At 70.5% G+C, this 114,624-nt stretch carries 98 protein-coding genes and 1 pseudogene (1 of these 99 only partly in view); 45 read left to right on the plus strand and 54 right to left on the minus strand.

Going from position 1 to position 114,624, the window contains the following annotated elements; genetic code table 11:
• The 5 genes from ADL29_RS45850 to ADL29_RS38595 form a co-directional block, all read left to right on the plus strand.
• Window positions 1-903, plus strand: a 903-nt coding sequence (locus tag ADL29_RS45850; protein WP_053928135.1) for a condensation domain-containing protein, incomplete at its 5' end; no start/stop codon positions are given.
• On the plus strand, window positions 867-3,368 hold the full coding sequence (locus ADL29_RS38580; RefSeq protein WP_245689830.1) for an amino acid adenylation domain-containing protein: 2,502 nt from the start codon (window positions 867-869) through the stop codon (window positions 3,366-3,368). The genes ADL29_RS45850 and ADL29_RS38580, both read left to right, overlap by 37 nt.
• A gap of 309 nt (window positions 3,369-3,677) precedes the next feature.
• Complete coding sequence (locus ADL29_RS38585; protein ID WP_053928137.1) at window positions 3,678-4,490, plus strand: phytanoyl-CoA dioxygenase family protein; 813 nt, start codon at window positions 3,678-3,680, stop codon at window positions 4,488-4,490.
• A 139-nt stretch (window positions 4,491-4,629) separates the two neighbouring features.
• Window positions 4,630-5,181, plus strand: coding sequence for a YciI family protein (locus ADL29_RS38590; RefSeq protein WP_053928138.1), 552 nt, complete (start codon window positions 4,630-4,632; stop codon window positions 5,179-5,181).
• 493 nt (window positions 5,182-5,674) lie between these two features.
• Complete coding sequence (locus tag ADL29_RS38595; protein ID WP_078971607.1) at window positions 5,675-6,490, plus strand: AfsR/SARP family transcriptional regulator; 816 nt, start codon at window positions 5,675-5,677, stop codon at window positions 6,488-6,490.
• A gap of 21 nt (window positions 6,491-6,511) precedes the next feature.
• On the opposite strand, the gene ADL29_RS38600 is transcribed toward ADL29_RS38595, so the two are convergent.
• From ADL29_RS38600 to ADL29_RS38620, 5 genes are all read right to left on the minus strand, one after another.
• The gene (locus tag ADL29_RS38600; RefSeq protein ID WP_053928140.1) at window positions 6,512-8,425 is read right to left on the minus strand and encodes an ArnT family glycosyltransferase; all 1,914 of its coding nucleotides are present in this window, start codon (window positions 8,423-8,425) and stop codon (window positions 6,512-6,514) included.
• Window positions 8,426-8,496: 71 nt separating this feature from the next.
• Complete coding sequence (locus ADL29_RS38605) at window positions 8,497-9,549, minus strand: NlpC/P60 family protein (protein ID WP_053928141.1); 1,053 nt, start codon at window positions 9,547-9,549, stop codon at window positions 8,497-8,499.
• Between the two features lie 55 nt (window positions 9,550-9,604).
• Window positions 9,605-10,087 carry a poly-gamma-glutamate biosynthesis protein PgsC/CapC gene (locus ADL29_RS38610; protein WP_053928142.1) on the minus strand — a complete coding sequence of 161 codons (483 nt, stop codon included), beginning with the start codon at window positions 10,085-10,087 and terminating at the stop codon, window positions 9,605-9,607.
• Window positions 10,084-11,421: a poly-gamma-glutamate synthase PgsB gene (pgsB, locus tag ADL29_RS38615; protein WP_053928143.1), complete on the minus strand. Its 1,338-nt coding sequence runs from the start codon at window positions 11,419-11,421 to the stop codon at window positions 10,084-10,086. The genes ADL29_RS38610 and pgsB overlap by 4 nt, the downstream gene beginning before the upstream one ends.
• A 13-nt stretch (window positions 11,422-11,434) precedes the next feature.
• Window positions 11,435-13,762 (minus strand): cache domain-containing protein, encoded by a 2,328-nt coding sequence (locus ADL29_RS38620; protein WP_053928144.1) that lies wholly within the window; start codon window positions 13,760-13,762, stop codon window positions 11,435-11,437.
• Between the two features lie 402 nt (window positions 13,763-14,164).
• Here ADL29_RS38620 and ADL29_RS38625 point away from each other — a divergent pair, with 402 nt between their 5' ends.
• Complete coding sequence (locus ADL29_RS38625) at window positions 14,165-15,475, plus strand: alpha/beta hydrolase family protein (protein ID WP_281182028.1); 1,311 nt, start codon at window positions 14,165-14,167, stop codon at window positions 15,473-15,475.
• A 26-nt stretch (window positions 15,476-15,501) separates the two neighbouring features.
• Here ADL29_RS38625 and ADL29_RS38630 read toward each other — a convergent pair whose 3' ends face one another.
• On the minus strand, window positions 15,502-15,741 hold the full coding sequence (locus tag ADL29_RS38630; protein WP_053928146.1) for a hypothetical protein: 240 nt from the start codon (window positions 15,739-15,741) through the stop codon (window positions 15,502-15,504).
• Between the two features lie 148 nt (window positions 15,742-15,889).
• On the opposite strand from ADL29_RS38630, the gene ADL29_RS38635 reads away from it, so the two are divergent.
• Window positions 15,890-16,987 (plus strand): hypothetical protein, encoded by a 1,098-nt coding sequence (locus tag ADL29_RS38635; protein WP_053928147.1) that lies wholly within the window; start codon window positions 15,890-15,892, stop codon window positions 16,985-16,987.
• 496 nt (window positions 16,988-17,483) lie between these two features.
• Entirely contained in the window at window positions 17,484-18,299 is an 816-nt protein-coding gene (locus ADL29_RS38640; protein ID WP_053928148.1) for a lipase family protein, read from the plus strand.
• 583 nt (window positions 18,300-18,882) lie between these two features.
• Here ADL29_RS38640 and ADL29_RS38645 read toward each other — a convergent pair.
• On the minus strand, window positions 18,883-26,514 hold the full coding sequence (locus tag ADL29_RS38645) for a LamG-like jellyroll fold domain-containing protein (RefSeq protein ID WP_053928149.1): 7,632 nt from the start codon (window positions 26,512-26,514) through the stop codon (window positions 18,883-18,885).
• A 242-nt stretch (window positions 26,515-26,756) separates the two neighbouring features.
• On the opposite strand from ADL29_RS38645, the gene ADL29_RS38650 reads away from it, so the two are divergent.
• The 4 genes from ADL29_RS38650 (at window position 26,757) to ADL29_RS38665 (ending at window position 30,924) form a co-directional block, all read left to right on the plus strand.
• A complete protein-coding gene (locus ADL29_RS38650; protein WP_053928150.1) occupies window positions 26,757-27,257 on the plus strand; it encodes a ribonuclease FAU-1 family protein in 501 nt (166 codons plus the stop codon).
• 181 nt (window positions 27,258-27,438) lie between these two features.
• Window positions 27,439-29,769: a molybdopterin cofactor-binding domain-containing protein gene (locus tag ADL29_RS38655; RefSeq protein WP_053928151.1), complete on the plus strand. Its 2,331-nt coding sequence runs from the start codon at window positions 27,439-27,441 to the stop codon at window positions 29,767-29,769.
• A gap of 24 nt (window positions 29,770-29,793) precedes the next feature.
• The gene (locus tag ADL29_RS38660; protein WP_053928152.1) at window positions 29,794-30,270 is read left to right on the plus strand and encodes a (2Fe-2S)-binding protein; all 477 of its coding nucleotides are present in this window, start codon (window positions 29,794-29,796) and stop codon (window positions 30,268-30,270) included.
• Window positions 30,271-30,303: 33 nt separating this feature from the next.
• The gene (locus ADL29_RS38665; RefSeq protein ID WP_245689808.1) at window positions 30,304-30,924 is read left to right on the plus strand and encodes a GNAT family N-acetyltransferase; all 621 of its coding nucleotides are present in this window, start codon (window positions 30,304-30,306) and stop codon (window positions 30,922-30,924) included.
• Between the two features lie 498 nt (window positions 30,925-31,422).
• Here the strand turns inward: ADL29_RS38665 and ADL29_RS45855 are convergent, their stop codons facing one another.
• Window positions 31,423-31,566, minus strand: coding sequence for a hypothetical protein (locus ADL29_RS45855; protein ID WP_245689809.1), 144 nt, complete (start codon window positions 31,564-31,566; stop codon window positions 31,423-31,425).
• Window positions 31,567-31,628: 62 nt separating this feature from the next.
• On the opposite strand from ADL29_RS45855, the gene ADL29_RS45860 reads away from it, so the two are divergent.
• Together ADL29_RS45860 and ADL29_RS43890 are read left to right on the plus strand one after the other, a co-directional pair.
• Window positions 31,629-31,871 carry a BBE domain-containing protein gene (locus ADL29_RS45860; RefSeq protein WP_245689810.1) on the plus strand — a complete coding sequence of 81 codons (243 nt, stop codon included), beginning with the start codon at window positions 31,629-31,631 and terminating at the stop codon, window positions 31,869-31,871.
• A gap of 950 nt (window positions 31,872-32,821) precedes the next feature.
• Window positions 32,822-33,121 (plus strand): hypothetical protein, encoded by a 300-nt coding sequence (locus ADL29_RS43890; protein ID WP_157878685.1) that lies wholly within the window; start codon window positions 32,822-32,824, stop codon window positions 33,119-33,121.
• 343 nt (window positions 33,122-33,464) lie between these two features.
• Here ADL29_RS43890 and ADL29_RS38670 read toward each other — a convergent pair whose 3' ends face one another.
• Window positions 33,465-34,565 carry a PP2C family protein-serine/threonine phosphatase gene (locus ADL29_RS38670; RefSeq protein WP_245689811.1) on the minus strand — a complete coding sequence of 367 codons (1,101 nt, stop codon included), beginning with the start codon at window positions 34,563-34,565 and terminating at the stop codon, window positions 33,465-33,467.
• Window positions 34,566-35,027: 462 nt separating this feature from the next.
• Window positions 35,028-35,306: a hypothetical protein gene (locus tag ADL29_RS38675; RefSeq protein WP_053928153.1), complete on the minus strand. Its 279-nt coding sequence runs from the start codon at window positions 35,304-35,306 to the stop codon at window positions 35,028-35,030.
• A 290-nt stretch (window positions 35,307-35,596) separates the two neighbouring features.
• Between ADL29_RS38675 and ADL29_RS38680 the strand changes: the two genes are divergently transcribed.
• Window positions 35,597-36,565 (plus strand): hypothetical protein, encoded by a 969-nt coding sequence (locus ADL29_RS38680; RefSeq protein ID WP_157878686.1) that lies wholly within the window; start codon window positions 35,597-35,599, stop codon window positions 36,563-36,565.
• Window positions 36,566-36,595: 30 nt separating this feature from the next.
• Here the strand turns inward: ADL29_RS38680 and ADL29_RS38685 are convergent, their stop codons facing one another.
• Window positions 36,596-37,192 carry a TetR/AcrR family transcriptional regulator gene (locus ADL29_RS38685; RefSeq protein ID WP_483855171.1) on the minus strand — a complete coding sequence of 199 codons (597 nt, stop codon included), beginning with the start codon at window positions 37,190-37,192 and terminating at the stop codon, window positions 36,596-36,598.
• 63 nt (window positions 37,193-37,255) lie between these two features.
• Between ADL29_RS38685 and ADL29_RS38690 the strand changes: the two genes are divergently transcribed.
• From ADL29_RS38690 to ADL29_RS38700, 3 genes are all read left to right on the plus strand, one after another.
• A complete protein-coding gene (locus tag ADL29_RS38690) occupies window positions 37,256-38,077 on the plus strand; it encodes an SDR family oxidoreductase (RefSeq protein ID WP_053928156.1) in 822 nt (273 codons plus the stop codon).
• A gap of 272 nt (window positions 38,078-38,349) precedes the next feature.
• The gene (nadC, locus tag ADL29_RS38695; RefSeq protein ID WP_053928157.1) at window positions 38,350-39,225 is read left to right on the plus strand and encodes a carboxylating nicotinate-nucleotide diphosphorylase; all 876 of its coding nucleotides are present in this window, start codon (window positions 38,350-38,352) and stop codon (window positions 39,223-39,225) included.
• On the plus strand, window positions 39,222-39,578 hold the full coding sequence (locus tag ADL29_RS38700; RefSeq protein ID WP_053928158.1) for a sulfurtransferase TusA family protein: 357 nt from the start codon (window positions 39,222-39,224) through the stop codon (window positions 39,576-39,578). Before nadC ends, ADL29_RS38700 begins: the two co-directional genes overlap by 4 nt.
• A 495-nt stretch (window positions 39,579-40,073) precedes the next feature.
• On the opposite strand, the gene ADL29_RS46420 is transcribed toward ADL29_RS38700, so the two are convergent.
• The gene (locus ADL29_RS46420) at window positions 40,074-40,358 is read right to left on the minus strand and encodes a hypothetical protein (protein ID WP_169795294.1); all 285 of its coding nucleotides are present in this window, start codon (window positions 40,356-40,358) and stop codon (window positions 40,074-40,076) included.
• Between ADL29_RS46420 and ADL29_RS38705 the strand changes: the two genes are divergently transcribed.
• Together ADL29_RS38705 and ADL29_RS38710 are read left to right on the plus strand one after the other, a co-directional pair.
• Window positions 40,339-41,415, plus strand: coding sequence for a hypothetical protein (locus ADL29_RS38705; protein ID WP_342671194.1), 1,077 nt, complete (start codon window positions 40,339-40,341; stop codon window positions 41,413-41,415). The genes ADL29_RS46420 and ADL29_RS38705 overlap by 20 nt on opposite strands.
• 208 nt (window positions 41,416-41,623) lie before the next feature.
• The gene (locus ADL29_RS38710; RefSeq protein ID WP_053928160.1) at window positions 41,624-42,406 is read left to right on the plus strand and encodes a hypothetical protein; all 783 of its coding nucleotides are present in this window, start codon (window positions 41,624-41,626) and stop codon (window positions 42,404-42,406) included.
• Window positions 42,407-42,505: 99 nt separating this feature from the next.
• Here ADL29_RS38710 and ADL29_RS38715 read toward each other — a convergent pair whose 3' ends face one another.
• On the minus strand, window positions 42,506-44,389 hold the full coding sequence (locus tag ADL29_RS38715) for a DNA/RNA non-specific endonuclease (protein WP_053928161.1): 1,884 nt from the start codon (window positions 44,387-44,389) through the stop codon (window positions 42,506-42,508).
• 332 nt (window positions 44,390-44,721) lie between these two features.
• Window positions 44,722-45,918: an FAD-dependent monooxygenase gene (locus ADL29_RS38720; RefSeq protein ID WP_053928162.1), complete on the minus strand. Its 1,197-nt coding sequence runs from the start codon at window positions 45,916-45,918 to the stop codon at window positions 44,722-44,724.
• Between the two features lie 94 nt (window positions 45,919-46,012).
• On the opposite strand from ADL29_RS38720, the gene ADL29_RS38725 reads away from it, so the two are divergent.
• Window positions 46,013-46,651, plus strand: a complete 639-nt coding sequence (locus tag ADL29_RS38725; protein ID WP_053928163.1) for a PadR family transcriptional regulator — start codon at window positions 46,013-46,015, stop codon at window positions 46,649-46,651.
• A 113-nt stretch (window positions 46,652-46,764) separates the two neighbouring features.
• On the opposite strand, the gene ADL29_RS38730 is transcribed toward ADL29_RS38725, so the two are convergent.
• Both ADL29_RS38730 and ADL29_RS38735 read right to left on the minus strand, forming a co-directional pair.
• Complete coding sequence (locus ADL29_RS38730; protein ID WP_053928164.1) at window positions 46,765-46,959, minus strand: DUF1918 domain-containing protein; 195 nt, start codon at window positions 46,957-46,959, stop codon at window positions 46,765-46,767.
• A gap of 123 nt (window positions 46,960-47,082) precedes the next feature.
• Window positions 47,083-48,483 carry a DUF2252 domain-containing protein gene (locus tag ADL29_RS38735; RefSeq protein ID WP_053928165.1) on the minus strand — a complete coding sequence of 467 codons (1,401 nt, stop codon included), beginning with the start codon at window positions 48,481-48,483 and terminating at the stop codon, window positions 47,083-47,085.
• A 149-nt stretch (window positions 48,484-48,632) separates the two neighbouring features.
• Between ADL29_RS38735 and ADL29_RS38740 the strand changes: the two genes are divergently transcribed.
• The 8 genes from ADL29_RS38740 (at window position 48,633) to ADL29_RS38770 (ending at window position 56,186) form a co-directional block, all read left to right on the plus strand.
• The gene (locus ADL29_RS38740; RefSeq protein ID WP_053928376.1) at window positions 48,633-50,018 is read left to right on the plus strand and encodes a diacylglycerol/lipid kinase family protein; all 1,386 of its coding nucleotides are present in this window, start codon (window positions 48,633-48,635) and stop codon (window positions 50,016-50,018) included.
• Between the two features lie 54 nt (window positions 50,019-50,072).
• A complete protein-coding gene (locus ADL29_RS38745; RefSeq protein ID WP_053928166.1) occupies window positions 50,073-50,594 on the plus strand; it encodes a hypothetical protein in 522 nt (173 codons plus the stop codon).
• Window positions 50,595-50,957: 363 nt separating this feature from the next.
• The gene (locus ADL29_RS43225; RefSeq protein ID WP_107095192.1) at window positions 50,958-51,068 is read left to right on the plus strand and encodes a keywimysin-related RiPP; all 111 of its coding nucleotides are present in this window, start codon (window positions 50,958-50,960) and stop codon (window positions 51,066-51,068) included.
• 25 nt (window positions 51,069-51,093) lie between these two features.
• Complete coding sequence (locus ADL29_RS38750) at window positions 51,094-52,944, plus strand: lasso peptide isopeptide bond-forming cyclase (protein WP_053928167.1); 1,851 nt, start codon at window positions 51,094-51,096, stop codon at window positions 52,942-52,944.
• 43 nt (window positions 52,945-52,987) lie between these two features.
• Window positions 52,988-53,242, plus strand: coding sequence for a lasso peptide biosynthesis PqqD family chaperone (locus ADL29_RS38755; protein ID WP_053928168.1), 255 nt, complete (start codon window positions 52,988-52,990; stop codon window positions 53,240-53,242).
• Window positions 53,239-53,673 carry a lasso peptide biosynthesis B2 protein gene (locus ADL29_RS38760; RefSeq protein ID WP_053928169.1) on the plus strand — a complete coding sequence of 145 codons (435 nt, stop codon included), beginning with the start codon at window positions 53,239-53,241 and terminating at the stop codon, window positions 53,671-53,673. Before ADL29_RS38755 ends, ADL29_RS38760 begins: the two co-directional genes overlap by 4 nt.
• Window positions 53,674-53,732: 59 nt before the next feature.
• Window positions 53,733-55,517, plus strand: a complete 1,785-nt coding sequence (locus tag ADL29_RS38765) for an ABC transporter ATP-binding protein (RefSeq protein WP_169795299.1) — start codon at window positions 53,733-53,735, stop codon at window positions 55,515-55,517.
• 123 nt (window positions 55,518-55,640) lie between these two features.
• Complete coding sequence (locus ADL29_RS38770) at window positions 55,641-56,186, plus strand: hypothetical protein (protein WP_157878687.1); 546 nt, start codon at window positions 55,641-55,643, stop codon at window positions 56,184-56,186.
• A gap of 67 nt (window positions 56,187-56,253) precedes the next feature.
• On the opposite strand, the gene ADL29_RS38775 is transcribed toward ADL29_RS38770, so the two are convergent.
• Complete coding sequence (locus ADL29_RS38775; RefSeq protein WP_053928172.1) at window positions 56,254-56,814, minus strand: GNAT family N-acetyltransferase; 561 nt, start codon at window positions 56,812-56,814, stop codon at window positions 56,254-56,256.
• 13 nt (window positions 56,815-56,827) lie between these two features.
• Window positions 56,828-57,748: a LysR family transcriptional regulator gene (locus ADL29_RS38780; RefSeq protein ID WP_053928173.1), complete on the minus strand. Its 921-nt coding sequence runs from the start codon at window positions 57,746-57,748 to the stop codon at window positions 56,828-56,830.
• Window positions 57,749-57,832: 84 nt separating this feature from the next.
• Between ADL29_RS38780 and ADL29_RS38785 the strand changes: the two genes are divergently transcribed.
• Window positions 57,833-58,594: a sulfite exporter TauE/SafE family protein gene (locus tag ADL29_RS38785; RefSeq protein ID WP_053928174.1), complete on the plus strand. Its 762-nt coding sequence runs from the start codon at window positions 57,833-57,835 to the stop codon at window positions 58,592-58,594.
• A 36-nt stretch (window positions 58,595-58,630) separates the two neighbouring features.
• Window positions 58,631-58,816, plus strand: a complete 186-nt coding sequence (locus tag ADL29_RS38790) for a hypothetical protein (protein ID WP_046929676.1) — start codon at window positions 58,631-58,633, stop codon at window positions 58,814-58,816.
• 60 nt (window positions 58,817-58,876) lie between these two features.
• Here the strand turns inward: ADL29_RS38790 and ADL29_RS38795 are convergent, their stop codons facing one another.
• The 15 genes from ADL29_RS38795 to ADL29_RS38865 form a co-directional block, all read right to left on the minus strand.
• Window positions 58,877-60,133, minus strand: coding sequence for a cytochrome P450 (locus ADL29_RS38795; protein WP_053928175.1), 1,257 nt, complete (start codon window positions 60,131-60,133; stop codon window positions 58,877-58,879).
• Between the two features lie 45 nt (window positions 60,134-60,178).
• Window positions 60,179-61,207: a C45 family autoproteolytic acyltransferase/hydrolase gene (locus ADL29_RS38800; RefSeq protein WP_245689813.1), complete on the minus strand. Its 1,029-nt coding sequence runs from the start codon at window positions 61,205-61,207 to the stop codon at window positions 60,179-60,181.
• Entirely contained in the window at window positions 61,204-61,800 is a 597-nt protein-coding gene (locus ADL29_RS38805; RefSeq protein ID WP_053928176.1) for a GNAT family N-acetyltransferase, read from the minus strand. The genes ADL29_RS38800 and ADL29_RS38805 overlap by 4 nt, the downstream gene beginning before the upstream one ends.
• Window position 61,801: 1 nt before the next feature.
• On the minus strand, window positions 61,802-62,059 hold the full coding sequence (locus ADL29_RS38810) for an acyl carrier protein (RefSeq protein WP_053928177.1): 258 nt from the start codon (window positions 62,057-62,059) through the stop codon (window positions 61,802-61,804).
• The gene (locus tag ADL29_RS38815) at window positions 62,052-63,551 is read right to left on the minus strand and encodes an AMP-binding protein (RefSeq protein WP_053928178.1); all 1,500 of its coding nucleotides are present in this window, start codon (window positions 63,549-63,551) and stop codon (window positions 62,052-62,054) included. The genes ADL29_RS38810 and ADL29_RS38815 overlap by 8 nt, the downstream gene beginning before the upstream one ends.
• Window positions 63,548-66,850, minus strand: a complete 3,303-nt coding sequence (locus ADL29_RS38820) for a non-ribosomal peptide synthetase (RefSeq protein ID WP_053928179.1) — start codon at window positions 66,848-66,850, stop codon at window positions 63,548-63,550. The genes ADL29_RS38815 and ADL29_RS38820 overlap by 4 nt, the downstream gene beginning before the upstream one ends.
• Window positions 66,847-69,105, minus strand: a complete 2,259-nt coding sequence (locus ADL29_RS38825; protein WP_053928180.1) for a class I tRNA ligase family protein — start codon at window positions 69,103-69,105, stop codon at window positions 66,847-66,849. The genes ADL29_RS38820 and ADL29_RS38825 overlap by 4 nt, the downstream gene beginning before the upstream one ends.
• On the minus strand, window positions 69,102-70,169 hold the full coding sequence (locus tag ADL29_RS38830) for an NAD(P)/FAD-dependent oxidoreductase (RefSeq protein ID WP_053928181.1): 1,068 nt from the start codon (window positions 70,167-70,169) through the stop codon (window positions 69,102-69,104). Before ADL29_RS38830 ends, ADL29_RS38825 begins: the two co-directional genes overlap by 4 nt.
• 1 nt (window position 70,170) lies before the next feature.
• On the minus strand, window positions 70,171-71,472 hold the full coding sequence (locus ADL29_RS38835) for a lysine N(6)-hydroxylase/L-ornithine N(5)-oxygenase family protein (RefSeq protein WP_053928182.1): 1,302 nt from the start codon (window positions 71,470-71,472) through the stop codon (window positions 70,171-70,173).
• Between the two features lie 94 nt (window positions 71,473-71,566).
• Window positions 71,567-72,673: a cytochrome P450 gene (locus tag ADL29_RS38840; RefSeq protein ID WP_107095193.1), complete on the minus strand. Its 1,107-nt coding sequence runs from the start codon at window positions 72,671-72,673 to the stop codon at window positions 71,567-71,569.
• A complete protein-coding gene (locus ADL29_RS38845) occupies window positions 72,670-73,851 on the minus strand; it encodes an acyl-CoA dehydrogenase family protein (protein WP_053928183.1) in 1,182 nt (393 codons plus the stop codon). Before ADL29_RS38845 ends, ADL29_RS38840 begins: the two co-directional genes overlap by 4 nt.
• Complete coding sequence (locus tag ADL29_RS38850; RefSeq protein ID WP_053928184.1) at window positions 73,851-76,022, minus strand: iron-containing redox enzyme family protein; 2,172 nt, start codon at window positions 76,020-76,022, stop codon at window positions 73,851-73,853. The genes ADL29_RS38845 and ADL29_RS38850 overlap by 1 nt, the downstream gene beginning before the upstream one ends.
• Before the next feature lie 107 nt (window positions 76,023-76,129).
• A complete protein-coding gene (locus tag ADL29_RS38855; RefSeq protein WP_053928185.1) occupies window positions 76,130-77,062 on the minus strand; it encodes a beta-ketoacyl-[acyl-carrier-protein] synthase family protein in 933 nt (310 codons plus the stop codon).
• Window positions 77,059-77,631, minus strand: a complete 573-nt coding sequence (locus tag ADL29_RS38860; RefSeq protein ID WP_053928186.1) for an isocitrate lyase/phosphoenolpyruvate mutase family protein — start codon at window positions 77,629-77,631, stop codon at window positions 77,059-77,061. The genes ADL29_RS38855 and ADL29_RS38860 overlap by 4 nt, the downstream gene beginning before the upstream one ends.
• Window positions 77,632-77,658: 27 nt before the next feature.
• Complete coding sequence (locus ADL29_RS38865; RefSeq protein WP_053928187.1) at window positions 77,659-78,378, minus strand: thioesterase II family protein; 720 nt, start codon at window positions 78,376-78,378, stop codon at window positions 77,659-77,661.
• A gap of 178 nt (window positions 78,379-78,556) precedes the next feature.
• On the opposite strand from ADL29_RS38865, the gene ADL29_RS43895 reads away from it, so the two are divergent.
• On the plus strand, window positions 78,557-78,796 hold the full coding sequence (locus ADL29_RS43895) for a hypothetical protein (protein WP_157878688.1): 240 nt from the start codon (window positions 78,557-78,559) through the stop codon (window positions 78,794-78,796).
• 69 nt (window positions 78,797-78,865) lie between these two features.
• On the opposite strand, the gene ADL29_RS38870 is transcribed toward ADL29_RS43895, so the two are convergent.
• A complete protein-coding gene (locus ADL29_RS38870; protein ID WP_053928188.1) occupies window positions 78,866-79,705 on the minus strand; it encodes a patatin-like phospholipase family protein in 840 nt (279 codons plus the stop codon).
• 181 nt (window positions 79,706-79,886) lie between these two features.
• Window positions 79,887-81,299 (minus strand): aldehyde dehydrogenase family protein, encoded by a 1,413-nt coding sequence (locus ADL29_RS38875; protein ID WP_245689814.1) that lies wholly within the window; start codon window positions 81,297-81,299, stop codon window positions 79,887-79,889.
• A gap of 180 nt (window positions 81,300-81,479) precedes the next feature.
• On the opposite strand from ADL29_RS38875, the gene ADL29_RS38880 reads away from it, so the two are divergent.
• Window positions 81,480-82,121 (plus strand): TetR/AcrR family transcriptional regulator, encoded by a 642-nt coding sequence (locus tag ADL29_RS38880; protein WP_169795296.1) that lies wholly within the window; start codon window positions 81,480-81,482, stop codon window positions 82,119-82,121.
• 37 nt (window positions 82,122-82,158) lie between these two features.
• Here ADL29_RS38880 and ADL29_RS38885 read toward each other — a convergent pair whose 3' ends face one another.
• From ADL29_RS38885 to ADL29_RS38895, 3 genes are all read right to left on the minus strand, one after another.
• Window positions 82,159-83,082 carry an aminoglycoside phosphotransferase family protein gene (locus ADL29_RS38885; protein WP_063788617.1) on the minus strand — a complete coding sequence of 308 codons (924 nt, stop codon included), beginning with the start codon at window positions 83,080-83,082 and terminating at the stop codon, window positions 82,159-82,161.
• A 64-nt stretch (window positions 83,083-83,146) separates the two neighbouring features.
• A complete protein-coding gene (locus tag ADL29_RS38890) occupies window positions 83,147-83,605 on the minus strand; it encodes a hypothetical protein (protein WP_245689815.1) in 459 nt (152 codons plus the stop codon).
• Between the two features lie 275 nt (window positions 83,606-83,880).
• A complete protein-coding gene (locus ADL29_RS38895; RefSeq protein WP_053928191.1) occupies window positions 83,881-84,321 on the minus strand; it encodes a cupredoxin domain-containing protein in 441 nt (146 codons plus the stop codon).
• Window positions 84,322-84,500: 179 nt separating this feature from the next.
• Between ADL29_RS38895 and ADL29_RS38900 the strand changes: the two genes are divergently transcribed.
• On the plus strand, window positions 84,501-85,085 hold the full coding sequence (locus ADL29_RS38900) for an RNA polymerase sigma factor (RefSeq protein ID WP_053928192.1): 585 nt from the start codon (window positions 84,501-84,503) through the stop codon (window positions 85,083-85,085).
• Window positions 85,078-85,824 (plus strand): zf-HC2 domain-containing protein, encoded by a 747-nt coding sequence (locus tag ADL29_RS38905; protein WP_053928193.1) that lies wholly within the window; start codon window positions 85,078-85,080, stop codon window positions 85,822-85,824. The genes ADL29_RS38900 and ADL29_RS38905 overlap by 8 nt, the downstream gene beginning before the upstream one ends.
• A gap of 18 nt (window positions 85,825-85,842) precedes the next feature.
• On the opposite strand, the gene ADL29_RS38910 is transcribed toward ADL29_RS38905, so the two are convergent.
• From ADL29_RS38910 to ADL29_RS38920, 3 genes are all read right to left on the minus strand, one after another.
• On the minus strand, window positions 85,843-86,754 hold the full coding sequence (locus ADL29_RS38910; RefSeq protein WP_053928194.1) for a serine/threonine-protein kinase: 912 nt from the start codon (window positions 86,752-86,754) through the stop codon (window positions 85,843-85,845).
• Window positions 86,751-88,613 carry an ABC transporter ATP-binding protein gene (locus tag ADL29_RS38915; RefSeq protein ID WP_053928195.1) on the minus strand — a complete coding sequence of 621 codons (1,863 nt, stop codon included), beginning with the start codon at window positions 88,611-88,613 and terminating at the stop codon, window positions 86,751-86,753. Before ADL29_RS38915 ends, ADL29_RS38910 begins: the two co-directional genes overlap by 4 nt.
• 533 nt (window positions 88,614-89,146) lie before the next feature.
• Complete coding sequence (locus tag ADL29_RS38920) at window positions 89,147-90,220, minus strand: YVTN family beta-propeller repeat protein (protein ID WP_053928196.1); 1,074 nt, start codon at window positions 90,218-90,220, stop codon at window positions 89,147-89,149.
• Window positions 90,221-90,507: 287 nt separating this feature from the next.
• Between ADL29_RS38920 and ADL29_RS38925 the strand changes: the two genes are divergently transcribed.
• A complete protein-coding gene (locus tag ADL29_RS38925; RefSeq protein ID WP_053928197.1) occupies window positions 90,508-92,994 on the plus strand; it encodes a SpoIIE family protein phosphatase in 2,487 nt (828 codons plus the stop codon).
• A gap of 61 nt (window positions 92,995-93,055) precedes the next feature.
• Here the strand turns inward: ADL29_RS38925 and ADL29_RS38930 are convergent, their stop codons facing one another.
• The gene (locus tag ADL29_RS38930; RefSeq protein ID WP_053928198.1) at window positions 93,056-93,352 is read right to left on the minus strand and encodes a hypothetical protein; all 297 of its coding nucleotides are present in this window, start codon (window positions 93,350-93,352) and stop codon (window positions 93,056-93,058) included.
• 347 nt (window positions 93,353-93,699) lie between these two features.
• Between ADL29_RS38930 and ADL29_RS38935 the strand changes: the two genes are divergently transcribed.
• Window positions 93,700-93,945, plus strand: a complete 246-nt coding sequence (locus ADL29_RS38935; RefSeq protein ID WP_046929651.1) for a hypothetical protein — start codon at window positions 93,700-93,702, stop codon at window positions 93,943-93,945.
• Between the two features lie 284 nt (window positions 93,946-94,229).
• On the opposite strand, the gene ADL29_RS38940 is transcribed toward ADL29_RS38935, so the two are convergent.
• Together ADL29_RS38940 and ADL29_RS38945 are read right to left on the minus strand one after the other, a co-directional pair.
• Complete coding sequence (locus tag ADL29_RS38940; protein WP_053928199.1) at window positions 94,230-95,312, minus strand: S1 family peptidase; 1,083 nt, start codon at window positions 95,310-95,312, stop codon at window positions 94,230-94,232.
• A gap of 378 nt (window positions 95,313-95,690) precedes the next feature.
• Window positions 95,691-96,503, minus strand: a complete 813-nt coding sequence (locus tag ADL29_RS38945) for an SDR family NAD(P)-dependent oxidoreductase (RefSeq protein WP_063788618.1) — start codon at window positions 96,501-96,503, stop codon at window positions 95,691-95,693.
• A gap of 406 nt (window positions 96,504-96,909) precedes the next feature.
• On the opposite strand from ADL29_RS38945, the gene ADL29_RS38950 reads away from it, so the two are divergent.
• The 7 genes from ADL29_RS38950 (at window position 96,910) to ADL29_RS38980 (ending at window position 104,631) form a co-directional block, all read left to right on the plus strand.
• Window positions 96,910-98,631 carry a class I adenylate-forming enzyme family protein gene (locus ADL29_RS38950; RefSeq protein WP_053928201.1) on the plus strand — a complete coding sequence of 574 codons (1,722 nt, stop codon included), beginning with the start codon at window positions 96,910-96,912 and terminating at the stop codon, window positions 98,629-98,631.
• Between the two features lie 26 nt (window positions 98,632-98,657).
• Window positions 98,658-100,289 carry an AMP-binding protein gene (locus ADL29_RS38955; RefSeq protein ID WP_053928202.1) on the plus strand — a complete coding sequence of 544 codons (1,632 nt, stop codon included), beginning with the start codon at window positions 98,658-98,660 and terminating at the stop codon, window positions 100,287-100,289.
• 106 nt (window positions 100,290-100,395) lie between these two features.
• Window positions 100,396-101,199 carry a hotdog family protein gene (locus ADL29_RS44360; protein ID WP_053928203.1) on the plus strand — a complete coding sequence of 268 codons (804 nt, stop codon included), beginning with the start codon at window positions 100,396-100,398 and terminating at the stop codon, window positions 101,197-101,199.
• Window positions 101,193-102,914: an acyl-CoA dehydrogenase family protein gene (locus tag ADL29_RS38965; RefSeq protein WP_053928204.1), complete on the plus strand. Its 1,722-nt coding sequence runs from the start codon at window positions 101,193-101,195 to the stop codon at window positions 102,912-102,914. The genes ADL29_RS44360 and ADL29_RS38965 overlap by 7 nt, the downstream gene beginning before the upstream one ends.
• Window positions 102,874-103,212 (plus strand): acyl carrier protein, encoded by a 339-nt coding sequence (locus ADL29_RS38970; protein WP_053928205.1) that lies wholly within the window; start codon window positions 102,874-102,876, stop codon window positions 103,210-103,212. The genes ADL29_RS38965 and ADL29_RS38970 overlap by 41 nt, the downstream gene beginning before the upstream one ends.
• On the plus strand, window positions 103,181-104,368 hold the full coding sequence (locus tag ADL29_RS38975; protein ID WP_053928206.1) for an acyl-CoA dehydrogenase family protein: 1,188 nt from the start codon (window positions 103,181-103,183) through the stop codon (window positions 104,366-104,368). The genes ADL29_RS38970 and ADL29_RS38975 overlap by 32 nt, the downstream gene beginning before the upstream one ends.
• The gene (locus ADL29_RS38980) at window positions 104,365-104,631 is read left to right on the plus strand and encodes a MoaD/ThiS family protein (protein ID WP_053928207.1); all 267 of its coding nucleotides are present in this window, start codon (window positions 104,365-104,367) and stop codon (window positions 104,629-104,631) included. The genes ADL29_RS38975 and ADL29_RS38980 overlap by 4 nt, the downstream gene beginning before the upstream one ends.
• A gap of 40 nt (window positions 104,632-104,671) precedes the next feature.
• Here ADL29_RS38980 and ADL29_RS38985 read toward each other — a convergent pair whose 3' ends face one another.
• The 5 genes and pseudogenes from ADL29_RS38985 to ADL29_RS46790 form a co-directional block, all read right to left on the minus strand.
• A complete protein-coding gene (locus tag ADL29_RS38985) occupies window positions 104,672-105,361 on the minus strand; it encodes an IclR family transcriptional regulator (RefSeq protein WP_053928208.1) in 690 nt (229 codons plus the stop codon).
• 328 nt (window positions 105,362-105,689) lie between these two features.
• Complete coding sequence (tgmB, locus tag ADL29_RS38990) at window positions 105,690-106,619, minus strand: ATP-grasp ribosomal peptide maturase (protein WP_053928209.1); 930 nt, start codon at window positions 106,617-106,619, stop codon at window positions 105,690-105,692.
• A gap of 6 nt (window positions 106,620-106,625) precedes the next feature.
• The gene (gene tgmA / locus ADL29_RS38995) at window positions 106,626-106,817 is read right to left on the minus strand and encodes a putative ATP-grasp-modified RiPP (protein WP_046929641.1); all 192 of its coding nucleotides are present in this window, start codon (window positions 106,815-106,817) and stop codon (window positions 106,626-106,628) included.
• Between the two features lie 525 nt (window positions 106,818-107,342).
• Entirely contained in the window at window positions 107,343-107,738 is a 396-nt protein-coding gene (locus ADL29_RS45865; RefSeq protein ID WP_053928210.1) for a hypothetical protein, read from the minus strand.
• 54 nt (window positions 107,739-107,792) lie between these two features.
• Window positions 107,793-108,008, minus strand: a pseudogene (locus ADL29_RS46790) (class I SAM-dependent methyltransferase); the annotation flags it as partial.
• 462 nt (window positions 108,009-108,470) lie between these two features.
• Here ADL29_RS46790 and ADL29_RS39010 point away from each other — a divergent pair.
• Entirely contained in the window at window positions 108,471-109,667 is a 1,197-nt protein-coding gene (locus ADL29_RS39010; RefSeq protein ID WP_078971617.1) for a PP2C family protein-serine/threonine phosphatase, read from the plus strand.
• A gap of 54 nt (window positions 109,668-109,721) precedes the next feature.
• Here ADL29_RS39010 and ADL29_RS39015 read toward each other — a convergent pair whose 3' ends face one another.
• The 5 genes from ADL29_RS39015 to ADL29_RS39035 all read right to left on the minus strand — a co-directional run.
• Complete coding sequence (locus tag ADL29_RS39015; RefSeq protein ID WP_053928382.1) at window positions 109,722-110,255, minus strand: hypothetical protein; 534 nt, start codon at window positions 110,253-110,255, stop codon at window positions 109,722-109,724.
• A gap of 24 nt (window positions 110,256-110,279) precedes the next feature.
• Window positions 110,280-111,545 carry an alpha/beta fold hydrolase gene (locus ADL29_RS39020; protein WP_053928212.1) on the minus strand — a complete coding sequence of 422 codons (1,266 nt, stop codon included), beginning with the start codon at window positions 111,543-111,545 and terminating at the stop codon, window positions 110,280-110,282.
• 88 nt (window positions 111,546-111,633) lie between these two features.
• Window positions 111,634-112,338, minus strand: coding sequence for a GntR family transcriptional regulator (locus tag ADL29_RS39025; RefSeq protein ID WP_053928213.1), 705 nt, complete (start codon window positions 112,336-112,338; stop codon window positions 111,634-111,636).
• Window positions 112,339-112,409: 71 nt separating this feature from the next.
• Window positions 112,410-113,798 (minus strand): aldehyde dehydrogenase family protein, encoded by a 1,389-nt coding sequence (locus ADL29_RS39030; RefSeq protein WP_053928214.1) that lies wholly within the window; start codon window positions 113,796-113,798, stop codon window positions 112,410-112,412.
• Window positions 113,795-114,624 carry the 3' portion of a proline racemase family protein gene (locus ADL29_RS39035; protein WP_053928215.1) on the minus strand. 175 nt of this gene lie beyond the right edge of the window, so 830 of the gene's 1,005 nt are visible here — the last part of the coding sequence; its start codon lies off the right edge, out of view — the gene reads right to left on this strand; its stop codon occupies window positions 113,795-113,797. The genes ADL29_RS39030 and ADL29_RS39035 overlap by 4 nt, the downstream gene beginning before the upstream one ends.

Consider the following 114,624-nt stretch of genomic DNA (forward strand, 5'->3'; position numbering starts at 1 on the left):
CTGGCCATGCATCACATCGCGATGGACGGCTGGTCGCTGGAGCCCCTGTTCAGGGATCTGTCGACGGCCTACCGCGCACGGACCGAGGGGCGCGAGCCCCCATGGGAGCCCCTTGCGGTGCAGTACGCGGATTACGCGGTGTGGCAACGGGAGATGCTGGGCTCGGAGTCGGATCCCGAAAGCCTGGTCAGCCGGCAGTTGCGGTACTGGCAGGAGGCGCTCGCAGGCATCCCCGACGAGCTTGCCCTGCCGTACGACCGCCCCCGCCCGGCGGTGGGTTCGCAGCATGGTGATCTCGTACCCGTGGTCCTGGATGCTCCTCTGCATCAGGCGCTGACCGGACTGGCCCAGCGGACCGGGTCGAGTCTCTTCATGGTCTTCCAGGCAGCGCTGGCAACCCTGCTGACCCGCATGGGGGCCGGACACGACATCCCGATCGGTGCTCCCACGGCCGGCCGCGCCGATGAGGCGCTGGACGACCTGGTCGGCTTCTTCGTCAACACCTTGGTGCTGCGCGTCGACACCTCGGGCAACCCCACCTTCGAGGAACTGCTGAAACGGGTCCGGGACGTGGACCTGGAAGCCTTCAGCCACCAGGACGTGCCCTTCGACCCGGGTACCTGGAGTACGCCACCGATCTGTTCGACCGGAGCACCGTGGAGGCGCTGGCGGAGCGGCTGGTCCGGACTCTCGAAGAGGTGGCCGCGGATCCGGCTCAGGCGCTCGGTGAGATCGAGCTCTTCTCTCCTGACGAACGCGTGCGGATTCTCGGCGACTGGAACGACACCACCCGCACGGTGCCTGCGGGCACCGTCCCCGATCTGTTCGAGGCGCAGGCTGCCCGTACTCCGGAAGCGATCGCGCTGGTGGACGGGCAGGCCAGGTGGACGTATCAGGAACTGAACGCACAGGCGAACCGCCTGGCACGCTCGCTCATCGACCACGGCGTCGGACCCGAATCCGTGGTCGCGGTCGCCGTGCAACGTTCGGCCGCACTCATCTCCGTGCTCCTGGCCGTCCTGAAGGCCGGCGGGACATACCTGACCGTCGATGAGCGGTACCCGACGGACCGCATTGCGTTCCTGCTCGCCGACGCGCGGCCGGCCGTGATCGTGACGGCAGGCACCGTTGCGGAGACGATCCGGCGGGCGGCGCTCGACACGGGCACCGAGATGCTCGCGCTCGACGATCCCGCGGTGGCCGACCGGCTGACGACGTTGCCGTCCGCCGACCTCACCGAAGCCGAGCGCACCGTGGCACTCCTGCCGGGCCACTTGGCCTACCTCGTCTACACCTCGGGCTCCACCGGTCAGCCCAAGGGGGTCTCGGTCCCCCACGCCGGAGTGATCCGCCTGGTTCACGGTGCGGGTTTCATGGAACTCGGCCCCGACGACGTCTTCGCGCAGATGTCCTCGGTGTCGTTCGACGCGGCCACCCTGGAGATCTGGGGAACGCTCCTCAACGGCGCAACCCTGGCCATTCCCCCTACGGAACTGCTGTCGAGCGTGGAGCTGCGCGATTTCCTGTCCGCACACAAGGTGACCGCACTGTGGCTGACAGCCGAACTGTTCCACCAGGCGGTCGACGCGGATGCGGAAGCCTTCGCCGGTCTTCGGTATCTGCTGGCCGGAGGCGATGTGCTCGCCGCAGCGCACTGCCGTGCGGTGCTGGCAGCGGCCCCCTCGGTCACCCTCGTCAACGGCTACGGGCCGACGGAGAACACCACCTTCACCACGACCCACACCGTGCGAGCTGCCGACCTGGCGGACAACGCCGCGGTGCCTATTGGGCGGCCGATCGGCAACACCCGGGTGTATGTGCTGGACGAGAACCTCGAACCGGTTCCGCCGGGCGTGATGGGCGAGCTGTACACCGCGGGCGCAGGTCTGGCACGGGGATACCACAACCGCCCTGGACTGACTGCCGAGCGTCTCGTGGCCTGTCCGTTCGGTCCGCCCGGCGAGCGCATGTACCGCACCGGGGACCTGGTCCGGTGGAGCCCCGAAGGGGTGCTGGAGTTCGTGGGCCGGGTGGACGACCAAGTGAAGATCCGCGGGTTCCGGATCGAACCGGGCGAGATCGAGGCGGCGGTGCTGGACACCCCAGGGGTGGGGCGCGCGGTGGTCGTGGTGCGCGAGGACGTCCCCGGCGACCGGCGGCTCGTCGCGTACGTGGTCCCGACGAGCCGCCTGCACAAGAAGGACGGCACGGCCTCACCGTCCGCCGATGAGCGTCAACTGGATATTTCTGTACGGGAGTTCACGGCAGGACGACTGCCGGAGTACATGGTCCCTTCCGCGGTGGTGGCACTCGACGCCATTCCGGTGACCGCGAACGGCAAGCTGGACCGGCGAGCACTGCCCGCGCCCAGCCACACCTCGTCCGATGCCGAGGCCGGCGGTTCACACCGCACGCTCGCCACCGAGCAGGAACGCATCCTGTCGGGGTTGTTCGCCGAAGTCCTCGGCCTCGCACAGGTCGGACTGCACGACAACTTCTTCTCCATGGGCGGCCACTCGCTGCTCGCCACCAAATTGATCAACAGCGTGCGCTCCACGTTCTCCGTGGAGTTGCCGCTCAAGGCGCTGTTCCAGGCACCGACCGTGGCCTCCCTGATGAAGATCATCAGCAGCAACGAGGAAACGCGTCCCCCCTTGGTTCACCAGGACCGACCCGGTCCGGTGGAGGTTTCCCTGGCGCAGCAGCGGTTGTGGTTCCTCAATCAGCTCGAGGACGCCAGTGGCACGTACAACGTGCCTGTGGCACTGCGGTTGCGTGGTGCCGTCGACCGGGACGCATTGGGTACGGCGCTGCGGGACACGGTGATGCGGCAGGAAAGCCTGCGGACCGTCTTCGTCGACGAGGGCGGCATCCCCTGGCAGCGGGTTCTGGAGCCGGAAGAGGTGCTGGGCTCGCAGTCCGATCCGCAGAGCCTGGTCAGCCGGCAGTTGCGGTACTGGCAGGAGGCGCTCGCAGGCATCCCCGACGAGCTTGCCCTGCCGTACGACCGCCCCCGCCCGGCGGTGAGTTCGCATCGCGGCGATCTCGTACCCGTGGTCCTGGACGCCGCACTGCACCAGGAACTGACCGGACTGGCCCAGCGGACCGGAACGAGTCTCTTCATGGTCTTCCAGGCAGCGCTGGCAACCCTGCTGACCCGCATGGGGGCCGGACACGACATCCCCCTCGGTGCTCCCACGGCCGGCCGCACCGACAAGGCACTGGACGACCTGGTCGGCTTCTTCGTCAACACCTTGGTGCTACGCGTCGACACCTCGGGCAACCCCACCTTCGAGGAACTGCTGAAACGGGTCCGGGACGTGGACCTGGAAGCCTTCAGCCACCAGGACGTGCCCTTCGACGTCTGACCGAATCGAAGTCCCCGGACGGGGACTGCAACGGAGTCACCGGAGAGCTTCGCTACAGCGTCGACCTCTTCGACCCTGCCACGATTCACGACCTCGCGGAAAAGTTCGTTTCCCTGCTGCGGGTGGTCGCGGCCCATCCGGAGCGCCCAGTGACATCGACGCGTTCTCCCCATGCGCTCGGGGCGGTTCGGAGAAAGCCGGTCACACTCCCCGCCGATCCCTCCTTCCAGGCCACCAGCGATCCCACGGCCTGACCAGTTTGCAAGGCACCACGTTCTCCGTTATCCAGCCCGAGTGCCGGGAGGCGCCGTGACCGACACGATTCGCACGTCAGAAAGCATCAGGAGCTCTTATGAGCGGGACGGCTGGTTCCTCTCGCCGGAGGTCCTCGACGAGGAGGTCGTCGCGCGCGTGACGGCCCGGGTCGAGGCCATGGGTGCGCAGGAACGGCCCGAGGTCGTGTACGAGGAGGGCACCCGGACCGTGCGGGGAATTCACGGGTGCCATCTGTTCGACGATGTCTGCCGTCGGCTCGTCCGACTGCCCGCGCTGCTGGGCCTTGCCGAGGAAGTGCTCGGCGAGCCGGTATACGTCTACCAGTTCAAGGTCAATATGAAGCAGCCCGGGGAGGGCGCCGCGTGGCCTTGGCACCAGGACTTCGCCTTCTGGAGCCGGGAAGACGGAATGCCCGCGGACAAGGCGGTCAATATCGCGGTCCTCCTCGACGAGGTCCACGAGAAGAACGGCCCCTTGCGTATCATCCCGGGCAGCCACCGGCAGGGCCTGATCGAAGCGGAGGCGGAGGAGACGCACCGTGGGGGCGGAGGCAACTGGCGAAAGCACGTCTCGGCGGACCTGGAGCACACCGTCCCCGACCCGCGCGCCGAGGCTCTCGCAGAGGAGTCGGGCACCACGCTGGCGATGGGGCCGGCGGGCTCGCTCTATGCCTTCCACCCGACGATCGTCCACTCGTCGTCCAACAACCTCTCAGCCGATCGTCGGGCGCTTCTGCTGGTGACCTACAACGCCGTGAGCAACGCCCCTGAGCGGCTGAGCCGACCGGAGTTCCTCGTGAGCAGGGACACCACACCGCTGGCCGCGGTCGCGACGAACACTCTGTGAGTTCTGCTCGCGGCCCCCTCCAGGTTCTCGGCCTCGTTCTCAGTCCTGTTCTCGGCCTCGTTCTCGGCCTTATGTCTTTCCGGTATGCCTTTCCGGCACAGGGCCGAGAACGCCGAGCGCGGTGATGAAGACTGTGGGCATGGAATTCTTCTGCTACCACCGCGATCGGCCCGACTCCCTGCCACTGCGTAACGAGCTGCTGGAAGAGCACCGGTCCTATATGGACCGGTACGTGACGGAAATGATCGCTCGCGGCCCGACCCTCACGAGCGACCGCGACGCCCCCACCGGCAGCGTGCACATACTCGACCTCCCCGATGCCGCCGCCGCCCGCGCGTTCGCCTTCGACGAGCCCGGCTACCAGGCCGGGGTGTACCGCGATGTGCTGCTGCGCCGGTGGCGTAACACGCTGGGGCGCACGATGTGGGATTTCCCCGGTGGCGAGACCGGTGGCAACCGGTATCTGGTGCTCGGCTTCGGCGAGGGGCAGGCCGCCGATCTCGCCGCGCCGCCCGGCCGGGACGAGTTGATCGCATACGGGCCGCTGCTGTCCGATGACGGTGCCACCTGGCTGGGTACGGCGGCGCTGCTGCGGGCACCGGCCCCGGACACGGCACGCGCCGTCCTGACCCCGGGCCGGTACGCCGCCATCGAGGTACACCACTGGCAGTTCGGCGGACGGCCGTCATGAACCGCGGCCAGGCACCTTGCCCCTGCTGATGGTGTGCCCCAGCGGCGCAACACTGTCAGGCCTGCTTTCCCGCCAACCAGCATGCCATAAGGCCAAGTTATCCCAGCATAAGAGCGAGTTATCCCTATATAAGCTATCTATGGCTCAAAGGTATTGACACGGGCGGTTCCAACGAGGACGGTGGTGCCCGTGTGTAGGTAGCGGTTGCCGGCGGGGGGAACGGGGCATTGTCGCGAGCCAGTTGGCGGATCCGGGTGCCGTCGAAGAAGCGGCGACGACGCTCCAGGGTGACCTGTGCCGACGCCCCGCACGACTGTGCATGTGACACCTCTGGCCATACGAGGCCCCTCGGTCGGCGAATCTTCAGCAGAATCGTTCCGACCAGGGGCCTTGTGCTGCACGGGAGTTGAGGGCCGGGGCGACCCCCGCGGGGCACGGCCAGTATCACCAAGCGCGGCGAGACGTTACCGAGAAGGGTTCACTGGACAGCTTTATGGGCGGCGACTGTACCATTTCGGTACGTACCTTTGGCACCTTTAACGTTTCCTTCAACGGAGATCCCGTTGAAAGATGGCATGCCGGCAAGGCCCGCAAACTGCTGCAATTCTTATTGCTGCACCGAGATCAGACAGTGTCACGTGACATTCTCTACGATGCACTCTGGCCCGACGCCTTGAGCTCGACCAACTCCAGCGCACTCAAGGTGGCGGTGCATGCGCTCCGGAAAATCCTGCAGCAGGCGCAGAAGCGGCACAATGCGGAGGGTCTGAGTTCCTCGCTTCAGGTGCTTACCTGCGAGTCCGGCTACCGGCTGGAAACCCGTAACACCTGGACCGACTTCAGCGAGTTCGAATCGTTGGTCGACCGAGCGCACGAGGCCCAGAAAAGGCGTGACCTCCACCTCGCGGACGAGCTTTACGGCCAGGCGGTCGAGCTCTACCAAGGGGATTTCCTGACGGGCCTGCCGGACGACTGGGCCGCCACCCAGCGCGAGTGGTTGAGGAGCCGTCAACTCTTCGCACTGGGATTCCTGTCGGCGCGGCACCTCAAGCAGGGCGATCACCTCAGTGTGATCGATTTGTGCCGACGCATGCTGGCGGTTGATTCGCTGCACGAGGATTCCTATCGCATGCTCATCTCCGTGCATGCCGAACTGGGCCAGCTGGCCCAGGTGCAGCGGTGGTACAGGCTGTGTGTCAAGCGGCTCCGCGACGAGCTGCAGGTGCCTCCGGATGATGAAACCCAGCGCATCTACCTGCACGCTCTCCGCGGTAGACAACTGCATGCAGTGCCGCTGGCTTTGGGCTGACCCTGTCTGTGGCCCGGCAGGTCAGACTCCTGGGGCGCAGTCGTAGAGAGTGAAGCTTCCGTCCGCGATCCGACCGTAGGCGCGCGGCGGCACGCGAGTGCAGTTCTGCTTCACCCAGAACACCGCCGATGTGGACGGGCGGCGTGTGGTCAGCAGCACGTAGCGGAGTTCGTGGGCGGAGACCAGGGTGTTGAGGTGGTGGGCGGCGGGGTACGGGGTCAGGCCCGTGAAGCCGCCCATGACCAGGACGGGTTGGGAGGTGGCGCGCAGCAGCGGCTCGGCGCCGTAGGCGGCCTGGGTGGCGAGGAGGTACTTCTCTCCGGAACGGTGCGCGGTGAGGTAGTTCAGCAGTGCGGCGTCCCGCACGGACGGGGTGTTCAGGGCGTGGGGCCGGGGCTTGGTGCCGTGGTGGCGCATCTCGCGGTAGCCGGGTCCGACCGGCCCGGCCAGCGGCGACATCGGTGAGCCCGCGTAGCGGGAGTCCAGGCAGGAGGCGGCCCAGACTGCGGGAGCGAGCAGTACGGACGCCATGCCTGCCGCCAGGGCGCTGTGCAGCGCCCGCGGCGTGGTGCGCGGCCCGCTGGACCACAGGCCGGCGGTGCCGCACAGGCCGAGCATCAGTACCACCGGCAGCAGCCAGGGCGCGAACCTGCCGTGCGGACCGTCGATGACCACAGCCCACAGCGCGGTCAGCCCGATCGCGGCGGGCAGCGCCCTCCGGCGCTTGCCGCCGGCTCGGTACTCGGCCCAGAAGAGGGCCGCTCCCCCACCGGTCAGGGCGGCCAGGGCCGGGGCGAGTACGGCGGTGTAGTAGCCGTGGTTGCCGTTGGAGGTGCTGAAGACCACGACGTGCACCGCCAGCCAGCCGCCCCACAGCAGGAACCCCGCGCGCCGCCCGTCGGTGCGCGGCTGCCCCGCACGCCACAACAGTCCCAGTACCAGGGCCAGTACGGTGAGCGGCAGAAGCCAGGAGATCTGCGGGCCCACGATGTCGTTGACCAGCATGGTCCAACCGGTGTTGCCGCTGGTGCGGCTGGCGGTGGTGCCGGCCACGGCGCCCAGCGCGTGCGGGTCATCGCCGAAGCGGCTCAGACCGTTGTACCCAAAGGCGAGGGTGAAGGGGTTGTTGTTGGTGGTCCCGTCGATGTAGGGGCGGCTTTCGGGGGGTGTCGCCCACACCACCAGCAGCCAGGAGCAGGAGACGAGGAGTGCGGTGGCCCCGGCGGCCAGCAGCCGCCAGGCACGGTCCAGCCGGGATCCGGGAGCAGCCAGTTGGTACACCGCGGCGAAGACGGGCAGGACCAGCCAGGCCTGGAGCATCTTGGCCTGGAACGCGAGCCCCACCCAGGCTCCGCAGGCAAGGAGCGGCAGCAGCTTGCCGCTGCCGACCGCCTTCTGCAGTGATCCCGCCGCGAGGACCAGCAGCAGGACGAGCAGGGTGTCCGGGATGGTGTGCCGGTTCAGCGCGACGGTGATCGGGGTGAGGGTGAGCACCAGCGCGGCGAGCAGCCCGGCCAGGGGGCCCGCCCAGGCGCGGACGATCCGGTGCAGCAGCCAGACGGCCAGTATGCCCTCGAGCGCCTGCGGCAGTGCTGCCGCCCAGTCGTACGGCCCGAAGAGCTTCACGGAAAGAGCCTGCGGCCACAGCGCACCGGGGATCTTGTCCAGGGTGATCCAGCCGCTCGGGTCCAGCCCGCCGAAGAAGAAGGCATGCCAGTTCGCCGCCATCGACCGCACGACCGCACCGTAGTAGGGGTGCACCCCGGCATGGCCGATGCCCCAGGCGTAGAGCACCGCGGCCAGGGCCAGGATCAGCAGCAGGGCCTGCAGCTCCCACCTGCTGAGCGCCGGTTGCTGTGGGCTGGTCTGCCTGCCTCCCGTGACGCGGAAGCGGCGTCGGTCGGTGGAGCCCTGGGTGACGGGGGTGGTGGCCATGGCGGGGCCTCTCGGAAGGAGCATCAGACTGGGAGCGGTCGGGAAGCGTCAGGCTGGGGGCGGCGGCGGCTTCACAGGCGGCGGGCCATGCGCAGCCCCTGGGCATAGAAGCCGTCGCCGTCGAGCGTCGCGCGGCCGGCGAGGTCGCCCATGGTGGGTCCGTTGGCCCTCGCGCGGCTGGAGTAGAAGCGCGGATGCCCGTTGGTGTCCGGCCCCAGGTAAATGCCGCAGTGGTCGATACCGTGCGGTCTGCCGATGTCGATGGCGAAGAAGACCAGGTCGCCGGGCTGCAGCAGGCTGATGTCGGCAGGCCGCCGGCCGGTGTTCGGCATCAGCAGCACGCCCGGGCCCCGGCTGGCGATGGCGTAGGCCCGGCGGGGCAGGCCGGCCCCCTGCAGGTTGGTGGAGTGCATGGGGTACCCCATGCGGTACCCCCAGACCAGGCGCATGAAGCCGGAGCAGTCCACGTCGCCGTAGCGCGCCTCCTCCGGATCCTTGCGGGTGCCGTCCGGGAAGGTCCAGGGGACGCCGAGGTAGTCGTAGAAGTCCGACTTCTCGTCGCGGTAGTGGAACGACGTCGGCAACTGCCCGTCCACCCGCGGTCCGAAGTGGGCCTTGCCGGCGTAGCGCAGGCCGGATGCGGTGTGGCGGTCGGCCGCCCCGTCGCCGTACTGGAACGCCACGCCGATGACGTCCGGGCTCCGGTCGGCGAGGGCCTTGGGGAACCACTCCCGGAACCACCGGGTGTCCTCCTTGCCCTGCCGCCATCCGTCGGGCATCAGCCGTACCCAGGCGTTGCTGCGCACCACCGCGCTGGTGGTGCGCGGCTCGCTCCAGCTACGGGTGGGACCGGCCAGCAGTGCGGTGCGCGCACCGTCGGTGAAGGTGCCCAGCACACGGCCGTCGGCGGCGCGGACCACCGTACGGGCGGGTGTCCGGCGGCGCTCGAAGTGGTAACCGCCGGTCGGTGCCGTGAAGTCGTCCTCCGGCTTGCCGGGATCGTCATGCTGCAAGCGGTAGCGTGCGTAGGCGCTGACCGCTCCGGCAGCCACGGCCAGACCGGCGACGCCGCTCAGGACCTGACGGCGGCTGGGGCCGCGGCGCGGGGTGGGGTCGGTGCCCATGGTGACCTCCTCGACGTGCGGATGGGCGGGCGGCGGATGCGGACGGTCCGGCCGGTCAGCCGGCGGGGAGTGCCCCCAGCAGGAGTCCGGCGACGAGCACCACATACGTGGCCAGGGTCACCGCGGTGGTGGAGATCGCGGTGGCCGCCAACGGCTGACGGATCAGCTGATAGGCAATCAGACCCGGCACGATGAAGCCCAGGGTCTGTGCGCTGTACAGGAGGGGGAACTCGTGCTGGAGCGCGAACATCACCGTGGTCTGCAGCACCACCGCACACAGCACGACGGCGGCGAACAGCCGCTTCCCGTAAAGGATCACCTGGCGCTGCAGGAGCTTGGTCGCGAGGAAGGTGAGCGCCGTGACGCCGATCATCAGTCCGGCCCGGCCTGCGTCGGTGACCAGGGTCAGCGCCAGCCAGCCGGGGGTGATCATGCCGCCGGGAGAGAGGTTGGTGGTCAGGTAGCACACCAGCGAGAAGACCAGTCCCAGGGCGATCCCCAGCGCGGCTGTCTCCGGGGTGACGGTGACGGGGATCATAGCGGCTTCCTTGTCGGGTCGTGCGGGGCGTAGTGGCCGGTGGAGGCCGGGCTGGGGAGATGAGAGTGGGGATCCGGGCCGTCCAGCGGCGCCACCCAGCCGTACGGTTCCGGCTCGGGCGGCGGCGCCGGGGCGAGCGGTTCGGCGGTCTCGTCCGCAGGCAGCTCGCCGAGGCGTTCCAGGAACAGTTCGCCCTGGCCGTGGATGTTGCCGATGGCCACCAGCGAGGAGTCGGGGCCCAGTTCGGCGAGGAGGTCGCGGGTCAGCTCGGTCGCGTCCCGCCGTTCGCCGCCCAGGTCGACCACCCGCGCCGATGACGCGCCCGGTGGGATGCCGTCGTGGGCGCTCTTGGTGGGGTGCCCGATCAGGAAGACCGTCTCCGGGTTCAGTTGGGGGACGATCGCTCCCATCTGCCCGTTGCGTTCCACCCGGTCCGGGCGGCAGTTGATGACCACGTTGAGCGGGCGGCGGATCGCGCCGAGCTCCTCGAGCTGACGGATATTCATCAGCGTCGACTCGGGGTCGTTGGCGGCGAAGACATTGGCGAAGCGCAGCCGCTTGCCGTCCGGGGTGCGGTAGCGCTCGACGGAGAGCACGCCGGGGTCCGGCGGTGCGTCCCACATACCGCGCAGCGCGGTCCCCCGGTCCACGCCGAGCAGCTCCGCCACCGCCAGCGCGATGGCGACGTTCTCCTTGAAGGTGAACCAGCTGAAGCCGCGCAGCTCATCGTCGGTCACCGACTCCGGATCGACCGCGATCAGGCGGCAGCCGCGCTTGTCGGCCTCCTCCTGGAGGATGTGCAGCCGCTCCTGTTCGGCGGTGACACAGATCCCGCCGGCCGGCATCGACCGGCAGAGCGAGCGGGCCACATCGTCCAGCGTGGGGCCCATCTCCTCGAGGTGGTCCTCGCGGACGTTGCACAGCACGCCGATGGTGGAGCGGATCAGCTTCTCCTGGTTGACCTCCTGGAGTGCGGGCATCACCGCCATGCACTCGATCACCAGCGCGTGCGGCCGGTATGCCGCGGCGCGCCGGACGATGCCGATCTGTTCCACGACATTGGCGATGCCGAACTTGCGGTAGACCGGCTCCTCGGTGGCGTCGGGGTGGATGAACCGGGCCGCGGTGCCGGTGGTCTTGGCCACGGTCACCAGGCCGCCGCCGCGCAGTGCCCCGGCGCACAGCCGGGTGATGGAGCTCTTGCCGCGAATGCCGTTGACGAGTACCCGGGTGGGGATCTGTGCCAGTGCGGCGTAGTGGCGGCGCTGTTCCAGCACACCGGCGACCAACAGCACCGCGCAGCTCAGCAGCAGCACAACATAGAGGAAAAGCACGTCAGTTGATCCTTTACGGCCGCGGCGCACTTTCGCGTGGGGACGACTGGGCAGGGACAGAGACCGGACCGGCTCCACCGGCGCGGTCCCGGTCCGCGAGTGCCTGCCGGAGCAGTTCCAGGCTGCGGGTCACCGAGCCGCACTCGTCGTGGTGGACCGGATACAGCACGGTGCGACGGTCGCCGCCGGCCAGCCGCTCCGCGTACCCGGCAAGGGCGCGCAGCGGCCTGACCACCACGATGTGCAGCCAGCCCAGGCAGGCGATGCCTGCGGTCAGGGCGAGCAGGCCGGCCAGCGTGGTGCGCGCCTGGGCCTGGTATGCGGTCAGTTTGAGTGCCGCGGCGGGCTCCGCCGAGACCACCCGCCAGCCGAGTCCGGCGGCAGGCCCCGTCTGCGCCAGTGGCGCGGCGGCCGCGACCGACGGGCCGGCACCCGGTGTGGTTTCCGCATGCACCACGGCCGACACCGGGCTGCCCGCAGTCCCGGGCGCGGTCTCGGTCCTGGTCACCAGGCGGGTGAAGCCCTGGCTGGGCAGCGCCTGGAAGGCCTGGAAGCCGACGCTGGCCGCGAGGACCCGGTGACGTTGGTCGGTGAGCCAGACACTGCCGAGCCCCGGCCGGGACAGCAGGCTGTTCAGCGCGTCCACGTCGATCTCGGCGAAGAGTACGGCCGGGGCGGCGTCCTTGGCGCCCTTGGCCGGTGGGATCTGGGCGTAGGCGGCGATCGCGGGGATTCTGCCCGAGGTGTTGACCTGGGTGATTCCGCTGCCGGTCGGCGCGTGGACGAGGGTGCGCAGCGGCTCGTTGCCCACTCTCGTCACGATGGCGCCGGTGTGGTCCAGCACATACAGCGAGCGGTACTTGGGATGGTCGGCGAGTGCGCTGCGCAGGGCGTCCGCCGCCCGCTCGTGCGACTGCCCGGAGATGTCCGACGCCACCGCCGCGAGGTCGGTGTAGCTCTGGCCCAGTATCTGCCGCACCCGGTCGGCGGCGGCCTCGGTGCGTGCCTGCTGGTCGGCAATGGCGGCGGCCGGTACGGCTTTGCCCGCCTCCACCCGGTTGACCAGGAACAGCAGCGGCACCCCCCATGTGGCGATCAGCAGGGCGCAGACGAGAATGACGGACCGGACACCGGGGCGTCGGCGCTCCGGCTGCCCAGGCCCCGGTCCCGGCTCACCGTTCAGCCGGCGGCGAATCGACTCGAGCGCCAGGCCGACCCTGCTCAGCTCGCCGAAGGCGGGAAGGGGCACCGGCCGCGCCAGGACCTCCCGTGCCTCGAGGCTCTCCGCGGCAGCGCCCTTGGCCAGCCGCGCAGCGGACAGATGGAGCCGGAGCAGCGGCCGTTGCACGGTGTACCACAGCGCCATGGTGACCAGCACGGCGATGACCACCAGCGCGCCTGCGGCGATGAGGGCGAAGCGGGTGTAGTCCGGGCCGCCCTTCACCGGAGGCACGTCCCTGAACGTGAGGATCGTCAGCCCCAGGCCGGAGGTGACGTCCTTCCCGTCGTCCGCGGCCACCGAGGCCCAGCCCGCGACCCTGCGCAAGCCGCCGTGGGCGGCACCGAGCAGGCTTCCGGAGGCGCCGACGGTCCGTGGACCGGCGTTCGCGGCGCTCTCCACCGCGGCGAGCAGGGCATCGTTGTCGGTGCCGGCCGCCGGGACCGGGCCGTCGGCGGCGGTGGCGAGCACTTTCCCGTGCCGGTCGACGAGTTGTCCGGAGCGCCCGTCCCCGTGCACCGGAGGCGCGAGGAGCTTTTCGGAGACGACCAGCAGGAGTTCGCGCACCCCACTCCCCTGCTTCCCCGCCAGGTCCGCCGCCTGGTCGGCGTTCTCGTCCTTGTTGCGCGCCGGAACGGGTACGGACACGTGGGCGAAGAACAGCATCCGGGGTTCGGCGCTGTCCGAAGTGGCCAGCCGGGGCGTGAGGCCGTCGGCCTCGGACCGCGCCAGGGCGGTCACGTCCACCCCGGTCAGCGGCACCGCTTCACCGCGGGCCGCCAGCGGCTTGCCGCTCTTCGGGGCGAGCAGCACCCCGCCCTTCACGGAACGTCCGGCCGAAGCTCCCTCCGTCAGCAGGGACTTCATCACCTGCGCCGGGGTGCTGTCGGCGGCGGGCGTGACCGAAGCCGCGGAGCGGCGCAGCGCCGCGGCTCTGGCGTTGACGGAGGTGGCGACCGAGGTGGCGGTGTCGGCGGCGATCTGACGTTCTCCGTCGCGTACGGCCTGGGGCACGTCCTCTTCATGAACGGTGCCGAGACCGAGCGCGAAGAACGCGGCGACCACCAGGAGCGCGCAGAGCAGTGCGGCGATCGGTGGGCGGACGCCCCCGAGTAGGGGCATGTCGGCGCGGCGTCGGGTGCGGTGTCGACGGGGCGCGCGGGCGGCTACCTGGTGCAGGGCAGCGTCCTCTCGGCACAGGGAAAACAGTGGAGCAACTCGCAGTATGCGTCAGTCTTATCACGAGATCATCACAACATTATGAGCACCTTGTTCCCGTATCCAGACGCAAGGGGCAACCCCACGCTCAATACGGGCCACACGGCGGCCGGACGGCCGGATGGCACCGTCCGCCTCCCCAAATCCCCACGGGTGTACTCACCTCCCCACAAGACGTTGCAGCGGCTCCGTCGAACACCGCTACGATGAGCGGCTACTCGGCCGGTACATGGCAATCGCCATCAGGGAGAGGGCTGCCCAATGAAACACGCACGGAGAAAACCCCGCGGCCGGATGCGCAACCGGGTGGCCAGTACCACAGGGGCACTGGCCGTCATCCTGGGCGCCGGAATCGGAACGGCCAACGCTGCCGGGAAGAACTCCGCGCCGCCCGCGGCCAAGGAGGCGCCCCTGGGCGCGAAGGACGCCCCGGCCGACCTGGACGCCCCGAAGGCCCCGGCCGCCCTGGACGCCCCGGCCACCCCGAAGGCCCCGGCCACCCCGAACGCCCCGGCCACCCCGAACGCCCCGGGCCAGCTGACGCTCCCCGAGCCGTCCGGGCACTATCGGGTCGGCATGACCAACCTCCACCTGGTCGACAAGAAGCGGACGGATCCCTGGACGTCCGACGGCCGGGTGCGCGAGCTGATGGTCTCGCTCTGGTACCCGGCCACCCAGACCGCCAGCCACCCCGCCGCGCCCTACTTGGAGCCCGCCGCCGCCGCACACTTCCTGGCCGCCCGGGGGCTGCCGCCGAATGCGGTCACCCTGCCCACCACCGCCGGGCACCTCGGCGCACCGGTCGACCGCAAGGCCGGCAAGCTGCCGGTGGTGCTGTACTCGACCGGACGGGGCTCGGACCGCGCGACGGGCACCGCGCTCGCCCAGGACCTGGCCAGCCGGGGCTATCTGGTCGTCACCCTCGACGACACCCACGACGGCAGCGAGGTGCAGTTCCCCGGCGGCCGGCTCGAAGTGGCCACGATGCCGCCGGACACCCCCGCGTCCAAGGTGATCGCCGCCCGCGCCGCGGACACCCGCTTCGTCATCGACCAGCTGGACTCCATCGCCCGTGGCCACAACCCGGACGCGGAGCACGCGCCGCTCCCCCGCGGGCTGTCCGACGCGGTGGACATGAAGCGCATAGGGATGTTCGGCGCTTCTCTCGGCGGAGCGGTGGTGCCGGAGGCCATGCACGTGGACCGCAGAATCCGCGCCGGTGCGAATCTGGACGGCCAGTTCTTCGGACCGGCGAAAACCCGGGACCTCGACCGCCCCTTCCTGCTGTTCAGCTCCCAGAACCACAACCGCGACACCGACGGGAGCTGGGCGACCTTCTGGAAACACCTGAAGGACAAGCGGTACGACCTGAAGCTGCGCGGCGCCGAGCACCTCTCCTTCATGGACTACGAGGTTCTGTGGCCCCAGATGGCCGGCGTGCTCGGGCTCTCCCAGGCCCAACTGGTCCAGATGTTCGGCACGATCGCCCCCGACCGCGCCATCAAGGTCCAGAGCACCTATCTCGCGGCCTTCTTCGACAAGACGCTGAGCCACCACGACAGCCCCCTGCTCGACGGCCCGTCCCGCCACTATCCGGAGATCTCCTTCGTCCGCTGAACCGGCCGCGCCGGTGACAGCCCCAGTCACCGGCGCAGGGCGAACACCGTGCCCCTCGTGATGGCCTCCTTGAACCGGGCCGAGGCACGGCCGGTGAGCACGGCGGCGACGGGGCTGTCGTCGGCGCGGGTGAACTGGGTGAGACCGTCACGCCGGCCGAGGCTGATGTTCTGCCAGACGTAGCGCAGGCGCAGCGGCTTGGGAGTGCGGCCGGTGAGCGAGGCCAGGCAGGTTGGGGGGCAGCGCTCGTCGGGCCCCGCCCCCATGCCGTGGTATGCCCAACTCCCCCCTTATGAACTCTTTCCAGTCAACCTCCGCATTTCCAGGACTTATAGGAACCAGGTATTGCAGAGTCGACTCCTCTCCGTCAGAGACGCACGCCGGTGCGTCCGGCACCGAAGTGGGGGCGAGACGATGACGCGTACGGCGCAGCAGCCGGTGAGAGCGCGGCGGGCAGCAGTGGGCTCGGCGGCCTTGGCCGCGGGACTGGCGATGGTGGTCGGGACGGCGGCCAACGGGCAGGCCGCGCCGGTACCGGCGGCCGCCGGAGCGCGGTCCGTGCCCCGCTGCGGTGTCGCAGCGACGGCGCCCATGACGGCGGCGCGGACGACCGTCGGGGCGGGGTCGGAGGCGGCGTCGCCCACCGGCGCCGAGGCGGCTCCGCCCACCGGCGTCACCGGCAACGCAGCGCAGAAGTTCTCCTACACCCTCGCCCCGGAGGCACCGATCGGCCTCTGGTCGTCCTCGAATGTCACGCTGCGCACGCCGGTCTCCAAGGGCAGGGTCCGCCTGGACGTCACCACGCACGGCTTCAGCGCCGCTTCCCTCATGATGCAGCGTTACGTGCACAAGACCCACCGCTGGGTCGATCTGGACGCGAAACCGGTCGGCTCCGCACATCCGGACAGGGGGACGTTCACCTTCCCCGTCTCGGTGGCGGCAGGCCCCGGCCGCCCCGCCAAGGTGGCGCTGCGGGTCCAGGCCATCGACCGTCCCGGCCGCCTGACCGTTGCCGCTTCGGTCGACGACGGCCACGGCCACACCTACCGCGCGCCCGCGCTGAACGCCGTCGTCGACCGGCCCACGACCACGGTCACGGGCTGGCCGCGCGGTACCGCCCTGGTCCGCGGCGGCGCGGCAAGGGAGTTCACCCTCGCGGTCAAGAACACCACCGAGCGGTCCTACCCGGCGCTGAACGCCGGATACTTCGCCTACGGCCAGAGCAACGGCCGCGCCCTGGCGCCCAAGGACCTGGTGCTCGAGCAGCACGTGCCCGGCCACGGGTGGCAGCGCGTCATGCTGGTGCCCGGCGGCTGCGACCCCGGTATGAGCGCCCGGCTCATCCCCACCGCCGAGGCGCCGCTGGCCCCCGGGGCCACCGCCGTCTACCGGATGCGTCTGGCGGTCGCGGGCTCCGCACCCGTGACCACCGTGGAAGCGGGTGTGTCGGTGGGCACCGGTGACACATCGCTCTTCTACCGGACGCTGCCGTTCCCGATCCGTGCCCAGTAGTCCCTGAGGCCCACCTCGGTCACGCGCCGGGGAGGTGGCGGACCACGAGGCCGGGAAAGTACGCCGGACGGGTCAAGGATCGCATTGCGGTGCGCTTCCCAGGGCATGCACACACGGAATCTGTCCTTCCTGAACGGAGTCGCACCGTGTTCGTCAGCGCCCTGGGGCATGCCCTTCGTCCTGGCGCGATATCCGGCGGGCACCGGGGGACGACGTCGCCGCAGTCAGCCGACCGGGCGCGTCGCCTCCCCGACGAGGCCGCCGGCTGACGCCAGCACGCCCAGCCGGCACACCCGGCCTCCGACCTCCGGCCGAATGGCGACCCAGCGGAGCGGGCCCGTCCACGGTGGAGCACCTGACGGCCCGTCCCGCCACCACCGCAACCACACCCCCGGCCGTCCCGCACCCGTGCCGGTGACCGAGCGGCGCGCTCACCACGACCGCCCGCCGGATCGCGGCCCCGGGCGACCGGGGGCTCCTCGACGACAGGGACACCATGACCACTTCCGTGATCGACCACCACGCCAACGGCTACAGCCTCGGCCATGCACTGGGCATGGCACGCGCGGCCGACCTCGCCTACAAAGACGAGAAGACGATCGATGCCACCGCCCGCTCCTGGGGCTTCGACCGGGTACGGCACCACGAGACGACGTTCCAGCCGCCGTTCCCCCTGGAGGACACCCAGGCATACACCATGGCCAGCGACACGATGATCGTCACCGGCTTCCGGGGCACGGAGCCCGCGCAGATGCGGGACTGGCTGTCGGACGCCACCACACCGCCGTATCCGGGCCCCAACGGCACGGGCTATGTCCACTACGGCTTCGGCGAGGCCCTGGAGTCCATCTGGCCCCAGGTCCGCGCGGCCCTCGACGAGTTCCACACCAACGGCCAGACGCTGTGGTTCACCGGACACAGTCTCGGCGGTGCGCTGGCCATGCTGGCCGCCGCCCGCCTCCACTTCGAGGAGCCCCGGCTCACTGCCGACGGCGTCTACACCTTCGGGCAGCCCCGCACCTGCGACCGGCTCCTGGCAGGGAAATACAACTCGGCCTTCACCGACCGGATGTACCGCTTCGTCAACAACAACGACATCGTTCCTCAGCTGCCCCCGGAGCCCGCCTACCACCACGTCACCGCGCTGCGCTATATCGACTCCAAGGGCAAGGTTCATGACTCCATGCCGGTGATCGGCGGCCTCCTGGACCGCGCCAAGGGACTCACCGCGGACGCCTTCGCCCCGGCCTCCGACGGGGTGCGCGATCACTTCATGGCCGCGTACATCAAGGCGCTCGAGAAGAACCAGTGACGCCCCACTGACCCCGCTGAGGTGGGGAAGAGACGAGGGAAGCCCCGCTGGGCCTGGCACCGGGCCAGGCACCGGGCCTGCCACCGGGCCCGGTGGCACGGGCACCGATCGGGCGCTTCCCTCGGCCTGCTAACGGAGACAGGATTTCGGAGCCGCTGCCCAGGCTCGCCACAGTCGGGTCGGCGTTGACGCGAGGAGTGGCGACGGGGGTGTGCGTCGGCACCCGCTTGTGCGTCGTGGCCGAAGGGGACGGCGACGGGGCGGTGTGCCGCAGGTCTGTGTGGGCGGGGTCGCGGACGCCGGCGCAGCCGAGGGCGAGACCTCGACCGCCTTCCCTGCTCTCGATGGGGTGTGCGGTGTGCGCCGGCAAGTCTTGCCTGCTTGCGCACCAGGGTTGGCGCGTAGTGGTCCCGTCTTCTGCGTCTGAAGGGCCCAGGGTCCCGGGACTTTCGGCCTGCCGCGCCAGAGCCGTCCGTAGCTGCCCCGGTTGTCTGGCGAACAGGAGCCGGATGCCTGCCGGGTCGCACGACCGCACCGCACCGGGCCGAAGAGACCCGGGGCGGTGCGACGTCACCGTGAACGGTCAGTCGGCGACGCCGTAGTACTGCGCGAGGAAGCTGGTCACGGCTTCCGTGTGCGGGGTCAGGTCCGGCAGATGTGCGGCGAGGGCGGTGCGGACGGCCGCGGAGAGTTCCGGGAGGCCGGTGGCCGCGTTCTTGACGTACGGGTCGAGCCGGCGGATCAGTTCGTAGTTGCTCTCCACGTCGAGCCGGCGCATCGCCTGATCCAGCGGTGCGGCGTCGGCGGCGGGTACCGCGGGCAGCAGGCGGCTGACGAAGGTGACGCGGTGCATCACGCGCCAGCACGGCGGCTTGCGGTCGGTCTGGCGTGCCTGGCGCAGGGCGGCCGCGTTGGGGTCGGTGGCGCCGGCCAGCCAGGCGGGGTCGACGACCTTGTGGAAGAAGGTGTCGAAGTGCTCGGTGTCCTCGCCGAGGTAGAAGCTGAGGAACCGGTAGGCGTCCACCTTGCCGGGGGCGTTGACCGGCTTCCCGTCGGCGTCGAAGACCGGCTTGCGGTGGGCGTTGTACTGCTGGAGGTTGCCCGAGGGCGCGCACTGGACGGCGAGTCCGAAGGAGCGGGTGGCCTCCTTGCCGCGGGCCCGGGTGGTGGTCATGCCGCCGCCGATGGAGGCGTCGAGCTGGGCGTTGATGCCCACGCCCATGACCTCGAAGGAGGTCCCGACCGAGGCGCCCACCGAGCCGGAGAACGCATACGAACCGGAGGTCGTCTCGCTCACGGCGTCCGTGGTCTGCGTGGTCTCCGCGAAGAAGCCGCCGTCCGCCGTCCAGACGTAGGTGTTGACCAGGTCACGGCGTGAGAACCCGTCTCCGGTGGTGTTGGCGGCCGTATCACGGTTCCGGCCGGGTGCGGTGTCGCCGCCGATCGCGCTGCCCAGCACCCGGCCGGCCCGTTCGGCGGTGGGGTCGGGGGTATGGGTCTCGGTGGAGACGGACTCGTAGTAGCTGCGCAGCCGTTGCTGGTCGCGCTGGATGCGGCGCTTGATCGCGTATGCCTCGCGGGGCTTGTGGTAGCTGTACTCTCCGCGGCCGCGGGCGTCCGCGTAGTCGGGGTCGAGGACCTTGCCGCGCTCGTCGTAGCCGACCGCGCCGTCGAGTGTGCCCTGCTTGGTGTAGCGGGGGTTGATGGGGAAGGGGATGATGTTCCAGTCCTTGGGGATGTCCGGGTTGGGCTGGATCCGGTAGGTGACGAGGGCTCCGTTGTGGGCGAGGCGCAGCGCGAAGACGTCGGCGGTCTGTGACTGGACGAGGGCGAAGCCCATGTTGGAGGGCGCGTAGCGGCGGCCGAGTGCCGGGTTGAGGGGCCGCAGCGGGTCCTCCCAGCTGCCGGCCAGCTCGACCTTCATGGCGCGGGTGGTGTTCTCGCCCTCGGAGACGGCGGTCTCCTCGGCCCAGCTGTTGGAGAACTCCAGAGTGCCCCGGACGCTGGCCGAGACCTTCGCCTTCGCCATGGACTTGGCGACACCGAAGCCCAGTGGCGCGGCGATCATCCACATGTCGACGTCGACCTCGTTCGACAGCGCGAAGCCGAACGCCGCGTCGACGCTGCGCTCCTTGGCCGACGAAAGGGAGTGCACCACCTCTTCGGCCTGGGTGAGCTCCACCGACGCGATCCCGTCGTAGGTGGCGCGCTCGGGGTCGATGGTGTTGGGGGTGAGGTTCTCGGACGGCACCGGCGGCGCGCCCTCGACATAGCCGATGAGCTGGGGATCGAACTGCACCTGGCTGACCCACTCGCTGACCAGGTCGCCCACCTTGTAGCCGGTGACCAGATGCCAGCGGCCGTCGCGCAGATAGCCGTAGGCCCGCTTGAGAACGCCGAACGCCTCGCCCTTCGCGGTGTACTGCATATCCGCGTACTCGGCGACGGCCGGGGTGCCGGAGATCGCCTCGTGGAAGGGGGTGCGCATCGCGGCCAGTGCCGAGCGCACCTGGGCGGTGTCGCTGGAGACGGGTGCGGTGGACAGGACGGCCGTGGGACGGGCCGGGGCGGCCGGGAGCGTCAGGTCGTTGCCGCGCAGGCCCTCGTCCCGTACGACACCGGCGCCGTCGTCGGTGGAAGCACGGTCGAAGGACCAGTAGGCGAGCAGGTCTTCCTTCTCGCCCTTGAGGCGGGTGAAGAGGTTGTCGAGGATCTGCTCCTGGGTGCGGGCGGTGCGCCAGATCCGTACCTCCTCCAGCACGCCGTGGAACGGCTGGGTCGCCTGGCCTTCCTTGAGCCGTGCGCCCAGGGCGAGCGTCCGGTCGCCGTAGTCGGCGAAGTCCGCCGCGTCGGTGGTCTCCAGTGGGTCACAGGCCACGGAGACGCCGTTGCGGTAGAGCCGGAAGACGCTGCCGCGCGGGTCGGGATTGCGCGTCCAGCGGGCGCCGCGCAGCCGGGCCGCATGCGAGCCGGTGGTGTCGGCGGCGGTGTTGCCCGCGTTCTCCTCGCACGTCCAGTGTGCGGTCAGGCCGTGGTCGCGCGCCGATACCGGCGTGCCCAGCTGGGCCGCGTCCCGTGCGACGCCCCACAGCCGGATCTCGGAGACCACCCCCTTGAAGGCGTGGGTCTCCAGGCCCTCGCGCGCCAGGCCGATGTCGAGCGTGCCGGAGTTGCCCTTGGCGCCGGGTCCCTCGTAGCGGGTGGTGCCGGCCTCGCGGCCGTCGATGAAGAAGCGGATGTCGTGCCACTCCTGGAGGCCGACCGACTCCACGAACTCGACGGTGCGGGTGACGGGCTTGCCGTCGGCACCCGTGGTGGTGATCTCCTTGTCGCCCTTGCGCTCCTGCGTGGACCGCCCGCTCTTGCGGACGACGGCGAGGCGATGGAAGGTCCCGGCGCGGACGGCCTCGGTGGAGGTGCATCGCACGAGCCGGCCGTCGGGCTCCTCGAAGCCGAACTCCAGCCGCCCGTCGGCCAGTACGAGCAGCCGGTACGGCACGCTGCCGCCGGCGCCGTCGGCCGCGCGGCCCTTGGAGAGCAGGCCCTGCACGGTGCCCAGGGCGTCGGCGCGGCAGAACACCTCCACGGTGAGATCGCCGGCGATGTCGAGCGCGTCGTTGTCGGGCACCTCCAGGTATGCGCCGTCGGACAGCTCGACGGCCCAGGACTGCTCGTAGGCGGCGGCCAGGTGAGTCCACTCGTGCGGGGAGAAGGTGGCGCGGGTGGCCACCAGCCGGTCACCGGCCCCGGCGACGATGCGGTACGCCGCCTCTGCGGCCCGCTCGAGCGCAGCGGGCGCGGGCGCGGTGGTGACGCCGCCGCGGAGGTAGACGTGCCGGTTCTGCCCGGAGCGGTCCAGGACTCCCGGCTTGTCGCTCACCCGGGCGAGCGGCTCGGCGCAGGGCCAGTAGCCCACCAGGCCGGACTCCTCGCCGGACAGCCGCAGGTTCTTGCGCTCCCGGATCTCGGCCGCGCTGCAGGCGGCGCCCCAGAGCCGGACCTCGTCCATCTCGACGTGGGCGTAGTCGGCCACCCACCCGGCGAAGGAGCTGCCGAAGCTGAAGAGACCGTCCCCCTGGTAGGTGCCCGACGCGACACGCCTGGCCTCTTCGACGCCGTCCCGGTAGATCACCTGCTCCCGGGTGGCCGCGTCGAACACACAGGCCCAGTGGTGCCAGTCGCTGTCGTCGTAACCGAAGCTGGTCGTGACGTCGTCACCGTAGAAGCCGAACCGGAAGGCGCTGGTCTCGGTGAAACCGATGTGCAGGGCGCCCCTGGAGCTGCCGTGCGACGTGCCGTGGCCGATGAGGTACTGCGCCTTGCCGTCCCACTTCGTCGTCCGCCGCGCCCAGAACTCCACCGTGAAGTCCTGGCCCGCGAGGCTGAAGCCGCTCTCGGTCATGGCCACGCCGCTCTCGCCGTCGAAGGCCAGGGCCGGCACGACGGGCGCGGCCGGGGCGAGCAGCCCCAGCGTGTACGGGACCTCGCCGGTGCCGGCGTGGACGATCCGGGCCGCGCCGGACACCTGCTCGGGGTTGATCCACGCCTCCAGGGTCAGGTCGCGGGTCACCGCCACCCGGTCCAGCTGCGGCTCCGGCAGGGTGATGACGTTCGCCTGACCGTCGAAGGAGTAGGCCCGGCCCGGGTTGTCCGCCCGCCAGCGGCAGCCGTAGGCGGCGACCGCGTCCGCTACCTCGCCGAGCGGGACCTCCCGCGCCGCTCCCGGGTCGACGAGCACCAGCCGGGAGCCCGCGGAGAGTGGGACGCCGGGACGGTCGGCCACGGCCCAGCGGTGGTCGTAGCGCAGTCGCTGCACCGCCTCGCCGGGCTGCGGCTCGGGCCCGCCCTCACCGCCGTCGAGCCGGAGCGAGGTGGCGCCCGGCGCGTGGTCGCCCTCGGTGAGGTAGAGATGACCGCCGACCGTGACAGGAGTGCGGGCGGGCAGCGCGGCCGGGAGGGCTTCGGCGAGCCGGAGGACACCGCCGATGACCTCACCGGCCCGGCCCCCGGACAGCAGCCTGCTGGTCGCGTCGAAGGACTTCACCGCGCCCACCGGAACGGGCTGGTCCGGCAGCCCGTTGACGATCGCGGCGAAGTCGGCGGCCCGGCGCGGCAGCCGCTTCCAGGTCTCGCTCTCCTCGCCGCGTTCGACGGTGAGGTCGCACAGTCCGGCCCCGTCGCCCTCGGTGACCCGGATCCGTACCGCGTCCGGGCCGGTGCCGGCGTCCTTGGCGGTGAAGGTGACCGTCGTGCCGTCGTCCGCCGTCAGTCGGCGGGCGGTGCGTACGACCGAGGTGTCGTAGTAGGAGGCGAAGAACTGCCCGTTGGTGCCGCGGAAGTACAGCACGACGTTTCCGGTGGCGCTGTCCAGCAGATACGGCCGGTCGGCCGAGCGGGCGAAGGCCAGCAGGGCACCGGAGCAGCTCAGACCGGTGCGGTCGAGGAAGAGTTGCGGGACGGGCAGCGCGATGTCGTCGGCGCCCTTGAGGCCGCCGGTGAGCCGGGCCAGCTCGTCGCGCTTGGCCGTCAGTTCGGCCTGGTGGTCGGCGATCTCGTGCCGGCGCCGAGTGAGCAGCTCGTCCTTGGTGCGGAGCTCGGCGAGCTGCCTGTCGAGTGCCTCGACCCGCTTTCCCGCCTCGCGGATGTCGGGGTGGCCGAGGTCGTGGAGGGCGACGCGCTCGAAGGCGATCAGTCCTTCGCCGGATGCGGTGACCGGGGCGGTGTCGTACTGGACGACGCGGTCGCCGAGCCGGTCGGGGGCGCAGACGGTCTTCTCGCTGTACCGGTTGACCAGCGTGCTGTAGCCGTCGCTGCGGTCGTAGATGCCGAAGAGGGTGTTCCAGTGCCCCGACAGCCGCCGGTACACGATCAGGGGGCCGTCGTTGTCCTGGCTCTCGCCGGAAACGTTCATGTCCTTGCCGGTGTGCAGATTCTGCAGGTGGTAGAGCATGGAGCCGTTCCAGGAGGAGCCCGGCGGCATGACGACGGCCCACAGCGCCGACGTGGCGTCCTTGTCGGAGGTCCGGATCAGCGGCGTCTCGTCGCCGGACCGGTCGCCCTGCACGACAAGGTACTGGGTCTGCCCGTCCCGGGGATTCTTGAAGCGCAGCCGGCAGGCCCAGCCGGTGATGTCCTGCGACCTGGTGTAGTACGCCTCGCGCAGGCGCTCCACCTCGGGCAGATCGGCGGTCTGCCGGGTGAGCTCGACGACCTCGGTCTCCTTGGCCGCGATGTCCTGGACCAGCTGCCGGATCCGGCCGTCCAGCTCGCTGATCGTCTCGACGTCGGCGCTGCCGTCGGGGGTGGCGAGCACGGGCAGCGCCAGCTCGTCCGGGATCTGGGCGAGCCGGCCGTCCCGCCCCACCCCGAAGTCGACCGTCGCCAGGCAGGACTCCCCGGTGTCGGCACCGGTCTTCGGGTCGGGGCCGGACGTCGCGTACGAGAGCAGGACGCGGGCCTGGCGCTTGGCGGGTTTGGGCTGCCGGTCGTAGCCCGTACTGGTCGCTTCCTGCTGGTGGTAGAGGACGGCGGAGAGCCCGGAGACGGCCCTGCATCCGGCGACGGCAAAGCTGTCGCGGCGCACGCCCGGGTGGTCGCCGATGGGGGCTTCGGAGGTCACCCATGCCGGGCCGCCGACGAGTTCGCCGTGGCGGGCGTGGTCGGTCTGGTCGTGCAGGCGGGAGCCGGAGCCCTCGTCGAAGCGGTAATACGCCACCAGGCCCGGGTCGTTGCCGATGAGGCGGACGCCCTTGTCGTGCCTGAGCTCCTCGGGGGTGCGGGCGCGGTCCCAGATCCGCACCTCGTCCAGCTCGGCGCGGGCGCCGCCGAACCACAGGGCCTTGGCCAGCAGCAGCGGTCCGGCGCCGCTGTACGGGCCGTCCGCGGTCCGGGTGCCCACGTCCTCACCGTCGCGGTAGACGGTCTGCCGTCGCGTCGCGTGCTCGAAGACACAGGCCCAGTGGTGCCAGCCGGTGTCCTCGGCCCGTACGTCGGTGGTGAAGTCGTCGGCGTAGAACGAGAAGGTGAAGCGGTTGTCCTCCCGGAAGCCGATGTGCAGGGAGTTGCGGGGGCTACCGGCTGCGTCTCCGTGCCCTACGAGGTACTCCTCTCGCCCGGTCCCCGTACGCCGCGCCCAGAACTCGACGGTGAAGTCACGGCCGGCGAGCTCCGGCCCGTCGGCAACCCGGACATGGGCTTCGCCCGCGCCGAAGGCGAGCGCGGTCTCGGCGTGGCCCTCGGTACTCACCACGGGGACCAGCGGGTGTCCGGTGAACGGGCAGGTGCCCGGGGCGCGTTCGTAGACGGCGTCGCGGTGGGCCGGGTCGGGGCTGGTCCACGCCTGGGTGCCCTGGAGGTGGAACAGACCGTCCCGGCCCTGCTCGATGCTGAAGGAGTCGATCCGGCCGGTGGCATCGTTGTGCGCGAAGACCTGCCACCGCTGCTGTCCCTGTACGGCGGTGGGGACAAGCAGCGCGGTGAAGCGGCCACCGGTGAGACGGCGGACGAACGACAGCTTCTGCGTCGGCTCGCGGAAGGGACGGCCCTCCATGTCCGTGGTGCCGAGGCTGTCCTTGGCCGAATCCGGGCGGTCCTTGTGCCGGCTGCGCCGGTAGCGGGCCTCCAGTACGGGCTTCAACTCGCCGCCGACCAGCAGGAACCGGTCGCACAGCAGAGTGTCGGCGGCCAGCGGGACCTTCGCGCCGTCGCGGTCCTTGACGTAGTCCTCGCGTTCCGGGTCGCCGGACGAACCCCCGCCGGACAGCCGGTGCGCGGCGTCCGGGTGGTCCGCGGCGACGGACTGGCGCAGCACCACGAGGTGGGTGCCGTCGGACAGCGCGTGGAAGGGGGCCGATGCGGTGAGCCTGGCCGTGGTGGATAAGAACGGGTCCACCTCGTCCGCGCCCAGCCGCTCGTCCGGCGCCGCCTCGACCCTGCCTCCGCTCTTGACCACCGGCAACGCGGTCGCTCCGGCCGCGGCGAAGCCCACATCGGTGATCTCGGAGGGGAAGGGGAGCGGGAGGGGGTTCTCCGACCAGTAGGCCGCGTCCATTTCGCCCTTGGCCTCGTCATGGCGCGCCAGATCGAGAACCGTGTAGACCAGGCGCCGTTGGTCATCCATCGCCAGCGCCACCGTGGTTCCCTGGTGCCGCACGGTGGTGGTGTGCAGGTAGGTGCGATCGCTGTAGACCTTGAGCAGATGCTGTTCGCCGGACAAGGGCAAGACGTCTCCTTGGAAGCATGTTCGGGAAAACCGTATGTTCGGGCGAGAAAACCCTCGCTGACCTGCGCCGCTCCCCCGGGGAGGGCAGCGATCACACGATTTACCGCGGCCTCGTCAGCGTCAAGGAACGCATTTGGCCACCGGCCGGAAGGCTGCCGAGGAAATCACTGGCCGGGCGCTCCCTCCCCGGGAGACGGTGTTGATCTACACCGGACGCAGCGCAGCTGGGAGACACCATGAGCAGGGCAGCCTTGACCGCGGGCCAGGAAGTGACCGTCAGGCTGGTGAAATCGGGCGACACCAAGCTGCGCTACCCAGCGGTTGTCGCCGGGGACGACGGTACGCATGCCGTCGTGCGCGCCCCGTGGGGAAGGACGACGGTCCGGGACTTCGGGTTCGTCCGGTTCGAGCCGGGTGATGTGTTCACCGAGCACTACTGGCGCGACCGCTGGTACGCCGTCAAGGAGGTACGGGCGGCCGACGGCACCCTCAAAGGCTGGTACTGCGACGCCGCCCGTCCCGCAGAGATCCGGCCGGACAGCATCGTCATCGTGGACCTGGAGCTCGACCTGTGGCTCTCGGCCGATGGAGCCACCATCCTGCGCCTGGACGAGGAGGAGTTCGCGGAGAGCGGCCTCGAGGGCGACGATCCGGCTGCGGCGTCCATGGCCCGGCGGGCGATGGACGAGCTTGAGGCCCTTGCCCGTGCGGGAGGCTTTGCGGATCTGCTCGGCTGATCACGCGGGGAAGAACGCGGGCCCTGGCTCCCTGCTGAGACTCATGACAGGCTCCGGGACACAGAACAGGCCGTGCTTGTCCTACCGTTCCAGCCGTTCGGTCTGTTGGGGCAGTTGGAGCGGTGGGGCTGTCAGCGCTGTTGGGGCCGTTCAGACTTTCGGGCTTTCGGAGGGAGCACGCGTGGCACAGAAAGAGCATGCGGCAGACAATCCGCGGTCGGCGCGCGAGGGTGTCGGCCGCCGCCGGGTACTCGCCTACATCCTGGCCGCGCCGACCCTCGCCGTCGGCGTACGTGTCGGTCTGGACGCGGTCGACGGACCGGTGGCCGAGGCGGCGGTGCCGTCCCCGCCGCAGCCCGAGGAACTCTTCGACCTGGGGGATATGCAGAATCTGGCGGCGGCCCCGACCTCGGGCCTGATCACCGTACGGGTGCACTCCGACGGCACCGCGTCATTGGCGGTGCCCCGGGCGGAGGTCGGCCAGGGCATGACCACGGCCGTCGCCATGATGGTTGCGGAGGAGTTGGATCTGCCGTTGGACCAGGTGCGGGTCTCGCTCGCCGACGCACGGCCGGAGTTGCTGATGAATCAGCTCACCGGCGGCTCCAACTCGATGCGCAGCATCTACCTTCCCGTACGCACCGCGGCAGCCGCCGCCCGGCAGCGGCTCATCGCAACAGCCGCCCATCAATGGCGTGTTGAGCCCTCGGAGCTGACCACCCGGGACGGCGTCGTCGCGCACGGGTCGGGCCGGAGCGCCTCCTACGGGTCGCTCGCCGAAGCGGCGGCCGGCACAGCGGTGCTGCCGGTCGCCGTCCAGCTCAAGGATCGATCCGATTTCACGGTCCTGGGCACCTCCCGCAACCGGATCGATGCGCTCGCCGCCGTCACCGGCCGGAAGAAGTTCGGCATGGACCACCAGGTCCCCGGCGCCAAGCCGGCCATGGTGCGCCGACCGCCGACCGTCAACGGCACGGTGGAGGCCGTCCACAACGCCGACGCCGTACGGCGGATGCCAGGCATCACCGACGTCGCGACGATCCGGCACGGGGTGGCCGTGCGCGGCGAGACGTTCGGGCAGTGCATCGATGCGCTGCGGGCCCTGGAGGTGACCTGGGGTCCCGGCACCGTGGACGGGGAGTCGGACGGCACCGTCCTGCGCAGGCTCAAGTCGGCGGCGCTTCCCATGGTCGTACCGCCGCTGCTCACCAAGAAGATCGACGCGGAGTTCACCTTCGCGTTCGCGAGCAACAGCCCGCTGGAGCCGGACAACGCGATAGCCGACGTCCGCGCCGACCGCGCGGAGATCTGGGCCAGTCTGAAGGTGCCGATCGTCGCCCAGCGCGAGATCGCCAACCGCCTCGGTCTGCCGCAGAAGGCGGTGACGGTGCATGTGGTGGAGGGCGGCGGCTCGTTCGGACGGCATCTGTTCCATGACGTGGCCGCCGAGGCGGCGGAGATCTCACAGAAGATGGGCAAGCCGGTCAAGCTGTCGTGGTCCCGTACGGACAACTTCCGCCAGGGCCGTACGCACCCGATGTGCCTCTCGCGTGTGCGCGCCACCTACGCGCTCGGGCAGGTCCTCAGCTACGGGCAACGCCACACCAGTGCCCAGACCGACTTCGGACACGGCCTCGGCGAGATGATCACCTCGACGGCGGCGAAGCTGCCTGTCGTGGGCAATCCGACCTTCGCCGAGACGATCTTCCAGCTGACGCAGTCCACGCCCTACGACTTCGGTGTCACCACTCAGCTGCTCAACGAGGTGCCGCTGAAGTTCAACACGGGCAGCATGCGCAACATCTACTCGCCGAACGTGGCGTGCGCGCGGGAGCTGATGGTTGATCAGCTGGCTGACCGGATGGGCAAGGACCCCGTCGCGTTCCGCCGTGAGTTCCTCAAGGACAGGCGCCTGCGGGCCGTGCTGGACAAGGCGGTTGAGGTGGGTGAGTGGGGCAGGTCGCTGCCCGCTGGGGTGGCCCAGGGCATCGGGCTGCACGCCGAGTACCGGGGCGCGGTCGCCACGCTGGTCGAGATCGACTGCCGGCCGGAGACGGTGAACCGGAAGGTCAGGGACGGCGTGACCGGTCCACGGGTCACGAAGGCGCTGATGGTGGTCGACGCCGGGTTCCCGATCAACCCCCGTGGTCTGGAGGCACAGATGATGGGCTGCTTCAACGACGGGCTCGCCCTGGCACTCACCTCCAGTCTGCACATCAAGGACGGCATCCCGCTGGAGGGCAGCTGGGACAACTACTTCTACACCCGGCAGTGGAACACCCCGCCCGACCTGCGGGTCGTCGTCATGCCGAGCACCAGCGACAAACCGTCCGGGGCCGGTGAACTGGGCGTCGCGCCCGCCTTCGCCGCCATCGCCTGCGCCTACGCGCGCGCCACCGGCAGGCTGCCGACCAGCTTCCCGATCAATCACGGCACCCTCGCCTTCGAGCCGCTGCCGCTCGAACCGTCCACCCCCCAGTCCCCCACCGACGGCCTCGACCGCGCCTTCTGATCGCCTTTGAGGAGTACGACATCCATGCCCAGCCACACCTTCAAGCTGAACGGCAAGCGGATCACCGTCGAGGCCGAGGACAACGTGCGCCTGCTGTGGGTCCTGCGTGACCTGCTCGGCGTGACGGGACCCAAGTACGGCTGCGGTCTCGGCGTATGCCAGGCCTGCACCTCACACATCAACGGCAAGGCGTTCAACCCCTGTTCGGTGCCTGTGTCGAAGGTCGTTCCGGACGACGAGATCACCACGATCGAGGGCCTGCCCGCGACCGTCGGCAAGGACCTGCACCCGATGCAGGAGGCCTGGCTGGAGCTGGACGTCGCCCAGTGCGGCTACTGCCAGCCGGGCCAGATCATGACCGCGGTCGCCAAGGTACGGCAGGCGTCCGCCGAGGGCCGCGAGATCGAGGACGCCGACCTTGACGAGATCCGCAACATCTGCCGCTGCGGCACCTACACCCGTATCCGCGAGGCCATCAAGGCCGGCGCGAAGAACATGTGACCCGCTCCCCCAGACTGGAAACCCGGAACGGCTATGCACACTCAGCGCCTGCAGCTCCTGTCCTTCCCCGAAGCCGCGACCCCGCCCGAGCTCCGCACACAGGTGCTGGACCTCCACGAGGAGGCATGGCCCACGGCCGGGCCCGGGTCCGGCGCATCGGCGCGCGACGACGCCCGGACCAGCCACGACCCCGCACTGCACCCCCTGTCGATGCTGCTGGTGGACGACGGCACGGTGCTGGCAGCCCTGGACATCCTCGCCAAGCCGATCGTGCACGCCGGCCGGAGCTACCGGGCCGGCGGACTGAGCACCGTGGTGACGCGACGGGCCGTCCGCGGCCGGGGGCACGGCCGTCGCCTGGTGACCGCCGCTCACCACGCGATGGCCTCATCGGACCTGGGCCTTCACCTCGACCTGGGCCTGTTCACCTGCGACCGTCCCCTCCAGAGCTTCTACGAGAGCGCAGGGTGGCATCCCCTTCCCGGAACGGTGCTGGTCGGAGGAACACCGCAGGCTCCCTTCCCCAGCGACCGGCCCGGTTTCGACAAGGTCACCATGGCGGACTTCTTCTCCCCCGCGGCCCGGCAGACCCGCGACGCCTTCCTGCACACCCGCCTCGAGCTGTACCCCGGCGAGATCGACAAACTCTGGTAGCAGCCGGGAGGCATGACTGGCGGGAGACTGTCCATCCGCCGCATGTCTGCGGCACACCCTCCTGAGGGAGGGCTGTCCCTCCGCCCTTGGAAGTAGGGCGAGTTGGTCATTGCGGACGATGCCTTGCCGGATGTCGACCTCGATCGTGGAGGGAAACCAGCTCGTTCCCGGCATTCGGCAATGGCACAAGTGACCCGTCGCGGCTTACTCGCGGGCGCAGCGGCTCTGGGCGGGGCGGCCGCGGGGCTGACCACGGAGGCGTCGCGGCGACGCCGGCGGTGGCCGCCTCGCCCCCGCCGGCTGCTGGACTCCACGGGGCCGGAGGCACAGCGGCTGATCGACGACTACGTAGCCGCGGTCAACCACGGTGTCGGCGCACGGCCCACCCGCGGGCACGAGGTCACGCCTTGGCTGGAGTCTGCCGCGCGGGTAACAGGAGTCCGAGCCGGCACCGTTCAAGTGCAAGGCCGCCTATCTGCGCCAACGCCTCACCGGTCGTCAGGTCCGGGTCGAGTACGAGCAGTTGGCGAGGAAGGCGGGAGGAGAGCTCAAGGGCTCGCTCTGGCTGGTCTCGTACGGCGGGAAGGTCAAGTCGGTCCCGGCGGACGCGACGGCCGTCGCCCAGCGGGACCCGATCCTCAAGGCGGTCTACCTGACGGGCTGGAAAGCGCAGACAGACCCCGGACCGCGTCTTGCCTGGATTCGTGACTTCTATCGGGCCATGTACGCGGACAGCGGCGGCGTGCCCGTGCCGGGCGCGGTCAGCGACGGCTCCTTCATCAATTACCCGGACACCGATCTCGCCGACCCCGCGCTCAACCACATCCGGAACCCCGTGGCACACCCTCTACTACAAGGACAACTACGCGCGACTGCAACGGATCAAGGCCCGCTGGGATCCGCGCGACGAGTTCCGCCACGCCCTGTCCATCCGCCCGCCGAAGTGAGGCGACGGACAGGGACAGCGCCGGGTGGCGGTCCGGCAGTTCACCGAAGGTGACGTCACCCCGGGGCGGGCAGGGCCCAGGCTCGCGGCCGTCCGGCCGCTTTCGTGGTCAGCGCCGGCCGTCCGCCGACAAGCTCGGGCCACTCCGCCCCACCACTCCCCGAAGTGGTGGGGCGGAGAGCAACCGCTCAGTTCCTGGCCATGGGGCCGGACGCGGCCCCGCCCCCGTCGCCGTTCCGCCAGTCGGACCCGCCGGAGCCCAGTCCCGTGTCCCCACCTGCGTTACTCCAGTCACGCCCGCCAGCGGCGCCCCCGCCCATCTCCCCACCTCCGCCGCTCCCCTCAGGCCCACCGGAGCCCGGCCCCGACGCCCCGCCTCCATTGCTCCAGTCACGCTCGCCCGAACCCCCCATTTCCCCGCCTCCACCACTCCCGTCACGTTCACCGGGGCCCCCACCGGCCTCCCTGCCCCCGCCACTTCCTTCATTCCCACCCGGGCCCCCACCGGCCTCCCTGCCTCCACCGCTCCCGTCATGTCCACCGGGGCCCCCACCCGCGTCCCCGCCTCTGCCGTACCCCTCGCTCCCACTGGAGCCCGAGGAACCGGCCTGGTCGCCGTCGTCGGCAGCTGCCGTCCCCGCAGTACCCAGAACGGCAACAACAGCCAAGGCAGCGGCAGTCAAAGTGGTACGTACTCGCATGGCGGTCTCCCATCAATAGGTGTGGAAATATTCCTTGCCTACCGATTTGACTTCCACGCCGTCAGTGCCGACATGCACACGGACGGGTGCCTGGGGCTGCTGCCGGCGGAGACCGGTGGACACCGCGAGGTCCACACGCTTGGCAGCTCACCTCATACGCCGAAATGGCCGTACGGACCTCGCCCGCGCGTGTTGTCCTGTCAGCTATCGCACTGACGCCGTGGGATTCTCGCCGTGCTGCGCTTGTTCCATGCGCTTGACGACCATCTTCGTGAGCGACAGCAGCGCCGGGGGCATCGATCTCGAATCCGTCGATCGCGTCGCCAGGAGGATTCTTTCCGACCTCGTCGACGGTCCCCTTTCCCTTGAACGCAGCCGCCGCCTTCTTCATGTCGGGGAAGGAGATCATTCGGACGGCGAGTTCTTGATTGTCAGAATTCGAGAACGCGGATTGCCCGACGGCAACGGCCTGTGCACACCACTCACTTGGCCACTCTTCGGACAGGCATATCTCGGTGTCCGACGCTTCCCACGCCTTGCGCATACGTGAATCTGCCACATCCGGATAGACGCTGAATTGATCGGGCAAGGCTGCCTTCAGCAGCTGCGTGTCCAATATGGCCGCCGGCGAGGCAGTTAGCGCAGGCTTCGGCCCCTTCCCCGCCTTCCGTGGCGTCCGGCGCCCCGCAGGCAGAGCTCAGCCCCAGGACGCCGGCCAGAGCCGAGCCCACCACCACAGCCCGCACCCGGTTCGACTGACGGCTCTTCACCTTCGCGCGGCCCCCTGTCTGGGCATGAGCATGATCCCTTCCCGATATGGCGCCACCGGGAGGCCGGCTCTCTACGCCCGAAGCAACCAACGTCAGCCCCCTCCCCCAGACCTCACCTCCGTATCAGGCGGCGCGGGGCGCGCGGCGCCTGGAAACGACCAGGATGGCCATATCGTCCTCGCGATCACCCTCGGTCCAGCGGCCGACATCTTTGGTGAGGGCATCCACCAGTGCATCGGGGTCCTTGAACTGCCTGCGCATGCGCCCCGAAGCGACCGGATCGTAGAAGATCCCCCGCTTGTCCCGCGCCTCGGTGACACCGTCAGTCACCAGCAGCAGCGAGGCCCCCGGGGGCAGCCGCACCACATCGACAGGCACGGGGCCGGCAGGGGCCACATCGCCCAGCCCCACTCCGAGGGGCAGCTGTGGGCTGGTCGGGTCGAGCCGTACGCACTGTCCGTCGTGCACCAGGTACGGGGGCGGATGCCCGCAGTTCACCAGGCGCAGCACCTCGCCGTCGGCGGCCGCCTCGGCCAGCACGGCGGTGGCGAAGCCCTCCGTGGAGATCACCGGGTCGCTCCGGTCCGCCGCCCTGGCCATCGCCTCGTCCATCCGCTGCGCCAGCGTGACCAGGGTGGGGGCGTACTCGGCCTCCTGGCGGAACGCTCCGATCGCGACCGACACGGCGGCGACAGCCGCCATGCCTTTGCCCCGCACATCCCCGATGATCATCCGCACCCCGAACGGTGTCTCCTGCACCGCGAAGAAATCACCGCCGATCTGCGCCTCGGCCTGCGCCGCCGTATACCCGGCAGCCACGGTCAGCGGCCCGACCTCCCTCGGCGGGTCCGGGAGCACCGCGCGCTGGACCGCCTCCGCGACATCCCTGGCCAACGCCAGGTCGTGTCCTTGCCGCACAATGAGGCGGTTGACCGCGAGAGCCAGCACGCCGATCACGCCGACCACGGCCAGATCGACGAACAAGGGCGTCGCCGGACGTCGGCGTTCGATGTCCACCGCGACCGAGACCACACACGTGACACACACGACGGCGAGCGCGGAGCGAAAGGAGAGCGTGGCACCGGCGACAAGCGGTGCGGCGGCCAGCAGCGGAAGTCCCGTGTACGGCTGGGGCGCGAAAAGGTCCAGCAGGACGCCGACCACGAGGGCCAGCGCTGCGAGCATCCACGGCACCCGCGCCAGCGTGGGTTGCAGGACTTTCACAGTGCATCTCCTGCTGCCGGGCCACGCCCGCGGCCCGGCAGGAACGAAGCCACCGCACGGTTTGGCCTACCGCACCTGTGAGTACTTCCAATGGCTTCACATATACGCCTTGTGCGCCGGATACGCTCGTTCCAGACGCCCTCCCGCACCTACCCAAGGGCGTTTGACCTGCGCTTCTTCCCGATATCTGCCAGTCATCAGACGTCGCCCGGCCAGGCTGCCCGGCTCCGCACGATGGGTGAGTCACCGGTCACGTGATGCATTCCGAGCGGCAATGACCGGCCGCGCGAGCCGGGTGACGGTCCCGGAACCGGCAGCACGACCGTGGTGACGGACAGCGTCCATCCCGTGGGGCATCGTCACGACGCCCCTCACCCCATCAGCGCATGGGGAGAAGTCGGCACGCCCACCGGTGACCAGGCCCGCACCGCCCGGCTCCGCGAGCGCCTGTTCGCGTCCGGCTCACGGCGTGTCTGGAGTCTCCTGCCAGGTTCGTTCGTCGGCGTGGTCTTCCAGGGCGGCCATGCGGGCCTTGTACTCGGCCTGCGGGATCTGCCCGAGAACCGCCAGGCGTTCCAGTTCGACGGCTTCGGTCTCATGGGCGATCTTGCGGCTCAGTTCCACTTGCTCTCTGCTGAACTTGACGGCCTTGGCGCGCTGTATCGAGCGGCGTCGCTCTATCTCCTCGGCAATCGCCTGTCCGGTCAGTTCGAAGTAATCGTCGTGCCTGCCTGACCACATCGCGCCCCCCTTGTTTTCCGCTCATAGCAGCAGAAGCCGGATTCAGGGTATCCGGATCCGGCTCCCGGATCCCGGCTTGCCGTGCCTGTGGGATCGTGAACGGCTGGTAGCCGATGGTGATGTGACTGCCTGTGTGCCGGTCGCATGACTCTGCCGCAGCCGTTGGGTGCTCCGAAGGCCAATACTGCGAAGCAGGCTGCCTTGGTCCGCCCGTTGCCCGATGATGGACTCCTCATCTTTCTCCATCACCGGGGGGCAACGTGGAGGCGGCGGAGCTTTCGGCCAAAGCGGTGGAGGTTCTCACGGCGGTGGCCACGGGCGCGGCAACCCGCTTCGGGGAAGGAGCCGGGACGGCCGTCAGCGACCTCGTGCGCGCTCGGCTCGGCGGGACGGAGCGGGGCCGCGCGGCGCTCGAGCGGCTCGATGCCGACAGGAACGGCCCGGCCGCGCAGTCGGAGGCGGAGGCCGTGCTGCGCGAAGAGCTCGAGACGGACCCCGAGTTACGGCGACAGCTCGCGGTCCATCTGTCCGCGCCCTCGACGCACATCATCGACAGCATGGTGATCAGCGGCAGCCGGATGTCGCACAACACCATTTCGCTCGGCCCGCTGACCGTCAACAACACGCCCGGAAACCGGGTCTCCCTGCTCCTGGCGGCCATCCTGCTGCTGGTCGTCCTTGCGCTCGGCCTGTACGGCGGAGTGCAGATCATCACGTCCGACGACACCCCGAGCCCGCAGCCCACCCCGTCGCAGCGCAGCAGCACCAGGGCCCTGTCGGCGGCGGAGACCCTGAAGACCCTGCCCACCCTCGACAGCATGCCGCGGGGCTGGAGATCCGCCGGCGGCCCCGGGGTGTCCAAGGCCGAACGCGCCGGTGCGTGCCACAGCGGACGAGCCGAATACCGCAACCCGGCCACAAACGTCCACGCCGAGTTCTCGGTCTACGCGTGCACGTCACCCCGCCAGGCCTCCGCCGGCTTCCGGGAGCTCGTCCGCGAACAGTACGGCTACAGCAGGACGACGAGGATCCCCCTGCCCCGCATGGGCGAGGAAAGCACCGCCCTCACGTACTACAAGTCCGAGGAGAACAACACGCACGCCAACGCCGTCGTCCGCGCGGGGAGCGTGGTCGTCTGGCTGCGGTACGGGACAGTGGACGACGAGCCGGATTACGAGGCCCAGCTCCAGCAGCTCACCAGCATGGCCGTCGGCCGGATCCAGCGCGTGGTGGCCACGGGAGATACGGGCGGCAGCTGAGCCGCAGACGTAAGGCGCCGGCGACGACGTTCAGAGGGTGTCCAGCCAGGCAGTCAGACGGTCTCCTTCCCGAACCATGATCTCCGGGTCCCGCAGCGCGTTGGCCAGCAGCGACATCCCCTGGTACGCACCCACCAGAGTCAGCGCGAGCCCGTCGGGGTCGGGCAGGCCCATCTCGCGGAACTGGCGTTCCGCCCACTCCAGCAGCAGGCGGATGACGTTGCCCGCTTCCGCGTCCAGCCCGCCCTCCGGGCGCTTGTCCAGCTCGGCGGCGAGCGTCCCGGTGGGGCAGCCGTAGCGTGCCGCGAGGTCGCGCTGCCCCACCCAGCCCTGGACCAGGCTCTTGAGGCGCTCGCGCGGGTCCGGCAGCCGGTCCAGCTTGCCTGTGATGGCCTCCAGTTGGCGGGCGTGTTCCGCGAGCGCCGCCGCGACCAGCTCGTCCTTGGTCTTGAAGTAGTAGTAGACGTTGCCCACCTGGACATCGGCTGCGCGCGCGATGTCGGCGATGGTGGTGCGTTCGACGCCCTGCTGGTGCACCACCTGCGCGGCGGCGGCCATCAGACGCTGCCGCTTGGCTCCGGCATTCTTCGCTCTCGCACTCTGTGAGTTGGTCACCCGACTCACCATAAGCCGCGAGGTGTGCTAGCTTCCATCTTAGTCAGCCAACTAACTAACTGGTGGGGGCACATCATGATCGTCGTAACGGGCGCTACCGGCAACGTCGGCCGGACCCTGGTACAGCTGCTGGCCGCGACGGGCGAACAGGTCACCGCCGTGGCCCGCCGCATCACCGAGGCCGACGTCCCTCCGGGCGTACGCGTGGTCGCCGCCGATCTGGGCGACGTCGGGAGCCTGCGTCCCGCCCTGGAGGGCGCCAAGGCGGTGTTCCTCCTGGTGGCCGGCGAGGATCCGCAGGGCATCGCGGGGGCGGCCAAGGCTGCGGGCGTCCGCAGGCTCGTCCTGCTGTCCAGCCAGGGCGCCGGGACCCGGCCCCAGACATACGAGCACGCCGGCCGGTTCGAGGCGGCGGTGCGGGCATCGGGACTGGAGTGGACGGTCCTGCGCTCCGGCGGGCTGGCATCCAACGCCTTCGCCTGGGCCGAACCGGTTCGCCTCCGCCGCACCGCCGCCGCACCCTTCGGCGATGTCGGCCTGCCCTTCGTCGACCCGGACGACGTCGCCGCCGTCGGTGCCGCCGTCCTGCGCGAGGACGGGCATGACGGCGCGACCTACACCCTGACCGGACCTGCGCCAGTCACCCCGCGCGCACGTGCCGCGGCACTCGCCAAGGCGCTCGGCGAGCCGGTCCACTTCGTGGAGCAGACCCGCGAGGCGGCCCAGGCGCAGATGGCGCAGTTCATGCCGCTGCCGGTCGTCGAGGGCACGTTGGCGATCCTGGGCGAGCCCACGCCGGACGAGCAGCGCGTCAGCCCCGATGCCGAGCGGATCCTGGGGCGCGCCCCGCACTCCTTCGACGAGTGGGCCGCGCGCAACGCCGCCGCCTTCCGCTGAGCTCGGTCCCTCGCAGACACCCTGCCAAGCAGCCCTTGAAGGGGACAGAGTGGTGCGATCTTCGTCGCACCGCCTCATCCGGCGCAGCACTGCCGCGGTAGCTTGGCCTGCGTGCGCCCAACTCGCCGTGTTGAAGCCGTAGCCGGCCACCGCGGGCACGTACAGCCCTGCGCACCACCAAGGGCCGGCCGGCGCACACACGGGTATCCCGCACACCTCTCGCCCCGTCGCGAAGACCGACTTTCACCCAGCCGCACAGAAACGAGAAAGCAATGGATTTCCCTGCCTTAGCGGCACGCAACGCCGTCACGCTCGCCCTTGCGGAGGACGGATCCCACGACGACGTCACCACCCGCTGGAGTGTGCCCGCGGGGCTGCAATCACAGGCTGAGATCACCGCCAAGCAGCCGGGAGTGATCGGCGGACTGCCGGTCGTTTCCGAGGTGTTCCGCCAGCTCGACCCCGAAGTTGTGGTGGACGCACTGGTAACGGAAGGGACGCTCGTCCAACCCGGCCAGGCACTGCTCCGCCTCACCGGCAACGCGCGCAGTCTGATCACCGGGGAACGCACCGCGCTGAACTTCCTGCAACGCCTGTGCGGGATAGCCACTTTGACGAAGCAGTATGTGGACATGGTCTCCGACCTGGGCGTCAAAGTTCTCGACACCCGCAAGACGGCACCCGGGCTGCGCGCCCTGGACAAGTACGCGGTTGCCGCCGGGGGCGGCAGCAGCCACCGGCTCGATCTGTCGGCCATGGTGCTGCTCAAGGAGAACCACATCGCAGCGTCCGGCGGCATCACCCCGGCGATCGAGGCGGTGCGCGCCGGAATGGCCGCCGAGGGCCGCGACCTGCTCATCGATGTCGAGGTGGAGACCGTGGCAGAAGCGGTGGAAGCACTGCATGCGCGGGTGCCGTGGATCATGCTGGACGATATGACGGTGGCCGACATCAGGCAGGTCGTCCACGCCCGGGAGGAGATCGCCGCTGGTCACGGCGTCGTACTGGAAGCCTCCGGAGGAATCACTCCAGAGCGGCTGCGGCCGATCGCCGAGGCCGGAGTGGACATGGTCTCCGTAGGGGCCCTGACACACAGCGCCCCGGGGCTGGACCTGAGCATGCTGCTGACCGGGACGGCCCGCGCGTGACCGACCGCTCTCCCGCCGAGTCCGGCCCCGCGCCGGCAGCGGATATCACCCTCGACGGCACCGGACTGCTCTGCGTTGCGCTGCTCTTGCGGCTCCGGGCCGCGATCGCCCACGCCGGGCCGGGCACCGTCGTCCATGTCATCGCGACCGATCCGGCCGCTCCGCTCGACCTGCCCGCCTGGTGCCATATGACCGGTCATCACTATCTCGGCCCGGTCCTGGACGACGGGGACAGGAGCGTTGACGACAAGGACCGGGGCGTTTACGCACTCAGGCTCTCCGCCGAGGCACGTCCCACGCGTCCCGATGCGCCGTGGCACTCAGTCCCCTCGAGCGCTGACACAGACACGTGATGGCTCGTTCCCCTGGGGTGCGGATCGAGGTATGGCTGCCAGGAGCCGGCCCGGTCCTGCCCTGAGCGTATGTGATCCAGATCATCCGCTTACGACGGATGAATCGGCTCTTAGTTCCTGATGTCCATGACACGATCTTGCGCATCATTACCTGGCGGTAATGAAACCCGCCGGGGCACCGACTCTCTCGGTCGCCCCGGCCTACCCCCACCTCACCTCTCCAGGACCAACCTTGCGCAGATCCCTCAGGATTGCTCCTTTACTGGCCATCACCGCCGTGTCGTCCCTGCTTGTCGCAGGGTGCTCGGCAACGGAGTCCGGCGCGCCCGACAACGGCAAGGAAGCGGCGGTCGCCGCCGACTCCACGGCGTCGCCGAAGCTGACCGTCCGGGGCACCGACAACGGTAAGAGCGGCGGTACCCCGAGTGCCGTGGCACGGCCGGGCGGCGGCCACAAGGGACGGCTTGCCGAGAAGTCCGCACTCAAGGTCGCGTCCTACGACCGGAACAGCGGACGGGCCGTCATCACCGCCCCGGCGGTGCGGCCTTCGCCGAGCACACCGGGTGTCCCGTCGAAGCCGCCGTCGTCCGGCAGCCCGTCCGCCACACCCTCCGCAACGTCCTCCGCATCGTCCTCCGCATCGCCGTCTGCATCGGCCTCCGCAACGCCGTCCGCATCGGCGTCCTCATCCCCGTCCTCATCGTCGTCCGCAACGGTGTCCGCCGACCCGTCCAAGGGCGCGCCGTCGCCCCAGTCGGACGTGGCCGTCGGCGACGTCATCGCCAGCGCCCCCGCGCCGGGCGCGCCCCAGGGCGTCCTCGCCAAGGTCACCCAGGTCGTCGCCAAGACCGACCGAGGCACCGAGGTCAAGACCGCCCCGGCCACCCTCGACGCACTGCTCGGCGGCTCCACGGCGCACGGCACGGTGCCCGTCGATCCGGCCTCCGTCAAGGTCGAGCCCATCGCCCCCAAGGTCAAGGTCTCCTGGGCCAGGACCGGGGGCCTCCACTTCGGCCCCAAGGGTGCTCAGCTGCCCCTCGGCCGCCTGCGTCTGGACGTCGGCGCCTCGCTGCCCACACCCCCCGGCGGACCCGCCTCCGCCGAGGCGTCGGCCACCGGCTACGTCCAGCTCGCCCCCGAGGTCGACTTCTCCTACGAGGGCGGCAGGAGCGGCGGCGTGGGCGGCGCCTCGCTGACCCTGTCCGGCAACTGGTCCTCCCAGTGGGAGCTCAAGGGCCGGGCGGCCGTCTCCACCGAGGCCAAGCCGCTGCGCTTGCCCTTCGCCAAGCTGCACGCCGACCCCGTCATCCAGGTCGGGCCGGTGCCGGTCGTGGTCAACCTCGACCTCACCTGCTATCTCCAGGTCGACGCCGACGGCAAGGCCAGCGTCGACGTCAAGCAGGACCTCAAGGGCAACTTCGCCGTCGGCGGCACCTACCAGCACGCCAAGGGCTGGTCCCCGGTCGCCAAGGCCGCCATGCACAGCACGCCGGTGCGGGCCACCGCGGCCGCCGCCGGCAACGTCAAGGCCGCCATCGGTGCCGAAGCCAGCCTCGGCCTCTACGGCAGTGTCGGCGTGACCGCCGACGTCGCCCCCTACCTGCGCGTCGAAGGCGCCGGCAGCGCCTCCGCCGCCACGGACGGCAGTGCCTCGGCCACCGGCAGCTGGGCGGCATTCGGCGGCGTCGACCTCTCAGGTGCGCTCCGTGCACACCTGGACATCTTCGGCACACCCGTGTTCGACCGCCGGATCCCCCTGGGCACGCTGCACCGCGAGTGGAAGCTGGGCAGCGGCAAGGGAACGGTGAGCCGCGCCCCCACGGGAACCCGGCACTGAAATCGCCTGCCCGGTATCCAACTCGCTGATCACGTCTACGACTTGATCCTTCTTTGACCGAGCGCTTCAGTCGGTGGCTTTCACCGACTGAAGCGCTCCTTGCGTTGCGGTGGCGGGTGTCCGGCTCTAAGGCGAATGGCCGATGCCCCCTTCGGCCGGGGCGGTGATGCGGCATGCACGGCGCGGTACGTCGTGCAATAACGGCACCATGACAAAGACTCCCACGGCCACCGCCGCGGAAATCAAGATCAGCTTTGCCGGGGACGAGGCCCGGAACGCGGCCCGTGCGCTCGAGCTCGAAGGCGGCGAGGGCCGCAGCCGCACCATCCACTTCTGGGACAGCCCGAAGAAGGGCGGCGACGGGGTCTCCCTGCCCCTCCTCGACCGCGGGGTCATCCTCCGCCTGCGTCTGGACGACGAGGATCGCGGGTCCAAGCGCGAAGCGGAGATGACCGTCAAGCTGCGGCCGTGCCCCCCACTGCCGTCCGACTGGCAGGAGAACCTCAAGAACGAGGAGGAGGACTGGGAGTTCACGATCGAGGAGGACCGGACCGGCCCCGCCTTCACGCCGGTGCTGTCCGCCTCGCTGCAGGCCGACCGGAAGGTCAAGGCAGAACTCGTCGAGTCGGCGCTCGGCCCCGAGCACGGAGCGCTGGACCACCTCCTCGCCAAGCCGCACCGCGATCTCCTGAAGGACGCCGTCGGGTTGAAGAAGGGCGACCTCTCGGATCTGCGGGCGCTCGGCCCCGTCCACGCCGTCAAGTGGAAGCAGGACTGGGACGCGCTGGCCCTTCCCGTGGCCATCGAGGAGTGGACCACCAAGGACCTGCGCTTCCTCGAGGTCTCGGTGCGGGTGAGCACGGCCGACGCGGCCGAGACCCAGAAACAGCTCGGACGGGCGCTGCGAAACCGCAACGTCGAACCGCCGCAGTCCGGTGAGTCCAAGACCCAGGCCGTGCTGACCGCCCTCGCCCGCGGCCTTGAGCGCTGACGAGGCCGCGCCGGGTTCCCGTTCCCCACGCGCCCCAACGTCCCCGGACGTCGGGGCGCCGGGCGGTTCCGTCAGTGCGCACCCCGACAGGCCCTGGCACTAGCTCCAGTCGATGTCGGACTGGAACTCCAGCGGAGACCGCTCTTCCAGGGTCTCCGGCACGACGAACGTGTCCGCCTTGGTCATGGCGGCGGGGAAGCGCAGATGGGTCCGCGTCTGGATCTCGGACAGCTTGACCTGGAACACGCGGAACTCGTTCAGGTCGAGCAGTTCGGCCACGTCGATGTTCTGCGTCAGCAGGAACGCCTTGCACTTGAGCGTGCCGCCCTCGGAGAAGACGAGCACCTTCCAGAACTCGCGCGGGAGCCTGACGCCCCGGAAGAGGCGGTCGTCCTCGTGGAAGATCGGCCCGCCGAACACGTTGATCTTGAGGTCGTCGACGTCGACATCCTCGAAGACCGCGTCCTCGAGCCGTCCCCAGATGCCGTTGCGCGCGCTCTGGTTGAAGTCGTCCATCTGCGGCGTGATGTTGGTGTAGAAGAACGAGTCCTTGTTGGCCTTCTTCGCCTCGGGCAGCGTGCCCCAGATCAGATCGGCGCGGCGCGCGATGTGGCCCCGGTCTAGCCGGTTCTTCGGGCCCTTGTACAGCTCGTTGCTGACCTGGGCGCCGGCCGGGAGGCGCTTGTCCTTGACGAAATCGAGCCCCTTCCGACCGAGTTTCTTGAGCGTGCCGCCGTCGATGTTCCAGGCCACCCAGAAGGCGAACCGCCGCGAAGCGCTCAGGGCCAGCGAGAAGTGCGTGTAGGGGATCACCTCGGACCCGTTGAGCTGGACGGCGTCGTCCTTTATCGACGGGGTGAGCTTCGGGGTGGCTATCGGTACCGCGAGGAAGCCCGGGTCGTACCCGCTCACGGCCTCCATCGATTCGGGGTCCGGCTGCGCGAGGGTGATCTTCAGTTCGTCGAAGACCGCCTGGGGGAAGCAGGCCAGGGCCCGGTCCTCGGGGTCCGCGTCCCCCTCGCCGCCGAAGTGCAGACCGGCCATGACGTCCCTGGGCTTGCCGGTGCCGGTCGTGAACATCCAGACGGATCCGGAGTCGCCGGGCAGGCTGATCTCGTCGTTGTCCGCCGGATGCTTGGGGTCGGGGCCTATCTCGAAGCATTCGATCTCGCGTATGCCGATATCCGTGCCGTAGTTGATGCTCACCTTGACGAAGGGCCGGTGCACCACCCCGTGCGTGACGCCGGTGGTGCGCCCGCTCTTGACGACCTTGTCGCCGATCTGCGGCTCGCCCAGCATCGCCGGCGCGACACCGAGGTCGAGGATGTCCATGGCGAAGTCACGGTCCGTGATGGTCGATACGGCGCAGTCGCCGACCGTGCCGAGGTGGGCGCGTCTGAGCGTGCCGAGACGGTTCTGCTCGATACGGCTGTCGTCGGCCTTCCCGGGCTGCACGACCTTGTCACCGAGTTCGCCCTTCCGGCCGTTCAGCACGTGCCAGTTGCTCAGCAGGCAGGGGGCGCCGTCGTTTCTGTCGAAGACGATGCAGCCGAGGGTGCCGGCGGACACCTTGACGTTGCCGACACTCACACCGGGACGGACCGGGTTGACCCGCTTCTGCCGCTCCGGCGTCTCGGGCTCGTCCACCAGGAGGAAGTGCGGCTTGTAGCTGCGCGGAATGACATCGGTCGGCACCTCGACGCCGCCGCCTATGTCGATGAACGCGGGAATCTCGACGGTCTCCAGGCCATCCATCTCCTCCGGCCGGACCTTCTTGTCGACCGTGAACTGAAGGGCCAGTTCCTTGCTCGGTGCCCCGTTCTTCTCCTTGTACCCGATACCGATGGAGGACACGTTCGGGTCGCTGAGATAACCCGATCCCTGGGTCCGGATGAACTGCTTGAGGTCGCTGATCAGCTTGTCGTCGCCCCCGGCCGCGGTGGAGGGCTTGCGCTGGGCGGACGCACGCTTCTTGGCAGCCATCGATGGCTCCCTTCACGCATGGGGTTCCGGCGTGGGAAGCCGTGCCGAAGTGATATGAGCCCAGCGGTAGCTGAAAGCGAAGCAAACGGCCTGGGCCTCCCGCTCCGTCGTGCACTTCCAGCGTACGGCGGGGGTACTGCGCCAGCGCGGCGAGCCGGTGCGGTGCGGTTGCCTGGCCCGGTGACCTGCTCCGGTGACCTGCTCCGGTGGCGCAGAAAGGGTGCCCCGGCCCTCGAATCCCTGCGATCCCGCGGACCGCCGGCCGCGGGCGCGCACTCGCTGTGACCGTCGAGGGCCGGCTGCTCAGCGTCACGAAGGCGGCGGCGTACCCGTCACGCCGAAACGTCGACCGTCACCTTCTCCTCCCACTCGACCCGGTGGAAGTGGAGCGGGCGGAGCATCTCCTCCGGGGCGGGGAACGCGGGCGCGTGCTCGCTCTTGCCGGCCTTGACCCTGTTGACGGCCGCGGCATTGCGGCCGATCGCCTCCACCCGCGGACGGCGCAGGCGCTCGTACGCGGCGAACGCCTCGCCGGGTGTGGGCAGATCGCGAAGGCAGCGGGCCAGTTCGACCGCGCTCTCGATGGCCAGCGAGGCCCCTTGGCCGGAGCTGGAGGAGGGAGCGTGCACCGCGTCGCCCAGCAGCACCATCCGGCCGCGGTGCCAGTGCGGTACGGACGGCATACGCTCCATCCGGCCGACCACCATCAGGTCGTCGGGGCTCGTGCGCCGCAGCAGTTGCTCGCCCGGGACATGGCCGGCGTACAGCTCGCGCAGCCTGGCCAGCCACTCGGTCGCGGGCGTCTGCGCCACGTCGGCCGGGCTCGGCGGGGTGTCCGCCGGAAGTCCGGCGAACCAGATCAGCCTGTCCGGGCCGCGCCAGTAGCCCATGAAGGCGCGACCGAAAGCGAAATACATGGCGCCGGGCTCGACGTCGAACCCGCTGTCCGCCGCCGCGTAGCCGCCGAAACTCAGTACGCCGCCGTACTCGGGGGCGGGCGCCTGCGGGTCGATCACGGTGCGGACGGTCGAGCGGATGCCGTCGGCGCCTATCAGGATGTCGCCGGTCGCGGAGGTCCCGTCGGCGAAGTGGGCGGTGACGCCATCGGCCGTCTCCTCAGCGGCGACCAGCCGCTTGTCGTAGACGAACCGGACGCCCTCGGCGACCGCGTGGTCGGTCAGCGCCCGGAACAGCCGGTCGCGCGGCATCGCCAGCGTGGCGGGCAGTTCGGGGAAACCGCCGAAGCCGGCGAGGCGATTCCCGGCGCCGTCCGCCATCACCATGCCGGGCACCGGCTGCCCGACGGCCCTCACCGCCGCATCGGCGCCGACCACCGCCAGGCCCGCCAGGCCGTTCGGCGCCAGGCCCAGCCAGGCCCCCACACCGTCCGCCGCGGTGGGATACGCCTCGTAGACCGTCGCCGTGATGCCCGCCTTGCGCAGTGCGAGCGCCGCCACCGGACCCGCCACACCGCCCCCGACGACCAATGCCGTCCGCACACCGGCGCCGTTGCTTCCGTTGTCGCTCATAGCCCCTCCTACGGTTCGTTTGCACACCGGAGGGATAGTTGCAGAAACACTAGTCTCAATGCAACTAGTTATCTTGCCCTCTACGATGTTCGGCATGACCGCCCCCGTGAAAAGCTCGCCGCTCGGCCTGACCGTGCTCGCGCTGCTGCACTACCGGCCGCTGCACCCGTACGGCATCCAGCAGCTGCTCAAGCAGTGGGGCAAGGAGCACGTCGTCAACGTCGGCCAGCGGACGGGGCTCTACCGCACCATCGAACGACTGCAGGCCGGCGGGCTGATCGCCGTCCGGCAGACCGAGCGCGACCAGCAGTACCCCGAGCGAACCGTCTACGAGGTGACCGATGAGGGCCGGGCGGTGACCCGGGAGTGGCTGGAGCAGATGCTGGCGGTCCCCAAGGCGGAGTTCCCCGTCTTCCCGGCGGCGCTGTCCAACATGCTCCTGCTCAGCCCGGCGGAGGTGCTGCCGATCCTGGAACGGCGGGCCGCGCGGCTCACCGCCCAACGCGCCGAGCTGGCACGCCAGGCCGCCGACGACGAGCTCGGACTGCCGCGCATCACGCTGATCGAGAACGAATACCTGATGGCCGTCCTCGGCGCCGAGACGCGCTGGCTCCAGGGGGTGATCGGCGACCTTCGGGACGGCAGCCTGACCTGGTCCCCGGAGATGCTCGCAGCATTCCAGGAGGCACAGGAGGCACAGGAGGCACCTGAATCGGCTCCGGGGGGCGAGTAGGGGCAAGCCGGCCTCGCCTCGTCCGCCGTACGGCCAGGGGGTGCGGTGGAGGAATCTGTCGGCCCCGGGGAGTGGTCGACTCGGCCGGCTCTGACCCGCCGGGGCCCAGTCGGCTAGTCCCCGGTGGAGAAGGGCCGAACCACCGTGTCCGGGCCGGGACTCATCAGCGTTTCGTGGCCGTTCTCGAAGCGGACGCGATAAGGAGGCCCGCCGTCGGCCCCGAGTACCTCGATGATCTCTGCCGAACGGTCGTGCTGACCGACGATTCGCCCGTGCACCAGGAGCCGGTCCCCGACACTCGCCTGCATGCTGTTCCTCCTTGTAGGCCGCGCTGGCCTCTTGCCGAACATCGCGGACGTACCCCGGCCGACGGGAGGTATGTACGGTGTCGCCCGAATGGCGACACCACGACGCCGTCCCCCGTCCCCGGATCAGTCGGTCACCGCGGTGATCCGGCCGGTGCGCGCGGCCTCGGCGAGGCTGTCGTAGTCACGCTGGTTCTGGTCGGCGTAGGCCTCGGCGAACTCGGCCAGGGCCTTGTCGAAGGCATCCCCGGTGCCCAGGTATGCGGAGATGGCGATCGCGTCGCCGGAGCGGGCATGGGCCCTGGCCAGACAAGCGCCGCACAGGCGGGCGAAGAGCCGCAGCATGTCCGGGTCCATGGTGTCGGGCTGGGCGATGCCCTTCCAGTCGTGCAACTGCCGGACGTAGAAGTCGCGTTCCCGGTCGTCGATGCCGGTGACGTGCTCCCAGCCGAGGAAGATGTCTCCGACGGTCTGCATCAGCCGCTGCCCGGCGACGACCCGCCGGCCCTCGTTGTCGTAGCCGCTGGGGCCCACGTACGGGGCGAGTACGGATTCCCCGGCCTCCTTGGCCTGGAGGAGCAGCGGATCCTCGTCGTCCCGGCCGAGCAGCAGGATGATCCAGCAGCGGGTGCCCACGCTGCCGACGCCCACCACCTTGCGCGCCATGTCGACCACCCGGTAGCGGCCGAGCAGATGGCGCCGCTCCGAGGAGAGACTCGCTGCGTACCCCTCCAGCAGCAGCCGCAGTGTGCGCTCCAGGTCGGCGCGTTCGGCACCGGGGAGCAGGTCGCCGAGGGGGGTGATCAGTGGCGGGTCGGGGGCGATCCGGCGCTCACCGTCGACGACGCGGGTGAGCTTGGCGAACGCCTGCAGATGGTCCCGGGTGCGTGCCTTGGCCATGGCCCGGTCGGCCCGCTCCCGGATGGTCTTGCTCAGCTGTTCCTGGCGCGCGAAGTCCTCGGCCTCGTCGCGGGCATACCAGATGTCGAGGGTGCGCATGGTGGAGAAGCGGCGCATCCGCTCCCGGTATGCCTGGACGGCCGCCTGTACGACGGCGCCGCGCTGCCCGTCGGTGAAGTCGTTGGCGCGGCCGGCGAGGGCGAGGCTGGCGGCGAGCCGCTTGACGTCCCATTCGAACGGGCCCGGCAGGGTCTCGTCGAAGTCGTTGATGTCGAAGACCAGGCGCCGTTCCGGGGAGGCCAGCAGCCGGAAGTTCAGCAGGTGGGCGTCGCCGCAGAGCTGCGCCGTGAGGCCGGTATGGGGTGCCCGGCCGAGGTCGGCGGCCATGAGCGCCGCGGCGCCGCGGTAGAAGCGGAACGGCGACTCCAGCATCCGGCCGTAGCGGATGGGCACCAGCTCCGGTACGCGCGTGGCGGACTGGCTCTCGAGGATGCCGAGGGGATCCGGCCGCTCGGCATCCGGTACGAACCGGGCGTGGCCGGAACGCGGTACTCGGGAGCGGGCGGCCCTGCCGCGGGCGGCTCGCTCGGCCGGGGTGGCGTGGGGGGCCGGTTGCGTCGCAGTCATGGGTGCCTCCTTGCCCGCCCCGGCCTGAACCGGGCAGTGCCGAGGAGGCGGCATTTCCATCGTCGGGTGCCCGGCCGTTGATCGCCATGCAGCGGTCCGGGGGCCGGTCGCCCGCTCTGGTGATGCGCTTCGCGGGCGGCGCCCGTGGAATGGAAGACGGGGGCTGTGGCGGCATCGGCGGGAGGTGCGATCGCGTGGACAGACGCTGGGCGGCCCGCCTGGCACTGGCAGCGGGAACGGCGGCCGTGCTGGTCCTGCTGGTGTTCGCCGGGCTGCGGAGCATCGCGCTGGTGGGCGTGGGGCTGGCCGGGCTGGCTGCCACGGCGGCCGGTCTGTGGTGGGTGCTCGCGCACACTGGGGCGATCAGGGTGCTCGCTCTCCTGCTGGCGGCGGCCGCGCCGGTCGCCGTCCTGGTCCTCTACGCCCTCGCCGGGCTGCTGTGGGTGGTGCTCGTCTCCGTCGCCCTGTGGACGCTCGCCGTCTCCACGGGCAGAACGGCACTGGCACACGACACCGGCCCGGCGCGCACACCGGAACGCCCGGCCGCTCCTCCGGGGCGCCCGTTCCTCATCATGAACCCGCGCTCGGGCGGCGGGAAGGTCGGGAGGTTCCGGTTGGCGGGCCGGGCCAGGGCGCTCGGCGCCGAGGTCGTCGTGCTGGACCCCGAGCATCCCCAGGACGTGGCCGAGCTGGCGCGGCGGGCCGTCGACGACGGCGCCGATCTGCTCGGTGTCGCGGGCGGCGACGGTACACAGGCCCTGGTCGCGGGCGTGGCGGCACAGCGCGGCGTTCCGTTCGTCGTCATCTCCGCCGGGACCCGCAACCATTTCGCCATGGACCTCGGCCTCGACCGTGCGGATCCCTCGGCCTGCCTGCAGGCGCTCACCGACGGCGTCGAGCTCCGCGTCGACCTGGGCTTCATCGACGTGGGGGTGCCCACGCCGGAAGGCCGGGGGCGGGTCTTCGTCAACAACGCCTCCTTCGGTGCGTACGCGACCGTGGTGCAGAGCCCGGCGTACCGCGACGACAAGGCCCGTACGACCCTCCAGATGCTGCCGGACCTGCTGACCCATCACAGCGGACCGCGCCTGACGGTGCGGGCCGATGCCATGACCGTCGAGGGGCCCCAGGCCGTCCTGGTGAGCAACAACCCCTACCGGATGGGCGATCCCGCCGGCCTGGGGCGCCGGGACCGGCTGGACTCCGGTGTCCTGGGAGTGCTCGGCGTCAAGGTCGACAACGCGGTCCAGGCGGCCGCGATGCTGCGCGGCAGTCACGGTCCCGAACTGACCTCGACCGCCGCCCGGGAGGTGGTCGTCGACGCCGACGTGCCCGCCATCCCGGTCGGTGTCGACGGTGAGGCGCTCTCCGTGCCCGCCCCCGTACGCTGCTGGATCGAACCGGGCGCCTTGCGGGTACGGCTGCCCCGCCACCGTCCCGGCGTGCCGCGCGGCAAGCCGCCGATGGACTGGCGCAGAGTGCGCAGGCTGGCCGTGACGGTGGGACGGACGGCGGCGGGGCGTACCACCGGCTGACCGGCGCCGCGCGGTGACCGTGCGAAGCGCGGCCCGCTCGGCGACCCTGGGGGTGTGCCACACCGGGGCCATGCGCAGGACTCGCAGACTCGGCCGCCGACCGGTGCCGCTCCAGTCGACTACAGCGGCGCGGTATACGGCTCGCTGCTCGCCGCCTCCGTGGTGGTCGGCGCCGGAACGCTCGGCTCGTACCCGAGGTTGGAACTGGTGGTGCTGCTGCTCGGTACCGCCGTGGTGTTCTGGGCCGCGCACGTCTTCTCCCGGCTCTTCGGGGCCAGGATGGTGCAGCGGGCCATGAGCCGGCAGGAGGTTCGCCGTGTGTGCGCCGAGGAGCGGCCGATCCTCGAGGCGGCCGTCCCGCCGGCCGTTGCCGTGGCGATCGGTTCACTGTTCGGACTGGATGTCCAGGGCACGGCATGGCTGGCGCTCACCGTCGCGCTGGCCGGGCAGGTCGGCTGGGCGACGCTGGCCGCCGTACGGGCCGGTGCCGCACGTCGTCTGATCCTGGTCGCCGGTACGGCCAACCTTCTTCTCGGGCTGGTCATCGTGGTCTTCAAGGTCGCGCTTCAGCACTGATGCGGTCCCCGCCGGACGACACCGTTCCGGACCGCGACGGAATGACATCGAACTCAAATTCACCCCTCGTATGCAGTGCCGCGTTTCGGCGCCTCAATTTGAGAGTGTCACTCACCCACGCGAAACATCTGCCACTCCCGGCATCAGCCGCACACCGACCGGATATCGAATACCGGCAGCCTTCTCTTTATTTCCTGAGCGGGCTTGTCATGTATCACCGGTACATGGCTAGTATTTCTATGCGTCCAACCACCTGGCACGTGACGGATGACTATTCCGTTCGTGATTGCGCCGGGATCAGTGCACGTCGAATTCTCGGTTCAGCCAGGGTGACAGGTAGTACACCAACACTGAGGAGACGTCATGAAGAAGGCATACGAAGCCCCGACCCTCGTCCGGCTCGGCACGTTCCGTCAGCGGACCGGGCTCCTGTCGAAGCACGGCAACGACCGTGTGATCTTCAGCAAGAACTGAGGCAGTCGACTCACGGAATCGACATATGCCTACGTCGCATGAGACGGGGGGAGTGGGCCCCGGTGACGCACACTTCGCGGTCTTTCCGGACTGCGCGGAAGCGCTCGCCGCGGCCCGCTCCTTCCTCCGTCCAGGAGCCAGGACCCTGGCACATCCCTCTGGCCGGCCGTGGCTGGTCGGCCGGTGGAGCGACCAGGAAATCGTCAGCGCGCAGGCCGGACGGGCCGCCATCGCCGTGGTGGGCTGCTGCCCGGTCGGCGCGGACGAACTCAAGGGGCACGCACACCGGTTGCGGGACCTCACCGAACTCGACGCACTGGCCCGGAGGCTCCCCGGCAGCTTCCACCTCGTCGCCGCGCTCGACGGACGAGTGCGCGTCCAGGGGACCGCGTCCGGCCTCCGTCTCGTCTTCCACTCGGTGGTCGACGGTGTGCAGGTGGCCGCCACCAGTGCCGATGCGCTCGCCGCCGCGATCGGCGCCGAACCGGACGAAGAACGGCTGGCCCTACGGCTGTTGTGGCCGGTGCCCCACCCGCTGTCGGAAACCTCGCTCTGGCGCGGCGTGACGGCCGTGTCCCCCGAGGACGCGCTGATCGTCGCACCCGACGGGCGGACAGCCCGGCACTCGCGCTGGTGGACCCCGCCCGACCCGGTGCGCTCCCTGGCCGGGAACGCGCCCCTGGTGCGGGAGGCGCTGTCGGACGCCGTCGACGCCCGTACGAGCGCGGGCGGCACGGTCAGCTGCGATCTGTCCGGCGGTCTGGACTCCACCTCGGTCTGCTTCCTGGCCGCGCGGTCACCGGCCCATGTGGTGGCCAGCACCTGGCCCGGCCGCGACCCCGCCGACTCCGACCTCTACTGGGCCGAAAAGGCCGCTCGCTTCCTCCCGGAGGTCGAGCACCTGATCTGGGACGCCGACGAATCCCCGCTGGTGTACGACGACCTGCTGGCGATCGACGACCTCATCGACGAGCCCACCATCGGCGTCATGGACCGGTCACGTGTGCTGCACCACCTGCCGGAGCTGGGCCGGCGCGGCAGCCGGCTGCATCTCACCGGCATCGGCGGCGACCACGTCGCCTGGTGCTCCGAGGCGTACTACCACCGCCTCATCCGTACCCGCCCGCTGCTCGCCCTCCGGCACCTGCGCGGCTTCCGGACCCTGTTCCACTGGCCGCTGGGGGCCACCGCGCGCGCCCTGGCCGACTCGCGGTCGTACGGACAGTGGCTCGGGCACGCCGGCCGCCGGCTGCGCGAACCGGAGGCGCCGCCCGTCAGCGGAACCCTCGGCTGGGGGTCACCACCGCGCCTGTTCGACTGGATCACCCCCGAGGCGTCGCACCTCGTCGGGCGGGCGCTGCGGGACGCCGCCGAGAGCGCCGTGCCGCTCCACCCCGACCGGGGCATGCACACCGACCTCGAACAGATCCGTATCTGCACGAGGATCCTGAGGCAGTGGGACCGGATGGCCGCCCGCGTGGGCGTGCCCATGGCCTCGCCGTTCTTCGACGACCGGGTGATCGAGGCCTGTCTGGCGGTCGATCCCGCCGAGCGGGTCACGCCCTGGGCCTACAAGCCGCTGCTGACCGCCGCCATGCGGGGCATCGTGCCGGATGTCTGTCTGGAGCGCGCCAACAAGGCGCAGGCCTCGATGGACGCCTCCAACGGACTGCGTGAACGCCGTGGCGATCTCATGGAGTTGTGGGAGGACTCGCACCTGGCCCGGCTCGGCCTGGTGGACGGCCGGGCGCTGAGGGAGCTGGCCCGACGGCCGTCCACCCCCGGGCTGAACGAAGGACAGCTGTATTCGACGATCGCCTGCGAAGTATGGCTGCGAAGCCTTTCGCGTAAAAGGCAAGAGGTTTCCAGCGGCTGAAGTCAAAGGGTTCTCCGCTTTACGGCAGAAAAGGACTCGGTAAATGCCACTGCGTTTCGCCCCGGATATCACGACCGCGGAGACGGAATACGGCACCGTCCTGCTCGACCAGCGCAACGGTGACTACTGGGAGCTCAACCCCACCGGCACACTGGTCATCCGGACACTGCTCGAAGGGGGCGAACAATCGGACGCGGTCGACGCGGTCATCGCCGCATTCGATATCGACCGCGCCCAGGCCGCGCATGACGTCACGGCGCTCATCGACCTGTTGCAGACCTCGGGACTGACGGTATGACGACACCGAGCGCACTGACGCGACCGACGGGCGTCCCGCTCACCCTGCGGCTGGCCGCACGGCTCGTCCTCCTGGCCGCCTTCCCCCTGTCCTTCCTGCCACCGCGCCGGATCCGGGCGGTGCTCGAGGCCGTACGCCATGGGGCGGCGCCCGCCTCCGCCGCACAGGCCAAGTCCGCGCGGGACGCGATCTGCGCCGTCAGCCTCTTCTGCGCGGGCCCCCGCGGCTGTCTTCCGCGGTCCCTGGGCGCCGCACTGCTGTGCCGGCTCCGGGGAACCTGGCCGACCTGGTGCACCGGAGCACGCATGGTGCCCCCGTTCACGGCACACGCCTGGGTGGAGGTCGACGGTCGGCTGGTGGACGAAGGGGTACCGGACGACTACTTCACCCGTCTCCTGACCGTCCCTCCGGTACGGCGGGCGGCCCGGTGAGCGACGAGGCGACGGCCGTGCGTGCGGACGGCCCCTCGGTGCGGGCCTCGATCGCCGCCATGTTCCGGCTCACCGCCCGACACCGTTCGTCCATGACCGTCGCCTCGGTGCTCACCCTGGGGGGCTCCGCCCTCGGTCTGGCCCAGCCTCTGGTCGCCAAGACCATCGTGGACGCGAGCGCCCACGGCCACATCACCGTGCCGCTGCTGGTCCTTGCGGCCCTCTTCGTCGCCGAGGCGGTGACGGGCGCGGTCGGCCGGTTCGTCCTGGAACGCATGGGAGAGCGGGTCGTCCGCGGCCTGCGCAGCGGCCTGGTCAGCCGGTTGCTGCGCCTGGAGATGAGGGAGTACGACCGGCACCGCACCGGCGATCTGATCTCCCGGGTCACCACGGACACCTCCCTGCTGCGCGAGGTCGTCTCGCAGGCGCTGGTGGACCTGATGACCGGCTCCCTCATCGCCGTGGGAGCGGTGGCCCTGATGCTGTGGATCGACCCGCTGCTGCTGTTCCTGGTGGCGCTGACCGTCGTCGCGGCGGCCGTGGCGGTGGCCTCGCTGCTGACCGGGCTGCGTACGGCCGCGGAGCATATGCAAGGGGCCATCGGGTCGATCGCCTCCGAACTGGAACGGGCGCTCGGCGCCCTGTCGATGGTGCGGGTCCACCGGGCCGAGGAACGGGAAGCCGAGCACATCGGAACGTGTATCGACACGGCGTACAGCGCGGGCGTGCGCACCGCACGGCTGGCGTCCGTGCTGAACCCCGCGGTCGAACTCGCCGTGCACGGCTCGTTCCTGCTCGTCCTGGTCATCGGCGGCCTACGGGTGAACGAGAACGCCAATACGCTCGGTGACCTGGTCGCCTTCATGCTCTACGCCACCTACCTGGTGGTGCCGCTGTCGTCGGTGTTCCGGGCGGTGGGCCTGATCCAGCGGGGCATGGGAGCCTTCCAGCGCATCGACGAGGCGCTCTCCCTGGAGGCGGAGCCCACGGAACCCAAGCCGTCGGCGCGGCCGGTGCCCGCCGTGCCCGCCCGCTGCTCCCCACGGACGGCCCCGGACCCGGCCGAGCCGGCGCCCGCCCTCGCCCTGGACGACGTGTGGTTCGGCTACCGCCCCGGCCGCCCCGTCCTCCAAGGCGTCTCCTTGACCGTGCCGCACCGTCAGCAGATCGCCCTGGTCGGCAGGTCGGGCGCCGGGAAGAGCACGATCTTCGCCCTGATCGCGCGCTTCTACGAGCCGGACTCCGGCACCCTCCGGTTCGACGGGCACCCGGCGGCCGAGCTGGGCCGCCAGGAGTGCCGGGCGCGCATCGCCGTCGTCGACCAGAACACCCATGTCGTCCACGGCACGCTCTGGGACAACCTCACCTACGCGGTGCCCACGGCGACCCCGGCCGAGGTCCACAAGGTGGTGGAGCTCGCCAACCTCACCGATGTGGTCGACCGCCTGCCCGGCGGCCTGACCGGCACCGTGGGCGAACGGGGCAACACCCTCTCCGCAGGAGAACGCCAACGCGTGGCCCTCGCCCGGGCCCTTCTCACCCGTCCCTCCCTCCTCCTCCTGGACGAGCCCACCTCCCACCTGGACGCCATCAACGAAGCGGCACTCGGCCGCGTACTCCAGGACGTCACCCGGCACTGCGCCCTCCTGGTCATCGCCCACCGCCTGTCCACGGTCCAGAACGCCGACCACATCGTGCTGCTGGAGGCGGGCCGTGCCCTCGCTTCGGGCTGCCACGAGGACCTCCTGACGACCAGTGCCGCCTACCGGGAACTGGCGGCGGGGCAGGCGCTGCGGACGCGGGCACAGGGGACGAACGGACGTGGGGCGATGCGGCTGCGCTGAGCCCGGACCGGGTGACGCGGTGGTCCCTCCCGAGGCGATTGGCTCTTGAGCGGCTTCCTGGTGTAGAACTCTCCCCGATCGAACATGATCACGTCATTTTTTCGTTCAACGGGGGATCTCGGCATGAAGCCAACTCGACGTCTCATCAGCACGTTTGCACTCGTGGCCGCCCTCGGCGCGGTGACCTCCTGCGGTCCGGAGGACCCCTACGACGACAACGCCGGCGGCTCCAAGGCCTCCGCGCAGCCGTCGAAGAAGCCGACCACGCCGAGCGACGACTCCTCGGACGACGCCGCCGGCTCCGGCGACTGCGGAACGCCGCCGAAGCTGCCGGCCGGGCACAAGATGGTCGAGCCCGCCGTGCCCCCGTCGAAGGGCTCGCTGTCGGCCAAGGACGCCAAGCCGGTCTGCACGCCCAACGACTGGATCTACCACGGCCAGGGCAAGGCCAAGTACTACCTCTTCGCCGGAGACGTGAAGGCGGAGCTGGCCACCGGGGCCGGCAAGACGAAGTCGGTGCCCGTCGGCCAGCTGTGGATGCATGCCGGTGACTGCATGACGAACCAGAGTGCCGTGAAGGCTCCGTACAGCTGCTCCGGGAACATCTACGACATCACGCTGGACTCCGAGGGCGAGATCAACAGCATCAAGGAGATCTGGCACCCCTGAGCCGGCTGCCCGGCCCCGCCCCTGGGGGCGGGGCCTCGCTCATGGCAGCCCTGCCAAGAGCCTTCTCTCACCGGGACAGCCACTCCTCGCGGGTCAGCACATACTCCACATCTCCGTGCTCGTCCCCCTCGACGGGGTAGGGCCAGTCCTCGAAGTAGGTGCGGGAGTACGCGAGTCCGCACTTCTCCATGACGTGGCGCGATCCCGCGTTCACCGCCATGGTGTTCGCGGTGATCCGGTCGTAACCCAGCTCACCGAACCCCTTCTCCAGCAGGGCGAGCGCGCCCTCCGTCGCGTACCCCTTGCCCCAGGCGGCCGTCCGCAGCCGGTAGCCGAGGTCGGCCGTGCCCGCCGGGCCGTCCGCGAGCGGGCGGAGGCAGTGCCAGCCGAGGAACTCGCCGGTCTCCCGCAGATGGGTCCGCCAGAAACCGCCCCGCACCATCCGCTCGAAGGACTCGGCGCGGATCTCGGCCCGTGTCATCGGGCGGCCTCCGGTGATGTACCGCATCACCGCAGGGTCGCTGTCCAGCTCGACGACGAGGTCGAAGTCCGCCTCGGCGTCCGTGAAGGGACGCAGGGCGAGGCGAGCGGTCGTGAGGAAGGGAGCGGTCGCAAGGAAGGGATCCATACCGGGATGCTCGTCAGGGTCGCTCCTCGGCGCCAGCGGATTTCTCCGACAGCGCCGCTTGACGCAGGTGTTCGGCAAGCGCCGCGGTGGCCGTCGACGCGGTGCGGTCCTTGACGCCCCAGGCCAGCAGATGATGGCGGCGTGCCCAGGGGTCCTGCAGTTCACACACGTCGAGTCGTTGGCTGGGGTCGATGGCGCGGCGCGGTACGACGGCCAGTCCGACACCGGCGGCCGCGAGGGCGACGAGGACGTTGAGGCCGGCCACGCTGGTGCGGTACCGGACGGCCGGAGCGTGGGGACCGAGGTGCTTCTCGATCCAGCGTCGCAGCGAGGAGTCGGCGTCGAGGCCGACGAGAGGGTGCTCGGCGACCTCGCTGTAGGTCACCGCGGTGCGGCCGGTGAGAATCCCGCCGGGCTGGCCGATCACCACGAGGGAGTCGTCGCCGAGGGGTTCCATCTCCAGGCCGCAGCCGCGGGCCTCGTCGTCGAGAACGACCCCCAGGTCCGCCTCCCCGTCGGCGAGCATCCGCACGGTCTGCGGGGTGCGGCTCTCGGACACCGTGACATCGGCGTCCGGGTGCGCCCGCAGGAACGAGACCAGGGCCTGCGGCACGAGACGATGCATCGCGGAACCGCCGCCCAGCAGGGTCAGCGGAGCGGTCGGGGACCGGGTGTAGCTCGCGACGGCGCTCTCCAGCCGCGCCGTCCGGTCGAGAACCTCGCGCGCGTGCCGGGCCAGTGTCGTCCCGGCCGGGGTGGGTTGCACCCCCCGTCGGCCGCGGATCAGCAGTGCCACCCCGGCGTGGTGCTCGAGCGAACGCACCCTGGCGCTGGCCGACGGCAGGCTCAGATGCATCCGGCGCGCGCCCGCCGTGATGGACCCCTCCGCCACGATGCCGAGGAAGAGCCGCAGATCATCTAAGTCGTAGCGCATCCTCATGAGCCTATGGCACAGCCTGAGGCTGGGTACATCGATTACGCATTGTGTACCCGTCGGCCACGGGGCGATCCTCGGCAGGTGTCCGAGTTATTGATTGTCCTGTTGGCCGGTGCTGCCGCCGGAGTGCTCAACGCCGTCGGTGGCGGAGGAAAGTTCGTGGCGCTGCCCGCCCTGGTCGCGGTCGGCCTGCCCCCCGTGACGGCGAACGCGTCGTCCACCATCGCTCTGGTACCCGGTGCCGTGGTCAGCGCCTCGGTCTACCGGCGCGAACTGACCCCGGTCGGGGGCGCGTCCACGACGGCGCTGACCACGATCAGCATGGCCGGGAGCGGAGTCGGCGCCGGCCTCATGCTGGCGCTGCCGGCGGCGTCGTTCGAGGCCGCGGTGCCCTGGCTGCTCGCCTTCGCCACGCTGCTCCTCGCGTTCGGGCGCCGCCTCTCGCGTGCGCTGAGCACCGCGCTGGGCCGCCCGGTCGGCATGAGCGCACGGGCCGTCCTGATCGGCCAGTTCTTCCTCGGTATCTACGGCGGATACTTCGGCGGTGCCGTAGGCATCATGATGCTGGCGGTGTGGAGCGTCGGCCTTGGCCTCGACGCCGCGGTCAGCAACCCGATGCGGGTCACCCAGCTCGCGGCCATCTATCTGAGCGCGACCGTACTGCTCCTGATCACGTCGGACGCGCTAGGCTCCCCGCTCGTCCTCGCCACCATGCTGGTCGGCGCGGCGGCAGGCGGCTTCGGCGGCGCCCATCTCGCCCGGCGTCTCCCCGCGTGGCTGCTGCGAGGCGCCCTGCTGACCACCGCCGCGATCACCACGGTCCTCTATTTTCTGCGCAGTTGACCCCATGCGGGCGCCGGTAACACCGAGGGGAGAAACGTGGACGCCTCATCATCCGACCTGGCGCGGCTGCTGCGGGTACTGGCCGTGCGTGTCCTGGTCCTCGCCGTTCTCGTCGGCATCACGGGCACAGCGCTTCTGACGATTGTTTTTGTGCTCGCCGGTCTCGGCCTCCTCCTCGCATCGGTCGACGCGGCGGCGGAGCACCGGCAGGACGTTCCCTGAGGTGTTTCCTCAGGTGGCTCGAGCCGGTGCCCGTCGCGCACGTGGATCGTGGACCGCGGTTCAGAGCACCAGTTCCTCCAGCTCCGCCGAAGCCGGTTCGAACTGCACCGGCAGGCTGCTGATCCCGGTGAGGAGATTGGAATAGATCCGCTGGACCGGCCCGACGATCTCGAACCCGGCGGTGAAGTCGCGCAGCGCGAGCAGCATCTCGGAGATCTCCAGCCTCGCCAGATACGCGCCGATGCAGAAATGCGGGCCGTGCCCGAACGCGATGTGCTTGTTCGGCGACCGGTCGACGAGGAAGCGGTCGGGGTCGGCGAAGACGCGCTCGTCACGGTTGGCCGAGACGTTCCAGACCGTCACCACATCACCCTTCGGGATCCGGGTGCCGTGGATCTCCACGTCCTCCAGCGCGGTGCGGCCGAAATGCATGGTCGGTGAGGCCCAGCGCAACACCTCTTCGGTCGCCGACTTGACGGACACATCACCCCGCTTGAACGACGCCCACTGGTCCGGGTTGGCCGCGAAACTGTGGACGGCGTCGATCATCGCGAGGCGGCTGGTCGCATCCCCGCCGAGGATCAGGCTGTAGCAGTTGAGCACGATCTCGTCCTCGCTGAGGAACTCGCCGTCGATCGTGCTGCCGGCCAGCACGCTGACCACGTCGTCGCGCGGCGCAGCACGGCGCTCCTCGACCATGCCGAGGAAGTACTGGAGGATGTTGTTACGGGCGGCGTCGGCCGCCTCGGCGTACTCCCCCTGGTCGTCCGAACTGATCGCGGACTTGGTCAGGCTGAGCAGGTAGTCCCGGTCCTGGCTCGGGACGCCGAGCAGATCGCAGATCGTGGCCATCGGGATCTTGCTCGCGACATCCAGCGCGAAATCGCCTGCGCCGCGGTCGATCGCCGCCGCCAGCAGTGTCCGGGTGGTGCGGCGGACGTGCTCGCCCACCCGGCTCAGGACGCGCGGGGAGAACGCCTTCAACAGCACATTGCGCAACTCCTTGTGCCGCTGTCCGTCGGTCACCGGGACCATCCGGCCGGCCGCCGAGTCGCCGTCGCCGAGCAGTGTGATCAGGACATTGCCGCGCTCCGAGGTGAAGGTGGTGTTGTCGCGGTAGAGGGCGACGATGTCCGCGTACCGGCTGAGCACCCAGAAGCCGGGGCTGTCCCCGACCGCCGGATGCCGGTAGAGCGGCCGGGTCGCCCGTAGCGTGCGCCAGTAGTCACTCAGGTCGTAGTCCGCGAACGTCTGCGGGTCCGCCAGGTTCACGCTGGCCAGATCGTCCGGAGTCGCGCGGAGAGGCTGGTCTTCCACAGGCTTGATCTCCAGTTCGGACCGGTGAGGAGGATCGGAGAGGGGTCAGAGGGTGAAGGTCTGGGTTCTCGACTGCCGGGGATCGCCCGGACGCAGATGCAGCGCTGCGTTCTTCGCATCGAGGACGACGGCGGCGACGGTGCGCTCCGTGCGGATGTCGCCGTGGTCGGCGACGCAGATCGGCGGCTGCGACAGCAGCGCGAAGTGCGCGTCGGGCGCGGCGTCGGCGGGCAGGTCCCGCAGACCGGATGCGGCCGTCTCGAGGCGGCGCAGCGAGGAGTTGCGCGCGAAGACGTTCAGCTCGTCCCGGCCGGTGAAGTCCGGTGCGAGAAAGTGGTTGGTGTGGACCGACTCCCGTCCCGTCGTCACCCGGTACTCGTCGCCGATGACTTCCACACAGGCGGTCCCGATGGCGTCGGCGAGCACGATCGTGCGGGAGCTGGCGAGGGGCAGCGTACGCAGGACGGCGAGGGCCGACTCCACCGAGGTGGCGGTGTCGAGGAGATGACGGATCGCCAGATACGGTGGCAGGCCCGGGCCCCAGCGCCCGCCGAGAACCAGGTTCAGGCCGACCGCGAGGCCACGGGAGTTGACCCCGAGGTAGCCGAGCAGTCCGGCGAAGCTCAGCACGAGGGCCGTGCGGTCGCCGTGGCCGACTTCGAGTACCGCGATCTGGTCGTCCAGGTTCCCGTTCAGGTCCACGGTCTGCGCCAGTACCCCCGGCCGGGCGTACGTGGTGCAGTCCCCCCTGGTGGGGATCCGCCGGTAGCCCATGATCTCGCGGCGCAGTTGCAGCAGGGTGGCCTCGTCGAGGGTCAGCCCGGCGCCGGCCGCGAGACCGGCGATCTCGGCGGCCAGCCGGGGCGTCGACCGGGTGATCTCCGCCCGGTGGGCGGAGAGGTCGCCGGACAGGCCGGCCACCGACACGGCGGTGGGCAGGAGGTGGTTCAGCCGGGCGACGCCGTCGTCGAGGAAGGCGCGCAACCGCTGCTTCAGGACGGTGCCGTGCGCGAAGCCCAGGTCGTACGGTTCGCCGTGGGCGACGACATGCGCCACCGTGGAGGCCGTCGTCACCCCGCGTCCGCCGTGGCGGTGAGGCGGTCGCGTACCGAGGGCCATTCGCCGCGCAGGATGCTGTAGTACGCGGCGTCGCGACGGGTGCCGTCCGGCATCGGGTTGAAGCTGCGCAGGATTCCTTCTTCGGTCGCGCCGATGTTGCGCAGGGCGCGGCGGGCCTGTTCGTTGCGCCGGTCGGTCTTGAACTCGACGCGCTCGGCGCCGAGTTGCTCGAAGGCGTGCTGCAGCAACAGCAGCTTGGCATGACGGTTGACTCCGGTGCCGCGGAAGTCCCGGCCGAGCCAGGACCAGCCGATCTCCAGCCGGCGGTCCGGTTCGGACAGGTTGCCGTAGCTCATCGACCCGGCGGTGCGGCCCGTGCTCAGGTCGGTGATGTGGAAGACGACCCGCCGGCCGGCTGCCTGGTCGGCGAGCATCGTGTCGAAGAAGGTCTGGTACGAGGCCTCGTCGCTGACCAGCGACACGAAGTAGCGCCAGATGGCGGGGTCCATCGCCACCGATCGGATCGGTTCCCGGTCGGCTTCGGTGACGGGCCGCAGGCGGACGGTGCCGTTGTCCAGCACGGCTGCTGCGCGTTCGGTCCAGTTCATGTCAGTTCACCTCGGCGTGGCGGGACAGGGCATCGACGACCTGGCCGAGCGTACGCATCGCGGCGAGGTCGTGTTCGGTGAAGTGCTGCAGTCCGACCTTGGTGCGGTCGCACACCGAGGTCAGGAACAGCACCTTGTTCAGCGAGGTGAGGCCGAGGTGATCGAATTCCGCGTCGAGTGCGATGGCGTCCGGCGGCAGGTCCTGCGGCAGGACCTCGGCCAGCGCCGCGCGGGCCGCGGTCTCGATGGTGTCAGGCACGGATTCCCTCCTCGGGGTCGATGACGAGGCGGCGGTAGCGCGCCTCGATCTGCTTGCGGCGGGGTTTGAACTGGGAACTGAGCAGTCCGTTGGCGACGGTGAACCGCTCCGCCAGGACGGCCTTGGCGATCTGCTCGTCGCGGTCGAGACCGGTGTTGGCCTGCCGCAGCGCCGCCGCGATCCGGTCGGTGTCCACCTGCTGCGCCGCCGGGGAGACGATGGCCACGAGTTGCCGCTGCGACGGGTTGGTCAGCACGCAGTCCTCGATCACCGGGCTGGCCTTGAGCCGTTCCTCGATCGGCCGTACCACGATCTTCTTGCCGTTCTCGAGGACGATGACGTCGTCGGCCCGGCCGTGGACGAACAGATAGCCGTCCTCGTCGAGATGGCCTAGGTCGCCGGTGCGGACGATCCCTCCGGGCCGGAACATCAGATCCGCGTCCCCGGGCCTGGCATGCTCGTAGCGCGTGGCTACGGGGTGCTCGCTGCGGACGTTGATCACGCCGTCCGCATCGATGAGCACCTCCTTGCCCGGCAGGACCCGGCCGACGCTGCCGGGCCGGTGCGCGCCGGGGTGGTTCTTGGTCACGATGCAGGTTTCGTTGAGCCCATAGCCTTCGAAGATCGGCAGGCCGGCGTCGGTGAAGCAGCGCAAGGTGTCCGGGTTCGCCGGCGCGGAGCCCGTCCACAGATAGCGGATCCGGTCGCCGAAGGTCTCGACGGCCACCTCGGCCAGGGAGGCTCCCGTACGGGCGGCCGTGGCCTCCAGATGGGCGCGTGCCGACTCGAAGAAGCCGGGTACGCCCATCACCACCGTCGGCCGCGCCGTGCGCAAGGCGGCGAACGCGGCCTCGTAGGTGCTGATCGTGACGTCGTGGCCGAACGCGAGCGCCGAATACACCCAGTACCGCTGCTGGAGCAGGGAGAGCGGCAGGAAGACGAAGAGGTCGTCACCGGGGCCGTGCGCGAACATGTCCTGGACGGCGGCGAGCGAGCTGTCGATGCTTCCCGCGCTCGCCAGCAGCGACTTGGCCGGACCGCTGCTGCCCGAGGTGAACTTCAGCGCGGGTGCCTCGCCGAGTTCCCATACCGACGTCGGCAACTCCCGTTCATACGGGGGCAGTTCACGCAGAGAGGCAATCGGGTGCACCCGGTCCGCCGTCTCGTCCTGGTCGGTGAAGAGCAGCGTGAGGCCGTAACGGGCGACGAGCTCGGCCCCGGTCGCATCGAACTTTCCGGGGTCGAACCCCGCGGTCACCGCCTTGATCCGCAGTGCGGCCAGATCGAGGAGCACCCACTCCAGCGAGTTCGCCGCGAGGATGCCGATCCGGTCGCCCGGCCGGACGCCGAGGCCGAGCAGTCGCGCGGCGACCCGGCCCGAGAGCTCCCAGACCTCGGTGAGGTCCCATGACGCGGTGGCGCCGAGGCGGGCGACGGTCAGCCGGTTGCCCGGTCGCGGCGGACCGCCGATCACACGGTTGAGCACGCTCATGACGCCTCGGCAATCCGGGCGGCCATCGCCCGTACGGTGTTGATCCGGACCAGTTCCGACAGCGGGATGGTGATCTTGTACCGCTTGCGCACCCCGGCCAGGATGCGTGCCGCGGCGAGCGAGTCGGCGCCGATGTCGGCCAGCGGGGTCAGGGCGTCCACCTCCGGCACCTTGAGCACGCTCGCCCACAGCTCGGCGAGCTCCCGCTCGATGCCTTGAGCCGGTACCGCGTCGCCGGACGGGGCGGCCTTGGCCCCGGGCGCCTCCCCCGAGGCCAGTTGCGGCCGGTCGACCTTGCCGTTGGCGGTCAGCGGCAGGCTGTCGTGCCACACCACGGCGGACGGCACCATGTATTCCGGCAGTTGGCCGCGCAGCGCCGTACGCAGCTCCTCGGCCGGGCGCCGCCGGTCGTCGTCCGGCAACGGCTGTTGCGGTTCGTCCGGCACCAGGTGCGCCACCAGCCGGTCGCCCCGGCTGCCCGGCCGGCGGACCACCACGGCCTGCCGCACGCCGTCCAGCGCGACGAGGCGCGACTCCACCTCGCCCGCCTCGATCCGGTAGCCGTTGACCTTGATCTGGAAGTCCGCCCGGCCGAGGATGTCGATCTCCCCGGACGGCAGATAGCGCCCGAGGTCACCGGTCCGGTAGAGCCGTACACCCCGTCGCCGGTCGAAGAAGAACTTCTCGCCGGTCGCCCGCTCGTCCTTCCAGTACCCGCGGGCCAGGCCGGTCCCCGAGGCGACGATCTCGCCGGTCACCCAGTCCGGCAGGTCCCGTCCGTCCTCGTCGAGCACATACAGCCTGTTGTTGTCGTTCGGCCGCCCGTACGGGATGCGGCGCGAGCCGTCGTCGTCCGGACCGGTCGGGTGGAGGACGTTCCAGACCGTCGTCTCGGTCGGCCCGCCCAGTGCGACCACGTCGAGGCCGGGCAGGCTCGACCGCAGTGCGGCGGGCAGTTCCGGCGGGATACGGTCGCCGCTCATCATCACCAGCCGCAGGCCGGCGAGCGGGGCGAGCCCCTCCGCGCGTGCCTGGTCATGCAGCAGCGCCACGATCCCCGGTACCGAGTTCCACACTGTGACCCCGCCGCGCGCGCACATCTCGAGCCAGTGCGCCGGGTCGGCGGCCTTGTCGTGGTCGGGCAGCACCAGCGCGGCACCTGCGGACAGCGCGCCGAACACGTCGTAGACGGACAGATCGAAACTGAACGCGCTGACCGCGAACAGCCGGTCGCCCGGGCCGACGCCGAACCGGCGGGTGCAGTCACTGACGACGTTGGCCACGCTGCGGTGGCTGACCATGACGCCCTTCGGCGTGCCGGTCGTGCCCGAGGTGGGCAGCACATAGGCGAGGTCGTCGGGGTGCGCCCCGGGGAGGGGGGCGAGTTCCGGTCCGTCGTCGGATGCGGTGGTGCAGTCCAGCACGAGCGCCGTGCGCTGCCCTGACGGGTCGTCCCAGGCGGCGTTGGTGAGCACGCACCGCACCTCGCCGTGGTCGAGCAGTTCCCGCTGCCTGCGCGCGGGCAGGTCCGCGTCGACGGGAAGGTAGGCCGCGCCCGCCAGGAGCGTCGCCATGATCCCGACGATCTGCTCGGGGCCTCGCGTCATCACCAGGCCGACGAGTTCGTCGCGGCCGACCCCCTGGGCGCGCAGCCACCTCGCCCCGGCACGGGCCCGCCGGTACAGCTCGCCGTAGCTCAGCTCGCCGGTCGCGGTGATCACCGCCGGTGCCTGCGGACTGCGCCGCGCCCGGTCCACGAACGGTTGCTGCAGCAGCTGGTGCGGGCGCGGCCGGTCGGTGTCGTTGGCCGCGCGCCTGCGGTCCCGCTGCTCGGCGGGCAGCAGGTCGAAGCCGTGGTGGTGCCACGCGCTCTCGTCGGTGAGCAGGTCGAGCAGGCGCTGGTAGCCCTGTGCCAGGTCGTCGAGGAGGCCCTCCGGAAAGAGCTCGTCGACGCCGTCGAGCTGGACGACGACACCGCCGTGCTGCTCCATGGCGAACACATTGAGCCGGGTCTGCGGTGTCTGGCTGACCGTGTGCACCTCGGGTCCGAACAACTCCAGCGCGGAGCCGTCCACGTCCGCGAGCGGATAGCCGAGGGCGCTGTTGAAGGTGAACGGCATCCGCGGCTGCCCGCCGCTGCGCAGGCCCAGTTCCCGCAGCACCTCGATGCCGGAGAAGTGCCGGTTGTCGAGGTCGGTCCGCAGCCGCTCCTGCAGCGCCTTGGCCCGCTCGGCGAAGGGCACCCCGCGATCCAGCTCGACGGCGACGAGCATCGGGTCGCTGTACTGCCCGATCGACTCCAGGATGCGCGGGTGGAGGGGCGGCCGGTTGGCCACCGTGGTGGTCAGGGTGAACCGGGGGCCGGCGCCCCAGCACGCGAGGGTCTCGGCGTATGCGGCGAAGAGCAGGCCGGAGGGGGTGACACCGGCCGCGGCGGCGTGCTGCTTGAGTGCCTCCCACCGCTGCTCCGGGACCCGGACGACGCGCTGGGAGAAGTGGGGCGCGGTGATCGCGGACGGGTCCTTCGCCAGCGGCAGCTCCGGATGTCCCCACAGGCTGCCGCCGTCCAGCCGCTCCAGCCAGTAGGCCTTGGCCCGGGCGTACGGCTTGCGGGCGCGGGCGGTTTCGAGGGCGGCCACGTAGGTCTCGAAGGAGGCCTCCTCGTCGGTCTGTTGCCGCTCCCCCGCGTACTGCGCCCACCACTCCCGGAAGAACAGGAACATGCTGATCCCGTCCATGACCAGGCCGTCGTGGCCGATGTGCAGGACCATCCGCTCTTCGGACAGGAGCGACACCTCGGCCGCGAGCAGGGGCGCCGGGGTGGTCGGCAGCATCCGGTGCGACCAGCGTGCGCGCTGCGCGGCGAGCCCGGTGCCGTCGTCGTCCCGCAGGTCGGCCCGGTGGATCCGGACGTCGATCCGCTGCTGCCGGACCTGGGTCTGCGCCTGGGTGAACCGGGAGCGGAGGCAGTCGTGCCGGGCGACCACGGCGTTCAGCGCGGCCTCGAGCCGGTCGACGTCCCAGCGGCCCTCGATCTCGTGGTAGACGTAGCTGGCCACGTTGCCCAGCTCGAACACCTCGTCCCGGCCCGCCAGATAACCCTGTTGCAACGGGGTCAGCGCGAACCCGGGGTCCGGGGTGAGGTGGGCGATGAGCTCGGACTTGACGGCCTTGATCCGGCCGACCAGGTCGGCGTCCACGCGCTCGCGGGGTCCCTGGAGGCGCAGGTCCTCACCGGCGGCGACGATGCTCAGACCGCGGGCGTCGATCTCCTCCAACACCGTGAGATAACTGGTCACTTGGCCACCTCCTGGGCGAGCGCCCGGCCCAGCGCGGCGACGTTCCGCTCGGCGAGCAGCTCCGGTATCGGAATGTCGAGATCGAGCCGCTCCAGGATCTGGTACTGCACGGCGACGGCCTGCAACGAGGACGCGCCGAGCTCCTTGAGCGTCTTGTCCGCCACCGCCGCGTCCGCGGGCAGCCCGAGGGTGCTGCGGATCAGGTCGGCGAGCCAGGGCAGCGGGTCCTCGGCGTCGGGCGGTCCGGCGGCTCCCGGGGTATCGGACGCCGCCGGCTCGGCGGCGAAGAACACCTGGCCGGTCAGGTCCACCCTGGTCCCGGCAGGTACCAGCGCCACGGTCGACGGCCAGGCCGGCCCGCCCTCGTCGTCCTCGCCGAGCAGGGCGGCGAGGCGGGCGGCGAAGCGCGGCATGACCGGCGTGGCGACCCTGGCCAGCAGCCGGGCCGCGGCCAGTTCCAGCGCCATCGCCGTACGGTTCTCCGACTGCCAGCCGGACGCGTCGGCGAGCACCTCCTCGCGGGCGGCGAACGCCCGCGCGTCGGTGACGATGCCCTCCAGTTCGGTGGTGGCCGCCCGCAGGGAGAACCCGTCCTGGCCGAGATGCGCGGTCACGGCGGTGAGGCGCGCACCGAGCCGGGCGGAGAACGCGGTGTGTTCGGGGGTCCACACTCCGGCGTCCGGGACGACGCCGCCGTACCGGGAGGTGAGCCGGCGGCCGAGGTCGGCGAGCCAGCCCTGCCAGCCGTCGATCAGCACCTCGCGCACGGTCTTGGTGTAGGCGTCCCGCTCGAAATTGGTGCGCTCGCCCTCCGCGCGGGTGCGGGACAGATAGAACCGCACCGCGTCCACCGTCTCCGGCGCCAGGATCTCCTTGCCCCACACCGCGTGCCGGCGGCTGGTGGAGAACTTCTGGTTTTCCAGCAGGTAGAACTCGTTGACGTGGTAGTCGATGTCCGGCTCCCAGTCCGGGAACGCGAGCCGGTACAGCACCGGGTAGAGGATCGAGTGGTAGAAGCTGTTGTCGTAGCCGAAGAAGTGCACGATCTTCCAGTCCTGCTCCGGCTTGTCCGCGTGCCACGACTCGCCGATGCGGGCGCCGAGCCGGGAGATGCCGTGCAGGAATCCGTACGACATCTCCGGCCACACCCAGATCACTTGGCCGTCGGCGCCGCGTGGCGCCACCCCCCATCGTGACGGGTGGCTCATGGGCAGGTCGAAGGTCTCCCGCGCGAAGACGCGCTCGGCCAGCTCCCGCAGCCGCGCGGGCACCCGGCCGAGCCGGTGGTGCGCGGCGACGGCCTCGCGGAACTCGTGCAGCGGCAGGGCGAACCGCTCCTGGCTGCCCGCACGGACCGCGCCCGTGGCGCGGCTGCGCGCGTCGGCGAGGTCGGCGACGAGGTGGGGCTCTCCGCACTCCTCGCAGATGTTGCCGCTGGTGGCGGCCGCGCAGGACGGGCAGGTGCCGGACACGTCGACCTCGTAGAGGTACTGGCCGGTCTCCTGGTCGAAGAGTGCGGGCAGGTCGTGCCGGGCCACCTTGCCCGACGCCTCGAGGGCGGCGAAGAAGTCGCGCAGGCCCTCGCGGTATTCGGGGTCCGTGCTGGTCACGGTGTACTGGTCGGGCCGGATGTCCATCAGCTCGAGCGTCCGGGCGATCTCGGCGCTGTACTGTGCGGCGACCCGCTCGGGCGTGCTCCGGTCCTGCTCCGCCCTGGCGACCACATAGCTCTGGTAGTCGTCGCTGCCGGTCAGGTGCCACGCGCGCACCCCGTTCATCCGCTGGAACCGGACGAACGCGTCCGCACCGAGGTACGGCCCGGACAGATGCCCAAGGTGCAGGTCCCCGTTGGGAGTGGGCGGCGTGGAGAAGACGAACACCGGCCGTTCGTCGAAGCGCCGCCGTCCGGTGCGCGTGGCAGCCTCCGCGGCGTGCCGGGGATCGCGCCAGTAGCAGGTCACGAACACGACGTCCTCGTCACCGGTGTTGTCGAGCACATGCGCCTCGAACGGGTCGAACGTGATGACGGTGCCCGGCCCCACCGGATGCCGCGCGCCGTCCACCACGACCTCGCCGGTGCCCGACACGATGACGAACATCTCTGTCTCGTCGTGCTGGTGCGCGTCGGAGCGCCTGCCCGGTGCCACTCGGCCCCAGCCCGCTCCCAGCCCTGCGACACCGGGAAGGTCGATGGTGCTCATATCGATGCCGAAGGCAGCACTGAGCGCCGCGGGGTCGAAGGTGTCGATCTTCATCGCAAACTCCCTTTCACGCTCGGGTACAGCAACTGGACGGCCTCGGCCGCGATGGCCGGGGCGAGGCGATAGCCGGATCCGTTGGCCGCGCCGGCGAACACCACCCGGCCGTCCGGGTCGAGCGCGCGCACGAGCGGCTCCCTGGAGGGGCTGTAGGCATCGCAGAACACGCGCCCGGACGTGCACCGCCGCGCGAGCGCGGGCGCGTAGCGGCTCAGGCACTCGCGGGCCCGCTCCACGTCGGCCTCGGCGAGGTCGGCGCCGACCTGGTCGGGGTCGACGTCCCAGTCCTGGCAGGTGTAGCTGAACAGCCAGTGGCCCCGGTAGGCCAGGGGCAGCAGGAAGGCGTCCTCGTCGTGGAAGACGAGCGCCCGGTCGGCCTCGTCCGCGGGCCGGTCGATGTGCAGGGCGACGATCTTCTTGATGCGTGCGCCCAGCGGTGCGACCAGATCGGCCCATGCGGGGGCGCCCAGCCACGGTCCCGGCGCCAGCACCGCCCGGTCGACGGTCAGCCGCTCGCCCGTGCCGAGCGCGAGCGCCACACCGCGGCCGTCCGGCTCCAGCGCGGTGACACGGACTCCCTCCCGCACCCCGACACGCGGGCGCAGGCCGGTGACCAGGATCTGTACGAGGCGGTGCACATCGGCGTAATGGGCGCGCCGGACGTCCCAGACCGATGTCTGCGGCGGCACGCGGATCTCGGCGCCGCAGGCGTCCAGCGCGGCCGGGGCATCGTCACGGCGGACCGGCTCGTGATAGATCCCCGCCAGGTCGTCCCAACTGCCCCGCGACAGCACCGACATGCCGACCGGACAGATCGGTGAGGCGGGCCGGTCGGCCTTGAGCTGTTCGTAGAACTCCTGGCTGTACGCCGACATCCGGCGCACCCGCTCGCTCGCGCCGCGCGGGAAGTGCAGTCCGGCCGAACGCCTGCTGGCGCCGCTGCCGACCGCGTCCCGGTCCAGGAGCAGCACCGTGCCGGACGGATGCTCGTGGACGAGCTGCCGGGCCACCAGGGAGCCGATGACGCCCCCGCCGATCACCGCGACTGTGCCGGGCGCCATCTCACACCCTCCCCTTCAGCTCGCCGTCCTCGCTGCCCTCGTTGGCCCACCCGACGAAGGAGGAGAGCTGTTCCTCCCGCTGCACACCGCGCAGACGGTCGACGATGCGCTGGCTGCGCCAGGCCAGCAGGCTCAGGTTCTTGTCGGCGAGACCGCGCTGGGTGGGGGTCCCGTTCTGGATGAAGATGTGGTGGTCCTCGGGGCCGTCCCAGCTCACCGCGTAGTCCCGGTCCACCTGGTACTCGCCTTCGTCGCAGGCGAGCCGGCCCGCCAACGGGGCGAGCAGTTCGAGGAGGCCGGTACGGAAGCCGGTCGACCAGACGATCACGTCGGCCGTCGCGTGCTGGGGTTCGTCGGGCCGGTCCTTGTTGACCACCGTCAGCTCCCACCCGGCACCGGCCCGGTCCACGTCGGTGATCTCCCGGTTCGGGTACAGCCTGATCAGGCCGGGCGAGCGTGCGATGAACCGGTGGTGGTAGGTGCGCTGGTAGATCGCGCGCAGCGTCGGCTCGGAGATACCGTCGCTGGAGAGGACGTTCTCCTGGTTGATCCGCTCACGGGTGGCGCGCTCCAGGCCGTAGAAGTACTCCGAATAGCTCGGCATGTAGAAGTCGTTGGTGAACGGTGAGTCGTCGATCGGCAGGAAGTTGCGGCGCCGGGAGAACCACGAGACCCGGCTGGGGAGTTCGCCGCCCTCACGGGAGATCAGGTCGAGGAACGCCTCGGCGCCCGACTGCCCGCCGCCCACCACCACGACGCGCTTGCCGCCGAGATCGACGGCCTTGTCGACGAAGTCGCGCACATGGAACTGACCGGGTGCCTGCCGGTCCGGTCCGGTCGGCGGAATCCACGGCTGGCTGCCGATGCCGACGGAGATGTGGTCCGCGGTGAACACCCGCTCGTCGGTGTGCACCTTGAACACGCCGTCGAAATCGACCGACCGCACTTCCTCGCCGAACACGATGTTCTTCATCCGCGAGCTCGCCCATTCCAGGTAGTTGCGGAACTCCTGCCGCGGCACGGCGTCGAACTGGGCGTTGATGAAGTGGTAGATCCGTCCCTGGTCGTGCAGGTAGTTCAGGAACGAGAACGGGCTGGTCGGATCGGCCAGGCTCACCAGGTCCTTCAGCATCGACACCTGCAGTGAGGTGCCGGGGATCTGCTGGCCGTCGTGCCAGCCGAAGGCTTCCTTGCGGTCGAGGAACAGGCTGGGCAGGTCCCGGTGCGGATACAGCAGCGCGGCCAGGCTGAGATTGGCCGGACCGACACCGATACCGAGCACGCCGAAATGTTTGTCGGTCATTTTTTGCTGCCCCCGCTTCCGGTCGAGGACCACCTGGGTTCGGTCTTCGTTGCTCGGTCGGTGCCGCGCACCTCGTGCCTGAGCCGTAATCGGGTCATCCGAACTGCCCTTTCAGGACGGGGATACGGGCGTTGGGTGAGGGCCGGTAGCCCTCGTGGGAGGGCGTCCCGGTCACCGTGGCGGTCACGCCGAGGGTGATCGCGGCGGCCATGGCCCGGCCGGGGCACCGGTGGGCTCCCTGGCCGAAGGTGAACACCCGCGGATCCGCCCGGCCGGGGCGGAACGCGTGGGGATCGGGGTTGGCGGCCGGGTCGCGGTTGGCCGCGGCGAGCAGCAGCAGGATCGCCGAGCCGGCGGGCACTTCGTGGCCGGCGATGGTGGTGGCGGTCGCCACGAAGCGACGGGTGTTCTGGATGGGCGCGTCATGCCTGGCCACCTCCGCGACGAAGGCCGGGAGATCGTCCGGTGGTCCGTGGCGGGCCGGCGCGAGCAGGGTGTTGCCGATCAGCCCCGCGGTGGCGTCATAGGTCTGCGACAGCAGGCCGATCACGTTGGCGAGCAGCGGAGCGCTCTGTGGCCGGTCGTCGCGGGCGGCCAGGCGGACCAGCTCACCGGTCAGACCGCCGCTCCCGGCGCGCACGTACGGGCCGAGCAGGTCGCGCAGCCGGGTGGCCGCGGCGGCCGCGGCCGCCTGGTCCCCGGCGGTGGCCGATGCGGGAATACACCGGACGAACTCGCCGATGAGCCGGGCCGCCTCGCCCGGGACGTCCCCGGCGAGGCCGAGCAGCGCGGCCACCACCCGTACGGGCACCCCGAACTGGAGGTCCGTCCAGTCGGTCGCGCTGCCCGCCTGCTCGGCGGCCAGCGCGACGACCCGCTCCTCGGTGATCGTATGCAGCGCCGCCAGCAGGACCTGCTTGCGCCGTATCTGCGGGGCACCGTCGGTCATCCGGACCAGCTCGCCGAACACCTCACCGGCCGGGGTGCCGAGGATGCCGCACGGCACCGGCTCGGTCGGCGGCCGCACTCGGCAGGCCGGATCGGCGAGCACCGCGGACACCGCCGATGCGCCGGCTGCCACCCACAGCCCACTGTCGCTGTCGTGGCCGAACGGGCGGTGGGCCACCAGGTCGGCATAGAACGGATAGGGGTCGGGGTGTGTGGCCGCCGTGCCCGGCGTCGCAGGAAGTGGCTGCGTCACGATGCCCCTCGGTGGGTCCGGTTCGGATCGATCGCCGCCGCGATGACCGCCTGCTGCACTTCCGACGAGCCCTCGTAGATCCGCAGCGACCGGATCTGCCGGTACAGCCGCTCCAGCAGGCTGTCGCGGACCAGCCCGGCCGCGCCGAAGATCTGCACCGCACGGTCCACGATCTCCTGCGCGGCCTCGGTGGCGTAGAGCTTGGCGACCGCGGAGTGCCTGGCGTGGCGGGGGCCGCCCTGGTCGGTCTCCCAGGCCGACCGGGCCACCAGCAGCGCGGCCGCGTCCAGCTTCACCTCGATGTCGGCGAAGGCGGCGCGCACCGTGGGCAGGTCGAACAGCTTCCCGCCCAGCATCGGCCGGTCCCGTGCCCTGGCCAGCGCCGCGTCGGCGGCCCGGCGGGCGAAGCCGAGTGCGGCGGCGCCGACGGTCATCCGGAACCGGTCCAGCACCTCCATCGCGATCGGGAATCCGGCGCCGCGCCTGCCGAGCAGGGCTTCCCGCGGCAGCGGGCAGTCGTCGAAGGCCAGGTGCCCGAACGCCCGCGGGGCGATCACCGGGACCGGCTCGACGCGCAGGCCGGGCGTGGTCGCGGGCACCAGGAAGGCGCTGAGTCCGAGCGCGCCCGGGCCGGGGCCGGTCCGCGCGATCACCGTGTACACATCGGCGATGCCCGCGTTGGCGATCCATGCCTTGCCGCCGTTGAGCACCCAGCCGGCCTCGGTCTCGCACGCGTCGAGACCGATCGCGGCGACGTCCGAACCCGCCGACTCCTCGGACACCGCGAAGGCGCCGCACAGCGTGCCCGCGGCCAGTCCCGGCAGATACCGGCGGCGCTGGTCGTCGGTGCCGAAGCGGCGGATCGGGGTGGCCGCCAGTGCCTGGATGGAGAACGCGAAGTCGGCGAGGTCGCCGTGGTACGCCAGCGCCTCCCGCGCCAGGCACAGCGCGCGGTGGTCGTCGGGGCCTTGGTCGAGGAACGCCAGCCAGCCCGCGTCGCCGAGCGCCCGGAGGATATCCCGGCCGACGTCTTCCGGCCGGCCGTCACCGGCGAGCAGATCCCGGTGCTCCGCACACCACGTCACCAGGCGCCGGGCCAGCGCGCGGTGGTGGTCGTCGTACAGGGGCAGGGCCAGGAGCCGGGTGTCGAAGGTGCTGGGGGGCGTGGTCGTCGTCATCAGATCACCAGGTCCACCGGCTCGCGCCGGGCGAGGCCGGCCACCAGGTCGTGCTCGATGAAGTAGGCGAACGAGGCGTAGCCGCGCCAGATCCGCCGCCAGTGCGAGGGCACCGCGTCGGCTCCGGACAGCCTCGCCACGTCGTGCAGGTAGGCGATGATGATCTCGGCCGACTGCCGCGCGTGCCCTGCGGAAAGGTTGTCGATGGCGAGATGCGCCTCCTCGTAGGCGACGTCGAACCCGTGATGGCGCAGTTTCTGCATCTCGTGCATGCGCATGGTGCCGAGTCCGAACATCTCGATGCCCAGGTTGTAGCCGAGGATTTCGTCGTAGAGCGAGTCCGGGAACAGCGCGAGGCTGAGCTGGAACAGCGAGAACCCGTAGAGGTGGTCGGGCAGTTCGTCCTGGTCGAGGAACGCGGTGTCCCGGAGGTGCGGCACCTCGATGCCCAGGCTGGCGAGCACGCGGTAGATCAGGGTGATGTGGTTCTTGGTGAGGTCGCCGCGGCCCATCTCGTCGGCGTAGATGGAGTAGAGCATCCCGTCGCTGCGGCGGGTGTAGCGACCGGTCGCGCCGATGCGGTGGGCCCAGGCGCCGTCGATCATGCTGCCGAGCGCGAAGGTGGTCTGATGGAAGATCACCTCGTCGCGGTCGGGGATCTCGGTCAAGGGCTGGTACGGGTTGACCAGCTTGTCCCAGTAGATGCGGTCGACGCGCTCGTTCAGGGCCTCGGGCGAGTAGTCGAACCAGCTCGCGTCGGTGAGGACGCCGTCACCGCCGTGATCGAAGAGGATCTCGGCGCGGGCGAGCCCGTCCTCGGCGTGCGCGCGGGCGAGGGTCAGGGTGCCGGGGAAGTTCTCGATGTTGACCAGCCGGTGCAGGAATGCGCGGTCGTCGCCGCGGGCGGCGGTGCAGAACCGTACCCCGGGCGGAGGCGCGGCGATCGCCTCCCCGAGTGCGTACGCGGCGTCGTCACCGGCCGAGTTCGGGGTGAGGCCGGGGCCGGGCGGGTCGCCCGCGGCGATCGCCTCGGCCCACCGCTGGAAGGTTGCCGCCTCGCCCTCGTCGAAGATGCCGAACATGGGACCGCCGAATTTGATGGCCCGCAGGAACCGGCACCCGCCGTCCCGCGGCTTCATCTGGGGTGACGCCCGGAAATCGGCGAGGAATCCGGCCAGGTCGACGTCGGGGGCGTGAAACCGTTCGGTCAGCGGCTTGCCGCCGACGCGGACGTCACGGTGCTGCTTGCCGGCGAACGGGGCATGCCGGGCCACGATCCGCTCGACCTGTGCGTCCAGTGAGAGACCCGCATGCCACGCGGCGACGTCGGCGAGCAGGCGCACATGGTCCCGTTCCATCGCCAGCGTGCGGGTGACCGCGGCGCACACCCTGCGGCTGACCGGCGGCGGGGCCAGTGCGAGGTAGTCGGCGAGGGTGGCCCGCAGGTCCGCTTCGGTGAGCATGGGCCGGGTGCCGAGCAGGAGTTCGTCGACGCCGAGCGCGGCCATGACGTAGTGCGTGCCGACCACCTCGGGCAGGAACGTCGCCGGCAGCCTGGCCAGGGCGAGCCGGTAGGCGCCGTGCCATGCGGTGAGCGGCCGGGCCTCGGCCTGCCGCAGGAAGTCCGGCGCCGTGACCTCCGGCAGGAACACGCCCCGTTCTTCCAGTGCGCGCCCGCGCAGTTGGTGCAGGCCGCGCCGGGGGTTGCCCTCGCCGCGCCAGACGAACTGGTGGCGCACCAGGTGGTTCACCACGGTCGCGGGCTGGGTGGCGGGCTGGGAGACCGTGTCGAGCCAGCAGCCCCCGATCAGCGCCAGCGGCGCACGCTGGGCCAGCACGGCGTCCCGCACCCGGCTCTCGGCCTCGGACAACGGCCGCAGCATCCCGGTGATCTGCCGACGCACCTCGGCTGTCTGTTCGGCGAGACGATCGGCCTCCTGCTCACCGTCGGCCGGGGTGTCGGTCTCCCCCGCGGCGCCGAGGAAACCGTTCAGCACATGCCGGGCGAGGAGGAACACCGCCTCGGACTCCTGATCGCCGATCAGCCGGTGGTAGACGGACTCGGGACCCGCGGCGATCACTTCGTGGGCCGTCGCCGCGGTGGCCGGGTCGAACTCGGAGGTGGACAGGGGCGCTACGACGAAGGAATCGGGCAGGGCGAAAGCAGACATGGAACCTCCGGACAACTGTCCTCAGGCTGTTCGGCTCGTGGCCGTGTGCGGCTCATGGCCTGGGTCTTCGGCTCGTGACCTTGGAGTTCAGCTGGTGGCCGTGGAGTTCAGCTGGTGGCCGTGGTGGGTTGGTGCAGCAACATGGCGGCGCGGGAACCCGGCACGCTCGCGGCGAGCAGGTAGTACCCGCCTGGCTCGGTGCGGCGGTCGGCGAGGTTGATCAGCGGGTCGGCGGCGAAGCAGTGGCCGGTCCGGGCGGTGTTGGCGGTGTCGAGCTGCCCGAGCGTGAAACCGGCCAGGCGTTCCTTCATCACGACGATCGGGAGGTACAGGTTGGTGTGCAGCACGCCGGCCAGGTCGCCGGGGGTCAGGCCGTGCCGGGTCAGCAGGGAGTCGTTGACTTGCCTCGACAGATCCGCGCTGATGTCGTTGTGCCAGTCCAGCGCCCGGTTGTCCTGTGCGCCGGCCGAGCCCAGGATCTCGTAGTCGCCCGGTTGCGCGGTGACCAGGCAGCCGGCGGCGCCGTCGCTGAAGAGGGCGAAGTTCTCCATACGGGCGGACTCCGTGGCGCAGCGGTCCGCGGTGATCACCAGGACGGTGCGGTAGGTGCCGGCCCGGACGAACGCCTCGGCCACGCCGAGTCCGGTCACCAGGTTGGTGCATCGGTTGAGGGTCAGGCCGAGGAAGCCGCAGTCGAGACCGAGGCCGCTCATGACCGTCTCCATGAACCTGCCGTGGGTGTGCGCGTCGCCGGGGAACTGCGTCGAGCACAACACCAGGAAGTCCACGTCCGCCGGGCCGACGACCGGTTTCCCGGTCCCGGTGTCCCTCCCCCCGGCCGCGATGACCGTCTTCCCGGTCTCGATGACCAGCTCCTCCAGCGGTTTCTCGGTGCGGTGGACCTTGCCCCAGCCCCACAGCCGTGCGTCGGGCTGCATGCCGTACTCCCGAGCGCGCGCGGCGAAGCCGGGGATCTCGTGGTGGTCCTGCTCGATCTCGCCGAGCAGATAGCCGGGGGCGGTGAGGTAGGCGGGGGTCATGACCCGCTCAGCAGGGCGTTGGATTCGGCGTAGCCGAGCGCGGACCTGGCGAATCCGAAGGTGCCCGGCCCCGCGAGTTCGGCCGCCGCGTCCAGCACCGCGGTCAGCGCGGCCCTGGGCAGCGCCGAGCCGAGGCTGATCCGGCGGACCCCCAGGGCGCCCAGCTCGGTGACCGACCGTTCGAGGAGGGGGCCGGCCGCGAGCACGTTGACCGGCTTGTCCAGTGAGGAGCAGACCGCCCTGACGGCCTCGGTGCTCGGCAGCGCCGGTGCGTAGAGCACATCCGCGCCGGCTTCCGCGAATGCCTGGAGCCGGCGGACGGTGTCGTGGAGGTCAGGGCGTCCGTGGAAGAAGTTGTCGGCGCGGGCGGTCACGGTGAAGGGGAACGGTTGCGCGCGGGCGGCTCGGCCCCTGCTGAAGGCGAGACCGGCGCTGGTCGTCGCGAGCGCGGCGAAGCCGTGGGCGGCGAGGAGCCGCGCGGTTCCGGCGTCCCATGGGTTGGGCAGGATGAAGGTGCCGGTGCGGTGCAGTTCGGAGAAGGCGACGGCCTTGCTACGTTGCTCGGTCATGCATCCCTTTCTCGGTTGCCGCCCGGTCTAAATCAGCTCGACCGGTAATGCCTCCGCCGCACGGCGGATTACGTCGGTGACCGCTTCCGGATGGTGCTCGAAATAGAAGTGGCCGCCCTCGGACCAGTGCCTCTCGGGCTCGCCAACACCCTCACGCGACCAGTCCGCCAGGTCGTCGGGGCGGACCAGCGGATCGTCGACACCGTTGACCAGCGAGATCCCGAACGGCAGTGCCGGGGCGGGGCGATACCGATACTCCGCGACCCTTTCGAAATCGGCTCGGACATCGGGCAGGATGAATTCCTGCAGTTCGGGATCGGCCACGATCTCGGGCCGCAATCCCCCGTAGAGCGCGACCGCGTCGGTGAGGCGGTGGCCGTCGAGCCCCGCCACCTCGACCATCCGCGGCGTCGGGTGCAGGGCCGGCGCGACACAGCCGGAAGCGATCAGGTGCGCGGGGCGATCGCCGAGCCTGCGGGCGACCTCGAAGGCGATCAGCGCCCCAAGACTGTGCCCGAACAGCAGAAACGGCCCGGTGCGGTGCGCCGCGATCCGCTCGGCGACCTGATCGCAGAGCGTCTCGATCCCGGTGCGCTCGGGCGGCGTGACCGCTACCAGTGCGGTCACTCCCGCCAACGCCTCCTGCCACTCGACGAACGCCTGCGCCCGGCCGCCGGCATGCGCAAAGCAGTAGGTACGGGGCCACCCCGACGGCACGGCGCGTGCCGTCTCGAACCATGAATCCATCCGCGTTTCCCCTCCTGTCGAGCCCAGGCAAAACGTTTCCTCCTTCTGCCGAGCCCCAGGTAAAACAGGGTCGCCGTCCGGACGGTGAACTCAGGAAAAGCCTCGCTCGTCGACCGCAGTTGATGATCCGATCCACGGAAGACGGATTCAATTGTTGACCGCTACATGGAGTTGTCAAGTGCCAGGGGACCTTACCCGTGAGCATGCGGAGCACTTTCCGACGGCGAAAATCCGCCATGCCCAAAAATCACCGGAGAAAACCTCACGACATGAGTTCAGCCATGATCAAGAGCGCTTTCAGGAATTCCTTGCCGTGAAAGCGGCAGCCACTGGCCGAAAACACGAGCATGTGCTGCGCACGAACTCTCCCCGTCTCACCCGCATCAGCCATAACAGGCCGATCGGCGGCAATCCGTAGACGTTCGAGTGAGCAGGCCGGGCAGTTGAACACCGGAGTGGGGGCGGTGGGATGGCAGCCGGACAGGTCCTAACGCCAGAGAGCGGCCACCGCCGGCGCCGCGTGCAGGCCCTGTTCGTGGCCGGCGCGGGCGGCGGACTCCCGCACCGCGGGGTCGAGCAGGTCCGGCCCGATCGCCGACGCCGAGGAGTCGTCCGGGCGGATCACCGAGACCTTCGCTCCCCGCCCACGCAGCGCGGCCACTTGGTCGTCGAGGTGGGTCCTGCCGGGAGCCGCCATGACCTGAAGCACGAGTATCCGGTCGCACCCCGCGGCAAGGTCGGCGTTCTCCGTCGTGCGGATCCCGCCGTCGACGTAGCGCCGCCCGTCGATCGTGACCGGCGGCCAGGCTCCCGGCACCGCACAGCTCGCCGTCACCGCGTCCACGAGAGCGACGCCCGACGCCGGGCCGAACACCCGCTCCGCACCGGTTTCCGCATCCACCGCCACGATCTTCAACTCCGACCGCGGCCAGTCGTGCGAGGGCAGCCGGGCCTCGATCACCGCGCGCCGCTCGGCTTCCGTGACGGTCGGCGCGGCCAGCGCCATGGCGCCCAGCCGGCGTCGCAGGTCGAGAGCGTCCGTAGCGCCGTCATGGGCGTCGAGAGACAGCTCCAGCAAGTCATCGGTATCGAGGACGGGCGACAGTTCGGGTGCCTGGAGTGCCGGATCGATCTGGCGGGCGAGCAACTCCCCGAGCGGGGTGCCACTGGTGATCTGCGCGGCCACCGTCGACCCCGCGGACGTGCCGACGATCACGTCCGCGTCCAGGATGTCGACGCCCCCTTCGAGAAGTCCGGCCAACAGGCCCGTCTGCCATGCGACTCCCGCCACACCGCCGCCGCCGAGTACCAGCCCATGTCGAATCATCTGCCGACGATACGTCCAGGGCGCCGGAGCCCTCCGCCTGGAATCAGCCGAAACCCCCGAGTTCCACGGTGAGGTGGCACTGCCCCGTCGAGCCCACTGCCGAACTCCCCGCCCGGGGCAGTGGATGCGGCGACGACGTCGCGGACGTCCACAAGGGACACCACCACGTCGCGCCCCTCGCCTACCGTGCGCCGCGCCGCCGCACCAACCGCTCGAAGCGCACCATGTCCCGCGGCCCGCGGGCGAAGGTCTGCACCGCGAGCGGCGGGGCGAACCGGCGGCGGGTGAGGGCCTGCGGGGCCGCGAACTCGCGCAGCCCGTCCGCCCCGTGGATACGTCCGAACCCGGAGCGGCCACGGCCGCCGAAGGGCAGCGCACCCACGGCCGTGAAGGTCAGGACATCATTCACGCTCACCATGCCGGCGTGCAGGGACCGGGCCAGGCGCACCCCGCCCCGCCGCGCGAAGACCGCGCCGCCGAGCCCGTACGCGCTGGCGTTGGTCCGCGCCACCCCCTCGGCCGCGTCCCGTACCCGGTTCACGACGAGCACCGGACCGAACGTCTCCTCCCGCACCGCGTCCGCGTCCTCGGGCACATCGGCGAGCACGACCGGTCCGGTCACATACGGCGGCACCACCGACTCGGGCCCGCCCGCAACGGCCCGCGCGCCTCGGGCCAGCGCGTCGTCGATATGGCGGCGTACGACATCGAGCTGTCCCGCGAGGGCCATGCGCCCGTAGTCGCCGTCCGCCCCGCCCTCGATGTCCCTCGCCCGCTGAGCGATCCGCTGGAGGAACCGTTCATGGACGGCCTCGGCCACATAGACCCGCTCGATACCCGCACACGACTGCCCGGCATTGGAACAGCCGCCCCACAGCGCCGCCTCCACGGCCGCGTCGACGTCCGCGTCCTCGGCGACCACCAGCGCGTCCTTGCCCCCGAGTTCGAGCAGAACCGGGGTGAGGGTGGGGGCACAGGCCGCGAGGACACGGGCGCCGGTGCCGGGCGACCCGGTGAACGCGACCTTGTCGACGCCGGAACGGCACAGCGCGGCGCCCGCCGCCCCGTCCCCCGTCACCACCTCGAAGACGGGCGAGTCCGGTACGGCCTCCGCGAAGGTGTCGGCGAGCCAGCGTCCCGTTCCGGGGGTGTGCTCGCTGGGTTTCAGGACCACCGCGTTGCCCGCCGCGAGCGCGTACGAGACGGAGCCGAGCGGGGTGTGGACGGGGTAGTTCCAGGGCCCGATGACGCCGATGACCCCGTACGGGCGGTACTCCACCGTCGACCGCTGATGGAGCATCAGCAGCCCGGAGCGTACGGAGCGGCGGCGCAGTACGGGACCCGCGTTGCGAGCGGCCCAGCCCAGGTGCTCGAAGGCCGCGGCCAGCTCGATGAGCGCGTCCGCGCGCACCTTGCCCGCCTCGTCCTCCAGGAGGCCGACGATCTCGTCGAGGCGGCGCGTCATGACACGCCGCCACCGCAGCAGTCGCGCGCCCCGCTCACGGTGGCCGAGCGCGTCCCACGCGGGAGCGGCGGCGCGGGCGCGGCGGACGGCGGCGCCGACGGCGGCCTCCGGACCCTCATGACCGCTCAACTTCGTCTCATCCACCGCAACTTGGGCATACGACATGGCCCATCCCACCCCTCGTTCAGAACGATACGGACCGTTCTGAAACTACTACCCCTCGGCCCCCTGGTCGAGAGGTCAAGACGATCCGTATCGTGTTCGCAGCTGATGCTCACCGCGCACAGCCGAACCGACGACGGGAGCACCATGGGCGAGACACGCACCCTCAAGGCCGTGGCCGACGGCACCGGCCCCGCGCGCCGACGGCGTGATCTGGAGGCGCGCGAGCGCATCATGGCCGCCACCCTCAAGCTCCTCCAGGAACGCGGCTATGCACGCCTCACGATCGAAGGCGTGGCCGCGGACGCGGCAGTGGGCAAGGCCACCGTCTACCGCTCCTGGCCGAACAAGGCGGCGCTGGTCCTGGCAGCGGTACGGGACCGACTGGCCGACGTCCCCACGGAGCCGACGGGCGACTCCCGCACCGAACTGCTCGCCGTGGCCGAGCAGGCGATGGCGCGCTTCTACGGCTCCGACGAGGTCCGTCTCGTCCTCCCCGCCCTGTTCGCCGAGGCCGCCCGCGAACCCGTTCTCCTGGAACGCCTGCGCACGGAGATCCTGGAACCCCGCAACGCCCAGGCCCGCTCCGTCGTGGAACGCGCCATCGCCCGCGGCGACCTGCCCGAGGACACCGACGTACCCATGCTCCTGGAGCAATGGGCGGGCTACCTGCTCTTCCGCGGTCTGTGGCACGACGACCCACTGCCCACCGACACGGTCCGCCGCCTGGTCGACGCCACGCTGGCGTCACCGCCACGCTTGCCGCGAAGCAGTTCGCAGGACGCGTAAACACCCGCCCTGGATGACCGGTGCGACGGGGCCAGGGTCAACGGTTCGGAAGCGACTCCGCAAGGGCGAGGGCGGGCGGGGCGAGGGCGGTCGCACCGTCTTCGATGTCCCACAGCGCGTTCTGCAGCAGCCGCCCCAGCGTCCAGCCGGTCGCACGCGCGCGTTCCAGGCACAGGACCTCGGTGAGCAGGTCGAAGCGGCGCCGCACCAGGCGTCGGGTGTCGCCCTTCGCGACGACGTCGTCCCACCGGCTGTCCAGGGCGGGCCACAGGTCGAAGCCGGGGTCCCCGGCGAGCGGCTCGGGGTCGATGGCGAGCCACGGCTCGCGCTCCGCGGCGAGAACGTTGCCGTAGTGCAGATCCCAATGCAGCATCCGGTCGCCGGGTTCGCCGGCCAGCTCGGCCACCGCCGACGCCCAACCCCGCAGGCGGCGCCGGTCGGCCGGGTCGGCCAGAGCCGTGACCGCCTGCGGAACCTGTTCCAGCATCTCTGCGGCGATATCACCGAGGCGCCGCAGTCCCGGCGGTGCGGGGACGGAGACCAACCGCGCCTGAAGCGCGGCGAGAATGCCCATCGCCACGTCGTCGTCCTCGATCGAGGCCAGCGTGCGGGCACCGTCCAGCCGCTCCAGGAGCATGGTGCTGCTCCCGGGATCGTGGTCGAGCAGCCGCACCATCCCCTCGCCGTTCCATACGCGCAGTCCGATGAGTGCGGCGCTGGTCTCCTGCCTGGGCATCTGGAGTTTGAGGACCGCCCGGGTGCCGTCATCGCGCACCACCGGCAGCACCAGCGAGGCCTCGCCCGCCCCGGCCGCGCCGTCCCGTTGCAGCTCCCAGCGGTCCAGGAATTCCGCAACCAGAGCCGGCAGTGCGGCGATCCAGGCATTCCCTTCCTCGCCGAACCCTCTGGCGCACGAGGACGCCAGGGACTGCGGGACGTCGACCACCTTCGATGTACTCAAATGGGCTTCCTTCAGGGGGAGTTGGGATTTCGAGACGCACCCGGTCGGAGAACGGCGGCTCGGCTCAGTCCACCGTCTGGTCACCGTCGGGAAGGTCCTCCACCGTCACCTTCCCCTGCGACAACCCGAGTGCGTCGGCAACCACCCTGGCCAGGCCGTCCGGATCGGGCCCAGTGGGTACGGGCACCTGCTCGCCCTCGGCGTAACTCTCGATCGCCTTGGTGAAGTAGCTCGGGTCCCAGGCACCGACGGCGCCCCTGACCTCCACCGCCCGTACCCCTCGTGCCCCGATCCGCTGTCCGACCGCAGCGAGGATGCGATCCGACCGGTACTCCCCCGGCACCTGGAACAAGCTGGCGTGTGCGCCCACTTTTCCACCGTCCTGGAGGCGGACGGTCACCGTCAGACAGCTGGTCACGCTCGGATAGGTGAGGGTCCCGCCGGGCCCGATCTCGCCGACCTGTCCCTCGGTGATCCTGAGGTTCGCTTTTCCGCTCGCGACCGCCGGCGGAGCCTGGTCCATGACCACACAAGTGGCACTCAGGCACAGGCCCAGCAGGGCTGTGACGGGTAACCAGGCAGCGCCGTATCCCCGCACCCACCGCATCCCCCGGATCCTCCGTACCGGCTCGACCGGCGCACCGTGCCTCTTCGCCTCGACAGGGCGTCGTCTTCCCATTCTTCTTCCCACTCTGCTTCCGTCCTGCTTCCGTCCTGTTCTCGTCCACGTGAACCTACTCCCGGCCGACCGCCCGGCCTGGTGGCGGGTGTTGGGGTGGTGGGCCGCCCGGCCCACGTTCAGTAACCGCCGCCGGCGCCCACCACGGTGATCTTCATCTGCATGCCCAGTCCCTTGTGCCCGTCCACCGGGCAGTACACCTCGTACGTGCCTGGCTTCAGGGTCACGCCGAGGCGCGCGGACGCACCCGGCTTCAGGGTCCGGGTGTGGTGCTCGCCGCCGGGCCCTTCGATCTCGAGTGCGTGCACGTGTTGGCCGTGGTTCCGGGCGACGAAGTCATAGCGCTGTCCGGCCGTGAAGGTCGTCTTCGACAGCATGACGCGGAAGTCGGCCAGTGTGACCTCGACCTTCGTCGCCGCCGGCCGACCACTGGTCTGCTGCCGTCCGGCCGGTCCGTCGTGTTGCGCCGACCCGCCGCAGGCGGCAAGCGCGCCCATGAGCACACCCGCTGCCAGTCCCATGGCCACCCGGGTCCGGCCTCGGGCTGTGGTCCTTGGCATCTCGCACCTCCGAACAGCTGTGTCCCGCATGGGGCTCGAACGGCTCGTACGGGGTACACGGGGTACGGACCACCGAGCCGCAGGGATTGGCCGGTGGGGCCGGAACACCAGGGGAGGGTGGTCCTTCGCTTCGCCGTCGCCGGGCAATCCCCCGGCCAGGGCGGTCCGTATATACGGGTATGCAGGAGTTTGGGTTCCCGGTCGGCCGTCTCCCGGACGAAGCCTTGCTGTCCGGACTTGCCACCGGCGACCCAGAGCTCGCGGTGACTTTCGTACGGCGGTTCCAGCACAGGGTCTTCGGTGTCGCCCTCGCCGTCCTCGGCGATCCCCAGCTCGCCGAGGACATCGCCCAGCAGACGTTCGAGCGTGCATGGCGGCATGCGCAGATCTATGACTCCCGCCGGGGATCGGTGGCGACCTGGCTGACAACCATTGCGCACAACCTCGCCATCGACGCCATCCGCTCGCGCCGGACGGAGCCGGTGGCTCCCGAAGATCTCGACGCGCTCCTCGGTGCGGTGACCGAGACCCCGGAGCGGCTTGCGCTCGCGGACGAGGCATCGTCCAGGCTGCGGGCCGCCGTGGCGCAGCTGCCGCGCGAACAGGGCCGTGCTGTGGTGATGGCAGGCATCTACGGGATGACGGCCCAGCAGATCGCCGACCGGGAGGAGATCCCGCTGGGCACGGCCAAGACGCGGATCAGGACCGCGATGGGGAAGCTGCGGTCCACGCTCGCATCGCCGAATCGAGGCGACCATGTCTAGGGACGTGACCTGCGAGAAGCTGCTGGACATCGGCGCCGAGCTGGCGCTGGGCGTGCTGCCGGCGCGAGAGCGCGCCGCGGCCGTCGCACATCTGGACCGCTGTGCGGACTGCCGGGAGTACGTGGGGCAGCTGACCCTCGTCGGCGACGGACTGATCGGCCTGGTGCCGGGGCGCGAGCCGCCGGTCGGGTTCGAGACCCGGGTGGCGCGGCCGCCCGCCCGGTCCGCGGCGGTGCCTGACGGCCGCCGGCACACGCGCGGGCTCGGTCGCGCACACAAGGGCTTCCGCGGACGCGTGCGGCTGCGGGTCGCCTCCGCCGTCGCCGCCTTCGCACTCGCCTTCGGGTTCGGCGGCTGGGCCGTCGGTACGGTCATCGAGAACGCCGCCGCCCCTTCGCGGCCGGTCGTGGTCGGTTGGGGAATGATGCGGGGAGATCTGACGGCGGCCGGTCCCCTTCGGCAGCCGTCCGGTGAGATCTTCGTCCATGCCGGATCACCGGCCTGGGTCTACATGTCCGTCGACCTCGACGACGCCGGGATCTCGTACAGCGGGAAGGTCACCTGCCTCCTGAAGCGGACGAACGGCTCCACCCTGCGCGTCGGCACGTTCGGACTGCACGACGGCTACGGCTACTGGGGAGCCCCGGTCCCGGTGGACCCGTCCACGGTCTCGGGCGCCCGTCTGGTGTCCGCCGACGGAACCGTCCTCGCCACCGCGCACTTCGAAGCGGCAGGGTAGAGCGGCAGGGCAGACCTGTCACGGCGGCAGGGTGGGTGCCACATGGCGGTGCTGCCATGGCAGAACTGCCTCGAAGGCGGCGGCGAGTTCCCGGACCGCGGGCCGGGCGTCCGGATCGGGCTGCAGGCAGCCGTCGATGGCCGTGGCGAGATCGCGCGGCAGGCGTCGGCGGGAACGTATCGACGGGGCAGTGTCCTCGAGCTGCGGATACCAGTCGTCCCGGCCGGTCGTGACATCACCGGTCGTGACGTCACCGGTCCTGCTGCCGGTACCCTCCCCGCAGTCGAACGGCAGGTCACCGGCGGCCACCTCGTACAGCGTGACGCCGATGCCCCACACATCGGCGGCGGCCGTCAGCAGCCCGCCGCGCGCCTGCTCGGGAGCGAGATAGCAGAACGTGCCGACGCCCGCCGGGGCGGCGCCGGGCGGCCGCGCGACGCTGAGGTCGAGCACCTTGGCGTGCCCGCAGTCGACCACGACGTTGGACGGTTTGAGGTCGAGGTGCAACAGGCCCTGGCCATGGAGGTAGTGGATCGCGGAACACAGGTGCACGCCGAGGAGGGCCACGTCCTCGGCAGCCGGACGGCGCCGCAGCCGGTGGACGAGGTGGGTCAGCGTCTCGCCGGTCAGCGTCTCCAGTACGACGAGGGGCTGGGGCGACTCGAAGGTCTCGTACGCCCGGACCAGGTGCGGATGGGTGAAGGACCGAAGCCAGCGGCCCTCGCGCAGCAACCGGTCGCCCAGCCCTTCCTCGTGGCGGCGGTCGGGGCGGACGACCTTGACCACGCACCGGCAGTCCCGTTCCTCGCTCCAGGCGTCGTACAGGTCGAGCCAGCCGGTCCGCGCCAGGTGCGCCAGGACCTCGTAGCCTGGCGCGGGCCGCGTCCCGGGGGCCAGCGGCGGAGCCGGGGGTGCGGTGGCGTGGCTCATGACAGCGCCTTCCCCATGCGTGAGGACCCCTCGAGCGCGGGATCGGGCACCGCGTTGAGGCGGTGCAGCCGGGCGTAGGTCCCGCCGCGCGCCAGCAGCTCGTCGTGTGTGCCGCGCTCGACGACCCGGCCCTCGTCGAGCACCACGATGCAGGTGGCGTCGCGGACGGTGAGCAGGTTGTGCGAGATGACAAGGGTGGTCCGCCCGGCCATGAGCCGGCGCAGCGGGTCCATGATCCGCCGGCCCGACCGGGCGTCCAGGCCGGTGGTCGGTTCGTCGAGGAGCAGTACGGGCGCGTCCCTGATCATCGCGCGGGCGATCGCAAGACGCTGGCACTGCCCGCCGGACAGCATCCGGCCGCGCTGGCCCACCAGGGTGTCGTAGCCCTCCGGAAGCAGCCGGATGAACTCGTGCGCATCGGCGGCCCGGGCCGCGGCGACGATGTCCGCCTCCGTCGCCTCCGGGCGGCCGTAGGCGATGTTCTCCCGCACGGTGCCGTGGAAGACCAGCGTCTCCTGCAGCACCACCGCGACGTTCTCCCGCAGTTCGGCCAGCCGCAGGTCCGTCAGATCGGTCCCGTCGAGGCGGACCACGCCCTGATCCGGGTCGTAGAAGCGCAGCAACAGCTTCGCGGCCGTGGACTTGCCGGCACCGCTCGCCCCGACCAGCGCCAGCGTCCCGCCGGACGCCACCCGGAACGAGACCCCGGACAGCGCCCACCGGGACGTGCCCGGATAACGGAAGGAGACGCCCTCGAACTCCACGTCCCCGCGGGCCCGCACAAGCCGCCTGGCGCCGGCGGTGTCGACGACCTGAGGGCGCTGGTCGAGCAGTTCGATGATCCGCTCCGCGGAGGCGGCGGCCGCGAAGAACGTGTTGCTGAGGTGGGACAGATCGCGGATCGGACTGTAGAGCTTGCTGATCAGCGCGAGGAAGACCAGCAACCCGCCGAGCGTCAGCTCGCCCTGGGCCAGCTTCCACGTCCCCAGTGCCATGACGGCCAGCGCGCCGGTCACCTCGATGACCTCGACGACCGGCCCGTAGACGGCGCGGATCCGGGCCGACGTCATCGCCGCCCGGAACTTGCCCAGACTCTCGCGTGCGAACCGGCGCTGCTCCCAGCCCTGCCGGTTGTACGCCTGCACCAGGGCGACGTTGCCGAGGGACTCCTCGGCGATGGCGCTGAGCGAACCGCTGCGGCGCCTGCGCTCGCGTGATGCGTCCTTGATCAGCCGGGAGAAGTGGCGGGCCGCGCTCCAGAACAGCGGCACGATGACGAGCGCGAGGAGGGTCAGATCCCACCGGAGGTAGAAGAGCAGACCGAGGAAGACGGCCACCTCGACCACGTAGTAAAGGGCGTTCGCCACCCCCGAGAGGAGGAACGTCTCGACCGCATCGACATCGCCCGTGATCCGCGACAGCAGATCCCCCAGCCGCCGTCGTGCGAAGAACCCGAGCGACAGGCCCTGGACGTGCCGGAAGACATCCGCGCGCAGGGCCAGCAGGAAACGCTCGCTGACCCAGGTGGAGGTCACCTCGTCGGCGAACCCCAGGAGGCCGGAACCGAGGACGAGCCCCAGGTAGGCCAGCGCGATCCACAGGAAGGGGCCCAGATCGCGCGGGACGAGCACCTCGTCCACCACGATCTTGAAGATCCAGATCTCGGCACCGTCGAGCAGGGGCCCGATCAGGCTGAAGCAGAGGAGGAGAACCAGCCAGCGCCGACCACCGCGCGTATAGGGCCAGAACCGCCGGAAGATCCTGCGCAGGGGAACCGGCGGCGCGGCAGCGACGATGGCGTCCGGATCCTCGCCCACCGACAGCAGACGTCGCAGAACATGCCGCGGTACACGCGCCATGGGCATGCATTCCTCAACAACCATCGCGGGCCCAGCGGGCCGGAGCTCCACGCTCCGGCCCGCTCGGCCCTCCTGTGCGGCTACCAGTGACCGTGGCCGGAACGGCGGCGGTGGTGACGACGGCGCCGGTGGTGGCGCCGCTCACTGGTGTCGTCGCGACTCGATGTCCTGTCCTTCCTGTGGTGATCGTGTTTCGCGGGAATGAGGTGACTGAGAATCGCCATGAACTTCCCTCCTGAACCTCTCCCCCACCTGGGGATACGGCTGGGAGCCCGCTCTGGATGGCGTTTCCGGGAAAATTCTTGCCCTGGGCCCGCGGTGAGTTGCCCGCCAGGTGTGCGGGTGCATGCCTGTCCCGGTCAGCGCCAGGAACGCGGGCGTTCGACGAACACGTCGAGGCGAGGGCCTTCGCGGAGCCCGGACTGCTGAACTGCGCACCGGCAGCGGGGTGTTGGGCCTTGGCCCGGAGAGGCACGCCGGCTGGAGCCGGCCGCTGCCGGCCTGGGGACAGTCGCTGCCGGCCATGGGCGGGCTCAGCGTGGGGTGATGGCGATGCCTTCGGGTTCGTGTCCGGTCGGCAGGGTGAAGCGGACCTGCCGGGCGAAGGGATCGATCACCGACACGGTGTCGGATTTCTCGTTGGTCACCCACACCCGTCGGCCGTCAGGGGTGACGGCGACACCTTGCGGCTCGACGCCTACGTGCACGTGGCCGACGATATCGCGGGCGGCGATGTCGACGATCAGCAGGCAGTCCCGGGCCGAATCGGCGACATAGAGCCGTCTGCCGTCGCGGCTGACCGCGTTTCCCAGCGGCGCCCGGCCGCCCGGCAGAGTGGCCACCACCGTGTTGCTGTGGGTGTCGATGACCGAGATCGTGCCGGAGCCGGTGTTGGAGACATAGACCCGGTGGCCGGAAGGCGAGGCACTGATCCCGCTGGGGAAGTCTCCCACCGGGATGTCGCGGATCGGATGCGAGTCCGGGCCGAGGACGGTCACCTCGCCGTCGCCGTTGTCGGTCACGTAGGCGCGTCCGTCCGGCACCGTGGCGATGCTGTGCGGCAGCCGGCCCACCGGCGCGGTGGCAATCACATGATGGCCCGGGACGCTGATGACCGAGACCGTGTCCGACCCGAAGTTGGCCACCAGCACACGACGGCCGTCGCGGCTCGGCATCGCCGCGAAGGGCCGGTGCTGGACCCCCACGGTGGCCGTGACCAGCCGGGAGCCGGTGTGGACGAACGAGACGGTGTCGGAACGGCTGTTGGCGACGTAGACCTCATCCCCGTCCGGGGCCGCCCCCACCCCGGTCGGGCCGTGGCCCACTTGGACGGCGCCGACGCGTCGTTCCAGGCGGGTGTCATACGCGGAGAGGGTCACCGAGCCGCTGTTGGCCACGTAGGCGCTGATGCGCATCGGAAAGCGCGCCAGGTGCCGGGGCGCGCGGTGCGCCGGTGAGCCGGTCGCGGCCAGTATGCAGGGCAGGAGCAGGGCGGTGGCCGCGATCCAGCAGAGACGACGGCGGCGGAGGGATCGTGGCGGTGTGCTCGCACGGCGCCGGCCCGGCGCCTTGCCGGGCGGCGGGCTCGCCGGGGGAAGACGGCGCATGGCTCTCCTGGATCAGGGGGTATCGTCATCATTACGGTGCCCACAAGATCAGGGATCTTGGGATTCCGCAGTTGCGCTACCGGCCAGCCAGCCCTGCATATGCCCCGGGCGAGTGAACCTCTCCCGGCCACGACGGCCGCCCCAGAGCGCGCCAGCCCACCCACAAACCGAACATTTGATCCAATACGGGTGACGCTGCCGGGCCGACGTCCCGGCCCAGGGCTGGGGCCGGGAGCGAAGCGCCATGCGAACGGCCGACCCGGCCGAGTACTGCGCACACTGGATGCATGGGCGGGTTGACCGTCGGCGAGACGGCGGAGCGCGAGGACCTGCTGGCGGCGGCCGTCGTCAGGGCCGTGAAGGCGTCGGGCGCGTACGCCGGGAGCGTCTTTCTGCGCTCCCGCGACCGCCGCTCGGTCGTGCTCGCCGCGACCTGCGGGGTGCCGCCGTCCCTGCTGGGCGGCTGGCGCCGCATTCCGGTGAGCAGTCCGATTCCGGTCGCCGAGGCGTTCACCTCCGGGCGCACCGTCCACCTGGCCGACGCCGACGAGACGATGCGCCGGTATCCGCAGCTCGCGGTGGGGCTGCCGTATGCCTTCGGCTCCTGTTCCGTGCCGGTGGGCGCGGGCGGGGAGACGTTCGGGGCGCTGGCGGTCGTATGGGCCGCGCCGCCCGGCGGCGACGGGCCGACGAAGAGCCGGCGCCGTCATCTGCGGGCCGTCGCCAACCGGCTCGGCGCCTCCCTGTCAGCCCTCCGCGCCCGTACGGGGGACCCCCTCGAGTGCGACCCGGACACCGTCCCCGTGGAGAGCCCGGCTCCCTCCGCACCGGCGGTGCGGGCCGGTCTGTTCGACTGGGATCTGGTCACCGGCGCCCTGACCGGGGACGACGAGTTCTGCGCGATCTTCGGTCTCGATCCCGGCGCCTTCGACGGCCGGGCGGACACGCTCGCTTCCCGTCTCCTTCCCGGCGACCGCGCCGCCTTCCGTGCCGCGGCCCGCGAGGCGGCCGCGGAGGGCCGGATCACGGCGCGGCGCCTGCGGGTACGAGAGGGTGAGGGCGACGGGGCAGGCAGCGAGGGATCCCACACCGTGGAGTTGTGGGGCCGCGTGGCGGACAAGGGCACCGAGCGGGCGCACCTGGTCGGCGCGGTGGTCGACGCGCGCTCCGGCCGCGCGGCTGCCGCGGCGGTCGAGCGGCTGCGGGACGGGCTGTTCTCCCTCACCCCGGACGGGCGGGTCAGCTATGCCAACCGCAGCCTGGAGCAACTGCTGGGGGTACGGGGCGAGGTGCTGCTCGGGCAGTGTCTGTGGGATGTCCTGCCGTGGCTGTCCGATCCCGCCTTCGAGGACCGGCGCAGGTCCGTGATGATCTCGCAGGCACCGGCGTCCTTCCTTGCCCGCCGCCCGCCCGATCAGTGGCTCGCCTTCTCCCTCCATCCGGGTGCGGACGGCGTGACCGGCCGGGTGGTCCCCGTCGGACAGCCTCCCCCGGCCCAGGCGGCACCGGCCCCGTCCATCGCATCGGCCACCCCGGCACCGGCGACCGCCAGCCCGGCGCGCCTGGGCGTCATGTACCACGTCCTGCAGCTGGGCAGTGCGCTGACCGAGGCGGTCACCGCCCGCGAAGTCTGTGAAGTCGTCGCCGACCAGCTCCTCCCGGCCTTCGGCGGCCAGCAGCTGGCCCTCTACGTGGTCCGTGCCGGCACGATGCACCGGATCTTCCACACCGGCCGCCACGAGGGCTTCCTCGACTGGCTGGAAGGCATGCCGCTGCACGCCCACCTGCCCGGCACGGAGACCCTGACCTCCGGTGTCCCCCTGTTCATCGAGTCGCAGCAGGACCTCTCCCAGGGCTACCCCGGCATCCCCGTGGGCGAGGTGAGCTCCTGGGCGTACCTGCCGCTGATCGCCTCCAGCCGCCCCGTCGGCACCTGCGTGCTCGGCTTCGACGAGGTCCATCGGTTCACGGCCAAGGACCGCAGCGTCCTGACCGCGCTCGCCGGGCTGATCGCCCAGGCCCTGGAGCGCGCACGGCTCTACGACGCGGAGTTCGCCCTCGCCCGCGGCCTCCAACAGGCCCTGCTGCCGCACCGGCTGCCCGTACTCCCCGGCCTGCACACCGCCGCCCGCTATCTGCCGGGCACCAGTGGGATGGACATCGGCGGCGACTGGTACGACGTCATCCGCACGGCCAACGGCGTGTCCCTGGTCATCGGGGACGTCGAGGGCCACAGCATCGCCGCCGCGGCGACCATGGCCCAACTGCGCAGCGCCGTAAGGGCCTTCGTCGCGGTCGGCCGTACGCCCGGCGAGGTGCTGGCAGGCGCCAACCACGCCCTCATCGACCTCGACGCCGGGCTCCTCGCCAGCAGCTGCTACCTCCATCTCGAAGCCGGCAGCCACCGCGCACACGCCGTCCGCGCCGGCCATCCCCCGCCGCTGCTCCGCCAGCCCGACGGGACCACCGACGTACTCGACCTGGAGGCCGGCCCCCTCCTCGGCGTGGACCACACCAGCACCTATCCACCCACCCCGATCGACCTCCCGCCCGGCTCCACCCTCGCCCTCTACACAGACGGCCTGGTCGAGGAACGCGACACCGACATCGACGTGGGCATCGACCGCCTGCGCACAGCCATGGCGCACGCCCGCGCCGACTCCCTGGACGAACTCGCCGACCGCCTCCTGCACCACGCCCAGCGGTCGTCCTACCGCGCCGACGACATCGCCCTGCTGCTCACCGAGTACCGCCCTGCCGCGGCGCCGCGATAACGCCTTGGTGCGCCTTGGTGCGGTCCGAACGCCCCTCCGCTTCCGCCCCGCCCCGCCCCGGTCAATGACCGGGGATGCTGAGCTCGCCGCCCCGATAGAAGCCTTCCCGCTCCTCGACGACGTACTGCGCCATGGCGTCCCGCCGCCGCTTCTCCTCGCCGGAGGCGCGCCAGGCATCGCATGACTCCTTGGAGTCCCAGAACGAGACCCCGGTGATCTCGTGCCCGTCCTCGGACCAGTACGCGAAGGCGCGGCGCAGACCGTGCGGGAACGGCTGCGGGCGCCATGCCCGCTCGAAGTCCGCCAACGCGCCCGGCTTGATGCCGCGCGTCGTGACCCAGACGAAGTGCTCCTCCATCGCAGCCTCCCTCGGAACGCCATCTCGTCCTGGCGGCTCGTTCTCCCACCACCGTAGGTCTGCCACTCCGCTTCCGCCTTCCCGGCGGCCGTCCCTACGACTGGGACGGCTACCGGCCGCAGAACCTGCCGCTGGAGAACCAGGTATTTCCGGTCGCCGCCGCATACCGGTGCACGGACCTGACACTGCGCCAACTCACGGTCCCGAACATGCCAAAAAGCCCTCGCCGGATACGGACAGGATTCGGCGCGCCGCCGAGTGTCTGCAAGATATTTCGTATTACTCTTTCGTAATCTTACAAAGCCGATCAATCGCAGATCGCATCCTCTCAATCCACCGGAGATGAAATGCGCAAGCTTCGCAAGGCTGCCGTTGTGATCGCCACTCTGCCCACCATCGGCCTCTTCGGCGTCGGTACCGCCCAAGCCGACATCGGGCAGGGCCTCGGCAACTCACTGAACATCTTGCAGGGCAGTTCATGCATGGCGCACGACGTGAACGTGGACGTCCTGGGCGAGGTCGGAGTCGCCAACGGCCTGCAGTCCGCGCCGCTGGGATCGTCCATCGGCTGCACCAACCGATTCGCCAAGTAGAGGGAAGAGGCCGCGGTGTCCGAGCAACAGGCCGGACGCCGGGGCCGTTTTGCGCCCGCCCCGTCGGACCAGGTGGCGAATTGCGCACGGAAGGCGCATTTTCGGAATTACCCGATCGCCACTATCAGTCATATAAATATATTCCATATAAACATCAGGACTTGTGGCGGGTGGTGGCAACCTGCACGCCTGCCATGGCCGTCCTGCAAGCCCGCTCCCAGCGCCGACGACGCACCCATGGTGGCGGCCCGTGTCTGGCATCGTCATGGACGCCGTTCACAGGATCAGCCAACCTGCGATCCGGTCTTCTCAAGCGCCTCGCGCACCGGCTGGTAGAAGGACTCGCCCCCCAGAATGCAGTCGCCCCGCGCGCCCGATGTCAGGCCGAGCGCGGTGCTTCCCTCGAAGAGCGGGCCGCCGCTGTCGCCGGGCTCCGCGCAGACGGTGGTCTGGATCAGGCCGCCGACCTGCCCCTCCCGGTAATTGACTGTCACATCCAGCGCGGTGACGGCACCGTTGTGCACCTTGGTCGTGCTGCCGCTGTGCTGCACCTTCTGGCCCACGATCGGGTCGGCCACCTCGGTGATGGACTGTGTGCTGCCGTTGTAGAGATTCACCACGCTGGGGTGCTCGACGCCGGCGGCGGTGTACTTGGCGATCCCGAAGTCGTCACCCGGGAAGCTGCTGCTCTCCGTCACGGCGATCTCGGGGCCGTCCTGTACGGCGGACCAGTTCCGCACCGCACTGGTGCAGTGCCCGGCAGTCAGGAAGTACGGCTGCCCGCCCTTGGTGACATTGAAGCCGAGTGAGCAGCGCGCGTTACTGCCCCAGATGGCGTCACCACCGGCGTTCACCGGCCGGAGCGCGGCCGCCGATTGTGTGACGGCGGCCCGGCCACCGAGCGAGGAAACGACCGTCTTGAGCTGCTCGAGGTCATCGTTCTTGACCGTGCGGTCGGCGGTGATGACCACCTTGTTGGTCTTGGGGTCCATCGCCCAGGACGTCCCGGGGATCGCGGCCTTGTCGTTGAGGATGGCGCGGGCGGCCTCCAGTGAGGCCAGGGAGTTCTTGACGATCTTGGCCTCGGCGCCCGCCGCACGGACCTTGGCCGCCGCGGCCTCGTTTGTCACGTTCACGACGAGCTTATGGTGCTCGGCGTCGTAGTACGAGCCCGCCCCCGCTTCACCGAGGGAGGAGTCGAGCTCCTTGGCGCGCTGTGCGGCGACAGTGGCCGAAGGGGACTGGGGGTCCGGGTCCATGGCGGGAGCGGCATAGGCGCTCTGCAGGGCGAGGGCGGCGGTGATCAGGGCCACCACACCGGTGCCGGCGATGACGTGGCGAGGCGTGGATTCGCTCGTGTGCTTCAACTGGACACCTCTGGTGTGGGGGGGTGGGCCGGCGGGGGGACCCGGCCCGGAGGAGACAGGGGCGTCTCCCTCCTACCGACGTCGTGTCAGCGCCGTGCCCTCGCCCAGGGCTTCCCAGGCACTCGCGCGGCGCGCACGAGCGCGTGGGAACTGGGGCGCGGATTCATTCATTCCTGGCCCGGCCTCGCGCTACACCCGCCCCGCCACAGGTCTGCAGGAATCACCTGTACGGCCGTGCGGCAATCCCGGACGTTACCGGCCAGGCATGTCGGTTTGTCGGCCGCTGTCAGGGAGGGCGTCAGACCTTCAGTCAGCCGACGCCGGCGCTTCGCCGACCCAACCACCCATACCACCGTCACCGGCCTTCTCAACGGCAGGTCAGCCCAAGCGGCCAAGGGCCAACAGATCGAGCAGCGTGGGGCCGCCGACGTATGCGGATACTCCACCGTCGATGGTGAGACAGCTGCCGGTGACCAGCCTGGATGCATCGGCGGCCAGGTAGACGGCGGAGTCGGCGATCTCCTCGGGGGTGCCCCAGCGGTGCATCGGGACGGCATGCATCAGTCCGGCGGACACCTGCTGGTTCTCGCGGACCGCCGCCGTTTCCGCGGTTGCGGTCCAGCCCGGGAGGATCGCATTGACCCGGACACCGGCTGATGCCCATTCCGCGCCGAGGGTCCGCGTCAGGGCAACGACGGCGGATTTCGACACGGCGATCGTCGAACGGGAGGGAACGCCGGCTACCGCGGCCACCGAGGAAACATTGATCACCGATCCCGTGCCGCGTTGCAGCAGATGCGGCCCCACTGCCCGGCAAAAGTGCAGCACCGAGGCGAAGTTGACGCGCATATCGCGCTGCCATGCATCAACCGGGATTTCCACGAACGGACCCGCGGTGGGGGTGCCACCCGCAACGTTGGCGACGACGTCCAGAGCCCCTAGCCCGCGAATTGCCTCGGAGACGGCGGCGTGGATCTGTTCCTCCTCGGTGACATCGCAGGTCAGTACCACGGCCCGGCGGCCGAACTTCTCCACTTCGGCGGCGAGTTCCTGCAGTGCGTCGGTACTGCGCGCGAGGACGGCCACATCGGCGCCCGCCCTGGCGAAGGCGTAGGCAATCGCCCGCCCCGTGCCACGTGAAGCCCCGGTCACCAAGGCCTTCCTGCCTTCAAGGTCAAACCGAGACGGCATGGCGCACCCTTTCCTCTCTCGGAGAGCTGATAGGTGAATTCCCGTGTGTGCAAAGCGTCGTGGGAAGACGGTGATACCGGCAAGCCCTGTTCCACTGTGCGGAACGATGCCGACAAGTCCCTGAAGAAGGGTCGTTCGCGGGCGCGTTCCGCTCACCGGAACGCCCATTTTCCGGTCGGCCTACGCGCTTTACACTCAGGGCGTCCGACGAGAATCGACACGCTTTGGGTATCTCCGCCACAGGAATCGACGGGTGGCGAATCCTCGCTCTCCCCCAACTCTCTCCCGGAATCCACGGGAACCCGTTACCGGCATTCTGCACATCTTCAGCGGAACACCGTCCGCAAGGGTTCGGGACGGTACCGACGCCGCGACCTGACCGAGAACTCCACAGGAAGGTGACGGCATGTCCCCGCACACGACGGCGCAGCAAGGAGAGCTGCCCAGGTTTCTCACCGAGTACGCTGCCACCCGCGGCGCGCACCGGATCCTCCCCCGTTTCCTGGGTGGCCGCCCCCTGGCCACCGGGCGCATCGGCGAGGTGTGGCACGTCGCGGCGGAGCGGAACCCGGCCCAACTGCTGATCGCCGACCGGCCGCCGGACATCGACCCCGGTGGTGCGTCGGCGCGGACGTTCGCGCAGTGGGCGTCGCTGGTCGACGAGACGGCTGCCTGGCTTCACCAGCTGGGCGTGCGTGAGTGGGATCGGGTGGCCGTCCTCAAGGCCAACCACTTCGACCTGCTGGTCATCGCGTCGGCCGCGGCGCGGATCGGAGCCGTCCCCGCACCGCTGTCCGGCGTGTACGGCCCTCCCGTGGGCGGCACACCGGTCTCCCACATCCTGCTCAGGCGGCTGGAACGGCCGTTTCTGGTCACCGACCGCGCCCACCTCGACAGCTGCGCTCTCGACCCCGCCGCTGTCGCCCGGCTGACCCGGCGGACGGTGTGCGTCGACGGCGCCGACGGCCGCCCCGATCTGGTGGACCTGGCGACCCTGCGGGGCGGGGCCACGGCCGCCACCCGGCTGCGAGCGCCCGACGAGCCGATGTGGGTGACCCACACCTCGGGTACCACCGGTGTGCCCAAGCTCGTGATGCATTCCGCTACATCGGCGCACGGCATGGACCTGGTCGAGGCCGAGCGTTGGCCGTTGTGGATGAACCGGCGGGACACCTGGGCGTTCTGCGACCCCTTCTGGCACGAGCGGGTGATGGCCAATCAGCTCACCGTGGCCACCATCGGGCTGCGCATGATCATGCTGTCCGACGCCACGTCACCGGCGGTACGCCAACTGCTTGCGGAGCACCGCCCCACCGTCGTGGAGGCCATGCCCAATATGTTCCTTGCCTGGGAGGAGATGGCGCGCGACCCGGCCCGCCTCTTCGGCAACGTACGGTTGTTCCTCAACTCCTTCGACGCGATCCACACCCGCACCATCCGCGCCTTCCTGGACGCCAGCGACCGTCGCGTACCGCTGTGGATCCAGGCCTGGAGCCAGAGCGAATGCGGCCCGATCGCACTGCGGCCGTATGCGCGCCGGTCGGTCCGGCGGCGCGGCAAACGGCCACCGGTCAACCAGGATCTGGGCCGGCCGATTCCGGCGTACGGGAAGATCCGCGCCGTGGACCCGGATACGGGGCGCCCGGTGCCGCGGGGCAAGGTCGGCCTCATCGAGTTCTCCCAACCGGGCCGGTGCCTGGCCTACATCGGGGAACAGGACCGGCACGCGCGCAAATGTCACGGGGAATGGTGGAACACCGGGGACCTCGGTGTGATCAACCGGTTCGGGGCGGTCCGTCTGATCGACCGGGAGATCGACCGCATCGCCGGCGGCAGTGCCATCGAGTGGGAGGACGTCCTGCTGGACCGCCTGCCGCAGCTGACCGAAATCGTGATCCTGCCGGCCGCGCAGGAGCTGCCCGTCCCGGTGTACAGCACCTCTGGTGACGTTCCCCTCGATCCCGGCACGTGGCAGCGGGCGGTCAGGGATCTGCCGGAGCTGGCGGCGCCGGTCCGCATCCGCTGGGACGAGTTCCCGCGGACCGGCACCTGGAAGATCGCCAGGGTCCGGCTGCGGGAGCGGCTGCTGCCCGATGCCCGGCCCCTCGGTACGGGCCGTTGGACCTGACCGGGCGCCGGAGGACGAGGCGGCAGATGGCACGGCACACGCTCACCGAACTGCTGGCGGCAGCCGCCTCCGGCACCGGCACCACGCGATTCCTCGGCCTGTCCTCGGGCCCGCGGGTCCAGCAGATCCCGTTTGCGGAACTGTGGCGGCGCTCGGAGGCCGCTGCCGCCTGCTTCCGGGACCTGGGCGCCGGTCCGGGGGAACCGATCGGCCTGCTGCTGGCTGCCTCGCCGGACTGTCTCAGCACGCTCTTCGGAGCCTGGCGGGCGGGGCTGACCGCGGTCTCGCTGCCACAGCCGGGCCGTGGTGTCACTGCCACAGAGCACCGGTCCGCCCTGGCAGACATCTGCCGTCGGATGGAGATCGAGATTCTCGCCGTGCCCGGTGAGTCCCTCGGCCTGGTCGACGCTCTGGCCCCGCATGTCGTGGACGTCGCCTCGTGTGCGCAGCACGGCCGCCGATGGGCGGCGACCGGTGCCGGCGATCTGGTGCAGTTCTCCTCGGGCAGCACCGGCACGGTCAAGGGCGTCCGTCTGACCTCTGAGGCAATCGCCACCAATGTTCTGGCGCTGCTGGAGCGGCTGGGCGGTGCCGCGGACGGGCTGGTGTGCTGTTCGTGGTGTCCGCTCTCGCATGACATGGGGCTCGTTGCCGCGGCCTTGGCCACGTTGGCCGGGATGGGACAGCCCTGCGCCGCCCGGGAGCTGACGCTGATGCCGCCGAGCTGGTTCCTCCGCAGCTGGTTGCGGGCCTGCTCCGAGCGGTCGGCCACCGTCACCTGGACGCCGGACTTCGCGCTCGACCTGGTGGCGCGGTACATGGGCGTCAGCGGCGGCCCCGGTGGCGGCCTCGGTGCGCTGCAGGCCGTCGTCGTCGGCGCGGAACCGGTCCGCGGGCAGAGCCTGCGCCGGTTCGCCGCCGCAATGGCACCGTACGGGTTCGACGAGACGGCGCTGTGTCCGGGCTACGGCATGGCCGAGGCGTCGGTTGCGGTGAGCCTGGTGGCGCCGCAACAGCCCTGGACGTCGGTCCGCGTCGAACCGGCCGCGCTCGGTGAGCTGCGCTGGCAGCCGGCGGGGACCGGGGTCGAGCTGGTCTCCTGCGGCCTCCCGGTGGCCGGTGTCCAGGCACGGGTCCCGGGCGAGGCAGGCAGGATCGAGCTGCGCGGCGACTGCCTGATGACCGGGTACACGGGCGATGTGGAGCCGCTCTGGGCGGACGACTGGCTGGTCACCGACGACCTGGGCGCGATTCAGGGCGGTGAGCTGTACATCGTGGGACGGGCCGACGATGTGATCCTCACCGTGGGCCGCAAGCTCTATCCCACCGATCTGGAGGCGACCGTGAGCGGTCTCCTGGCCATCGGACAGGACCGCTGTGCGGCCGTCGCGGACGGCGAGGGCGGGTATGTCTTCGTCGCCGAGATGCACCGCAACCGGACCGCTCCGCACGGAAGTTGGGCGGAGGCATGCCGTGTGGCCAGGCGTGGGCTGGTCGAACGGCACGGCGTCGGCCCCTCGGCGGGCGTCGTCATCGCGGCCGGCGCCCTGCCGCGCACATCGAGCGGGAAGCTGCAGCGCAGGCGCCTGCACGACCTTTACGTCCGGGGCCGGTTACCGGTGGAGACCACCGTCCGTTTCGGCCCCGCCCAGGCGTGAGGACGGTCCAGGGACCAGGACGGTTCGGGAATGAGGGCGGTTCGGAGATGGGGACGGTTCGTAGATGAGGACGGTGAGGTCTGTGGTACGCGACTGTCGGTACTCCTTGCCATGTGACACCAGTCTGTTCACCCCGCTCCAGCTCCAGCCGGTCATGGCGGGCCGCATCGCCCACACGGCGATCGCGCGCTGGCTCTGTGAGCATCTGGTCAGCTACCGAAGGCTGCTGACCGAGTACCGCACCGGTCTGGTGGTGTGGTCGGTCCGGATCCGCTACGAGCGTCCGCTGCGCTTCGACGACGCCGACGAGCTGCAGGTCAGGGTCGAAGGGCGGGTTCGTCACGGCGGCCGGCAGATGGAGTGGGAGACCTGCATCGGGGCCGGGGCAGAGCACACCTCGGCCGTGGCGGTACGGGTGCACCTCGTGACGGTCCCGGTCCACCTGGACGGGGACCCCTCGCTGTCCGCACAGCCGGCGCCGCTCGGGCCGGAGCTGCTCGGCCGGTTCCCCGAGGACGAGATCCGTGGGACGCCCCACCTCTCGCCCGTGCCCGGACTCCGCCGAAGCCTGGACAGCGCGGACCCTCCCCTTGCCCGGTCCGCATCGCCGTTCCTGATCCACCGAGCGGCCTGCGAGGTCGCCGACCAATGGGCCTGGACCGAGCTGATCGCCCTGGCCGCAGCCGGCCGGGAGCGGCTCATCCTCGACCACGGCCAGCGCCTCCCGCCGTTGCGCGCGGGATTGCGGCATCCCCTGCGCAGCCTGGACGCCCAACTGTCCAAGCCCTGTTACCTGTTCGACCAGGGCGAGATCGCCAGCGGCGCCTGGCAGCGGAACCCCCACCTCGCCTTCACCCACCTGGTGCGATCCCGCGGCAGCAACCACGCCGTGGTGGTGGAGCAATGGTGACCCCCGCCGCGTACCGGTCATCGGTGGCTCTGGAAGCCACGCTCGGCAACCCGTTCGACCCCGCCGCTCCGGTCCCGTATCGCAGCCTGATCGCACGGGACGAACGGGAGCAACGCCCCGACGAGGCGTTCGAGGTGGCCCACCAGTGGGGAATTTCCCGGCACTTGACACCGACCGGCGAAGGGGGACGGCTGACCTGCTTCGAGGAACTGCTGAGCCTGCTGAGGGTGCTGGCCCGCCGCGACCCCGTACTGGCCGTGGGACACGGCGCGTCCCTCTTCGCCGGTCTTCCGGTCTGGATGTGGGGTACCGCGGCGCAGCGCGCCCTGGTGGCGGAGCGACTGGCGGCCGGCGAGTTCGGGGCCATCGCGATCAGCGAGGACCGGGCCGGCAGCGATCTGCTCGCGACCGAGACGACCGCAACCCCCACCCGGGCAGGGTTCCGGCTGGACGGCGAGAAACGGCTGATCAGCAATGCCACCCGGGGGACGTTCTGCACGGTACTGGCTCGCAGTGGGCCGTGCCTGGGGCTGTTCCTCCTGGACAAGCGCGCCCTCCCGGCAGACCGCTTCCGGCACCTGCCGAAGGTTCCCACGCTCGGCCTGCGCGGCAACGATCTCAGCGGGATCGCCTTCGACCGCTGCGAGATTCCCGTATCCGCCCGACTCGGCGGTGCCGGGCGCGGCTTGGAAATGCTGCTGACCGCCTCGTCCTACGTGCGCGTGCTTGCCTGCGGGATCGCCCTGGGTGCCGCCGACGGCGCATTACGCATCGCGGCCGACTGGGCGCGCGAACGGCGGCTGTACGGCCAGAACCTGCTGGCCCTGCCGCCGGTGCGGGAACGCCTGTCAGCGGCCTGCCTGGATCTTCTGACGGCGGAGTGCGTCGCGGTCTCGGCCGCCCGCGCTCTCACGCTCGGCGCGGACCGGTCCCGGCTGTGGTCTTCGGTCGCCAAGTACATGGTGCCGCTGCTGTGCGAGAGAACCGTACGGAACGCGGCGCGGGTGCTGAGTGCCCGGTTCTTTCTGCGCGAGGGACCGGCGTCGGGCATGCTGCAGAAGTTCGCGCGCGACAGCGCCGTGATGGGCATCCTGGACGGCACCTCCATGGTGCAGCTGAACCTCATCGCCTCCGCACTGAGAAGCGTGGCCGCCCCGCATGCGCAGGACCGGGGCCCTGACCTGGACCCGACGAGCCTGTTCTCCCTGACGACGCCGGCACCGCCGTGGCGTCCCAGGCACACGGGGCTTCAGCTGAGGCCGGTCGCACGGGACGAGATCACCCAGGCATGGGACGGCCCCCGCCTCGCCGGCCGGTTCGCGCTCTTCGACGCCGAGCGGACCGGCCTCACCCGACGGATCCAGGCCCTGACCTGGACGCACGGCACGCCCCGTACGGCGTACGCCCTCGCCCGCCGGCACTGCCTCCTGCACACGGCCGCCGCCTGCAGGCACACCTGGGTGCACAACCGTCGGCTCCTGGATCCCGAACTCGCCACCCCGCAGTGGCTGGCCGCGTGCTGGGACCGCCTGCTGGCGGAGCTCGGCCTCGGTCCCCCGGAGCCTGCTGCCGGGCTTCCCGAGGACGACCTCGTGGACTGGCTCTCGCGAGTCTGCAGCGAGGGTCGCTGGCCCTCGCTGCTCTCTCTTCCACCGCCGAGCAAGGGACAACATCATGGACAGGCCAACCGCCGCGGCGGTGCTGCGGTCCAGTGACGCGGACCGGCACACACACGCCGCCGCCTATCTGCGCTCACTGCTCGCCGGCTGCCTCGGAACCGCACCTGACCAGGTGGCACTCGACCAACCCCTGGAGGCACAGGGCTTTGATTCCGTCACCATCGCCGGTATCTCGGTGATCATCGAGGAGGATCTCGGAGTCCGCGTGCCGATCGCCGAACTCGCCGCATCCGGCCTCGGGGAACTCGCCCGTCTCCTGGCAGCCGATGTCCGCACGAGCGAGAGGGAGGCTGGTGAGGTGGGTGCCGACGCCCCTGTGGACCGGTCACGATGACCTCGCGGCCCTCGTACACGACCGCTGGGGCGCGCTGCTGGCAAGAGTGAACGCCGATGCCTCCGAGCGGTACGAGGCCGGTGAACCGCTCCCCCGGTGGTTCGCCAAGGCCGCGGCCGACGCCGGCCTGACGTCGTTCGCGCTGCCCCGCGGGGCCGGCGGAGAGGGCGCCGGTCCCCGTGCCTGGGGGCGGGTGCTGGAGGAGATCGGCTATCTGTGCGAGGACGATGCGGTGCCCTACACCGTGAGCATGCAAGCGGGCGTCGTCACCGCCCTGTTGGAGGCGGACCGCAGCACGGCGGACCGCAGTGAACCGGCCCGGCAGTATGTGTGCCCGATCGTCGCCGGGACCTCGCTGGCGGCCCTGGCCTACTCCGAGGACGCGGACCCGTTCGCACTGGTCACCCAGCTGCGCAGCACCCGCGACGGATACCGGCTCACCGGACACAAGACCCACGTCAGCGGCGCCGCCCTGGCCGACGTGTTCCTCACCTACGCCCGCGACGACAACGGCGACATGGTGGCGCTGATCGTCGAGCGCGACGACCCCGGAGTGGAATTCGGGCCCACCGCGTCTCTGGGCCACCGCACCAACGGCCCCCGCACCATGACCTTCCACCACACCCCCGTCCCCGCCGCCCGTATCGTCACCGCAACGGACGGCCTGGGCCACGCACAGCGCTTCCTCAACGCACGACGCCTCGTGGCCGCGTGCGGACCGCTCGGTCGGGCCAGAGCACTCCTGGAACGGTGCATCCACCGCCTGGCCACCACCACCCGGTACGGGCGTCCGCTCTGCGAGATGCCCAACGTACAAGGGGCGTTGGGGCGGATGTACATCGCCCTGCAGGCTGCGCAGGCCATGCTGCACCGCGCCTTCGACCGGGCCGAGAGCGGCCGGAGCGATCCCCTCTTCGATCCCGTCATCACAGCCGCCAAGCACTTCGTGGTCGAGCAGGTGCGGTACGTCGCGGACCAGGCGGTCCGGGTGCTCGGCGGACATTCCTGCTACGGCGATCCCCGCTACGGCAGGGCGTTGCGCGACTTCACCGACCTCGTGGTGGCCGCCGGCGCGCAGGACACCCTCGAAGTGCTGCTGGGCACCACCTCGGTTTCGGCCTGTCACACCGTTACAGGAAGGGAAGCACCCTCATGATGTTGCACTTCAGCGGCACCTTGCAGCGCTTCGTCGGCTTCGACCGCGTGCTCACCATCCCCGCCGGGACACTCGGCGAGGCCCTGCACTGGGCGGAGGAGCGGCATCCCCAGCTCAGGCAGGTGCTGCGGGACAACACCGGAAGGCTGCGCCGGACCCACCGGGTAGTGCTCAACGGCGAGCTGGTGTCCGCCCCGGACGATGAACTCGCCCTGCAGGAAGGCGACATGGTGGAGATCCTCACCGCCGTCGCCGGAGGCTGAACCGCTCCCCCGGCGGGCCGCATGCCCCGCCCACCGGGCCTCAGCCGAGGCAGCGGGCCGCGGCGGAGATCGCCAGCGCCGTCCTGCGGACCTGGTCGACCATCGCCGTCACCCCCATCGCCGGGGAGCAGCCGACGATCTCCACCGCGGCCACCACCCGCCCGGCGCGGCCGACCACCGGAGCGGCAGCGCAGATCACACCGGCGTTGCACGCGGCGGTGTGGACGGCGACCCGGCGGCGCCGGATACCGGCCAGGCACCGTTCCAGCCCTTCATCAGGCCGTACGGCCCAGGCAAAGGCCAGCAGCACGCGTCCCGCGGCGGTGTGCCCCGCCGGTACCCGGTCGACGTCGTCAGCACCGTCGTCCACCCGGTCGTGTCCGTAGATCCGCTCGATGAACACCACCTCATCGCCCACGAGAACGCACAGACTCACCATCTGGTGCGTCTTCTCGTAGAGCTCGACCAGGTGGGGAAGAAAGCACCGGCGTGGCAGCGTCAGGGGAGCCCGGTGGGGTACGGGGTCCCAGGCCGGGGACGCGGCCGGGCCGAGCAGATAGCCGGGGTCGGCACGGCGCACGAGGCCGGTGCCGCACAACGCGGCCAGCAGCCGGTGGACCGTGGTCTTGGGCAGGCCGGTACGGCAGGTGAGCTCCGCGAGCGACAGGGGAGTCGCCGCTTCGGCCAGTTCCGCCAGGATCACGCCGACCCTGCGCACGACACCGGTCACGCTCTCCTGGGCGGTACTGTCCGGCAGCGCCGATCGGCCCCGAGCGCGGTCCGACACCTCTGACGCCACGCGAAGTACCACGCGCACACACCTCCGGTACGGGCCCCGGCGACGTCCCCCCATGCGGCAACCGGGCCGGCTTCCTCCCCCAGTTGACCCTCCCTTACAAACGGAGACAACCCCTCCACAACGGCGCACGGTTGCACCCCGCTCGCGGGGCCCGCGGCTACTGGTGCCCGTGGAAGGACCGTGGGACGCGCACCTCCCGGGGGGCGGTGCGCGCCGGTGCCGTACCTACCCGAGGGTCCTCGTACGCCGGTACCAGGCCTCAGTCGAGGGGCTCCTCCGCCAGCCAGGCGGCGATGGCCTCGGCGATGGGCTGGTCGGTATCGAGCTGAACGAATCCGAACTGGCCACCCTGGTTGCACTCGAGGAACCACCAGGTCCCATCGCGGTCTTCGGCGAAGTCGAATGCCCCATAAGCAAGTTGAGTACGAGTCATGTACAGGCTCACCGACCGGCGGACGAGGTCGGGCACCTCGGCCGGCTTCCAGGCGCCGTGCTCGGTGAAACGGCTGTCCACCTCGTCGGGGTCGGCTTCCTTGCGGGCGGCGAAGAGGTTGCCGCCGACGCAGGTGAGCCGGATGTCGGCCTGTTTGCGTACGTGCTGCTGGAGCAGGGTCGGGCCGGCCGCGACCGCGGAGAAGTCCGCATCGGGGCTGATGCGGGTGGTGGGCAGCACCATCGGAGGGTCGCCCGGGTGCTTTCCGGAGACCGACTTGACCACGAGATCCTGGTACGTGGCGGCGAACTGACGCGCCACCGCCGGGAACGAGGTGATCAGCGTGGCGGGCACGACGAAGCCGCTCTGCTGGGCGATATGGAGCTGCCAGGGCTTGTAGCGGGCCTGCCCCGCTGCCGCGGGATGGTTCATCCAGCGAGCCCGGGTGGAGGTGAGCATGCCGTACAGCGCCTGCTCGGCCTCCGCGGTGAGCCAGGTCGACTGTTCCTCCGCACGGGTGCCGGGCGTGCCCGGCCGACGGACCCACACCGACCGCAGGCTGCTCAGGCTCACCATGCGTTCGTTCGTCTTGAGAAAGCCGTGGAAGCCGTTGCTGCCGTAGTCCGCCGAAAGGTCGACCCTGCCGGGCAGATCGGCGGGGTCGAGGCGGACGAGCGGCACACCGAGGTCGTGCAGCTTCGCGACGACCATGTCCGCGGTCAGGTCTTCCTCGCAGGTAAGAACCAGAACGGTCATCGACGTTCAGTCGTCGAAGTGGGTCTTGGAACCGGCAGTGGAAGCGGTGGTCCCGGTGGCCAGCAGGACCGCCCGGCTGCTGGTGGCCGCACGACCGTCGGGCAGGACGTTGAGCTGCCGTGTGGCGTCGTAGGTGTAGGGAGTTGCAGCCGCCGGCTTCACCGCCGGACGGGCGTAGCTCAACGCAAACGGTCGCATAGCTTCTCCTTCAAAACCCCGTGTTCCGCCCCCCATGACATGGTCAGGGACGGGTATTCCATCGAACAACTCTGCACAGATGACGCGACTATTCGGTCAATAGTTGCCGCCTTTGCTCGTTTCCCGCGATCCACTTGACGCGACTGGCGACAGAACGTATCCGCGGACCGATACATATCACCTGAGGGTGAGAGCGGCGCTACGCCGCGTGTGCAATTCCCGCTACGGCGTGAAGGGGCGCACAACAGCCTCAACAGCGCCTTCCGGAGGCCGCGAACACGCGGGCGCATATCCCGCATCGACGGGACTCGCCCAGGAGTTACCCGAGTTACTTCTGGTCACTGATGAGCGAGGATGAGGCGGTGAGGGAAGGGAACGCGTCACTGAACTCACTACTGAACTTGAACGCGTGGCGTCGGTGGCCAGTGACGGTTAGTGATATCTGCGTTTTGCCGGGCGCGACCCCGGACCTCAACTCGGCGACAGGATCCGGTCACTCCTCGACCACTGCGTACTCATTCCGCGTCAGTCCGCGCTCGTACGCCCGAGAAAGAGGCTTGTCTTCACCTTCACCCGCACATCTCGGCGCTGTTCATCCACGATGCGGGCCATGTCCCCGAAGATCCGCTCCCGCGCCCGGTGCGGAAGTGCCCGATAGCCCGAGTAGGAAGCGAACAGACCGATCAGGGCGGACAGGGAACGCTCATGGACGGATTCGTACAGGCGATGCTCCAGATCGACGAATCCCGCCGCCGCCATATCGCGCCACTGGCGCGCATCGGCGCCGTGGTGTGCGGGGCGGGGGCGGGGATCCAGGATGGTGTGCTCGGGTATGCCGACGCCGTGCCGGGTATGGGCGTGGGTCAGCCGGGCCACGAGATCGTCGGACTCCAGAAACCAGTGGTTCCAAAAGAGAGCCATCGCGCCCCCCTGGGACAAGGCGGCTTTTGCTCTTGCCCAGCGTACGTCCGGGTCGACCCAGTGCCATGCCTGCGCGCAGTACAGCAGCCCGTATCGCCGCGCGGGCCGCCAGCTCTCGAAGTCGGCTAATTCAACCGTTACTTGGGGCCACGCACGGCAATGACGTTGCAGCACTCGCGCCATTCGGACATCGGGTTCGACGCACGTTATCCGTGTGCCGACCGCTGCGAAGGCCAGCGTCGCTTTGCCTGTGCCGGCGCCTACTTCCAGAGCCCGGGCACCGTCGCCCAACGCCGAGAAGTCCAGGACCTCCTCGATCAGTTGCCCGGGATAGCCGGGCCGAGCGGCGTCGTACTGCTCGGCGTCGTCCCCGAAGAGGTGACGGCGTGACCGCGCCGCCCCTGGAGCGTTGTGCGGAGTCCCATACGTCATGGATTCACGCTAGGCGAGGAGCCCTGCGGCCGACAGGGCACCTTCTGTGCGCGGGCGCTCTTGCGAGGGGCGAAGGAACCAGGCCGCGGCCGTGGCCGCGGGCCTTTTCCCGCGCCTCGCAGGCGCCCGCGCTGCGCCGTTCCCGACGGATCCGTCATGGCCGTGCGCCGCCTTCGCCTGCACCGGACATCACGAGTGGGCACATCACGAGCATGATCCGCGCAGCACCGGGGTCGCCGCACACCCGGAAGCGAAACGTGATGAGTGGAACGGCGAGCCTCCACGAGGGAGCCTGTACCCATGTGGTCGTTCTTCCGCTCACCCCCTCGACCGGGAGCGGGCGGGCACAGCCGGGTCCTGTTCACCCTCGCAGAGTGTCTGCCGTTCGCGATCGCACTGCTTGTGGTGGGTATAGAGCTGTCCCCTGCCCACTTTCTGTACACCGGTCCGCTCCTCACCGCGACGCCGGCGCTGGCCGCGGTGACGATGGGCCCCAAAGGGACCATGTGGGCAGCGGCTGCCGCTCTCGCCGTCAGCGTGACCACCGCCACCTACAACCAGGCATGGGGCGGCCAGCAGGTCTACACCAACCTCCTTGCGCTGTTCCTGGTGTCCGTCGCCAGCATCACGACGAGTAGCGCCGCGCGCACGCGCAGAGAGAGCGAACTCAGCCAGGTCCGCCGGATCGCCGCGGCGGCACAGGAGGTCCTGCTCCGGCCGGTGCCCGCCCGGCTCGGTCCGGTGCGGGCGGCCAGTCTGTACCTCGCGGCCGAGACGGGGGCGCAGATCGGCGGTGATCTGTACGAGGCCGTACAGACCCGGTACGGGGTCCGGATGATCGTGGGGGACGTCCGGGGCAAGGGGCTGCCCGCCGTGCGCTCGGCCGCGGCGGTGCTGGGTGCGTTCCGGGAGGCCGTGCACTACGAGGAGGAACTGGTGGAGGTGATGAACCACTGCGCGGCCGCGCTGCGGCGGGAGGGCGCCGTGCCGGGTGCGGTCGATCAGGAGACCCGGCTGGAGGGGTTCGTCACCGCGATCATCGTGCAGGTGCCGGACGGACCCGTGGTCGAGGTGCTCAACCGGGGCCATCCGCCCCCGCTGGTGCTGCGCCGGGGCAAGGCGCAGGCTCTGATGCCCACCGGCCTGCTGCCGCCCCTCGGACTGGAGGACTTCATCATCGGGCCTCATGGCAGGGCGGAGAGCTATCCGTTCGTGCCCGGTGACCGTTTGCTGCTGCACACCGACGGAGTGATCGAGGCCCGCAATCACGACAATGACTTCTTCGCACTGCCCGAGGCCATGGAAGCGGCGCGCGCCCGCACGCCGCAGGAGTTCCTGCAGCAACTGCACCAGGAGTTGATCCGGCACACCCAGGGTTGCCTGGCGGACGACGTGGCGATGATCGTCGCTGACCGGCTCGACGAAGCAGGCGGAGAGGGCGGGGAAGGCGGGGAGGACGAAGAAGGCGGCAGACAGGTTGGCGTGGCTGCCTGCTGAAGGGCCTCCACCGGCTCGCCACGCCAACCCAACACGCCACATCCGGCCGCCGGTTCAGGCCAGCCAGCCGGTGGCGGCCGCCACCTCGGTGGCTATGTCGACCACGGAACGTCCGTCCGTCGCCACCCGTACGGTGTCCGCGGGTGCCTGCTCGTCCAGAAGCCGTGCCTTACGGGCGCTGCTCTTCAGCTCGTGCTCCAGCTCCGAGCCGAGCTCCCGGCCCGTCAGCCGCGCACCGGCCGTGACGTCCGAGGCGGTGAGCAGTACCCGCACGATCCGGACGTCCCTCCCCATGGCCCGCTGGAAGATGCCCGCGGTCTCGGGCAGCACGCTGACCGTGTTCGTGTAGATCAGGCGGCGGTATCCGAGCTCGGCGAAGTTCGACCAGACCGCCGTGAGATTGCGCTCGGTCAGCTTGCGGCGGCGCGGGTCCCCCTCCGGAGCGGGATGGGCCTGCCCCAGGTAGTCCCCCTCGAGGACGCAGTGCGGAACCGTCGCGGCCCGCAGGCGGGCCGATACCTCCCACCCCACCGTCGTCTTGCCGACACCCGCGCGTCCTCCGATGAGCAGCACCTCTGCGTGTTCCATGCGGGCACCCTGCCACACCGTCCCCTACGCCCGGCCGGCGGCCAGATCCATCAGGCGGGCCAGCACCCGGCCACCGGAGACATGGACCCCGTCGTGCTCCCACTCATTGGTGACCCAGGCACGGGTGGCGCCCACCTCGCGTGCGGTACGCAGGGAGAGTTCGGCATCGACGTACATGTCGTCGTGGTAGACGACAGCGGCAAGGGGGACCTGGTTGGCGGCGAGGCGGCGGGGGTCGTACAGGGGCGGCCAGTCGGTGCGTCGGGCCAGCAGATCGGCGGCGTCCGCGAACGGCCGCAGGCCCCTGATCTCGCGGAACATCCAGGGGTAGATCATTTCGCCGGTGAGGAGGAGGGGGTCTGCCTGTGCACCGAACTCGGAGAAGCCGGCGAGCGCGCGGGAGGCCGCCCAGCCGGTCGGGCCGGCACCCTGCCCGTAGAGCGTCTCCTGCATCACGGCGAACAGCGGATTGTCGGTGAAGCCCGTCAGGTTCATCACCTGGTGGAGGAAGGTGTCGGTCAACTCGCCGTCGGAGGACAGGGCTTCGTCGAGCAGCCAGTGGAGGCGTTCGAAGCCGTCGCCCATGCCGAGGGCGAGGCCGAGGGTGCGCAGGCGGCAGGTGGTGAGCCGGTCTCCGTCGGGCAGGCGGATCTCGGCGGCTGCGAGGAGATCGGAGATCTTGCGGAGGCGGGGGGCGTCGTCCGGGTAGCGGGCGTAGAAGTCCAGGACACGGTCCCGCACCCGCGGGTAGGTGCGGGCGTAGACGTCGTCGGCGGTGGCGGTGAGGCCGGGCAGACCACCGGTCACGTAGCAGGCCCGCAGGCCCTCGGGGGCCCGTGAGAGGTAGGTGAGGGTGAGGAAGCCGCCGTAGCTCTGGCCGAGTGTCTCCCAGGGTTCTTCACCGCATAGTTGACGCCGTATCAGTTCGGCGTCGGCGACTATCGAATCGGCGCGGAAGTGGCCGAGATGGGCGGCGAGTTGGGCGGGGGACGCGAAGCGGGCGGCGGCGCGGGCGGTGACCGGCGTGGAACGTCCGGTGCCGCGCTGGTCGAGCAGGAGCACGCGGTGGGTCTTGAGTGCCTGGTCCAGCCAGCCGGGTGAACCGGCCGACGGGCGGGGGGATTTGCCGCCCGGGCCGCCTTGCAGATACAGCAGCCAGGGCAGCCGCTCGCCCGTACGGGACGGGTCGACGACCTCGCGGGCGAAGACCTGGATGTCCGGCCCGTCGGGGGCGGAGTGGTCGAGGGGGACGGTGAAGGTGTGGTCGGCGGTCGCGTAGGCGGGGTTCATGGATCCCTTTCACAGCCAGGGCAGTGTGAAGTGTGACATTTCATACGTCACGGGGAGCGGGCTGCCCGCGGGGAGCCCGGCCGTGCCGCTACTTGCCGGACTTCGCCGCGGTCCCGCTCGTCCGACCCGTCCCGCTCTTGGCCCAGAGCGAGCGGACATGGCCCAGGTGCTTGGCCATGCACTTCTCCGCTCCCCTGGCATCGCCCGCCAGCATCAGGTCGAGGAGTTCGAGGTGCTCCTCGGCCGACGGGATCAGCTCGCCCCGCTCGTCCAGGGCCGTGAGCCCGTACAGGCGCGAGCGCTTGCGCAGGTCGCCGACGGTTTCGACGAGCCTCTCGTTGCCGCTGAGGCCGAGCAGCGAGAGGTGGAACTGCCGGTCGGCCTCCAGATAGCCGATGAGGTCGTGGTCGCGCGCGGCGCGTACGATCTCCTCGGCCACCGGCCGCAGGGCTTCCAGGTCCTCATGGGCGGCGGAACGGGTGATCCGGCCGATCATGGGGATCTCGATGAGCGCGCGGATCTCGGTGTACTGGTCGAGGTCGCGCTCGTTGACCTCGGTGACCCGGAAGCCCTTGTTGCGGACGGGTTCGACCAGGCCCTCGCGGGCCAGGTCGAGCATCGCCTCGCGCACGGGTGTGGCGGAGATCCCGAAGTCCTCGGCGAGAACCGGCGCCGAGTACACCTCCCCGGGCCGCAGCTCACCGGAGATGAGGGCGGCCCGCAGGGCGTGGGCCACCTGGTCGCGCAGCCGCTCCCGGGTGGCGTTGAGATCGCGATGCTTCAGGTGCCCCATAACGGTGGTGATCCCTTCATGCCGGAGCGGATCACCAGCATAGCCAGCATGGAATGTCACATTGTCCTTGGTTACAGGGTTGCCGGTGACAGGGTGTAGGTGCGGCTGGAGGTGTAGAACTCCAGGGCGGCGCGGCCCTGTTCCCGCGGGCCGTGGCCGGATGCCTTGGCGCCGCCGAAGGGCAGATGGAAGTCGACGCCGGTGGACGGCGTATTGACCCTGATCATCCCGGTGTCGAGCCGGTCGAGTCCGTGCAGGACCGCGTCCAGGCCGGCGGAGTGGACCGAGGTGACCAGTCCGTACGGGACCGCGTTGGTGATCCGGACCGCGTGGGCCAGGTCGTCGGCGGGCAGCAGTGCCGCGACCGGGCCGAAGACCTCCTCGTGGAGCAGTCGGTGGCCCTGGGGGACCTTCTCGACCAGGGTCGGGGCCGCGTACCAGCCGGGACGGCCCGGTACGGTACCGCCCGCGAGGACCGGGAGTCCTTCCCAGGCACTGCTGACCCGGTCGCGTGCGGTCTCGTTGATGAGGGGCCCGCAGACGGTGGACGGGTCGGCCGGGTCGCCGACCGGCACCGCGTGCAGGGCCGCCGAGAGCGCTTCGCGCAGCGGGTCGAGGGCGGCGCCGACCGCGATCACCCGGCTGGTGGCGGTGCACTTCTGGCCCGCGTATCCGGCGACCGCGGCGGCGATATGGGCCGCGGCCTGCTCGATGTCCGCGTCCGGGAGGACGATGGCGGCGTTCAGGCCGCCCATCTCGGCCTGGACCGGGATGCCCCGGGCGGTGGCGGCGCGCGCGACCTCCTGGCCCGCGGTCGTGGAGCCGGTGAAGGAGACGACATCGGCGGCGGAGACGAGTGCGGCGCCCTCGGTCGCTCCGCCGGGCACGACGGTGAACACCCTGGCGGGCAGGTTCTGCTCGACGAGGGCGGCGAGACGCTGGGCGCAGGCCGTCGCCTCGGGGGCGGGTTTGAGGACCACCGCGTTGCCCGCGGCGAGCGCCGGGGCCGCCTTCCAGCTCGGGATGGCGAACGGGAAGTTCCAGGGGGTGACGAGGCCGGCGACGCCGTACGGACGGCGGCGGGTCAGCAGCAGGCCCGGACCGGAGGCGGTTTCGTGGACGGCGCCGGTGGGTTCGTAGGGGGCCTGGGCGTAGTAGCGCCAGATCGCGACGGTCCTCGCGACCTCGGCGCGCGCCTCGGCGCGCGGTTTGCCGACCTCGCGTACGGCGAGGTCGGCCAGCTCGTCCGCGGCGGCCTCGAGGGCGGCGGCGACCGCGCCCAGGGCGGCCGACCGGGCGGCGGCACCGCCGCTCAGCCAGCCGGGCTGGGCCGCACGGGCCCGCTCGACGGCATCCGCCACGGCGGCGGCTCCGGGGGCCGGAACCGTCACGAGCACGTCGGAAGGGTCGGCCGGATTGCGGGAGATCACAGAAGACGGTGAGGATGCGGCGGTGGTCACAGGAGGAAGCCTCCGGGGAAGGGGTCGTCCGGGTCGAGGAAGTACTGGGCGGTGCCGGTGATCCAGGCGCGGCCGGTGATGGTCGGTACGACGGCGGGCAGCCCGCCGACCTCCGTCTCGGCGATGAGCCGGCCGGTGAAGCGGGTCCCGATGAAGGACTCGTTGACGAAGTCGCGGTCCAGGGGCAGTTCACCGCGGGCGTGCAGCTGTGCCATCCGCGCCGAGGTTCCGGTGCCGCAGGGCGAGCGGTCGAGCCAGCCCGGGTGGATCGCCATCGCATGCCGCGAGTGGCGGGCGTCCGAGCCGGGGGCGGCCAGATAGACGTGTTTGACCCCGGCGATCTCCGGTTGCTCGGGGTGGACGGGCCGGTCCGGCGACGCGTTGACCGCCTCCATGATGGCCAGCCCGGCGGTCAGCAGATCCTCCTTGCGGGCGCGGTCGAACGGCAGCCCCAGCGCGCCGAGTTCGACGAAGGCGTAGAAGTTGCCGCCGAAGGCGAGGTCGTAGGTGACCGTGCCGTACCCGGGGACGTCCACCTTGCGGTCCAGGCCGGCACAGAACGCGGGCACGTTGGTGAAGGTGACGGACTCCGCCGCGCCGTCCACCACATGGACGTCGACGGTGACCAGGCCCGCCGGGGTGTCGAGCCGCACCGGGGTGATGGGTTCGGTCACCGGCACCATGCCCGACTCGACGAGGACGGTGGCGACCCCGATGGTGCCGTGCCCGCACATCGGCAGCAGCCCGGAGACCTCGATGTAGAGGACGCCGTAGTCGGCGTCGGGGCGGGTGGGTGCCTGGAGGATGGCGCCGCTCATGGCGGAGT

Source organism: Streptomyces chattanoogensis (genome assembly GCF_001294335.1).
Classification (GTDB): Bacteria; Actinomycetota; Actinomycetes; order Streptomycetales; family Streptomycetaceae; genus Streptomyces; species Streptomyces chattanoogensis.

Excerpts from the sequence above, each read along its gene's own strand:
- ADL29_RS38730 (WP_053928164.1), bottom strand. The coding sequence starts at position 46,959 with ATGCAGGCGAGTGTCGGGGACCGGCTCCTGGTGCACGGGCGAATCGTC.
- ADL29_RS46420 (WP_169795294.1), bottom strand. The coding sequence starts at position 40,358 with ATGACGTCGCCGACGGCCACGTCCGACTGGGGCGACGGCGCGCCCTTG.
- ADL29_RS38920 (WP_053928196.1), bottom strand. The coding sequence starts at position 90,220 with ATGCGCCGTCTTCCCCCGGCGAGCCCGCCGCCCGGCAAGGCGCCGGGC.
- ADL29_RS38945 (WP_063788618.1), bottom strand. The coding sequence starts at position 96,503 with ATGCCGTCTCGGTTTGACCTTGAAGGCAGGAAGGCCTTGGTGACCGGG.
- ADL29_RS38860 (WP_053928186.1), bottom strand. The coding sequence starts at position 77,631 with ATGACCGAGCAACGTAGCAAGGCCGTCGCCTTCTCCGAACTGCACCGC.
- ADL29_RS38675 (WP_053928153.1), bottom strand. The coding sequence starts at position 35,306 with ATGTGGTCAGGCAGGCACGACGATTACTTCGAACTGACCGGACAGGCG.
- ADL29_RS38830 (WP_053928181.1), bottom strand. The coding sequence starts at position 70,169 with ATGGCGCCCGGCACAGTCGCGGTGATCGGCGGGGGCGTCATCGGCTCC.
- ADL29_RS38775 (WP_053928172.1), bottom strand. The coding sequence starts at position 56,814 with ATGGATCCCTTCCTTGCGACCGCTCCCTTCCTCACGACCGCTCGCCTC.
- ADL29_RS38605 (WP_053928141.1), bottom strand. The coding sequence starts at position 9,549 with ATGGGCACCGACCCCACCCCGCGCCGCGGCCCCAGCCGCCGTCAGGTC.
- tgmB (WP_053928209.1), bottom strand. The coding sequence starts at position 106,619 with ATGACCGTTCTGGTTCTTACCTGCGAGGAAGACCTGACCGCGGACATG.
- ADL29_RS38685 (WP_483855171.1), bottom strand. The coding sequence starts at position 37,192 with ATGGTGAGTCGGGTGACCAACTCACAGAGTGCGAGAGCGAAGAATGCC.
- ADL29_RS38640 (WP_053928148.1), top strand. The coding sequence starts at position 17,484 with ATGACCACTTCCGTGATCGACCACCACGCCAACGGCTACAGCCTCGGC.
- ADL29_RS38925 (WP_053928197.1), top strand. The coding sequence starts at position 90,508 with ATGGGCGGGTTGACCGTCGGCGAGACGGCGGAGCGCGAGGACCTGCTG.
- ADL29_RS38760 (WP_053928169.1), top strand. The coding sequence starts at position 53,239 with ATGACGACACCGAGCGCACTGACGCGACCGACGGGCGTCCCGCTCACC.
- ADL29_RS38635 (WP_053928147.1), top strand. The coding sequence starts at position 15,890 with ATGACGCGTACGGCGCAGCAGCCGGTGAGAGCGCGGCGGGCAGCAGTG.
- ADL29_RS38900 (WP_053928192.1), top strand. The coding sequence starts at position 84,501 with ATGCAGGAGTTTGGGTTCCCGGTCGGCCGTCTCCCGGACGAAGCCTTG.
- ADL29_RS38780 (WP_053928173.1), bottom strand. The coding sequence starts at position 57,748 with ATGCGCTACGACTTAGATGATCTGCGGCTCTTCCTCGGCATCGTGGCG.
- tgmA (WP_046929641.1), bottom strand. The coding sequence starts at position 106,817 with ATGCGACCGTTTGCGTTGAGCTACGCCCGTCCGGCGGTGAAGCCGGCG.
- ADL29_RS38610 (WP_053928142.1), bottom strand. The coding sequence starts at position 10,087 with ATGATCCCCGTCACCGTCACCCCGGAGACAGCCGCGCTGGGGATCGCC.
- ADL29_RS38725 (WP_053928163.1), top strand. The coding sequence starts at position 46,013 with ATGACCGCCCCCGTGAAAAGCTCGCCGCTCGGCCTGACCGTGCTCGCG.
- ADL29_RS38815 (WP_053928178.1), bottom strand. The coding sequence starts at position 63,551 with ATGAGCGTGCTCAACCGTGTGATCGGCGGTCCGCCGCGACCGGGCAAC.
- ADL29_RS38825 (WP_053928180.1), bottom strand. The coding sequence starts at position 69,105 with ATGAAGATCGACACCTTCGACCCCGCGGCGCTCAGTGCTGCCTTCGGC.
- ADL29_RS38690 (WP_053928156.1), top strand. The coding sequence starts at position 37,256 with ATGATCGTCGTAACGGGCGCTACCGGCAACGTCGGCCGGACCCTGGTA.
- ADL29_RS43225 (WP_107095192.1), top strand. The coding sequence starts at position 50,958 with ATGAAGAAGGCATACGAAGCCCCGACCCTCGTCCGGCTCGGCACGTTC.
- ADL29_RS38865 (WP_053928187.1), bottom strand. The coding sequence starts at position 78,378 with ATGGATTCATGGTTCGAGACGGCACGCGCCGTGCCGTCGGGGTGGCCC.
- ADL29_RS38880 (WP_169795296.1), top strand. The coding sequence starts at position 81,480 with ATGGGCGAGACACGCACCCTCAAGGCCGTGGCCGACGGCACCGGCCCC.
- ADL29_RS38715 (WP_053928161.1), bottom strand. The coding sequence starts at position 44,389 with ATGGCTGCCAAGAAGCGTGCGTCCGCCCAGCGCAAGCCCTCCACCGCG.
- ADL29_RS38590 (WP_053928138.1), top strand. The coding sequence starts at position 4,630 with ATGGAATTCTTCTGCTACCACCGCGATCGGCCCGACTCCCTGCCACTG.
- ADL29_RS38620 (WP_053928144.1), bottom strand. The coding sequence starts at position 13,762 with ATGCCCCTACTCGGGGGCGTCCGCCCACCGATCGCCGCACTGCTCTGC.
- ADL29_RS38950 (WP_053928201.1), top strand. The coding sequence starts at position 96,910 with ATGTCCCCGCACACGACGGCGCAGCAAGGAGAGCTGCCCAGGTTTCTC.
- ADL29_RS38965 (WP_053928204.1), top strand. The coding sequence starts at position 101,193 with ATGGTGACCCCCGCCGCGTACCGGTCATCGGTGGCTCTGGAAGCCACG.
- ADL29_RS38660 (WP_053928152.1), top strand. The coding sequence starts at position 29,794 with ATGCCCAGCCACACCTTCAAGCTGAACGGCAAGCGGATCACCGTCGAG.
- ADL29_RS39020 (WP_053928212.1), bottom strand. The coding sequence starts at position 111,545 with ATGAACCCCGCCTACGCGACCGCCGACCACACCTTCACCGTCCCCCTC.
- ADL29_RS38770 (WP_157878687.1), top strand. The coding sequence starts at position 55,641 with ATGAAGCCAACTCGACGTCTCATCAGCACGTTTGCACTCGTGGCCGCC.
- ADL29_RS38735 (WP_053928165.1), bottom strand. The coding sequence starts at position 48,483 with ATGACTGCGACGCAACCGGCCCCCCACGCCACCCCGGCCGAGCGAGCC.
- ADL29_RS39010 (WP_078971617.1), top strand. The coding sequence starts at position 108,471 with ATGTGGTCGTTCTTCCGCTCACCCCCTCGACCGGGAGCGGGCGGGCAC.
- ADL29_RS38665 (WP_245689808.1), top strand. The coding sequence starts at position 30,304 with ATGCACACTCAGCGCCTGCAGCTCCTGTCCTTCCCCGAAGCCGCGACC.
- ADL29_RS38755 (WP_053928168.1), top strand. The coding sequence starts at position 52,988 with ATGCCACTGCGTTTCGCCCCGGATATCACGACCGCGGAGACGGAATAC.
- ADL29_RS38915 (WP_053928195.1), bottom strand. The coding sequence starts at position 88,613 with ATGGCGCGTGTACCGCGGCATGTTCTGCGACGTCTGCTGTCGGTGGGC.
- ADL29_RS38890 (WP_245689815.1), bottom strand. The coding sequence starts at position 83,605 with ATGGACCAGGCTCCGCCGGCGGTCGCGAGCGGAAAAGCGAACCTCAGG.
- ADL29_RS38650 (WP_053928150.1), top strand. The coding sequence starts at position 26,757 with ATGAGCAGGGCAGCCTTGACCGCGGGCCAGGAAGTGACCGTCAGGCTG.
- ADL29_RS39025 (WP_053928213.1), bottom strand. The coding sequence starts at position 112,338 with ATGGGGCACCTGAAGCATCGCGATCTCAACGCCACCCGGGAGCGGCTG.
- ADL29_RS45865 (WP_053928210.1), bottom strand. The coding sequence starts at position 107,738 with ATGGCTCTCTTTTGGAACCACTGGTTTCTGGAGTCCGACGATCTCGTG.
- ADL29_RS43890 (WP_157878685.1), top strand. The coding sequence starts at position 32,822 with ATGCGCTTGACGACCATCTTCGTGAGCGACAGCAGCGCCGGGGGCATC.
- ADL29_RS38720 (WP_053928162.1), bottom strand. The coding sequence starts at position 45,918 with ATGAGCGACAACGGAAGCAACGGCGCCGGTGTGCGGACGGCATTGGTC.
- ADL29_RS38910 (WP_053928194.1), bottom strand. The coding sequence starts at position 86,754 with ATGAGCCACGCCACCGCACCCCCGGCTCCGCCGCTGGCCCCCGGGACG.
- ADL29_RS38740 (WP_053928376.1), top strand. The coding sequence starts at position 48,633 with ATGGAAGACGGGGGCTGTGGCGGCATCGGCGGGAGGTGCGATCGCGTG.
- ADL29_RS38805 (WP_053928176.1), bottom strand. The coding sequence starts at position 61,800 with ATGAACTGGACCGAACGCGCAGCAGCCGTGCTGGACAACGGCACCGTC.
- ADL29_RS38630 (WP_053928146.1), bottom strand. The coding sequence starts at position 15,741 with ATGGGGGCGGGGCCCGACGAGCGCTGCCCCCCAACCTGCCTGGCCTCG.
- ADL29_RS38970 (WP_053928205.1), top strand. The coding sequence starts at position 102,874 with ATGGACAGGCCAACCGCCGCGGCGGTGCTGCGGTCCAGTGACGCGGAC.
- ADL29_RS38905 (WP_053928193.1), top strand. The coding sequence starts at position 85,078 with ATGTCTAGGGACGTGACCTGCGAGAAGCTGCTGGACATCGGCGCCGAG.
- ADL29_RS39015 (WP_053928382.1), bottom strand. The coding sequence starts at position 110,255 with ATGGAACACGCAGAGGTGCTGCTCATCGGAGGACGCGCGGGTGTCGGC.
- ADL29_RS38895 (WP_053928191.1), bottom strand. The coding sequence starts at position 84,321 with ATGCCAAGGACCACAGCCCGAGGCCGGACCCGGGTGGCCATGGGACTG.
- ADL29_RS38955 (WP_053928202.1), top strand. The coding sequence starts at position 98,658 with ATGGCACGGCACACGCTCACCGAACTGCTGGCGGCAGCCGCCTCCGGC.
- ADL29_RS38850 (WP_053928184.1), bottom strand. The coding sequence starts at position 76,022 with ATGTCTGCTTTCGCCCTGCCCGATTCCTTCGTCGTAGCGCCCCTGTCC.
- nadC (WP_053928157.1), top strand. The coding sequence starts at position 38,350 with ATGGATTTCCCTGCCTTAGCGGCACGCAACGCCGTCACGCTCGCCCTT.
- ADL29_RS38765 (WP_169795299.1), top strand. The coding sequence starts at position 53,733 with ATGTTCCGGCTCACCGCCCGACACCGTTCGTCCATGACCGTCGCCTCG.
- ADL29_RS38600 (WP_053928140.1), bottom strand. The coding sequence starts at position 8,425 with ATGGCCACCACCCCCGTCACCCAGGGCTCCACCGACCGACGCCGCTTC.
- ADL29_RS38870 (WP_053928188.1), bottom strand. The coding sequence starts at position 79,705 with ATGATTCGACATGGGCTGGTACTCGGCGGCGGCGGTGTGGCGGGAGTC.
- ADL29_RS38855 (WP_053928185.1), bottom strand. The coding sequence starts at position 77,062 with ATGACCCCCGCCTACCTCACCGCCCCCGGCTATCTGCTCGGCGAGATC.
- ADL29_RS38935 (WP_046929651.1), top strand. The coding sequence starts at position 93,700 with ATGCGCAAGCTTCGCAAGGCTGCCGTTGTGATCGCCACTCTGCCCACC.
- ADL29_RS38835 (WP_053928182.1), bottom strand. The coding sequence starts at position 71,472 with ATGACCGACAAACATTTCGGCGTGCTCGGTATCGGTGTCGGTCCGGCC.
- ADL29_RS38980 (WP_053928207.1), top strand. The coding sequence starts at position 104,365 with ATGATGTTGCACTTCAGCGGCACCTTGCAGCGCTTCGTCGGCTTCGAC.
- ADL29_RS38930 (WP_053928198.1), bottom strand. The coding sequence starts at position 93,352 with ATGGAGGAGCACTTCGTCTGGGTCACGACGCGCGGCATCAAGCCGGGC.
- ADL29_RS38595 (WP_078971607.1), top strand. The coding sequence starts at position 5,675 with ATGGGCGGCGACTGTACCATTTCGGTACGTACCTTTGGCACCTTTAAC.
- ADL29_RS38710 (WP_053928160.1), top strand. The coding sequence starts at position 41,624 with ATGACAAAGACTCCCACGGCCACCGCCGCGGAAATCAAGATCAGCTTT.
- ADL29_RS38845 (WP_053928183.1), bottom strand. The coding sequence starts at position 73,851 with ATGACGACGACCACGCCCCCCAGCACCTTCGACACCCGGCTCCTGGCC.
- ADL29_RS38750 (WP_053928167.1), top strand. The coding sequence starts at position 51,094 with ATGCCTACGTCGCATGAGACGGGGGGAGTGGGCCCCGGTGACGCACAC.